Raw genomic sequence first — 109,719 nt, forward strand, 5'->3', positions numbered from 1 at the left:
GGCAGCGACTGCGCGCTCGACCTGCCCGGCGGCAACATGATCATCTTCCACAGCCTGCAATACAGCACGCTCGGCGCAAGCGACTTCCTCTTCGGGTGAACCGCGCGCGATGCAGTGGGTAAAGGAAATGGCGCACCCGACAGGATTCGAACCTGTGGCCTCTGCCTTCGGAGGGCAGCGCTCTATCCAGCTGAGCTACGGGTGCCTGGGCCCGGCGGTTAGCAGCGGCGACGGGCTTGCGCCAGCCTTTTTACCCATCGAGGGAACCGGCGCGCGCAGTTAGGGATTTGATAAGGCTGACGGCTTACGACTCACGTCATGAACGCCTATTCCAGCTTCGCTCCGCCGATCAGCCCCCTGTGCGGGCCGGTGCCGGATGCGGGACACGGCGATTACGGGGATCCATCGTCGAACACGTTCGACCTGAAATGGTCCGCGCTGCACGACGCGGCCCGTGTGGTCGCCATGCTGGCCGGCGTCTCGGCAGAGCCCACGCATGGCGGCATGCGCGACTTCCCGCTCACGATGCGCGATGCCGGCGGCTGGCGCCGCGACCTGTGCGAACAGGGCATCGACGACTTGTCGGCGATCATGGAGCCGGGCCTTGCCGCGCTGCTGTCGGTTCACTCCCGCGGCGCCGACCCGGCTCCCGCCGCGCTGGCCCTGTGGCAGGAGTTCGCTGCGGCGCGAAACGCCTTGCTGGCCCTGGCCCCGCCGTCGGCAAACCTGGCGCCGTCCCGCTTCGCCTGACCGCGAGGCCTTGATCCGTTCCTGATCTGTTCGTATGGAGGGGCATGGCCAGCCCTGCCCCGATTCCTTCGTCCCCGGACAGCGCAGACGAGCTTAAGGCCGCCCGCGCCGTGGCGCGCGGGATCTGCCGGCTGTTCGCGCGCAACGACATCTGGTGCATGGCCGAAATGCCGCTTCGTTCGGGTCGCCGCGCCGACCTGATGGGCATCGACGCCAAGGGTCAACTCGTTATCGTCGAGATCAAGGTGAGCAAGGCCGACCTGATCGGCGATGCCAAGTGGACCGACTACCTCGACCATTGCGACCGGTTCTACTGGGGGCTTGCCCCGCATCTGGACCGCGCCTGCATGGAAACTGACGCCTTTCTCCCAGAACGCTGCGGCTTGATCGTGGCGGACGGGTACGACGCGGAAATCCTGCGTCCGGCCCCCACCGTGCCGCTCGCCGCCGCGCGCCGCAAGGCCGAGGTGGAACGGCTGGCGCGCGCCGCCCTGCGCCGCCAGCTGGGTCACGTCGATCCCAACCTGGCGGTCTGGGGCGATTGACGCCGCTGCGAAACAGGGCCTATCGCGAACGCACTTGGCCGAATTCCAACCCCCAGCCCCTGAGCGCATCCTGACGTCCGGTCCGCTGGCGCCGCTGCGCCACCCCGCGTTCCGCGCAATCTGGACCGCCAACCTCGCGTCCAATCTCGGTTCGATGATCCAGTCGGTCGCGGCGGGCTGGCTGATGACCGAACTGACCACGTCGCACCAGCTGATCGCGCTGATCCAGGCGTCGGTCACCACGCCGATCATGTTGCTGGGCGTATTTGCCGGGGCCATCGCCGACAATTACGACCGACGCCTGGTGATGCTGGCCGCGCAAACCGGGATGCTGATCGTCTCGGCCGCGCTTGCCGCGCTGACCTATGCGGGGGCAATCGGCCCATGGTTGCTGCTGGCCTTCACCCTACTCCTGGGCTGCGGCACGGCGCTCAACGGTCCGGCCTGGCAGGCCTCGGTCCGGTTGCAGGTCGGGCACGCCGACTTGCCCCAGGCGATCGCGCTCAATTCGATCGCCTTCAACCTCGCGCGCAGCGTCGGGCCGGCGCTTGGCGGACTGCTGATCGCGTTGACCAGCCCGGCCTTGGCCTTCGCGCTCAATTCGCTCAGTTTCATCGCCCTGATCGCGGTCCTGCTGCGCTGGAGGCCCGAGACACCGCCGCGCACGCGCCGCCCCATTCTGGCCTCGGTCGCGCAGGGGCTACGGTTCTGCGCCGGGTCGAGTCTCTTGCGCCGGGTGCTGGGGCGCGGCTTTGCCTTCGGGCTTTGCGCCGCCGGCTACCAGGCGCTGATGCCCGCGCTGGTGCGCGAACAATTGCACGGCAGCGAACTCGACTATGGCCTGATCCTCGGGGCCTTCGGTGTCGGATCGATCGCCACAGCGCTGTGGACCTCGGCCGCGCGGCGCCGCTGGGGCAGCGAAGCAGTCACCGTCGCGGGATCGCTGGCCTTTGCCGCGGCGATCGTGCTGGTCGCCGATGCGTCGAGTGTTGCCCTGGCGATTGGCGGCGCGTTCGTGGCCGGGGGCGGCTGGGTCGCAGTGCTGACCACGCTCAACGTTGCCATGCAGTTGCGCTCCCCCGAGGAAATTCTTGGCCGCTGCCTGTCGATATACCAGGCCGTTACCTTCGGCGCGATGGCGCTGGGCGCCTATGCCATGGGGCTCGCCTCGGACACGCTCGGCCTGACCCCGGCCATGCTGGCTGCGGCGGGCCTGATGGCGCTGCTCGCGCTGGCCCTGCCCTTCGTCGCTCCGATGCCGGCGCGCGAGGAAGGCCGCGTTTCCACGGTCGGCGCAACTTAACACTAAGTTTACCATGTTGCGCCAGAACGGCCGGGTAAGGGACTTGGTGGGGAAACCACATGGATACGTATCGCGGCTCATTCCTCGATCGAAACGACTTGAGCGATGACTGGCCGGTCGCCGATTCGGGCGACGACGAAACCGTTAACGAGGTGCCGCCCAGCCCGGTCGGGCAGGACGAGCGGCGCATGCAGGTGCGCGCCTACAACCATTGGGCGAGCCTCCTCGACAACCGCAATTTTCCGTCGATCGAGGATCTCGAACCGGAAAATCTTCCGGACTTCGCACCCTATAGCGTGCTGCTCGACTTCACCCAGGGCATCGACCAACCTTCGATCCGCTACCTTGGCGACCGCCTGGCGGCCGAATGCGGCGGAAGCGGCGAAATCGAGACGCTGGACGACGTGCCGAGCAGGTCGCTGCTGTCGCGAATCACCGATCACTACATGCAGATCCTGGCCAACCAAGCGCCGATCGGGTTCGAGGCGGAATTCGTCAACCAGCGCGACCAGACGGTCCTTTACCGCGGGATCCTGCTGCCCTTCTCGAGCGACGACGATACGATCGACTTCATCTACGGCGTGATCAACTGGAAGGAACTGGCCGACCAGCGCACCACCGATGCCCTGCTGAACGAGATCGACGAGGCGCTCGAGGTGCCGCCGGCAACCGAAGCTCGCCGCGAGGACCCGATGCCCGACTGGGCCGACGGGCCGGCCGAGGCCCTTGCCGAGACCGGCAATGACAGCGACGAACCGCTCAACCTGGCCGATTTCGTGACTGCGGTGACCACCGGCGCCACCAGCGACGATGACGACGTGCTTGACCTCGGCAGCTACGCCGAGGACGGCGTGAGCGATCCCACCGACCTGCCCGAACCGGCTTTCGCCACGGGCGGCTGGTCCAGCATCGTCGCCGCCACCGACGACGACGAGGAAGACGACGAACCTCTCGCCGCGCCGCGTCCGATCGACTTCCATTCGATTGATTCCGATGAATTCGCTCCCGCATCGATCTTCGCGCCGGCGAGCGACGAGGCCGACATGGGCCTCGCCGACTGGCTCGCCTCGGCGCGCGAACTGGCCGAGGTGGCGCTAGGGTCGGAGGACCGCACTCGCAGCGCTCTCTATGCCGCGATCGGCCGCGCCTACGACTTCTCGCTCGCCGCAGCCGAGGCGCCGGACGACTTTGCCGAACTGATCGCCGATTCGGGCCTGGTCGTGCAGGACCGCGCGCAGATGACCCCGGTGGTCAAACTGGTCTTCGGTTCGGAATACGACAAGACGCGGCTCGCCGAATACGCCGCCGCGCTAAGCCACGGGCACCGCGTGGGCGTGGCCAAGGGCGAGCTTGGTCGCTTCCTGGCCGAAGCGCCGGGCGGGCTCAAGGGCGTGGTCGGCGAGGAACGTCGCCTCAAGCGCGAGGAAAGCGGCAAGGAAGACGTCCGCCGCGACACCCCGCGGGAAGCCCTGGCCAGGAAACTGCGCAAGCTCGATCACGCGCCGCTCGACGCGGTCGCGGCCGAGGGCAGCGAGTTCACCTTGCTGATCGCGCGCCGCCTGCCGAGCGGCGAGGTCGTGCTGCTGGGCGAGATTGCCGACGACGTGCCGCTGCTCGAACGCGCCGCGAAGAAGTTGCTGGGCTGACCGGTCCGGACCTGAGGTAACTGCGAGAGGAAAGGGCGTTGCTCCCCAAAGGGGCAGCGCCCTTTGTCTTTGCCGGCCGATCCCGCTAGGTCACGGCGATGGGCAAACGTTCGGGGCGCGGGATAGTGGGCACGGCAGGCTGGGTAATCCTGATCGCGCTCGCCGTCGTTGCGGCGCTTTACGGCGCCTACCGCTACGCTGTCGCCACCAATGGCGTCGCCCTGCTCGACCGGGTCGATCGTCTGGCCGGAGGCATCCAGGGCACGCGCCTGGCGCTGCACGACGGGCGCTATGGTCCGCACGGTGCGCAGCGGATCGAGGTTGTCGCGCCCGATGCCGGCCCGCCCGCGCCGAAACCGGTGGTCGTCTTCATTCACGGCGGCGGCTGGCACAGCGGCCGGGCGCAGGATTACCGCTTCGTCGGGCGCGCACTTGCCCGCTCAGGCTACGTCACCGTGCTGGCCGGATACCGCCTGACGCCCGACGGGGTCTTTCCGCACATGCTCGAAGACGGCGCCGCCGCGGTCGCCTGGGTCCGCGCCAACGCCGCGCGCTTCGGCGGCGATCCCGACCAGATCGTGCTGATGGGCCATTCGGCAGGAGCCTACAACGCGGTTATGCTGGGCCTCGATCCGCAGTGGTTCGACCGCGCCGGGGTTCCCGCCGCTGCGATCCGGGGTGTGATCGGACTGTCCGGTCCTTACGATTTCCTGCCGCTCGATACCCCGTCGACGGTCCGCGCCTTCGGCCATGTCCGTCCCGCAGAGCAGACGCAGCCGGTACGCTTCGCCCGCGGCGATGCGCCGCCGCTGCTGCTCCTGACGGGCGATGCCGATAGCACGGTCAAGCCGCGCAACACCCGCGCGCTGGCTGCGGCGCTGGAACGCAAGGGCGCCGTCGTCGCGACCGCGATCGTGCCCGGGCTCAGCCACGAGGATCCGGTCATCAAGCTGGCCGCGCCGTTCAGCCGCGACCGCAGGGTGATCGACCCGGTACTCGCCTTCCTTACAGCGCACACCGGCGCTTCAGCCGTCATTAAGCCGTCGGAAAGCTAGAAGCCACGCGATGCGCGTTCTCAACCGCCTGGCCGTTCGTTGCACCGCCGCCCTTGCGGCGCTGGCGCTGATCGCCCAGCCGGCCCAGGCCCAGTCGATCCTGCGCGATGCCGAGACCGAAGCGCTGCTCAAGGACATGGCGCGCCCGCTGATCGCCGCCTCGGGCCTTGATCCCAGGAACGTCGACATCGTCCTGGTCAACGATTCGTCGGTCAATGCTTTCGTCGCCGGCGGACAGGCGATCTACATCCATTCCGGGCTGATCAACGAGGCCTCCACCGCCGAGGAAGTTCAGGGCGTCATCGCGCACGAACTGGGCCACATCACCGGCGGGCACATCATCAACGATGCCGGCAGCAAGGCGGCGGGCAACATCTCGATCCTGTCGCTGCTGCTGGGCGCGGCCGCCGCGGTCGCCGGTGCCGGCGAGGCGGCGATGGGCGTGATCATGGCCGGCCAGCAGGCCGCGCTGGGCAAGTACCTCGCCTTCTCCCGCGGGCAGGAAGAGGCGGCCGACGCCGCCGGCGCCGAATATCTTGCGAAGGCCGGGATGTCGGGTCGCGGCTCGGTCGCCTTCTTCCAGAAGCTGCGCAACCTCGAGATGCGCCACGGCATCATCCGCAACGCCGACAGCGAGTTCTATTCGACCCACCCGATGACCGGGGATCGCATCGCCAACCTGACCGACATCTACAAGCGCGACGCAAGCTGGGAAAAGCCGGCCGATCCGGCGCTCCAGGCCCGGTTCCTGCGCGCCCGGGCCAAGCTTTACGGCTATCTGGCCGAGCCGAAGGCGGCGCTGCAGACCTTCCCTGCCAGCGACACCGGCGTGCCCGCGCGCTACGCCCGTGCCTATGCCTTCCACAAGGAAGCGTTCCTCGACAAGGCGATGGCCGAAACCGATGCCTTGCTGGCCGAGGCGCCGAACGATCCCTATTTCCTCGAGCTGAAGGGCCAGATCCTGCTCGAGGCCGGCAAGCCTGCCGACGCCCTTGCCCCCTTGCGCCGGGCGACCGAACTGTCGGGCAACCAGCCGCTGATCGCCACGACCTTCGGCCACGCGCTGATTGCTACCGAATCCCCGGCGAACCTTCCCGAGGCCGAGCGCATCCTCAAGACCGCGGTGGCGCGCGATCGGGAAAACCCCTTTGCCTGGTACCAGCTCGGCGTCGTCTACGGTCAGCAGGGCGACATGCCCCGCGCGCGGTTGGCCAGCGCCGAACAGCAGGTCATGCAGCAGCAGTTCGGCGCCGCGCTGCAGAGCGCCGAGGCGGCCGAGGCGACCTTGCCCAGGGAATCGCCGGACTGGCTGCGCGCGCAGGATATCGCCATGCAGGCCCGCGCCGCGATTGAACGCCAGCGCAAACGCCGGTAAGCCCCGCGGCCATGACCGACAGCTCCAAGCCGCCGCGCTCGCGCCTGTACTACTTCCTCGGCGCAGCGGGTCTGGTCCTGCTGGGCGCGGCAGGCGGCTGGGCCTTCGAACGCCAGCGCAGCGCAATCGGCCCCGGCCAGAAGGCGGCGATCGAAAAGATCGTCCACGCCTACCTCCTCGAACATCCGGAAGTTCTGCCCCAGGCGGTCGAGAAGCTGCGCGAGAAGGACAGCCAGAAGCAGCTTGCCGGCATCGCGGGGAAGCTGACCACCCCCTATCCCGGCGTCGTGATGGGCAACCCGCAGGGCTCGGTTACCCTGGTCGAGTTTTCCGATTTCGCCTGCGGCTACTGCCGCCAGAGCGAGCCGGTGCTCAAGGCACTGATCGCCGAGAATCCCGACCTGAAGGTCGTGATCCGGCACCTGCCGGTTATTGCGCCGACCAGCCCGGCCGCCGCCGCGATGGGTCTCGCCTCGGCCGAACAGGGCAAGTACCTCGCGTTCCACGACGCGCTCTTCGCGCTCGGCCGGACCGATCCCGCCTCGGTCGAGGCGGCCGCGCGCAGCGCAGGTCTCGATCTTGCCCGCGCACAGGCCGTGTCCCGCCAGCCGCAGGTGCGCGCCGAACTGGAAGCGAACATGGCCTATGCCCGCCAGCTCGGTTTCGACGGCACGCCCGGCTGGGTCGTGGGCGACCAGGTCCTGGTCGGCGCGGTCGGCAAGGACGCGCTGGCCAAGGCGATCGCCGCCGCGCGCAAGACGTAAGGCGTTAGCCAATCCCCCCACATCTGCTAGGATGAAGCGGTATGGCCGTTCTGCCTTTCCGTCCGATCCCCTTCTTCGCCAACAAGAACCGCGCGTTCTGGCGCCTGCAGGCCGCCGGCTGGGGCGGGGCCATGCTGGTGCGTTCGATGTCGGGCTTGGCGAACGGGCTTTCGCTGTCGTTCCTGGTGCTGGTCCTCATCTCGACGATCACCGGCTTCTCGATCACCCTCATCCTGTCGGTGGTCTACCGCCAGCTGATCAACCGCCGCCCGCTGGTCACCTGGGGGGTGACCGGGATCGTGCTGGCCGGCGCGGTGTTCATCTATGCCTTCGTCGATGCCTGGGTGAACGGGCTTTACTACGGTGACACCGGGTCGGGCTTTGCCCAGCGGTTCATCGGGCTGTTCTACATCGACATGACCCTGCTCGGGGCGTGGACGGCGCTGTACTACATGGTCAACTTCTTCCTCCAGATCGAGGAGCAGAACGACCAGATGATCCAGCTGGAAAACCAGGCCACCCAGGCCCAGCTCGCCATGCTGCGCTACCAGCTCAACCCGCACTTCCTGTTCAACACGCTCAATTCGATCTCGACCCTGGTTCTCCTCAAGCAGACCGAGCCGGCCAATGCCATGCTCAGCCGGCTGTCCTCGTTCCTGCGCTACACGCTGGTCAACGAGCCGACCGGCCGGGTCACCGTGGCGCAGGAGGTGGACACGCTGAAGCTCTACCTCGAGATCGAACGGATGCGTTTCGAAGAACGGTTGCGCACCAGTTTTCGAATCGATCCCGTGACCGAGGACGCCTTGCTACCCTCGCTGCTGCTCCAGCCCTTGGTCGAAAACGCCATAAAGTACGCAGTTTCGCCGCAGGAAGCCGGGGCCGAGATCACCATCTCGGCGCAACTCGTCGGCCAGAACCTTCGCATCACCGTCTCCGACACCGGCCCGGGATTGCAATCGAGCGCCGCCAGCAACAGATTTGCGGGCGTGACTTTTGACGGAGGCGAACACGTATCCACCGGCGTCGGGCTGGCCAACATCCGCGACCGACTGGCCCAGGCTTACGGCGATGCCCATCGCTTCGAAACGATGGAGCCGCCCGAGGGGGGATTCGCCGTCCTAATCGAGATACCGTTTGAACGCCGTGAGGCCCCAGTGGCCAACCCGGCCCCGAAACGCCCGGCCCTTGCCAGTTGACGCAGCGGCCGGCTGAACCAGGATTACACGATGTCCATCCGCACCATCCTCGTCGATGACGAAAAACTGGCCATTCAGGGCCTGATGCTCCGTCTCGAGAAGTATCCCGATGTCGAGATCATCGACACCTGCTCGAACGGGCGCGAGGCGATCCGCAAGATCAAGACCGAAAAGCCCGACCTCGTCTTCCTCGACATCCAGATGCCGGGCTTCGACGGGTTCAGCGTGGTCAAGGGCGTGATGGAGATCGAGCCGCCGCTGATCGTCTTCGTCACCGCCTACCAGGAACACGCCGTCCGCGCCTTCGAGGCGAACGCGGTCAACTACCTGATGAAGCCGGTCGACGAGGATCGCCTGGCCGACACGATGGAGCGGGTGCGCACCCGCCTTGCCGAAAAGCAGGCCGCCGGGGAAGCCGAGAAGCTCAAGACCGTGCTCGCCGAAGTCGCGCCCGATGCGATCGAGACCCTGCCCGAGGACAGCGAAGCGGCGGGCCGGTACGAAAAGCTGATCAACATCAAGGACCGCGGCCAGATCTTCCGCGTCGACGTCGATTCGATCGAGCACATCGAAGCTGCCGGCGACTACATGTGCATCTACACCGGCGACAATTCGCTTATCCTCCGCGAAACCATGAAGGATCTCGAGCGCCGCCTCGACCCGCGGGTGTTCCAGCGGGTCCACCGCTCGACCATCGTCAACCTGAACCAGGTCCGCCAGGTCAAGCCGCACACCAACGGCGAATGCTTCCTGGTGCTCGATTCGGGCGCCCAGGTGAAGGTCAGCCGGTCCTATCGCGACGTGGTGGCCCGCTTCGTTCATTGAGCTTCCTTGCCGTAACGGCATGGCGATTATCCAATCCCCTTGTCCGGCCCCTGTTGCCGGGCAGGGTAGGTCGATGCTCGTCGCATTGCTCGTACCGCTCGTCATCGGCGCCGCGCTGTTCCTGTTCATGCTGGTGCGGGCCGCGATTCGCCAGCGCGCCGCGCCGCTCCCCGAAGCGGTGGCGGTCGGCGGCGTCACCAACTTCTTCGACACGCTGGGGATCGGCTCGTTTGCGCCGACCTTGGCCTGGCTCAATTTCCGCAAGCTCGTTCCCGACCGGATCATTCCCCAGACCATGCCGGTCGGGGCGCTGCGCTGGCTGGTCGCCGCCGTGGTACTCTACACCGGCCTGACCATGCTCTACGCCGGGATCGAAGACGAGGACCGGATCGAACCGCGGCCTTGAACCGGTTGCACATTCTGCCCGCCTGCGCGACAGACCGGGGCATGACCAGTTTCACCCTGCCCGGCTTCGACCTCGCCGCCTTCGTGCGCGCCACCCTTGACGAGGACCTCGGCGTCGGCCTGCCCGGCGGCGGGCGCGACGTCACCAGCGAAAGCGTCATTCCCGCCGATGCGCGTTTTTCAGGCGCGATGGACACCCGCGACGCGATCACGGTGGCCGGTCTGCCGATTGCCGCTGCGTTCTTCCGCGCGCTCGACCCCGACATGGACATTGCCGTGCTGGTCGAGGACGGGATGCAGGTGCCCGCCGGAACCGACCTGATGCGGCTGTCGGGCAACGCGCGGGCCATGCTGACCGCCGAACGCAGCGCGCTCAACACCGTGCAGCACCTGTCGGGCATCGCCACCATGACCCGCGCCTATGTCGACGCGATGGCCGGGAACGGCACCCTGCTCGACACACGCAAGACCATTCCGGGCCTGCGTCACCTCGAAAAGTACGCCACACGGATGGGCGGGGCGCAGAACCACCGCATGGGCCTGTGGGACGCGGCGATGATCAAGGACAACCACGTCCTCGTCGCCGGAGGCGTGGGCGAGGCGGTGGCCCGCGCCCGCTCCGCCGGGGTCCGCGACATCATCTGCGAGGTCGACCGGGTGGCACAGATCGAGCCGGCGCTGGCCGCCGGCGCCAGCCACATCCTGCTCGACAACATGGACCTTGCGGAACTGCGCGAAGCGGTCGCGCTGATCGGCGGCCGCGTGCCGTGCGAAGCCTCGGGCGGGGTGCGGCTCGACACCATTGCCGCGATCGCCGCGACCGGCGTCACCTTTGTCTCGGTCGGCCGCCTTACGCAGAGCGCACCGGCCGCCGACATCGGTCTCGACTTCACCCCGCTGTGAGGCGCACGCTCATTGCCGCGGCGGCACTGCTGGCGCCCCTGCCCGCGTCGGCCCAAGCCTACCAGTGCCGGGTCCCGCCGAAGATCGCCATGCCCGAACAGGCCCGACCCGATGGCCCGCGCATCAGTACGCCCATCGGCGGCTATACCCTGGCGGTGAGCTGGTCGCCCGAGTTCTGCCGCGGCGCCCGCGCCAGGGATCCCGACAACTACCAGTGCAACACCCGCATCGGTCGGTTCGGCTTCGTGTTGCACGGCCTTTGGCCCGAAGCGCCGCAGGGCCGCCCGCCGCAGTGGTGCGCGATCGAGCCACGCCCGACGCAGGAGGATCTCCGCCGCAACCTGTGCATGACCCCGGTGCCGTGGCTGATCGAGCACGAATGGGCCAAGCACGGCAGCTGCATGGCGCGCCGGCCCGAGGGCTATTTCAAGGTGGCATCGATCCTCTGGAACTCGCTGACCCTGCCCGAAGGGGATCGCCTGTCGCGCAAGGCGGGACTGACCGTGGGCGACCTGCGCAGCGCATTCACCGCTGCCAACGCCGCTTTCCCGCGTGCCTCGGTCGGGGTCGTGGTCGGCAACGGCGGATACCTTCGCGAACTCTATCTCTGTTACGGCAGGGACTTCCTGCCGCGGGCCTGCAGCGCGCGCAGTTTCGGTCCCAAGGACGATACGCCGCTGAAGATCTGGCGCGGCCTTTAGCGCCGGGCCTTGAAGAACCCGCGCAGCAGCTCCGCCGCCTCGTCCTCGCCCATGCCGGCATAGACCTCTGGTGCGTGAAGGCACTGTTCGTGCTGGAACACCCGCGCACCGTGATCGACTGCGCCGCCCTTGGGGTCGGGCGCCGCGTAATAGAGACGCGCGATCCGGGCGTGGCTGATCGCGCCGGCGCACATCGCGCAGGGCTCCAGCGTGACCCACAGTTCGCACCCGTCGAGCCGCTCGTTGCCGAGCGCCTGCGCGGCGGCGCGAATCGCCAGCACTTCGGCGTGGGCGGTCGGATCGCTGCGGGTGCGCGGGGCGTTGTGCGCGGCAGCGATCACCACGCCGTCCTTGACCACGACGGCGCCGATCGGCACTTCGCCTGCCGATTCGCCGGCGCGCGCCTGATCGAGCGCGCATTTCATCGGTTCGGGGAGTGGCCAGCGGCTCATTTCCAAGCGAATTGGCCGCAACAGCTTGACCCCGCAAGGGTGAATCGGTATGGGCGCGCCTTCCCCGTCATGGGTGCAACAGATTCAAGCGAGTGATTTGCCATGTCCCGTATCTGCGAACTGACCGGTAAGGGCCGCCAGGTTGGCCACAACGTCAGCCACGCCAACAACAAGACCAAGCGCGTGTTCCTGCCCAACCTGCAGAACGTCACGCTGATGTCGGAAGGTTTGGACCGCAGCTTCAAGTTCCGCGTTTCGACCCACGGCCTGCGTTCGGTCGAACACGTCGGTGGGCTCGATAACTGGCTGCTCAAGACTTCGGACGACAAGCTGTCGACCACCGCGCTCAAGGTGAAGCGCGAACTGGTCAAGAAGGCCGCTGCCTGATCTGACGCCGCGGCTTCGGCCGCAGGCTTCGCAAACGGGCGCGCGAATCGCTTCGCGCGCCCGTTTGCTTGTCCGCTGTTCGCTCTGCAAGGGCCATTGACGCCGCCCTGTCCGGCGCGCCATTCTGGACCGAGCGAACCGTTCCGAACTGAGGGAGATGCCGCGTGCGCCTATCGTATCTGGCCGTGATGTCGGGCGTCTGCCTGGCCGTTGCGGCGCCGTCCCTGGCCAAGGACAAGGGCAAGGACGACCCCGTTCCGACGCCAGCGGTGTTCCAGGCGGTGATCGACTGCAAGGCGATTGCAGCGGCCGAGGCACGCCTTGCCTGCTATGACAGCACCGTCGCCGCTATGGGCCGGGCGAAGGACGCAGAGGCCCTGGTCGTCACCGATACCGGCGCGATTCGCGAAGCCCGGCGCGGCCTGTTCGGCATCTCGTTGCCCAAGCTGAAGCTGTTCGGCGGGGGCGAGGAAGTGAACGAGATCGAAGGCAAGATCACCGCCGTGCGATCGTCGAACGACGGCATGGCGATCTTCGTGCTCGAGGACGGCGCCCGCTGGCGCCAGACCGAAGGCCGTCACCAGTTCGCCAAGCCGGGCCAGACGATCAAGGTGCGCCGCGCCAGCATGGGCGGCTTCATGGCCAACATCGATGGCCAACCCGGGGTGCGCGTGGTGCGCATGGTCAACTGACGCGGAACGCGCGGGGCGGATACGCCCCGCCTCCACCGTTCAATTACTCTGACTGGCGGCCTTGCTGCGCATTTCGTCCATGATGTCGCGCGCTTCACGGTTGCCTGATTCAGCCGATACGGCCCATTGCCCGTTGGTCCGGCAGCTCATCTTGCGGGCCACCAGCGTCCCCGTTTCAGGCTCGCGCACGCAGCGAATGTAATAGGGGTGGTCCTTCGCCAGCTTGGCGTTGAAAGCGCGGATTTCCGACTGCTTCATTTCCTTGGGATTCGGTTCGGCGACGTCGGCCGCCGCCGCAGCCATCGCGGTCGAGGAAGAAAATAGCAGCGCCAGTGCAGTAATCATCATGGCATCGGTCCTGTCTGGAAATAGCCGAGCAAACTGCCGGCAATATGCCCAAGGCTACCTTCGCTCATGCAGCATTGCAAGTCGCAACCGCTTCGCAGACGGCGGTGCGCCAGCGGCTTCTAATTGCCGACAGCAGGGAACACCGTGCCTGCAGGTTCTTGGTTTACGCCGAACTGCCGGGTTTGCGCGTCGGTCACCAGCGCGCGCGCGTTTTCGTTGCCGATAGCGGCATGCCGATCCCACTCGGCGCGGGTGCGGCAGTCCCGGCGCGTCACCAGCGATCCGGTCGGCGCGGTCTTGGTGCAGACGATATAAGCCGGATCCCGCGGGTCGAGCGCGGCGTTGTAGGCCTTGATCTCGCTCGGCTTCATCAGCACCGGACCGGGGACCGTCTCGGCCTCGGCAAGGGCCGGCGTGGCACCCAAAACGGCAATGGCGACAGCGAAGACACGCATTGGCACACCCTCGATCAGCGATGCCGGATGGTATCAAACAGGCGATCGAGGCACAAGCTGGCCCTCGCCGGGTCAGCGCACGACGGGACGCCCTTCCAGCGCCTGATCGGCGGCGGCGATGTAGGCACACACCCCTTCGCGTTCCGCTTCGGACAGGTGCGGGTTCCAGGCGTCGATGATCAGGATCGCGCGGCGCCTGTCGCTGTCGTTCCACGCCTCGTGTTCGATCGTGTCATCGAAGGCGAATGCCTTGCCTTCTACCCATTCGCGCGTCTCGTTGCCGACGCGGAAGCCGCAGCCGGGCGGGATGTCGAGCGCCAGGTGCACGATCGCTCTGACGTTGGTGACCCCGGTATGCGCCGGGATGCGGCTGTGCGGCTTGAGCAGCGAGAAGAAGGCATTGGGCCCGCGCCCCGGTATCCGGGCCAGCGGCAGTCGTTCCAGCAAGGCGGCGGTCTGCGGGCAGCGCTCGATGATCGGCAGATTGGGTTCGCCGTATTCCCACAGGAAGCAGGCCCCCCAGTCGAGCGAGCCGTCGAGCGCGCTCCACTGGCTTTCGGGCACGCCTTCCTCGAACTTCACGTAAGGCCGCAGCAGATCGTCCGATCCGGCGATAAGCGCGGCCAGTTCGGCGGCGATGATCTGGCTGGCCGCTTCGAGTTCGTCGAACCAGGGGAATTGGTCGCGATCGAAGTATTCGTCCTCGGGCAGAAAGGGAAAGAACAGCCCGGCGCATTCGTTGTGATAGACCCGGCGCCGGCCGAGCGCCTGGTCGACCATGGCCGCAAGGCGCCGGTTCTCGCTCTCGCTGCGGCCTTTCGCCGTGCCGAGCGCCCGCTGGGCGGCCCCGGCGAGGCGCGCGACGAGCGCGGCGCAATAGGCCTGCCCGGCATCGAGTTCTGCCTGCAGCGGCGGCGCGATGCCGGGCAGCGCCTGGGCAAGCTGGAACACCGCCGACCAGGTCGACAGGGCCGCGGTCTCCTCGCCCTCGCGCTCGAGCAATTGGGCCATGCGCAGCTGGCTGGCGAAATCGAGCCGGTCGATCCGTAGCGCCGCATCGAGCGCGGCGCGTTCGCCAGGGGTATCGCCCTGCAGGCGCCGCGCATGGGCAAGGTTGCGCCACAGGGGCAGGGCGCCCGGATCGGCCTGGGTCGCGCGGACGAATGCGGCGGCCGCGACTGGCGCGTTTCCTGCGCGCAGCGCGGCCATCCCCTCGGCATTGGCCTCTTGTGCAAGAGTGGGTTCCATGGCCCCGGCTTAGTCACCCTGCCAATGCCCGACAAGCCGGGAGTTGCGCCCGTGCCCAGCCACTTCTAGACGCTGGACATGGCCGCGCCGATCGATCTTGCCAATGCCGAAACCTATGCCCACCGTTTCGTCGAAAGCGCCGATGCATTCCGCTTCATCGCCGTGGCGCGCGGCGAACTGGGTGGCTTCCCCTTCCTGACCGACGCCTATCTGGGCGAGCGCGCCGTGCTGGGCGATGTCCCGACCGCGCAATGCCTGGCCGAATGCGGCACCGGCAATCTGCGCCTCCTGTTCCATTCGGCCTTCTGCGGATCGACCCTGCTGACCCGCGCCTTCGATCGTCCCGGTCTTGCCACGGGGTTGAGCGAACCGGTTGCGCTCAATGATCTGGTCGGGTGGCGGCGGCGCGGTGCTGTCCCGGCCGGCGTCGCCCGCGCCGCCGATGCGGCGCTACGACTGCTGGCGCGTCCCTTTGCCGCAGGCGAGGCGGTGATCGTCAAGCCATCGAACGTGGTCAATCCTTTGGCCGAACTGCTGCTGGCGGTCCAGCCCACCGCCCCGGCGCTGTTCCTCTACGCCCCGATCGAAACCTTCCTGATCTCCGTCGCCCGCAAGGGGCTGGAGTGCCGCCTGTGGGTGCGCGAATTGCTCGAGGGCTATCTGCAGGAACGGTTCGTCGATCTCGGATTCTCGCCGCAGGACCTGTTCCGCCAGTCCGACCTGCAGGTCGCGGCAGTGGGCTGGCTGGCCCAGCACGCCCATTTCGCCCGGCTGGCGCAGAAGCTCGGACCGATGCGGTTGCGCACGCTCGACGCCGATCTGATGGCGGCCGCGCCGGCGAAGGCGCTGGCGGCCGTTGCGCGGCACTACCGCTTCGACCTCGACGAAGCGGCTCTGGCCGCAATCGTCAGCGGTCCGGCCTTCACCCGCCATTCCAAGTCGGGCGAAGCCTATTCGCCCGAAGCGCGCGGCGCCGACTACCGACGCGCGCGCGAGGCCTATGGCGACGAGATCGCAATGGTTGCGGCCTGGGCTGCGCGGGTCGCTGATGGGGCGGGGATCGCGCTCGATGCGCCCAACCCTGTGATTCAGGCGTAGCCGAACTTTTCCACCCACGGCATCAGCAGGGGCATCACCGGTTCGAGGAACGGCGCATAGGGCTCCCACTGGCGGGTTCCGTCGAACAAACCGCGTCGCACCTGACCGACGCTGGCCGTGGTCACCCCGCGGTGCTGTGCGGTGGCGGCAAAACGGTGGACCTCGGCAGACCATTCGAGCCCGGCAAAGGCACAGATCGTCTTTGTCTCTGCGTCGAAATCCTGCACCAGGCGGTGATAGTGCACCACGTGGACGTTGAGCGGCAGGCGAGCGAGCGCCAGCTCGGTCAACCGCATCAACGCATCGTAGTGGCGCGCCGTCCGTTCGAGCGAGGTGAAGTCGAGCGTGCCGCTGCTGAAGGCGAAGCTGGTGCGAAAGCAGCTCCACACCACGTCGCGCGGATCGCGCCGGATGAGCAGCACCCGCGCCTGCGGAAACAGGCGCGAGATGAACGGCAGACGCGTTCCCTTGAGGGGATCCATGTCGATGAAAGCCCTGGCATCGGCCGGCATTCCGGCGCTGCGGACCTTGTCCCAGTAGGCCACGCGGTACGATGCCAGACCCGTGCCATCGAGGCGGGCGAAGGCGGCAATGCCGGCGACGACCTCGTCTGCCGAGCCGTTGATGAAGGCATGGTCGGCGGCGGAAAGCGTTGGCCGCTCCTCGAGCGCGAAGGTGCCGGGGATCGAGGCGAGGATGTTTTCCAGAAGGGTGTTGCCGGACCGCGGATAGCCCAGCACGAAGACGTGCGGGCCCGGCACTGCACTGTCCGACGGCGCAGAAGGCGCATCGCGCCAGTCGGCTTCGGGCACCGCCTCGACCCCGGCGGTCAGCGCCTCGACGAATGCGCGGTGAGTGAGGCGGCCCTGCAGGGCGGGTTCGTTGACTGCCGCGAAATCGGCCTTCGAGCGGGCATAGGCTTCATAGGCGCCGGCCCGGTCACCGAGCCGATGGCGCGCATCGCCGAGCATGCCGAAGGCGAGCGAACGGTCACTGCTCGGTTCGGCGAGGCCGGCGGTCAATGGCTCGAGCAGGGCGCGGGCCTGCGCCGGGTTGCCGGCATCGTTTTCCACGCTGGCGAGCGCGCAGGTGGCCAGCGGATGGCCCGGTTCGAGCGCGAGCGCCCGGGCGGCGCAAGCACGGGCTTCGTCCGCTTCGCCGAGGCGGGCGGCAATCGCGGCAAGGGCGGCATGGGCGGCTGGCTTGCCGGGGTCGAGTTGGGCGGCGCGCAGAAAGCTGGTCCGCGCTTCGGGCGAATTGCCCAGCGACAGCAGCGACCCGCGTTCCAGCCAGGCGTCGGCATAATCGGGCCAGGCGGCGATCGCGGCATCGCAGGCCAGCACGGCGTCGCGGATCCTGCCCTGGCGGCGCAGGTGAATTGCCTGCCCGGTCAGGATCGCGGGATTGCCTGGTTCGAGCGCGAGGGCATGGGCGAAGGCGGCATCGGCGCCAGCCACGTCCTCAGCTGCCGAACGCGCGAGGCCGACCATCATCCAGTCGTGGCCGTCGCCGCGTCCCTGGGCGATGGCCCGTTCGGACAGGGCGGCCTGGGTAGCTAGATCGTCGCTTGGCATGGGGTCACTTGGTCGTCGCGCCGCATTGCTGTCAAGGCACTGGGACGGGACCAAGAGAAAGGGGCGGACCTTGCGGCCCGCCCCCTCTTTGGCGTCACGAAGACGGCTGGGCTCAGAACTTGAGCTTGGCCGAAACCGCGTAGCGACGGCCCAGCGCGTCGTAGGTCGACGGATAGACGTTGCCGCTGTTGTACGACGTGCTGCCGATCGTGTTGCCGACGACCTTCGGCTGCTTGTCGAGCAGGTTCTGCACGGCAACAGTGAAGGTGAAGTTGTCGGCGACGTTGAACCGGGTCGTCAGGTCGAAGTAGCTCGCCGCAGGGATGCTGCGGAATTCGGGCATGACCGACGAACCGAACGCAGCTTCATCGTCCAGGATCTGCTGCGGTTCAAATTCGACCTTGTCGATCCAGCGCCAGAGCAGCGACACGTCGACGGCCTTGAACGACAGTGTGGTGCGCTGCGAGAACTGCCACTTCGGCTGGATCGAACCCGTGAACGAGCAGTTGACCGAGTAGTAGCCCACGCATTCGCGGTCGAGGCTGCTCGGCGTTGCCTGGTAACGCGAGTGGATCGTGTGGTTGCCGACGAAGCTCAGGCCCAGCTTCGCAAAGCCGATGTCGCGGTTGTAGTTCACGATCAGGTCGAGACCGTCGGTGAACAGCTTGCCGAGGTTGCTGAGCGGCGCGAACAGACCGCCAGTGGTCGACGGGTCACCGTCGAGCTGGCCGGTCAGCGGGTCGCGGCGGATCGCGGTACAGGCCGGGCTCGTCGCGCTGGCCGCCGTGATGCTGCCGAAGCACGCCGAAACCAAGTCGCCCGGAAGCGGCGCCCCGATCACGTCCTTGACCTTGATGTTGTAGTAATCGAGCGTCATCGACAGGCCCGGGACGAAGTCCGGCTGGAACACACCGCCAACAGTCCAGGTCGTGGCCGTTTCGGGGGCCAGGAACGGGTTACCGCTGGTGGTGATGTTGGCCTGACCTGCGGTCGGGTTGTCGATCGTGCCGATCTGCGCCGCGGTGGCACCCTGTGCAATACAGATCGCACGCAGGTTGGCGTTCGAAACCGGCGCCGCACCGGCGCAAGGATCGATGCCCAGGTTGGTCAGGACCGTGTTGTTCGGCGTGAACATTTCACCGATGTTCGGCGCACGGACGGCGCGCGAGTAGTTGCCGCGCAGCTTCAGCGAGGAAACCGGTTCCCAGCTGCCGCCGACCTTGTAGGTCCAGGTGTCCTGCTTGACGCCGACGGTGTTGGTGTAGCTGGAATAGCGCACACCGCCTTCGACGGTCAGGCTGTGGAACAGCGGCTTGTCCTCGAGCAGAGGAACGACGAGTTCGGCGTAGCCTTCGTAAACGTCGAAACCACCGTTGATGTCGGGATCGGCACCACCGGCACCGCCCAGTTCACCCGGGGTCTTGGCCAGCGAGTCCGCTGCCTGCATTGCCGTGTACTTGCGGTATTCGGCACCGACGGCGAAGCCGACCGGCTGGGTTGCACCCGGGCTGGTGAAGCCCAGATCACCCGAGACGATGCCGCGAGCCTGGGCCAGCGTCGTGACAACGGTGCTGGTGCTCTCGTCCGACAGGAATTCGACCGCAGCCGGCGAAATCGAGCCAGCCGGACCGAAGACGTTGACCGGGACGCAGCCGTTCGAGGTGTCGTTGCAGACCGGGTTCGCCGCCGTGCCGTTGACCAGCAGGCCCTGACGGAAGCGCGACTGCAGGGTGTAGCCCTTGATCCGTTCGATGTTCTGCGATTCGCCGTAGGCAGCGCCCACGTCCCAGTTGACCGTTTCGGTGATCGCACCGCGAGCGCCGACGCGAAGATCGAAGATCGTCGTGCCGTATTCGCTGATGCGCGGACCGACTTCAACCGCGCGGCGACCCAGGTTGGTCGTGACGGTGCGGTAGTTGGGGTCGCTCGGACCGGTCGCGGTCGCCGCGGCGGCGCACTCGGCCGGCGTGAAGCGCGGGGTGTAGGTGGTCTGACCCGCAAGGGCGGCACCTGTCGAATCGACACCCGTGACTGACGGCGCGACGTTGAAGGCGCAGAACTGGTTGCGCAGCGTTGCCGGCAGGAACGGGTTGTTGAGGTTGATCGTCACCGGGCTGGCGAACGAGCCCGACGGTGCGATGATCGTCGAGACGGTGTTACGCGAGAACAGGCCGCGGGTATAGACTTCGACCGCGTCGCTCACTTCGTAGTTCGCCTGGGCGAACATGTTGTAGCGCTTGAACGGCGTCTGGAAGACGTTGTACGGGTTGAAGTTGAACGTCGCGAATGTGCCGACAGCGGCGCCCGTTGCGGGGTTCAGCTGGCTGGTGCCGTTGTTGTTGGCGCCGGCGGTGTTGACCGCGAGGATCGGCGTGCCGTTGGCGGTCGTGCCGACGACGCTGTAACGCGGAGTGATATTGAGCGCGCCGGCAGCGAAAGGACGCGTGCCCGTGAAGCGCGACGGAACGGTCGTGCCCGAACCGGCCGGACCACCCGTGTACGAGCTGATCTGCGTGACCGAGAAGTCGCGGTCGCCCTGGTAGACAGGGTCCGATTCCTGGTAGCCGATGCTCAGCACCGCGTTGCCGCGGCCATCGTCGAAGTTGGCACCGACGGTCAGGTCGGCACGCAGGTAGTTGCCGTCGCCGCGTTCGGTGATCTGTTCGCCGACCGACAGGTCGACGCCCGAGAAGTCCTTGCGCGTGATGAAGTTGACGACGCCGGTGATGGCGTCTGCGCCATAGGTGGTCACGGCGGCGCCGGTGAGGGCGTCGACGCGGCTGATCAGCGCGAGGGGGATGTTGTTGAGGTCGACGCGGCCGGCGAGGTCGGCCGGAGCGATGCGCTGACCGTCGAGCAGGACGATGTTGCGGTTCGAGCCGAGGCCGCGAAGATCGACGTAGGAAGCGCCGCCGTTGCCGTTGTTCACGGCCGAGCCGACGCTGGCGACGACGCCCGGCAGTTCGCGCAGGACTTCTTCAGCCAGGTTCGACTGCTTCAGTTCGATCTGGTCGGCCGTGGTCACGTTGACCGGGTTGGCCTGGACCAGGTTCGGGTTGCGGATGAGCGACCCGGTAACGACGATCTGCGATTCGTCGGTAGCGTCTTCGGCAGCCGTATCGGTGGTCGCGTCCTGGGCGTGGGCCGCGCTGCTGATCAGCGCCAGACCGAGCACGAACGGAGCCGAACTGGCCTTCAGTGCAAACAAGGATGAAGTCTTCACAGGTAGTCCCCTTTCTCGCGGGCGAGCCCTCAAGTGAGGGCTCCCCTAGGGCTTCTTGCATGCAGCCGCGCACGTAATCCAAGTGCCCCCCGGACCCAGACGGAGCACACGTCAGCTACAAAAAGCGATGCTTCAAATGGCCGAAGGCAGCCTGAGCGGCAAAGCCAATTGCATGACAGGCGTGTCAATAGCCCGCAGATGTAGCAAAAATGCCACATTGGAATCGCACGAGAATCGGCGGGTTTTCGTCGTATTCTGGTTGCGATTGAAACAATGTTGTGAAGTGTGATTTAATTGCCGCATAAAGTTACCCGGCAATAGCGGCCATGCGCACGAAATGGAAATGGTGTGTTGACGATCTAGGTCAGCAGCCTGCGAGGTGCCTCAGGCCCTCTCCGTGCAAGATTTGCGACCGTCATCCGACACGCGACCAACCGCATTTTGCGAAGTGAACAGGACCGCCAGGGCAGCGGCCGGACGCCTCCTAGCGGGCGTCGAGCAGCGCCTGCGTGGCCAATGCGGGCGAGGCATAGGCCTCCTGCCGCTCCACGCTCCAGTAGCGCAGCGCCTCGAGCACGATCGCCTCGCCGCTGACGGCACAGACCACGTGGCTGCCGGGATTGATCACGCGAAAGCCGTTCGGCTGGTAGAACAGGGTCGCAGGGCGATCGGACGCGGACATCAGCATGGCGCCATCCTAGTCCAAACCGCCCTTCAGAGCAATTTACCCTGGTCGGGAGAGGCGGGACGAACGGCGGTCTTTGTTCGCGCGGTAGGGCGAACGGGCGCATCGGCGACCGCGACGGCCAGTTGACCGTCGCGGAAATGCAGGTCCAGCGCGGCCTCCCTGGCTGCCGCCTCACGGCTGACCAGGGTGCGTCCGTCAGCTGCTGTGACCCGGACATAGCCGCGCTGCAGCACCCGATCGGGATCGAGCGAATGCAGGAAGCGCCCGGTCGCCTCGAGCCGGTCGCGCGCGCGGTCCAGCCTGGCGGCAAGCAGGGGCAAGGACAGCCGCGCACCGACCCGCTGCAGCTCGGCGCGCGACAGCTGAGTGCGATCGGCCAGGCTGCGGCGCAGCCGCTCGCCAAGGTCGTCCAGCTTCTGGGCTTGCGGGTTGAGCAGTGTCTCGAGGCGCGGCAGCCGGTCCGCCCGCGCCGCCAGCCGTTCGCGCCCGAGATGCAGCGGGCGCAGCACGGCGCGGCGCTTGCGCAGGGACAGTTCAGCCATCTGCTGATTAAGGTCCTCGCGCACCGGGACGGCCATCTCGGCCGCGGCGGTGGGGGTGGGGGCGCGGCGGTCGGCGGCGAAATCGGCCAGCGTGGTGTCGGTTTCGTGGCCCACCGCGCTGATTACGGGGATCGCGCATTCGGCGATGGCGCGGACCACGGCTTCTTCGTTAAAGGCCCAGAGATCCTCGATCGATCCGCCGCCGCGCGCGACGATCACCAGGTCGGGCCGGGGGATCGCGCCGATATGCGGCAGGGCCGAAAAACCGCGGATTGCCGCCGCGACCTGGGCTGCCGCGCCCTGCCCCTGGACCAGCACTGGCCAGACCATGACGCGACTGGGGAAGCGGTCGGCCAGGCGGTGCAGGATGTCGCGGATCACTGCTCCGGTGGGCGAGGTGACCACGCCGATCACGTCGGGCAGATAGGGCAGCGGTCGTTTGCGCTGCGGCGCGAACAGCCCCTCGGCCTCGAGCCGCGCCTTGGTCTTCGCCAGCAGCGCGAGCAGTGCCCCCTCACCCGCCACCTCCATCCGCTCGATCACCATCTGGTAGTTCGAGCGACCGGGATAGGTGGTCAGCTTGCCCGTCGCGACGACCTCGAGTCCGTCCTCGGGCTGGAAGCTGAGGCGCTGGGCCGTGCCGCGCCACATCACCCCGTCGAGCCGCGCGTTCTCGTCCTTTAGCGCCAGGTAAAGATGGCCCGAGGCGGCGCGCTTGACCCCCGAGAGTTCGCCGCGCACCCGCACGAAGCCGAAGCGATCCTCGACCGTTCGTTTCAGGAGCGCAGAAATCTCGCTGACGGAGAGGGCTGCAGCGTTGTCCCCGGCGATGTCCTTCGCTACCAGCCCGGCGGGTTCATCATCAGGTGGGTAGGGCGGCGACATGAATATCCTGCTGATCGGTTCGGGCGGGCGCGAACATGCGCTGGCGTGGAAGCTGGCGCAATCCCGGCGCACGACGAAACTGTTCGCGGCGCCGGGTAACCCCGGTATCGCTGACCATGCCGAACTGGTTGCGCTGGATGCGGCCGATCACGCGGCAGTGCTGGCCTTCTGCGAAGCGCAGGGCATCGGCCTTGTCGTCATCGGTCCCGAAGCGCCGCTGGTCGACGGGCTGGCCGATAGCCTGCGCGGCGCCGGGGTTCCCGTGTTCGGTCCGAACAAGGCGGCAGCCCAGCTCGAGGGCAGCAAGGGGTTTACCAAGGACCTCTGTGCCCGCGCCGGGATTCCGACCGGGGGCTACGAACGCGTGACGAGCGAGGACCAGGCGCTCGCCGCGCTCAACCGCTTCGGCGCGCCGGTGGTGATCAAGGCCGATGGCCTCGCCGCAGGCAAGGGCGTGACCGTGGCCATGTCCATAGCCGAGGCCGAGCAGGCCGTGCGCGATATTTTCGACGGCCGGTTCGGCGCGGCCGGCGCCGAAGCCGTGATCGAGGAGTTTCTCGATGGTGAGGAAGCCAGCTTTTTCGCGCTGACCGACGGCCACACCGTGGTGCCCTTCGCCTCGGCCCAGGACCACAAGCGGGTCGGCGACGGCGATACCGGCCCCAACACCGGCGGCATGGGTGCCTACAGCCCGGCCCGCGTCCTGACCCCGGCGCTGGAGGGCGAGGCGATGAGCCGCATCATCGTGCCCACTGTCCAGACCCTGGCGCGCGAAGGCATGCCCTATTCGGGCGTGCTGTTCCTCGGGCTGATGCTGACCAAGACCGGGCCGCAGCTGATCGAATACAACTGCCGGTTCGGCGATCCGGAATGCCAGGTCATGCTGATGCGACTGAAGTCGGACCTGGTCGAGCTGCTGCTGGCCTGTGCCGAGAACCGCCTGGGCGCGATCGAGCCGCCGCGCTTTTCCGACGATGTCGCCTTGACCGTGGTGATGGCGGCCAAGGGCTATCCCGACACCCCCACCAAGGGCGGGGCGATCCGCGGGATCGCTGCGGCCGAAGCCGGCGGGGCCAAGGTCTTCCACGCCGGCACGGCGCTGAAGGACGGCGAACTGGTGGCGGCGGGCGGGCGCGTGCTCAATGTGACGGCCAGCGGACGCAGCGTCGCCCAGGCCCAGGCCAGCGCCTACGCCGCAGTCGACGCAATCGACTTTGCCGACGGTTTCTGCCGCCGCGACATCGGCTGGCGCGAAGTGCTGCGCGAAACGGCCTAGTCGATCACGCGGATGCCGCGCTGCCAGCCGAAGGAGGCTGACAGCGCGCATTGTCGAGCGTCGATCGACACGCCGACCACCCCACCAGCGCGGCTGAAGCGGAACGGCATGTGATACCGGGCGATGCGGCCATCGGCCCCGGCCCGCACCGTCCAGTCGATCGGGGTCATGTCGCCGTTGGTGAGCTGCAAACGGGCCACCGATCCCGCGCCCAGCCCCTGCGCCTCGATCAGGAAGATGCGCCCGTTTCCGCTGATCTCCAGCGCGCAGCCATTGTCGGCGGACTGGGCCACGAGGGGCCAGTCCGAACCCTGCCAGGCCGCCGAAGCCGGGGCGGCCGCGACCGCGGCCAGAAGGATTGCCAGTGTCGTCATCGTGCGCATGGCCAATCTCCCCTTGCCACTGGCCCAGGCGCCGCCGTTCACCGACAGGCGCGGCGCAAATGCTTGCATCGGAACCCAAAGGCAGGCAACGGCGTTTACCATAAGGGTCGCACTCACGGGTCACGACGAACGGGGTGCAAGGTGATCGTAACGCTGGTCGCCAGCGGAGACCCGGCGCTCGAGCCGTGGATTCTCGGCTATGCGGCAACCGAACTGGAATCAGGCAGGCGCGTCGAGCGGCGCGTGGTCCCGGCGCGTCCGAACTGCTTCCTGCAGGTAAACCTGGCCGGCAACCAGACGATCGTCGACATCGAAAGCGGCGAGCGTATCGCCACACCCTCCGTTTGCCTGTTCGGACCCCTCGGCCACTACCGCTACGACATGGAGTGCGCGAACGGCTATCGCAGCTTCCGCATCCGTTTGCAGCCGGCCTCGGCCGGGCGTCTGTTCGGGGTCGATCCGCTGGCGCTGGCCGACCGCTTCCAGCCTATTTCCCTGCCTGACGGCCTGCTCGAGGCATTGCATGCCGCCGCTCCGGACTATCCCGCCATGGCCGCGCTGTGCGACCGATGGATCGCCGGCCTGGTGGCCGGCGGCCTCAGCGAATGCGAGGTGGCGCGAGCGGCGCGGGTGGTTCGCGAACGGCGGGGACAGGTCGGAATCGGTTCGCTGCACGACAGCAGCGGACTGTCGATGCGGCACTTCCAGCGGCGGTTCAAGGCGCTGACCGGACAGAACCCCAAGCATTATGCGCGGGTCTGCCGCGTCGCCCATGCGGTGTGGATGAAGGAGTGCAACGCAGACCTGCCGTGGACGGCGATCGCGGTCGACGTAGGCTATGCCGATCAATCGCACTTTATTCGCGACTTCAAGGCGCTGACCGGCATGATCCCGCGCAATTTCGTGCGCCACCTGCCACAGTTCACCGCGCTGCGCGTGGCCGCGCCGGCGACGGTCCACGCCTAGGCGACAGCGGCGGTCAGCGTCTTGAGATCGGCTTCCGGCCGGGCGCCGTAATGCGAGATGATCTCCGCCGCGCAGATCGCGCCGAGCTTGAGGCATTCGGCCAGGCTGCGCCCGCGGACGTATCCCGACAGGAACCCGGCGGCGAAAAGGTCGCCCGCCCCGGTGGTGTCAACCACGCGTTCGATCGGCTCGGCCGACACTTCCGCCGTATCCGCACCCGCCACGGCCACCGCTCCTTCGGGGCCGCGCGTGACGACCAACACCGGCACCTTGTCGCGCAGGAGCGCGATACCGTCGTGGAAATCCTCCAGCCCGGTCAGCGCGGCCAGCTCGACATGGTTGGCGAAGAGGATGTCGATCTCGCCCGCTTCGATCAGCGCCCGAAAATCGTCGCCGTGGCGCGCGATCACGAAGGCGTCGGACAGCGTGAAGGCGACCTTGCGGCCGGCCTTGCGTGATGCCTCGATCGCGCGGCGCATGGCAGCGCGCGGCTCTTCCGGATCCCACAGGTAGCCTTCGAGGTAGAGCACGCTCGCGCTGGCGATCAGATCCTCGTCGAGCGCCGAGGCCGGCAGGAACTGCGAGGCGCCGAGAAAGGTATTCATGGTCCGCTGCCCGTCGGGGGACACGAAGATCAGGCACCGCGCGGTCGGCGGATCGCCGGCGCGGGCGGGCGTCTGGTAGGCGATGCCTCCGGCGCGGATGTCGTGCGCGAAGACCTCGCCAAGCTGGTCGTCGGCGACCTGCCCGATGAAGGCGCAGCGCGCACCCAGCGCGGCAAGGCCGGCCAGCGTGTTGGCCGCGGAACCGCCCGAGATTTCGCGCGCCGGGCCCATCGCGTCGTAGAGTTCGTGGGCGCGGGCGGTATCGACCAGGGTCATGCCGCCGCGCACCAGGCCAAGGCGCTCGATCAGTGCATCATCGCAGGGTGCCATCACGTCGACGATGGCGTTGCCGATCGCGATGACATCGAGGCTGGGTTGGGACATCGGGTTGGTTCCTGACAGGAATGGGGAAAATTGCGCCGCGCCTAGCGGTCCCGCGCCCGCAGGGCAAGCGCGCGCGCAAGCGTTGACACCGGCACCGCCCCGCGCGAAGTGCCGGGCTAATGCTGCACGCCTTCACCCTTGCCCTTGGCCAGATGGCCGACCCCCGCGTACTGCGGATCTGGCTCAAGAGCCTTGTCGCCACCCTCGCCGCCTTTGCCGTGCTCGGCCTGGTCGGCTGGTGGCTTCTCGACTGGGGCCTCGCCAGGGCCGGGCTGTCGGAGGCGAACCTTGCCGCGCCCGAGGGGTTGCGCGGGCTGATCGCCGCGCTCGGGGTCATCCTCGGCGGCATCGTGCTGTGGCGCGTCGTCGCCCTGGCGGTGTTGCAGCTGTTTGCCGACGAAGTGGTCGCCGCAGTTGAAGCGCAGCACTATCCCGCCGCCGCCGCACGCGCTCGGGCGCTGGGCTGGCACGAGGAGCTGGGCCAGGCGCTGCGCGGCGCGGGCCGGGCGATCGCGCTCAACCTGCTGGCGGCGCCGGTTGCCCTGCTGCTGCTGGTGACCGGCATCGGCGCGGCCGCGGTCTTCACCCTGGTCAACGCGCTGCTCTTGGGGCGCGAACTGCAGGACATGGTCTGGCTGCGCCACCGTCCCGATCGCGCCGCGCCGCCCCCGCTGCGCGGCTATGAACGGTTCATGCTGGGGCTGGTAGTGGCAGCGCTGCTGCTGGTGCCCTTCGTCAACTTCCTCGCCCCTTTCCTGGGCGCCGCGGCCGCCGCGCACCTGATTCACCGCAAGGACCTGCAAACTCATGCCGCCTAGAACATTCGCCGCCCTGGCCCTGTTGCCGCTGCTCGCCGCGTGCGGCGGTTCGGGCACGGCGGCAGTCAAGTCGGCGTCCGCCGCCCCGCCACCCGCCAGAACCGCGGTGCGTGCGCCCGTGCGCAAGCCGGTCGCCGCGCCGCACGTCCAGGTCGTCCCCGGCCTCGAGGGCGTTATCGGCGCCACCCCGGCCGAGCTTACGCGCCAGTTCGGCGCCCCGCGGCTCGACGTCTGGGAAGGCGATGCACGCAAGCTGCAGTTCTCGGGAACGGCCTGCGTTCTCGACGTCTATCTCTATCCGCCTGCCACGGGGAGCGAACCGACCGCCACCTATGTCGACGCGCGCCGCGCCAGCGACGGCCAGGACGTCGACCGGGTCGCCTGCGCGTCCGCGCTCAAGCGGCTGCGCGGCGCCGCCACGGCAAAACAGGGGTAACCCGCCCTTAAGGATAAGCCGCCATAAGCTGGCCCGAAGCAACCTGGGGGCTTGTAGACGAATGACCATGCAATTCCGCGATCTGGCCTCGCAAGCCGCCGCCGACGGCGCGATTTCCGCCGAAGAGCTGATGGCACTGCGCGAAGCGGGCTGGGCCGACGGCCGGATGGATCCGGAAGAAGCGGAAAGCCTGTTCCTTGCCAACGAACAGGTGCGCGATGCGGACGGTGACTGGGTCCGCTTCTTCGTCGACTCGCTGAGCTCTTTCGTCGTCCACACCGTCGAACCGCGCGGCTATGTCGACCAGGCCATGGCGGACGAGCTGATCGCGCGGATCGACCGCGACGGCCGTATCGACAGCTTTGCCGAACTCGACCTGCTGGTCCGCGTGATCGAGATTGCCACCAGCGTGCCCGACAGCCTCAAGAGCTATACCCTGCGCCAGATCGAACAGGCGGTGCTGAACGGCGAGGGTCCGACCCGCACCGGCACGCTCGATCCCAGGTCGATCAACGAGACCGAATGCGACCTGCTGCGCCGCGCGATCTTTGCCGCCGGCGGCGACCGTCCCGCAGCCGTCAGCCGGGCCGAGGCCGAGATGCTGTTCCGGCTGAAGGACGCGACGCTCCACCAGGCAAACGCGCCCGAATGGCAGACGCTGTTCGTACAGGGCGTTGCCAATTACCTGCTCGGCTTCGGCGGAAACGAACCGCTCAGCGCCGAACGGGCGGGGGAGCTGGAACGGTTCATGGCGCGCGAGGCGGCCGGCGTCGGCGGATTCCTCGGGCGGATGTTGACCAGCGCACCGGACATCAAGGGCTTCGGCAGCCTGCTCGGCAGCGGGGACGAGGGCGACCACCTCGGATCGTTCAATGACGAGGCCGCCGTGGCCGAAGTGCTCTCGGTCGACGAGAAGGCATGGCTGCAGTCATGCCTCGACGCGGACGAGGAACTCGACGGGCTCGAAAAGGCGCTGATCGTCTTCCTGGACGCCGAAACCGGCGAGACCTTCGTGCCGCGTCCGGGCCGAAACTAGACCGTAAAGCTCTCTCCGCAGCCGCAGCTGCCCTTGGCGTTGGGATTCTGGAACACGAAGCCGGCGGTGAAATCGTCTTCCTGCCAGTCCATCGTGCTGCCGATCAGGTAGAGCACCGAAGCCCCGTCGATGAAGAAGGTGCCGCCGGGCGTCTCGATCCGTTCGTCGAGCGGATTGGCCTCGGTCACGTAGTCGACCGAATAGGCGAGGCCCGAACAGCCGCGACGCGGGGTGGACAGCTTGACGCCAACGGCGCCGGCTGGCGCATCGGCCATCAGGCTGGTGATCCGGGCTTCGGCGGCCGGGGTCAGGATGACGGCGGCCGGACGCGCGCGCAGTTTGCTTGTAGTCATCACAGCATTCCCAGTTCGAGGCGGGCTTCGTCGCTCATCTTGGCGGGATCCCACGGCGGATCCCAGACAAGGTTGACCTCGCAGTCGCGCACGCCGGGCACCGTGCCGACGCGCAGCTCGACCTCGCCCGGCATCGATTCGGCCACCGGGCAATGCGGCGTCGTCAGCGTCATGGTGACGGCCACGGCGCCGTCCGCATCGACGTCCACGCCGTAGATCAAACCTAGGTCATAGATGTTGACCGGAATTTCCGGATCGAAAATGTCCTTCAGCGCGGCGATCACGCTTTCGTAGAGGTCGCCGCCCGGCTCGGTACTGGGCACAGGATGCGGCTTCTCGGCCAGGAACCCTTCGAGGTAGTCGCGCTTGCGCTCCAGCTTTTCGGTCGGGCTTTCCGCATCGTCGACGCGCGCGCGCGGCGGCGGGGCGACGCTGTCGACCTGCTCGATGTTGAACTTGCTGTCCTCGTTCACCCGAATATCCTCCTGGTGCGATCGATCCCGCGCAGCAGCGCGGTCACGTCGTCTTCGTCGCTGTAGAGGCCGAAACTGGCCCGGGCGGTCGCGGGCACACCAAGGTGCTCCATCAGCGGCTGGGCGCAGTGGTGCCCGGCCCGGATCGCCACGCCCTCTTCGTCCAATATGGTGCCGAGGTCGTGCGGATGCACCCCTTCGAGCGCAAAACTGACGATTCCGGCGCTGTCCTCGGGCCCGAACAGTGTGATGTCGTTCATCCGCCGCAGTTCGTCGCGCAGGGTGCGGACCAGCGCGGTTTCGTGGGCGTGGATTGCCCCAAGGCCGATACCTGCGACATAGTCCACCGCAGCGCCCAGCCCGATCGCTTCGACGATCGCCGGCGTGCCGGCTTCGAAGCGCGGCGGCGGCGGGGCAAAGGTCGTGCCGGCGAAACTGACCCGGTCGATCATCGCTCCCCCGCCCTGCCACGGCGGCATGTCGGCCAGGATCTCCGCCCTCGCCCAGAGTACGCCGATCCCGGTCGGTCCGTAGAGCTTGTGTGCGCTGAAGGCGTAGAAATCGCAGTCCAGCGCCGCAACGTCGATCGCGAGGCGCGGCACGGCCTGGCAGCCGTCGAGCAGCAATTTGGCGCCGACGCCATGCGCCAGCCGGGCGGCGCGCGAAGCATCGAGCGTCGAGCCGAGCACGTTCGAGACATGGGCAAGGGCGACCAGCCTGTGCGCCGGCGTCAGCATCGCCTCGGCCGCGTCAAGGTCGATCCGGCCGTCGGAGGTGAGCGGGCAGACATCGATCGCGACCCCGGTGCGCTCCGCCAGCAATTGCCACGGCACGATGTTCGAATGATGCTCGAGCAACGACAGCAGGATGCGATCGCCGGCCTTTAGATTGGCCTGCCCCCAGGTCTGCGCGACAAGGTTGATCGCCTCGGTTGCGCCGCGGGTGAAGACCACCTCTTCCTCGCGCCCGCCGATGAACCCGGCTACCTTGCGGCGCGCCGCCTCGAAGGCCAGCGTCATCTCGGCCGAGCGGGCGTAGACGCCGCGGTGGACCGTAGCATAGTCGCGCCCCATGGCGGCGACTGTCGCGTCGATCACCGCCTGCGGCTTCTGCGCCGTGGCCGCGGTGTCGAGGTAGTGCCAGCCGCCGGCGAGGCCCGGAAAGAGCACCTTGCGGTTTGTCTCGAGAAGCGCGGCCATGCTCACAGCAGCGCCTCCAGCGCGGCACGAGCCTGGTCCTGCAACGCTTCCTCGTCCTCCGCACCGACCAGCGCCTCGGCGACGAAGGCCTGCAGCATCAGCCGCTTGGCCAGTTCGGGCGGCAGGCCGCGCTGGGCCATGTAGAACAGCGCCTGGGCGTCGAGTTCGCCGACCGCGCAGCCGTGCGCGCACTTGACGTCGTCGGCATGGATTTCCAGCTCGGGCCGGGCGTTGGCCGTGGCCGTCCGGTCGAGCAGCATCGCCCGGACCGACTGTTCGCCATCGGTGCCATCGGCGCCCTTCTCGACCAGCACCTTGCCGAGGTAGTTGACCGTCCCGCCCGCCGCCGCAACCGAGCGGACGACCTGGCGGCTCACCGCATTGGGCGCGGCGTGGACGACGCGGGTGACGATTTCGGCTGTTGCCCCGGCGCCGGCAAGCTGGGCCGCGCCAAGGTGGAAAGCGGCCGTGGCGGCCAGTCGCACCGTGACCGCGATCCGCGCCGAGGCTGCGCCGACGGTCAGCACGTGGAGCGTGAAGGTTGCGCCTTCGCCAAGGTCGATCGCCAGGTCGCGGACCTGCGGGGCGTCGCCCGTCTGGACCACGGTCATGCGGCGGCTCTCGCCCGCCGGCACGACGATGGTTTCGGGCGCGAGCGGCCAGACCGCCGCAAGCGCGCCGAGATCGGCGTAGCGATAGTCTTCGTCGCGGCGCGTGGGAAGGGTCAGCGCGTCAGGCACCGTCGCGCTTCCTTGCGCTGCATGAAGAGAGGAAATCGGCGCGGTATTCGTCGTAGAACTCGCGCCAGGCGCGTTCGACCGCGCGCGCATCGTTGAGCTGCTCCTGGCGCGCTTCGAGCCCCTGCCGCGCGCTGGCAAGGGTCGCCGCGCCGCTCGCCGACTGGGCGCTGGGCAGGATGGCGGCACGGTCGGCGGCGATTGCGCGCTGTTCCTTGTAGACCGCTTCGGCCCATTCGGCGCGGCGGCGCGGCTCGGCCCGGGCCAGCGTGGTCATCGCCGTGCGGTCGCAGGCCTCGACCGCGGCGCGCAGCGGCTCCGGATCGGGCGAGGACACTGCAAGGGCGAGGAGCGGCAGGGCGATCATGCCGCCACCGCCTCGTAGCCGCGCTCTTCCAGTTCGAGCGCCAGTTCCGCGCCGCCGGTGCGCACGATCCGCCCGCCGGCCAGCACGTGGACGAAGTCCGGCTTCACGTAGTCGAGCAGGCGCTGGTAATGGGTGATCAGCAGCACCGCCTTGTCGGGGCGGCGCATCACCGCGTTGATCCCGTCACCGACGATCCGCAGCGCATCGATGTCGAGGCCCGAATCGGTTTCGTCGAGAATCGCCAGCTTCGGATCGAGGATGCCCATCTGGACCATCTCGGCGCGCTTCTTTTCGCCGCCCGAGAAGCCGACGTTCACCGGGCGCTTAAGCATGTCCATGTCGAGCTTCAGGAGCGCCGCCTTTTCGCGCGCGAGCTTCAGGAACTCGCCGCCCGAAAGCGGTTCCTCGCCCCGGCTCTTGCGCTGGGCGTTGAGGCTTTCGCGCAGGAACTGGACGAAGCTGACGCCCGGGATCTCGACCGGATACTGAAAGCCGAGGAACAACCCTGCGGCGGCGCGTTCGTGCGGTTCGAGCGCGAACAGGTCCTCGCCGTCGAAGGTTGCGGTCCCGCCGGTCACCTCATAACCCGGCCGGCCGCCGAGCGTATAGCCGAGCGTCGACTTGCCCGCGCCGTTGGGTCCCATGATGGCGTGGACCTCGCCCGCGTTGATGGTCAGCGACAGGCCCTTGAGGATCGGCTTGTCGGCAACGGTGGCGTGAAGATTGTCGATAATGAGCATCATGAACCCAGTTCGGAAAGGCTGAAGCGCTTGTGCACCCGGTCGACCGGGGTGCCGTCGGCAAGGGGAACGCCGGGGCTGACGCCGTGATCGACGAAGCCCTGTCTGGCGTAGAAGGCGAGGCCGCCCGCGTTGTCGGCGCGGATCGTCGCGTTGATCGCGCGGTGGCCAAGCGCGCGGGCGCTGGCGACGGTCGCGGGAAACAGCGCCGAACCCACTCCGCGCTGCTGACCGTCGACTCGCGCGAAGGTGCCGATATCGCCCACGTCCTCGGGTAGGCCGGGGTAGCGGCCAAGCGTCTGGAAACCGGCGAGGCCGCCCGCCTCGTCGACGGCGACGTGGCAGCAGTGGACCTTGGGTCCGGTCAGGTAGGCGTCGTCGAGCGCCGCAGGCGTGAACTCGCTTTCGAGCGCCGTGGTCCCGCCCGCCCGAATCACCGCGTTGAGCAGATCGGCCAGGGCCGGCGCATCGGCGCTGGTTGCGGGGCGAACGCTGAGGCTCACCGGCTGTAACTCCGCCCGACCCGCGGCTGGCTGCGCCGGGCGCGGCCGCGCTCGTCGTAGCGCGCCTTCATCGCGGCGACGATCTGCGTCACCACCGCGTCCGGATCGGCCAGCACGTCGGCGGCGGCAAAGCGCAGCACCTGCACGCCGACCGCCTCGAGGCTCTTGTCGCGGCGGGCGACCAGCGCGGGATCGCCGCCCTCGTCGATCGACACCGCGATCTTCAAGGGGTTGCAGGCGAAATCGACGATCGCCGATCCGATCACCTGCTGGCGGGTCAACTTGAACTTGCCGAGGTTGGCCTCGTTCAGCCTGGCCCCCAGCGCTTTCTGCGCCTCGGTCGGGTTCAGCTTGGCGATCCGCGCCTGCTCGTGGATCGCGTCGAGCCGGGTGGTCGAAATCGCCCAGCCGCGACCCTTTTTCTGGATCGCGGGCGCGTCTTCGCGCTCTTCGGGCGGACGAACGGTGAGGGTCTTCTTGGTCAACCGACCGATCCTTCCAGTGAAATGCCCAGCAGCTTCTGCGCCTCGACCGCGAATTCCATCGGCAGTTGTTGCAGCACTTCCTTCGCAAAGCCGTTGACGATCAGCGCGACGGCTTCCTCGGTGCCGAGCCCGCGCTGCTGGGCGTAGAACAGCTGGTCGTCCGAAATCTTGCTGGTGGTTGCCTCGTGCTCGATCTGGGCGGAGGGGTTCTTCACCTCGATATAGGGCACGGTGTGCGCGCCGCAGTCCTTGCCGAGCAGCAGCGAATCGCACTGCGTGAAGTTGCGCACCCCTTCGGCCTGCGGGGCGACGCGCACGAGGCCGCGATAGGTGTTCTGGCTCTTGCCCGCCGAGATGCCCTTGCTGACGATGGTCGAGCGGCTGCCTTTGCCGTTGTGGATCATCTTGGTCCCGGTATCGGCCTGCTGGTAATTGTTGGTCACCGCGACAGAGTAGAACTCGCCCACCGAATCCTCGCCGTTGAGGACGCAGCTGGGATATTTCCACGTGATCGCGCTGCCGGTTTCGACCTGCGTCCAGCTGACCTTGCTGCGCCTGCCCTGGCACAGCGCGCGCTTGGTGACGAAGTTGTAGATCCCGCCCTTGCCTTTCGCATCCCCGGGGTACCAGTTCTGCACGGTCGAATACTTGATCTCCGCATCGTCGAGCGCGACCAGTTCGACCACGGCGGCGTGAAGCTGGTTCTCGTCGCGCATCGGCGCGGTGCAGCCTTCGAGGTAGGACACGTAGCTGCCCTTGTCGGCGACGATCAGCGTGCGTTCGAACTGCCCGGTGTTCTCCGCGTTGATGCGGAAATAGGTCGACAGCTCCATCGGGCAGCGCACGCCTTCGGGTACGTAGACGAAGGTGCCGTCGGAAAAGACCGCCGAATTGAGCGCTGCGAAGAAGTTGTCGTGGACCGGCACGACCTTGGCCAGCCACTTCTTCACCAGGTCCGGGTATTCGCGGATCGCCTCGCTGATCGACAGGAATATGACGCCGGCCTTCTTCAGCTCCTCGCGGAACGTGGTGGCGACGCTGACCGAATCGAACACCGCATCCACCGCGACCTTGCGCGCGCCCTCGACTCCGGCGAGCACCTTCTGCTCCTCGAGCGGGATGCCGAGCTTCTTGTAAACCTCGAGAATCTCGGGATCGACCTCGTCGAGCGACGCCAGCTTGGGCTTGGCCCGGGGCGCTGCATAGTAATAGGCGTCCTGATAGTCGATCGGCGGGACGTTGAGCTTGGCCCAGTCCGGCATCGGCATGGTCAGCCAGTGGCGATAGGCCTTGAGGCGCCACTCGAGCATCCATTCCGGCTCGTTCTTCTTGGCCGAAATGAACCGGACGGTGTCTTCGTTGAGGCCCTTGGGCGCGAAATCGGTGGCGATGTCGGCCGACCAGCCGTGTTCGTAGTCGGCGACCCTGGCCGCGGCGTCGCGCGCCGCCTGGTCCTTGACGATGTCGCTCATCGGGCCGTCTCCGCCAGCCGGGTCAGCGGAACGGCCGACAGCGCGCCGCGCAGGGCCAGACTGGCATCGGCCCAGTACGGCTTGACCGAGCAGCTCTCTTCATGGCGGCAATCATGCGCCTCGTCGCTGCACGGGGCGAGCGCGATCGGCCCGTCGACGGCCTCGACGATGTCGGCAAGGGTGATCGCGGCAGCCGGGCGTGCCAGCTTGAGCCCGCCGCCCACGCCGCGCGACGAGCGCAGCAGGCCGGCCGCGGTCAGGCGGCTGACCAGCTTTTGCACGGTCGGCACCGGGAGGCCGGTTTCCTCGGCCAGTTGCGCCGCTGCCACGCGCGCGCCGCCGCAATGGCGCGCGGCGGCGCTCATCGTCAGGACGGCGTAATCGGCCATGTTCGATAGGCGCATTGCCCGCTCCGCTCAAAATCAGAATGATTCGTTCCGATTTGGCATCTAGTCGCGCCGCCCCAGCGAATCAACCCTCGGGAATGCGCGCGAAGCTGGGCTCGCGCTCGCGGTAGTTGTCGATCCCGTTGACCGCCCGGGTCAGCGCCGATTCCTCACCCGCCAGACGGGACGGCGTGCGCCCGAGGTAGTGGCGCATCTCGCGGATCAGATGCGACTGGTCGTAGAACAGGTCGATCAACTGGGCGGCCTGTTCGTCGGTGCAGTCGGGCGATTGCAGCAGCGCGGCGACCCTGAGCGCGCGATACTTGCGCACCAGTTCGCCCGGCGTGGCACCGAAATAGCGCTTCACCAGCCGCTCGATCTGGCGCGACGAATAGCCCGAACCGGTGCCGAGATCGCCGATCGCCGGCGCCAGTGACGAGGACAGCCACGCGCCGGTATCGCGGATCAGCGCGATATGGCGCGGCGGCGGCAGGGTCATGCGCGAGGCGAGCGCGGCGGCCAGTTCCAGGCTGATCGCTTCGCCGCCCTGGAGACCGCTGGCATATCCATCTTGCCAGCGGGCCAGAAGTCGAGGCGCATCCTCGCCGAGAAAGTCGTCGGCCGGAAGCACGCGATCGCGATAGTCGAAGGCGGGAAGTGCGGTGAGCGATCCCCAGCCAAGCGGAGAGAGCGCTGCGCCCACCAGGTGCAGCGCCCCGTCGGCCTGGACCTGCGCGGCGGCACTGGTCGGCGTCAGCAGTGACAGGGGCAAGCCCGGCACCGCGACCTTATCGCCGAAGGTGACGCTGGGCGTGCCTTTCAGCAGCACCATGACATAGCCGATGCCGGCGGGAATCACGTCGGAGAGTCGCGCTTCGTCGCAGGTAAAATGGTACAGCGTGGTGACGAACGGGGCGAGCGGCTCGGGAACCGCGAAGTGCGAAATGCGGATGAGCTCGGACGACGTCAGACGGACGTCTGCCGCCTGTGTCTCGCCTCGCCCGCCTCGATTTGCGCGAATCCCCTGATTCATGATCGCGGAGATGGCACCGGATTGCACGCTATGCGACAAAAAAAGCGGCCCTCTCGGGGTGCCGAGAGAGCCGCGTTGAGTTACAAGAACTCGTCGCAGAAAGCTCCGAGCCCTTCGGGTCGCAAGCGCTGACTACGCGATTCGCTGCGTCGGGGATTGTATGGAATCGACAAATTTGCGGGATGAACGGTTCTGTTCTCGCGGTGCAATCGATTAAACTGGCTTGCAATTTTCACCACGTCGACAGCCGAGCCCGAGCCTGCCATAGGCCCGGCTCGATGATCTACGCCCTTCTTCGCCCGGCGTTGCGCTTGCTCGACACCGAGGACGCCCACCGCATTGCCATTCATTCGCTGCGTCTCGTTCCGTTCGGCGGGACCGACCGTGCCGATTCTCCACTCGCGACGACGGTGGCCGGACTGACTGTCCCCAACCCGCTGGGCATGGCGGCCGGGTTCGACAAGGATGCCGAAGTGCCCGACGCGCTGCTAGGCGTGGGCTTCGGCTTTGCCGAGGTCGGCTCGATCACCCCCTTGCCCCAAGCCGGCAATCCGCGCCCGCGGCTGTTCCGGCTGGACGAGGACCGCGCCGTCATCAACCGCATGGGTTTCAACAACAGCGGCGCCGAGGCGGCCGTGGCGCGGCTTGCGCGGCGCGCGGGCCGGCCTGGCATCGTCGGCGTCAACGTCGGCGCGAACAAGGACTCGCTCGACCGGGTCGCCGACTATGCGACGATGGCGCGGCTGGCCGCCCCCCTGGCGAGCTATCTTGCGGTCAACATATCCAGCCCCAACACGCCAGGCCTGCGCGCCCTGCAGGACGAAGGCGCATTGACAGTGTTGCTTGACGCGGTGCTGGAAGCGCGCGGACCAGGCGGGCCGCCGGTGTTCCTCAAGGTCGCCCCCGACCTCGAGCCGGCCGACATCGACGCCATCGCACGGATCGCGATCGACAAGGGTGTTGGCGCGCTGATCGTGTCGAACACGACCATTTCACGCCCGCCGCTGCGCTCGCGCCACGCCGGCGAAGCGGGAGGCCTGTCGGGCGCCCCCTTGCGCGACCTCGCCCAGCAGCGGCTGCGCGATTTCCGCAGCGCGACCGGCGGTGCGCTACCGCTGGTCGGCGTGGGCGGCATCGCCACGGCCGAAGACGCCTGGAACCGCATCCGCGCCGGGGCAAGCCTGGTGCAGCTCTACTCCGCGATGGCCTTTGCCGGACCCGGCATTGCCCGGACGATCACCAGGGGCCTTGCCCGCCTGATGGCGCGCGACGGCTTTGCCACCATTGCCGAGGCGGTCGGAACCGAATAGCACGGCGGCCATGACACTTCGCATCCGCCTGGCTCTGCTGGCCCTTCCGGCCTTCGGCATTGCCGCCGCCAGCCCCGCCCTCGCCCGCCAGCCTGCACCCACGGTCTATGCCAAGGGCATGGTCAGCGCCGCCGATCCCCGCGCTGCCGATGCTGGCGCTCAGATGCTTCGCGCCGGCGGCAATGCGACCGACGCCGCGATCGCGACCATGCTGGCGCTGTCGGTCGTCGAACCGCAGAGTTCGGGCATCGGCGGCGGCGGCTTCTTCGTCGAAACCGGGCCGGATGGCCGCGTCGCGACGATCGACGGCCGCGAAAAGGCCCCGGCCGCCGCCAGCGGCAAGTGGTTCGTGCGCGGCGGCAAGGTCATGAGCTTTGCCGATGCGGTCCCCGGCGCGATCAGCGTCGGCGTTCCCGGTAACATCGCACTGGCCGCCAAGGCCCACAAGGCTCATGGCAAGCTGCCCTGGGCGCGGCTTTTCGCCCCGGCGATCAGGCTCGCCCGCCAGGGTTTCGAGATCACCCCGCGCTTTCACGCAGCCCTTACCAACAGCGCGGCGACCGCTGCCTTCACCCCGGCCGGCAAGGCGCTGTTCTACGATGCTGCAGGCCTGCCGAAGCAAGTCGGCACGCGCGTCACCAACCCCGCCATGGCCGCGACGCTGAGCGCGATCGCGGCGCAGGGCGCGAAGGCGTTCTATGCCGGCGGCAACGCCCGCGCGCTGGCCGCCGCGGTGACCACGGCAACCCGCAACCCCGCGCCAATGACCGAAGCCGACGTCGCGGCCTATGTCGCCGCCGATCGCGAGCCGGTCTGCGGCAACTACCGTACCTACCGGATCTGCGGCATGGGTCCGCCCAGTTCGGGCGCGACCACGGTCTTCGCCACGCTCAAGCAGCTTGAACGGTTCGACCTGACCGGCCTTGGCAAGGATTCGCCCGTCGCCTGGCACCTGATCGCCGAATCGATGCGCCTCGCCTATGCCGACCGCGCGCGCTATTCCGGCGATGCGGATTTCGTGCGGGTGCCGGTCGCCGGGCTGACCGATCCCGATTACCTGGCGCAGCGGTCCGCACTGATCTCTGCCGAGAGGGCCATGCCAAGCGTCAGCGCCGGCGTGCCGCGCGGGGCCGAAAGCCTGGCGCTCGCCGATCCTGCCCCGCAGGAGGAGCACGGCACGTCGCACTTCGTCGCGATCGACCGGCGCGGCAACGTCGTTTCCTACACCTCGACCATCGAGAGCGCGTTCGGTTCGGGTCTGATGGTCGGCGGCTACTACCTCAACAACGAGCTGACCGATTTCGACATGAACCCGGTGTTCGACGGCAAGCCCGCCAACAACCGCGTGGACGGCGGGAAGCGTCCGCGCTCGTCGATGAGCCCGAGCGTGGTCTTCGGTCCCGACGGGAAGGTCCGCCTGGCGGTCGGCGCGGCGGGCGGGGCGACCATTCCCGCGCAGGTGATCCGCGCGGTGATCGGGGTGATCGACTGGAACCTGTCGGCGCAGGACGCGCTGGCGCTGCCGGTGATCTTCGCGCCGGGCGGCAACGCGGTCTATGTCGAGAAGGGATCGAGCGCCGAAGCGCTGATCCCGGCGCTGACAGCACTGGGCCATGCCAGCGTCACTCCGCGTGGCCTGCCGCTCAAGGCCAACGCGATCGAAGTGGTCGACGGCGCCTTGCGCGGCGCGGCCGATCCCCGCAGCGAAGGCAAAGCCGTCTCCGAATAAAGGCGAGCGTGACGCTTGCCGCTACGGCAATCCGGTCCTAGCTAGGATCCGGGGCCGAGGACCTGTGCAGCAAGACAAAAGGGGCATCCTGCACGTGATTGATATTTCCGACCTGCCGAACCGCCAGAACCTGGTCGAACTGCTGCTGTCCCGCGCCGACCGGCGCGGCACGGCGCCGTTCCTGTGGGCCAAGCGCGGCGGCGCCTGGCAGTCGCTGAGCTGGGCCGAAACGGTGCGACAGATCTGCAACCTGGCCGAGGCGCTCCGCGCCATGGGCCTGGGCCCCGGCGATCGGGTGCTGCTGGTCAGCGAGAACCGCCCCGAGTGGCTGATCGCCGATTTCGCGATCATGGCGGCGGGCTGCGTCACCGTGCCGGCCTATGTCACCAACACCGAGCGCGACCATCTCCACGTGCTCGACAATTCGGGCGCGCGGGCGGTGATCGTCGCCAACGACAAGCTGGCCAAACCCCTGCTCAGCGCGGTGCTGCGTTCGTCCCGGGCCGACCACGTTATCGGCATCGAACCGCTGCGCATGGGCCAGACCGGCAGTTTCGAATACCACGACTGGGCGAGGCTCGTCGAAGGCGATGGCGTGGCAGCCCGTGCCGCGGTGGACGAACGCATCGCCTCGATCGGACGCGAGGACCTGGCCTGCATCATCTACACCAGCGGCACCGGCGGGGCGCCGCGCGGGGTGATGCAGCACCACGGCGCGATCCTGTGCAACGTCGACGGTGCCGCCCGCATCCTGGCCGAGGACTTCGGCCTCGACGACGAGGTTTTCCTGTCGTTCCTGCCGCTCAGCCATGCCTACGAGCATACCGGCGGGCAGATGCTGCCGATCGGCTGCGGCGCGCAGATCTATTATTCCGAAGGTCTCGAGAAGCTGGCCAGCAACATCGAGGAGGTGCGTCCGACGATCATGGTCGTCGTGCCGCGTCTGTTCGAGGTGCTGCGCACCCGGATCATGAAGCAGATCGAGAAGCAGGGGAAGCTGGCCAACTACCTGATGGATCGCGCGGTCGGGATCGGCACGCTCAAGGCCCAGGGCCGTCGGCGGCTGCGCGACTTGCCGATCGGTGCCGTGATCGACCGGGCGCTGCGGCCCAAGATCCGCAGCCGGTTCGGCGGACGGCTGAAGGCGATGGTTTCGGGCGGGGCGCCGCTCAATCCCGATATCGGCGTGTTCTTCGACGCGATGGGGCTGACCATGCTGCAGGGCTATGGCCAGACCGAAGCAGGCCCCGTGATCAGCTGCAACCGGCCCAAGGTCGGCCTCAAGATGGACACGGTCGGCCCGCCGATGCACGGGGTCGAGGTGCGGATCGCCGAGGACGGCGAGATCCTGGTTCGCGGCGAGCTCGTCATGCACGGCTACTGGCAGAACGATGCCGAGACGGCCAAGGCGCTCAAGGATGGCTGGCTCCACACCGGCGACATCGGCCATCTCGACGCCAAGGGCCGGATCGTCATCACCGACCGCAAGAAGGACATGATCGTCAACGACAAGGGCGACAACGTCTCGCCCCAGAAGATCGAAGGCATGCTGACCCTGCAGCCCGAGATCGCCCAGGCCATGGTGATCGGCGACAAGCGCCCCTACCTGGTCGGGCTGGTCGTGCCCGACGGCGAATGGGCGCTGGAATGGGCACGGGCGAACGGCGAAAAGTTCGACATGCGCGCGCTGCAGGAACTGCCCGCCTTCCGCACCGCGGTGCGCGGCGCGATCGACCGGGTCAACCAGGACCTGTCGGTGATCGAGAAGGTCCGCCAGTTTACCTTCGCGGACGTGGCCTTTTCGATCGAGAACGAGGAAATGACCCCGAGCCTCAAGATCCGCCGCCACAAGCTCAAGGAGCGCTATGGCGAGCGGATGGACGCCCTGTACCGGAGCTAGGGTACCGGGTTCAGGGTCTAGCGCCGCCCCAGCCAGTCAAGGAAGCGTGACCACAACGTGACTCGCGGAGCGGGCTGCTCCGGTTCGGGGGCGACGGCAAGCGCCGCTTCCTCTTCCAGCCAGGAAATGCCGAAGGGCCAGACCGGGCCGAGTTCGGGTCCGCGGGCCTCGACCACCGGCGTCGGCTCCGGCCTGGCAAACGGCACGGGTTCTACCGGCCGACGCTCGGGCACGTGGGGGGCGAGCAGGGAATCGAGTCGGTCGCGCAGAGCGGGGTCGAGCAGGGCAAAGCCCGGGCCGACTGCAGCCGGCACGCCCGCGACCGGGGCCTGGCTAGGGAAGCGGGGGCGCGGCGCGCGCAGCGGATCGACCAGCGGTGGCGGCGCGAGCGGCGGCAGGTCGGCAATCGGTTCGTCCGGTTCGTCCGGGTCGGGTTCGCCCGGCGGCACCTCCGGCTCATCCGGTCCGCCAAGGTCGAGCGGCGGCGCCATGATGCCGAAGTCGAACGGCAGATCCGGGACCGGTGGCTTTTCGGCACGCGGCGGATCGGGATCGACGGAAGGCGGTTCGACCGGAAGAAGATCGGCGCGCGGCGTGGCCGGTTCCTGCGGCGGTTCGGGTTCGGGCAGGGGCTCGGCCAGCGCGGCCTCGTCATCGCGCGGAGGGCCGAGCATGTCGCGGAAGTCCCAGGCCTGACCCGACGGCTTCTTGGTCATCAGCGGGCCGCCAGGTATCGGCGTGATCGTGGTGTCCGGCGTGCGCGCGGCGGGGACATCGCCAGCCTGGGCAACGGCCGGCAGATCGGGCAGCGCCGGCGCATCGTCGCGGTGGGTGATGCCGCGCAGCGCGGCGATCCGCACGGCGGCGTCCTCTTCGCTTTCGTCCAGCACCAGGACCGCGCGCTTGCGCGCCCGCGGGATGCCGGCGACGAGCAGGCTCGAATAGCGCGGGCCGGGAACGCCGGTGTCGACCACCTCGTCCTCTTCCGCGGCTTCGGCGGCCCTGCGGGCCTCTTCGGACAGGCCGACGACGGGCGCGTCGAAATAGGGATAGACGCCGTTGCTGCCGGCCATCACGCACAGCGGACGGGGCAGGCCATCGCGGGCGACGCGGTCGGCCACGGCCTGGTGGAGCAGGACCGAGAGCAGGCAGGCACCCAGCGAACCGGCCTTGATATCCTCGGCATCGGGCTCTTCGCTGGCGAGAAGTCGCGCCTCGAGCCGGGCCAGGGCTCCGTGCAGATCGTCGATCCCGCCGACCGAAATGGTGTTCTCGCTCGCCTCGCTGTCGTCGGCCCAGGTGCAGCCGTGGTAGGAATAGCCGTCGAGCAGGTCCTCGCGCGAACTGGCCGAGAACGGGAATGAATCGTCGGTGTAATAGGCCGTTTCGACGAGCGGATTGAGCCGCCCTTCGTCATCGGGCCGGGGTGCGTCCTCGCCCGGCCAGGCGAAGGCGATCGAGATTGCGGTAACCGGCCGGCCTGGCCGGTCATGGCGGCGCAGCGCGTCGGCGAGGCCATCCCAGCCGTAGAGGTTGAGGTCGCGCGCCGCCACAGTCAGGAAGCGTTCCGGCAGCGGGCCGCCAGGCGCAGCATAGGGCGCGATGAGGCCGCGAAGCCGGTCCAGCGCGGCACCCGCCAGGTCGTGGCGCAGGCGCATCTCGATCGAGCGACGGAACTCCTCTTCGTTCAATCCGTCTAGGGTTAGTGTCGTCACTCGTGATTCCCCGGCGCTGGTCAGCCCGGACACTGGCGCACAATGGTTGATATGGCGTTACGGCGGACTGGCAGTGGCTGGGCGGCCGTTCAGGCCGCTTCCTTCTCCACCCATTCGGGATAGAAGCTGGGTTCGCGCGCCGACCAACCGGGAGCCGTGGCGGCCGCTTCGCTGATCGACTGGAGCAGCATCTTGCGCTTTTCCGGGCGGATCTGCGGCAGGGCCGCTGCCGCGCAGAACGCCGATGGCAGGAACGGCCGCACCTCGGCGCCGAGCAGCCGTTCGTAGAGGAAGCGGAAGGCGGAGAACCCGTCGATCCGCTCCTGCGCCAGGTCGAAGGCGGCGATGCGCACAAGCTTGCCGATATAGGCTTCGAGCGCGTCGAAACCGGTGTCGGCGGGCACCTGGCCGCGCAGGGCCTTCAGTTCCTGGTAGACGACGTACTGGCTGCGGATGGAACGGCTTTCGGTGTCGTCCCGCGCCCACAGCTTGAAGGCGTCCTGCCGCCCCAGCCCGACATCGAGGCTGCGCTTGATGTAGCGCTGCTCGCACGGCGTGAAGCTCGCGAATTCACGCAGTTCGGCGATTGTCAGCGATGCGGTTCCGATATTGGCCATGAAACTTGCCCCCTTCGATGAAGCAAGGATCACCCCAACATGGTTAGAAAGAGGTTAACCGTATCGACTATATCAGCCCGGCCAGCGGACTGGACGGATCGGCGTACTTGCGGGTGGCCATCCGTCCCGAAAGATAGGCGTCGCGGCCGGCCTCGACCGCCAGCTTCATCGCGCGGGCCATGCGCAGCGGCTCCTTCGCCTCGGCGATCGCGGTGTTCATCAGCACCCCGTCGCAGCCCAGCTCCATCGCGACCGCCGCATCGCTCGCCGTGCCGACGCCCGCATCGACCAGCACCGGAACGCTGGCCCCTTCGACGATCAGGCGAATGGTGACGCGGTTCTGGATGCCCAGGCCCGATCCGATCGGCGCGCCCAGCGGCATGACCGCGACCGCACCCGCGCTTTCGAGCTGCTTGGCGGCGATCGGATCGTCGACACAGTAGACCATCGGCGCGAAGCCTTCGCTCGCCAGGACCTCGCAGGCCTTCAGCGTCTCGCGCATGTCGGGATAGAGCGTGCGTGCCTCGCCCAGGACTTCCAGCTTGACCAGATCCCAGCCGCCCGCCTCGCGCGCCAGGCGCAGGGTGCGGATCGCGTCTTCGGCGGTAAAGCAGCCGGCGGTGTTCGGCAGGTAGGTGATCTTCGTCGGATCGATGAAGTCGGTCAGCATCGGCGCCTTGGGGTCGCTGACGTTGACCCGGCGCACCGCAACCGTGACGATCTCCGCGCCCGAGGCTTCGACCGCAGCGGCGTTCTGGGCGAAGTCCTTGTACTTGCCGGTGCCGACGATCAGCCGCGAACGGAAGGTGCGGCCCGCCACGGTCCAGGTGTCTGCATCGGGCGCGTGGTCGCCGCCGCCGACGAAGTGGACGATTTCCAGCACGTCGCCATCGGCCAGCGGGACCGCGGCAAGTGTCGAGCGCGGGACGATCTCGCCGTTGCGCTCCACCGCGACCTTGGCGGGATCGAGCTCGAGCGCGGCCACCAGGCTGGCAATGGAACCGGGAGCGGCGCGGCGGGGTTCGCCGTTTACGGTAAGGGAAAGGGTGTCGGTCATCGTGCCCACGCAGATAGCGCGGGCGAGCGGATAATCAACGCCAGTCAGGCCTCAGCAGCTGCCGGCGCGGATGTTGCGCAGGTGGGCATAGGCCAGCACCGACACGCCGGCGATGGTGAGGATGGCCTCTTCCGCACCGTGACCGACGAACAGCGCGAGGGTCATCAGCGCCAGGCCGACCGCGCCGGCATGGAGCGGAACCGGATCGCGGTGCCGGATCGCCCCGACGACCAGGGTCATCGCGCCGACCGCGATCGCGAGGGCAAGGCCAATCCGGTGGATTGCCGGGGCCAGCAACCAGCCGCCGCCCAGGCCGAGGCCCGCAACCAGCATCAGACTGGCAAGGCAATGAACCGCACACAGCCCCGACAGGAGCACGCCGACCCGGTCGAGCCGGTCGCGAATCGAGAGCATAGCCAAACGCATTTGCCGCGCCCATGTATGTTACATCATACCATCGCACAACCTCTGCGCGGCGAACCGGCGCATTTAACTTGCGCTTTGCCGCGTCGTTCATCACAGGCCGGGCCATGAACGCGGTCGAATCCCCCGTCGCCGCGGGCCCTGCCCCGGCCCTGGCGTCCCATCGCCCCCTTGCCCTGGCGCGCTGGCTGTTCGCCGTTGCCGCGCTGGTCGTGCTGATGGTTGCAGTAGGCGGCATCACCCGGCTGACCGAATCGGGCCTGTCGATCACCGAATGGAAACCCGTCACCGGCGCCTTGCCCCCGCTCAGCGAGGCGCAGTGGCAGGCCGAGTTCGAGGCCTACAAGCAGATCCCGCAATACACCGAGGTCAATGGCCCGGCCGGCATGACCCTGGCCGACTACAAGTTCATCTTCTTCTGGGAGTGGTTCCACCGCCTGCTCGGCCGGGCGATCGGGCTGGCCTTTGCCCTGCCACTGGCCTGGTTCTGGGTGCGCAAGGCCATACCAGGCGGCTATCATGCCCGCCTGCTCGGCCTTCTGGCGCTGGGCGGCCTGCAAGGCGCGGTCGGCTGGTGGATGGTAACCTCGGGCCTGACCCAGGACGTCAAGGTCAGCCATCTGCGCCTCGCGGCGCATCTGCTGCTGGCGCTGACCACGCTTGGCGCGCTGGTCTGGACCGCCCTCGATCTGCGCGCCACGGCGCGGGGCGAGGCCAAGGCGGGCTTCACCCCGTTTGGCCTTCTGGTTCTGGCCATGCTGTTGCTGCAACTGGTCTACGGCGCCTTCCTCGCCGGATTGCGCGCCGGCTACCTCGCCGGATCGGGCTGGCTCAACTGGGACGCCTGGCCGCTGATGCAGGGGCGGTTGGTGCCGGACGGGATCGACTGGTCGCGAGGGATTGGCCACGCGCTGGTGTCCGATCCCTACCTCGTCCATTTCATCCACCGCTGGTGGGCCTGGGCCCTCGTGGCGATCCTGGTCGTGCTGGCGCGCAGGGTGCGCCGGGCGCACCGTCCCGCCTCGGTGGCCATCCACGCTGCATTCGGCACGCAGATCCTGCTGGGAATCGCCACGGTGATGAGCGGCATGAACCTGTGGCTGGCGGGCCTCCACCAGCTGGTCGGCGCGCTGCTGGTCGCGGCCACGGTCTGGGGCGTCCATAGCCTCACACCTGCCGGCGCATCCGCAAATCGGGCGAATTAGGTAGACATACCAAGGCTATGGCGAGCGCTCGTAAACCATGGTAACTGCCGCGTAAGGCGTTTCGGCAGGCAGGCCGACTGAGGATCGACGTGGCGCATTCATTCCATCCCTTCGGCGGACCGGTACTCTGATGATGGCCCGGCACGGGTTTCTGCTGGCCGGAATCGCGGCCCTGGCCCCGGTTGGACTTGCGGCCGTTCCCGCCGCCACCGCGCGCGAGGCCGAGGCCCGCCGCTTCGATCCGCCCGGCAAGGCAACGATCACCCGGACGCTTTACCGATTCCTGTCGGACGGCAACGCCATTGTCGTCACCCGGCGCTACGACGTGACCTTCGTTCCGGTGGCCGAAGGCTTTCGCCTCGACGGCACGCTGCGCGAGGCGCTGGTCGATGCCCCGCCCGAACTCGACGCCCTGGCCGAGATCGAACGGACCCGGCCCGACCACGCCTTTCCGATCATGCTCGATGCGAGCGGCCAGATCCTCAGCCAGACGAAGGGTCCGGCCGTGCCGCGCGAACGGCACATCGCCGCAGCCGGCGCGGTGGCCGACAAGGCCGGACTGCCCGAGGTCCGCAAGCGCGAGATGCTGGCCCAGCTTGCCACCCTGACCGCCGCTGCGGGCTTAGGCACGATGCCTGCAGACCTGTTCATCGCCCGTGCCGGCGAACGCCGCGAGCGCCGCGTCCTGCCGCTTCCCGACGGGAGCGAGGGTGAGATCGAACTGGCGATCAAGGTCGATGCCGCACTGCAGGGCAGCCTGCCCGAACGGATCGAGAAGACCGTCACCACCCGCCTTGCCGGCTCGACCCGCGTATCGAAAGAGGTGTGGAGCCTGACCGCGCGCTGACGCGCCGGAGGCGTCACGGTATTATTTTACCTCTCCGCAAACAGGCCGAAAAGCTTGACTTCGCGGGTCCTATGCACGAATGGCGCGCCTTCTCCCGCAGCTTGCGGGGATTCGCATATTCCCGTGGCGCGCCGCCAGGCCCGCCCATTCGCACGAAGGAACGCTGGCCATGAAGGCGCTCAGCAAGATCACCCGGTCGATCAAGCCGGCCGAGGTGGAAAAGAAGTGGCATCTCATCGATGCCGATGGTCTGGTCGTCGGCCGGCTGGCCGTGGTCATCGCCAACCACCTGCGCGGCAAGCACAAGCCGAGCTTCACCCCCCACGTCGATTGCGGCGATCATGTCGTCGTGATCAACGCCGACAAGGTCCGTCTGACCGGCAACAAGCTCAAGCAGAAGACCTACTACAAGCACACCGGTTACGCCGGCGGCATCAAGGAAGTCACCGCGGACAAGGTCCTCGACGGTCGCTTCCCCGAGCGCGTGCTTGAAAAGGCCGTGGAACGCATGATCCCGCGCGGGCCCCTGGGCCGGGCGCAGATGCGTGCCCTTCACCTCTACGCCGGCACCGAGCACCCGCATGGTGGCACCCAGCCCCAGCCGCTCGACGTTGCTGCCATGAACCGCAAGAACAAGGTGGGCGCCTGATGTCCGATACCCTCAACGATCTCGCTGAACTCGGCACCGCTGCCGATGTCCCGGCCGCCCCGGCCGCTCCCGCCGCGCCGCTGCGCGACAAGGAAGTCGATGCCCAGGGCCGCGCCTATGCCACCGGCCGCCGCAAGGACGCCGTGGCCCGCGTCTGGATCAAGCCCGGTTCGGGCAAGGTCGTCGTCAACGGCCGCGATCAGGAAGTCTACTTCGCGCGTCCGACCCTGCGCCTCGTGATCGACCAGCCGTTCCAGGTTGCCGACCGCGCCGGCCAGTACGACGTGATCGCCACCGTCAAGGGCGGCGGTCTTTCGGGTCAGGCCGGTGCCGTCAAGCACGGCATTGCACAGGCACTGTCGAAGTTCGAACCGGCCCTGCGCAGCGCCGTCAAGGCCGCCGGCTTCCTGACCCGCGACAGCCGCGTCGTCGAACGCAAGAAGTACGGCCGCGCCAAGGCCCGCCGCAGCTTCCAGTTCTCGAAGCGCTAAGCACTTTTTCCGCCCTGGCGGAATCAAAAGGGGCGGTCCGGCAGCGGGCCGCCCCTTTTCGCGTTCGTCAGTGGACCGGCGGATCGACTGCCGGCACTTCGCCCACCGGCGCCACCGGGTCACCGGCATGGCGCGGCGGCAGGGCATTCTCAGGCACGGCGTCGATCTGCATGGCCGCCGTCGGCACGTCCTTGAAGTTGCGCACATCGACCGTGATCGTGTCGCCTTCGACGTAGAGCACATTGAAACTCGGCGGGGTCGAGCGGATACGCTGCGACAGCGTTCCCGCGCCGATCATCCGCAGGGGCCCGGCCGGTGTCGGCTGGTCGATGTCGAAGGCGTCATGGACGTGGCCGGTCAGGATCGCGAAGACGCCGCGCCGGGCCAGTTCCTCCATCGCGCGGTTGCCGCCGATGGTCAGCTTCTTGCCCCGCGGATCGCGCTCGGTCAGCGGGTGGTGCGCGGTCACGATCGCGCGGGTGCCTGGAGGCAGCGCATCCAGGGCGGCGCAGCAGGCGCCAAGCGCCTTGTCCGTTACCCAGCCGTTCGACCAGGGAAACCGCCACTGCGCGCGGGTCGCGGTTTTCAGCGGAATGACCGCGAGGCCGGGCAGGAGCAGTTCCTTTTCGAGCACCTTTTCGATCGAGCGGAAGCGGCGATAGGGATCGGTGAAGCGCTCGATCAGGTTGAAATAGGGCATGTCGTGGTTGCCCACCTCGACCGTCACCGGCACGTCGAGGGCCGAGACCCACTCGCAAGCGGCTCGGAACTCGCGGTGGCGTGCGCGCATGGTGAGATCACCGGTGATCAGCACGGCTGCCGGCTTCTCGCGCGCAAGTTCGGCCTTGAAGAACGACAGGGCGCGCTTGTCTTCCAGGCCGAAGTGCAGGTCGCTTACATGGAACAGGGTCAGGCGTTGCCGGGTCATCGCACCGGTGCAAGCAGATCGACCGCCAAGGGCGCAAGCGAAAACGTCTCGACCGGGTTGCCGCTGGCGCGTTCGCCGTCGATCATCAGGTCCATGTCGGCCCCGTCAACGGTTTCGCAGTGGATCACCGGATGGGCTCCCAGCTCGTCGTGCGGCCCTTCGCGGAAGTTGCGGCGCAACAGGGCCAGCCCCTGCCTGATGTAGTCCGCCACGCTGTCGGCCCCATAGCCATCGACGACGATGCCATGCTCCTCGGGGACCAGACGGACGCCGCCATAGCCCTCCGGCTTGCCGAGTTCGGGATCGCGCAGCCGGACGAGCGCACCGCCGCTGGTCTGTTTGGCCGCCTCGACCGCGGTCTGGGCCACGGCGACCAGATTGCCCTCGCGCAGCTCCTCGCGCACGTCGCTCCAGGTGGCGCCCGGTCCCGCCAGCAGTTCGCACACCGCCTTGCCGCCGCTGTAGGTGATGCAGGGACGGCGCGTGGGCTGCAGGCGGCCCGCGGCGAGATCGGCGATCACGCTGTCGGCAGTGACCTCTTCGCCGTGGAGCGCCTTGGCCAGAAGATTGGTCGTGCCGCCCGGCAGGACGAGGACCTGCCCGCCCCACCCCTCGACCCGGCACAGCACCGAATTGATCGATCCGTCGCCGGTGAAGATCGCCAGCGTGGTCACCCCGTCTGCATCAAGCCGGTCCGGCGAAAGGTCGGGGTCGGTCGTGATATCTACGATCCTTGCCGGCCTTCGCCCGGCCTTGTTCAGGGCGGCGATGAGCGCATCGCGCGCGGCATCGTCGTTGCTGCCGCTCGCGGGATTGACGACGAGCCAGAGAGTGTCGGAAGGCGTCATGACCCGCTCTTAACCGGCGAAATGCGGGCTTGTTCCGGCTAGACCCGACCGCTCAGGATCAGCCAGGCGGCCAGGGCATTGGCGCCGGTATAGGCGGCGTAGAACCAGGCCCAACCCTCGCGCCCCTGGCCGACCAGCAGCATCGCGCCGAGCAGCAGCGCGAACTCGAGCACGAAGGCCGCGCGTCCGCCCATCAACTGGAAGAAGCCGGCCATCGTTTCGAGCAGCGGATGCCCGCTGTCCAGCACGGCCCGGTGCAGGATGAAGTTCGCCACGCCGAACAGGAAGGTCAGGATCAGCGCCATCGCCCTACCCTTAGGGGCCAGACCGCGCTTGGCAATATCAGCGCCCGGCCATGGCCTTCGCCTTGGCGAGGTAGGTGCGGCCGATGCGCACCGTGGTCCCGTCATCCAGTTCCGCCGACCATACGCCGAGGCCGTCGTGGCGCAGCCCGGCAATGCGATCGCGGCGCAGGATGGTCGAACGGTGGAGGCGGATGAACTTGTCCGGATCGAGCCGCGCTTCCAGCCCCGACACCGTCTGCAGCATCAGGTAGCTGCGCGCCGTCCCGTCCTTCTGCGCCACGTGCAGTCGCACGTAATCGCGTTCGGCATCGATCCGGCTCACGTCGGCGGCGGCTATGCGCAGCAGTTCGGACCGGTTGGGCACCCAGAATTCGGTCAGCCAGGTCCCCTGCCCCGCCGCCCGGCTGCCGCGCCGCGCCGCGGCACGGGCGATCGCGCGTTCGAGCCGCTCGGGCGTGACGGGCTTGAGCACATAGTCGACCGCATCGAGATCGAACGCCTCGACCGCGAAACTGTCGTGCGCGGTGACGAAGATGATCGCCGGGCTCTTGGCCCCGTCGAGCAGCGCGCGGGCGACGGCCAGCCCGTCGAGCTCGGGCATGGTCATGTCGAGCAGGACGAGGTCTGGGCCCAGTTGGCGGATCGCGTGCAGAGCGGACGCGCCGTCCTGCGCCGTGCCGACCACATCGAGCGTGGGAAGGGTGCGACAGATGTGCTGCATTCGTTCGAGAGCGAGCGGCTCGTCGTCGACGATCAGGGTGCGCAAGGGGGCGGTGTCAGCCATGGCGTTCCAGCGGCAAGCGAAGCTGGGTGGACCACCCCCCGTCGGGGCGAGGTCCGGCGGAAAGATCGGCCGCTTCGCCATAACGCGCGGCCAGGCGGTCACGCACGTTGGCTAGGCCGATGCCGAAGCCCTTGGCCGCTTCGCCTGAAGCGCCGAGGCCGTCGTCGCCCACCTCGAGGATCAGGGCATCACCTTCGCTGCGCGCGGCGATGGAGACCGTGACGGGCCGGGTCACCGCCGACACGCCGTAGCGGACGGCGTTCTCGACCAGCGGCTGCAGGATCATGCCGGGAACGCTTGCATCGGCAAGGTCGTCGGGCATGGCGATCGCCACGCGCAGGCGGTCGGGAAAGCGGACGCCTTCGATCTCGAGGTAGAGGCGCTGCTGCGCCAGTTCCTGCTCGAGCGAATGATCGGCGGTGGGATCGCCGGCCAGGCTGCGCCGGTAGAAGCTCGACAGCGACTGGATCATCCGCTCCGCCGCGTCGCCCTTGCCGGTCATCACCAGGGCCGACAGCGAATTGAGCGTGTTGAACAGGAAGTGCGGATTGACCTGGTAGCGCAGCGAGCGCAGTTCGGCCGCCTTGGCCGCGCGGCGGTATTCGCCCTCGCGCCGCTCGGCGGCACGGGCCTGCTCGGCGTTGACCAGCGCGTAATAGAGCGCCGCCCAGGCCAGCAGCAGGAAATAGCGGCCCAGCGCCACGTCGACGAGCTGGCGCCAGCGAATGTCGTCGCGGGTCCGGGCATCGATCGTGATGACCGGTTCCTGGTCCTTCTGCTCCTGCTGGGCGATGGTCGGGACCGTGGGCGAAGGCTGCTCGATCACCGGCGGGGCCGATGGCGCGGGCTCGCTCGCCGCTTCTTCCTCGCGGTCGAGCGGATCGACCAGCAGATTGCCGGCCTCGTCGCTGCGGATGCGCAGGCCATCGCGCGCGCCGATCTGCGCGGTCGCCTGCTCTTCTATCGAGGCGAAGGTCCACTGGTTGATCAGGGCCAGGGCAAGCGAAGCGGGCAGGGCGACCAGCAGGACTGCCAGCGACTTTTCCCACAGGGGTCGCGGATCGAGCAGGCGCAGCAGCGGCCAAAGGCCCAGGGTCACCCCCATCGAGGCCAGGATCACGAAGGCGCGGCGCCACAGCAAGGCGTCGTAAAGTTCGAGCCCGACCAGCCAGCCGCGCAAAGTCGCGATCGCAAAGTAAGCCAGCCACAGCCCCACCGCCGAAGCGATGACGACGCGCGCCGGAACGCGCGGCAGGGCGGTACTATCCTCCATTGCGCCGACATCTACCCGACCGCAGACCCACCACGCCAGTCGCTTCATCGACGCAGCCGCGTGGTTGGTCGAAGCGGATCAGGTCGAAAGGAGGCCCTCTTTGGCGATCTTTTCCTGCCAGACCAGCGGGGCAAGGCGGTGGACGTTGTTGCCTTCGCTATCGACCGCAACGGTCACCGGCATATCCTCGACCGTGAACTCGTAGATCGCTTCCATGCCGAGATCCTCGAAGGCGATGACCCTCGATTCGCGGATCGCGCGCGACACCAGATAGGCGGCGCCGCCGACCGCCATCAGGTAGGCCACCTTGTGCTTGGCGATGCAATCGACCGCGCCCTGCCCGCGTTCGGCCTTGCCGATCATGGTCAGGAGCCCGAGATCGAGCATCATGTCGGTGAACTTGTCCATGCGGGTCGCCGTCGTCGGCCCCGCCGGCCCGACCACTTCGCCCAGCACCGGATCGACCGGACCGACATAGTAGATTGCGCGGCCGCGGAAATCGACCGGCAGCGCCTCGCCCTTGGCCAGCATGTCCTGGATGCGCTTGTGCGCCGCGTCGCGTCCGGTCAGCATCCTGCCGTTCAGGAGCAGGCGGTCGCCCTGCTTCCAGCTTTCGACCTCCTCGCGGGTCAGGGCGTCGAGGTTGACGCGCCTGGCCGCCTTGTCGGGGGTCCAGTGCACGTCGGGCCATTCGTCGAGCTTGGGGGTTTCGAGGAAACTCGGCCCCGAGCCGTCCAGCGTGAAGTGGGCGTGGCGCGTGGCGGCGCAGTTGGGAATCATCGCCACCGGCTTGCCCGCAGCATGGCACGGCGCGTCCATGATCTTGACGTCGAGGATGGTCGACAGCCCGCCCAGACCCTGCGCGCCGATGCCCAGCGCGTTGACCTTGTCGAAGATCTCGATGCGCAGCGCTTCGATGTCGGTCTTCGCCCCGCGCTGCTTGAGCTGCGCCATGTCGATCGGCTCCATCAGCGCCTGCTTGGCCAGCAGCATGCAGTGTTCGGCGGTGCCGCCGATGCCGATCCCGAGCATGCCCGGCGGGCACCAGCCCGCGCCCATCTGGGGCAGCATCTCGATCACCCAGTCGACGATCGAATCGCTCGGGTTCATCATCTTGAACTTGGACTTGTTCTCGCTGCCGCCGCCCTTGGCCGCGACATCGATCGACACCGCTGCGCCAGGGACCATCTCGACATGAAGCACGCAGGGCGTGTTGTCCTTGGTGTTGCGGCGGGTGAAGGCGGGATCGGCGAGGACCGAGGCGCGCAGCTTGTTGTCGGGGTTGAGGTAGGCCTTGCGCACCCCGTCATCGACCACGTCCTGCAACGATCGGCGCGTGTCGAGGCGGCAGTCCATGCCCCATTTGATGAAGACATTGACGATGCCGGTGTCCTGGCAGATCGGGCGGTGCCCTTCGGCGCACATGCGGCTGTTGGTCAGGATCTGGGCGATCGCATCCTTGGCTGCCGGGCCCTGTTCGGCCTCGTAGGCGTCGCCCAGCGCGCGGATGTAATCCATCGGGTGGAAATAGCTGATGTACTGCAGCGCGTCGGCCACGCTGTCGATCAGATCCTGTTCGTTGATGGTCACCATGTCGGTCATTCGCCGATTTCCCTCTTGAACTCGCAGTCGCCGCCCCATAGGCGCAGCACAAGCCAGTCGTCAAAGCCGCTGTAAGGGGATTTATGGCGGAATTGCAGGGCGGTTGCCATACTGTTTTGCATGTGTAATACAGTCCGCATCGAAGGACAGACCGAATGACCGTCGCCACTCTCGACAGTTCTGCCGCCCGCAAGGCCATGATCGACAGCCAGTTGCGCCCCAGCGGCGTCAACGACGAATGGCTGCTCGCCGCGATGGGATCGATCCCGCGCGAGGATTTCGTCCCCGCTGCGGCGCGCGGCCACGCCTATATCGACCGGGCCCTGCCACTGGATGGCGGCCGCGCCCTGCCTGCCCCGCTGGTCCACGGCCGCATGCTGACCGAAGCCGCGCTCCGCGCCGACGACAAGGTGCTGATCGTGGGCTGCGGCAGCGACTACCTTGCCGCGCTGACCCGCACAATCGCCTCCGACGTGACCGTGGTTCCCGCTGCCGATGCCGCCCGCGGCGTCACCGGAACCTATGACCTGGTGCTGGTGGACGGCGCCGTGGAACACCTGCCGCAGGGGCTCGCAGCCGCTCTTGCCGATGGCGGCCGGATCGTCACCGGCCTGGTCGAACGCGGCGTGACCCGGCTTGCGGCCGGGCGCAAGGTCGGCGGCAGCATCGCCCTGCTGCCGGTTGCCGACATGGGAATTCCCATCCTGTCCGATTTCGCCACCCCCAAGAGCTGGAGCTTCTGATTATGCGCGCATCGCGCTTGGCCCTGCTTGCAGGGATGGCCTTCGTTGCGTCGCCGGCGCTTGCCGACGACCTGCGCGAGGCGCTGACCATGGCCTACAACGGCAACCCGCAATTGCAGGCCGCCCGGGCCCAGCAGCGCGCAGTGGACGAAGGCGTGCCGATCGCGCGTTCCGCCTCGCTGCCTTCGGTCGATGGTTCGGCCACCTATACCGAGTTCCTGCACAACAGCGATTCGAGCCCGCTGGCGCCCGACCGCAACCTGTCGCTCGGCGTCGATGTCGGCATGCCGGTCTATGCCGGCGGAGCGATCAAGAACTCGATCCGCGCCGCGCGGGTCCGGGTCGCTGCCGGCCAGGCCGATCTGCGCGCCGCCGAATCGGGCGTATTCAGCCAGGTCGTCGCCGCCTACATGGACGTGATCACGGCGCAGGCGGTGGTCAACCTCAACCGTACCAACAGCCGTGCGCTCGGCGTGAACCTGCAGGCCACCCGTGACCGGTTCGAGATCGGCGACCTCACCCGCACCGACGTCGCCCAGTCGCAGTCGCGCCTGGCGCTCGCCGAAGGGCAGGCCCGCTCGGCCGAGGCGCAGCTGATTTCGGCGCGCGAGCGCTATATCCAGGTCGTCGGCAAGGAACCGGTCGATCTCCAGCCGCCGCCGCCCCTGCCGGGCTTGCCCGCCTCGGTCGATGCCGCCGTGGCGACCGCGCTTGTAAGCAACCCCGACCTGATCGCCGCCAAGGAGCGCAGCCGCGCTGCCGGCTTCGACACGCGGGTTGCCGGCGCCGGGCGCCTGCCCACGGTCAGCGTCTTCACCGGTGTCGACCGGTCCGATTCGCTCGGCTCCAACAAGCTCCCCGGCGCGGTCCAGTCGAGCAGCAGTGCGGCGATCGGCGTGCGCGCCTCGATCCCGCTGTTCCAGGGCGGACTGCCCGCGGCCCAGCGCCGCCAGGCCCAGGCCCGCGAAGGCGCGACGCTCGAGCAGGAGATCGGGATCGAGCGCGAGGTTATCGCCGCCACCCGGTCGGCCTTTGCCCAGTGGCAGGCCTCGCAGGCGCTGATCACCTCTTCGCAAAGCGCGGTCGATGCGGCCAGCCTCAGTCTTGAAGGCGTGCGGGCGGAAAACACGGTCGGAAACCGCACCATTCTCGACATCCTCAACGCCGAACAGGAACTGCTTAACGCGCAGGTTCAATTGGTTACGGCCCGCCGCAACGCCTATGTCGCCGGGTTCAACCTGCTGTCGGCGATGGGCAAGGCCGAAGCCCGCGACCTCGGTCTCGACGGTGGACCGCTCTACGATCCGCAGGTGAACTACGACCGTGTCAAAAATATCATCTGGGACTGGCAAAGCGACCCGGCGCCCAAACCGCAGTCGACGCGCACCGTTGACACAAAAGCGCAGGACGGTTCAGTTACCAAATAGTGAATCGGTCCCAACCGGGACAGCTGGGGGTAACGGGGCAATGCGCCAGGCTGGAGAACCATCGGTCGAGGAGATCCTCGAATCGATCAAGAAAGTGATCGCGCGCGATAATCGCGCCGCCACCATCGACGACCGCAAGGAGCGCGAGGACCGCAATCCGGTTGCGCAGCCCGCCCCGCTCGACCAGCCGGTCGCGGACGAGGTGTTCGACCTGGCCGAGGCCGAACTGGTCGACTTCGACGATGTCGAAGATGGCGAACCGGCACCCGACCGCCCGCTGCTGACCGAGGATGCGGCCACTTCGATGCGCGATTCGCTGACCGCGTTGGCCATGCTGGCCGAACCGCCCGCAGCACCGCAGATCGTCCGTTCGGGCGAAACCTCGCTCGAGGGGCTGACCCGCGACCTGCTGCGGCCGATGCTGGCCGACTGGCTCGACAAGAACCTGCCGCCGCTGGTCGAACGTATGGTGGCCGCCGAAATCGCGCGGATTGTCGGCAAGAAGGTCTGAGCGCCGGGCGCGGTTTGCGGCGCCAATTCATTTTGCCTTCAGCACCGGGACGGCTATCCCTGCCGCCCATGAAGCCATTGATCACGCTTGCCGCGACGCTCTGCGCGGCCACCGCCCTTGTCCCCGCAACCGCCCAGGCGCAATCGGCAGAGCCGATGAGCGCGCAGGACCTTGTCACCCTGGCCCGGCTCGGCACGGTCGCTGCGGCGCCCGACGGCAAGACCGCCGCGATCACCGTGACCACCACCGATCCCGCCAGCTACAAGCGCACCGCCCGGCTGCAGATCGTTTCGCTGGCGAAGGCCGGGCAGGGCGGCGCGCCGTTCTGGGACGGCGCCAGCGAGCCCGCCTATGGCCCTGACGGTACACTCTATGTCCTTGCCAGCGTGGCGCCTGGCCAGGCCGCGCCCGACGGCGCAAAGACGCAGGTCTGGGCACTGCCCGCAGGCGGCGCGGCGGCGGCGGCTGCGGCCCGCCAGGTGACAAGCTTCAAGGCCGACGTTGCCGGTTTCAAGCTCTCGCCCGATGGCAAGCGCCTGCTGGTCTGGGGCGATGTCGCCCGCGATTGCCCGACGCTGGGCTGCGACAAGGACGGCAACGCCGCGCTGCCCGGCCCGGGCACCGGCAGGCTCTACCGCGACGGCAGCGGTTTCGTGCGGCATTGGGACGCCTGGGAGACGCCCGGCAACTACAGCCGCGCCTTCATGGTCGATCTCGACGCCAAGGGCGTGGCGGGCGATCGTGTCGTCGCGCTCGACGGACCGGTCGGCACGCTGACCGGCGATACTCCGACCAAGACCTTCGGCGGCGGCGAAGAGCTGTCGTGGGCAGCCGATTCGAAAAGCGTGTTCTTCGTCGCGCGCCAGGCCGACCGCCACGAGCCGCTGTCGACCAATCTCGATGTCTGGCACAGCCCGCTCGACGGCTCGGCGCCGCACAACCTGACCGAAGGCAACAAGGCCACCGACACGCTGCCCGCCGCCTCGCCCGACGGAAAGTGGCTGGCCTATGCCGCCATGGCCCGCCCGGGTTACGAGGCCGACCGGCAGGTCCTGACCCTGCGCAATCTGCAGACGGGCGAGGTGCGCGCGCTGACCCAGGCCTGGGATCGTTCGGTCGCCTCGATCGCGTGGAGCCCCGATTCAAGAACGCTGCTGGTTACCGCCAACGACGTCCTCGACAATCCTGTGTTCCGCGTCGACCTGGCCGGCAAGGTCACCCGGCTCGCCCTGTCGCCCGACGCCAAGCGCGAAGGGCACATCGGCACGGTCATTCCGCTCAAGGACGGGCGGCTGGTCTTCACGCGCGATTCGATCGCCGGACCGGCCGAACTGTACGTCGCGGCCAAGGGCAAGCGCGGTGTGCGGCTGACGGACGTGGGGACCACGGCCCTGGCCGCGCGCGCGCCGGTGGTCACCCAGCGCTTCAGCTTTGCCGGCGCCAACGGCGACACGGTCTGGGGCTATGTCACCAAGCCCGCCGGGCTGACCGGCAAGCTGCCCTCGATCCTTTATGTCCACGGCGGGCCACAGGGCAGTTTCAACGACGCCTGGTCGACCCGCTGGAACCCACGCGTCGTCGCCAGCCAGGGCTACGCCGTGGTGGCGATCGATTTCCACGGCTCGACGGGATACGGCCAGGCCTTCACCGATTCGATCAACCAGGACTGGGGCGGCAAGCCGCTCGAGGACCTGCAAAAGGGCTTCGCCGCCGCCGCGCGCCTCGACGCGCAGGTCGATCCGGCCAACGCCTGCGCCATGGGGGCAAGCTACGGCGGCTACATGATGAACTGGATCCAGGGCAAATGGGCCGACGGCTTCAAGTGCCTGGTCAACCACAACGGCGTGTTCGATTCGCGCGCGATGGCCTATTCGACCGAAGAGCTGTGGTTCGACGAATGGGAACACGGCGGCAAACCGTATTACGAAGACCCCGCCGCCTACGAAAAGTGGAACCCGGTCAACCATGTCGCCGACTGGAAGACGCCGATGCTGGTGGTCCTGGGCGAAAAGGATTTCCGCATTCCCTATTCGCAGGGCCTTGGCGCCTATACCGCCCTGCAGCGCAAGGGCGTGCCGGCCGAACTGCTGGTCTTCCCCGACGAAAATCACTGGGTGCTTAAGCCCAGGAACTCGCTCCAGTGGCACAACACCGTGTTCGACTGGCTCGGCCGATGGCTGAAGAAGTGAGCCGGGGGGAGGAGATCGACAAGGCGCGAAGCGCGCTGCGCAAGATCGGCGGCGACAATGTGCGCCGCCACATCTTCCTCTGCGCCGAACCGGAAAAGGGCGAATGCTGTTCGCGCAGCCAGGGCACCCCGGCGTGGAAATACCTCAAGAAGCGGCTCAAGCAGCTCGACCTCGACGGCGATGTCGGGATCGCCCGGACCAAGGCCGATTGCCTGCGGATCTGCGCGGCCGGCCCCATCGCGGTCGTCTGGCCGGAAGGTGTCTATTACCATTCCTGCACCGAAGAGGTGCTCGAGCGGATCATCCAGGAGCACCTCGTCGGCGGCATCCCGGTCGAGGATTACCGCCTCTACCCCTCCTGATCGCGGTCGAAATCGCGCACCGCCTCGTCGTGGCCCGTACCCGACGACAGGAACACGAGGCTCATCAGCGCGCCGGTCAGCATGATCATGGCGCCGATGCCCATCGCCGCGGCAATATAGAAGTGGATCGACAGCAGCCCGTACTGGCCGAAGAACCAGGCCAGCACGGCGAGCGAGACCACGGCCGAAGCCAGGGCCCAGCCGCGCATCATGCGGCGAAAACGGTCCCAGGCAAAGCGGGCGTCGTCGGCATTGTCGAGCGGGGAGCGCGTCATGACGATCCCATGGTCCCGCGGACCGGGTCTGGCAAGGGTCGCGCTGGCAAATGGGACGGAAGCGTGCCATCATCGGCGCCAAGACAATAGTGGGAGACGCGCCATGACGATCGGACGGCTGATCGGGGGACGCAGCATCGCCATCATCAGCTGCGAAAGCGGGACCAGCGTTGCCGAAGCAGTCGCGATCCTTGCCGAGAAGCGGATTGGCGCCCTGCCTGTGCTGGACAAGGGCGTAGTGGCCGGCATCTTTTCGGAACGCGACGTGGTCCGCCAGCTTGCCGCGCATGGCCCGGCGATGCTCGAGAGGAAAGTGTGCGACGTCATGACCTCGCCCGCGATCACGGTCGACCGGCAGACGGGCGTACTCGACGCGCTCGGCCTGATGACCCGCCGCCGCATCCGCCACCTGCCGGTGATCGAGGGAGACCAGATCGTCGGCTTCGTCTCGATCGGCGATCTCGTCAAATATCGCATCGACAACATCGTCGCCGAAGCCGAGGCGATGCGCAGCTATATCCAGAGCGCCTAGTTGCTGCTGGCGGCCTGACGCCCTACATCGGGCCGATGGACATGCAGACCATGACACTCAGCCCCTCTGCCGCCGCGCGCGTCGCCGCGATCGCTGCCAAGCAGGGCAAACCGGCGATCCTGCGCCTCGCGGTCGAAGGCGGGGGCTGCTCAGGCTTTCAGTACCGCTTCGGCCTGGCCGAGTCCGCCGAAGCCGACGATCTCGTGGTCGAGGCAGGCGAAGCGACTCTGGTGGTCGATCCGGTCAGCCTCGACCTCGTCGCGGGAAGCACGGTCGATTTCGTCGAATCATTGGGCGGTTCGGCCTTTCAGGTGACCAATCCCAACGCGGCCAGCGGCTGCGGCTGCGGCTCGTCCTTCGCCATCTGATGAAGATTGCCACGTTCAACATCAACGGGATCAAGGCCCGCCTGCCACGGCTGCTCGAATGGCTCGAGGAAACGCGCCCGGCGGTTGCCTGCCTGCAGGAAATAAAGACCCAGGACGACGGCTTTCCCGCCGCCGAGTTCGAGAAGATCGGCTATCATGCGATCTGGCACGGCCAGAAAAGCTTCAACGGCGTTGCCATCCTGGCCGATGGCACGACCCCGGTCGAGATCCAGCGCGGCCTGGCGGGCGAGGACGAGGACGACCACTCCCGCTACATCGAGGCGGATGTCTTCGGCACGCGAGTAGCCTGCATCTACCTGCCCAACGGCAACCCGCAGCCGGGTCCCAAGTTCGATTACAAGCTGCGCTGGATGGAACGGCTGCGCGCGCGAATGCGGGAAATCGCGGCCGAGGAAGTCCCCGCCATCGTGCTGGGCGATTACAACGTGATCCCGACCGACAAGGACGTCTGGTCACCGGCGGCCATGGCCAGCGACGCGCTGATGCAACCGCAATCACGCGATGCCTATGCCCGCCTGATGGCCGACGGCTGGACCGATGCCCTCGCGCTGCACAACCCGCAGGGCGGCGCCTGGACCTTCTGGGATTACCAGGCCGGCGCCTGGCAGCGCGATCACGGTTTCCGCATCGACCACGCCCTGCTGTCGCCCGAGCTGGCCGACCGGCTGATCGCCTGCGGCGTCGACAAGGATCATCGCGGCCGCGAAAAGGCCAGCGATCACGCCCCGGTCTGGTTCACCTTCCGGGTGTGACGAAAAAGCGGGCCACGAGGGGCCCGCTGATCCGTTCGCAAAGCGCGAAAAGCCTCAGCGGTAGAAGACGTGGTTGTCGACGCGGGCCAGCCGCTTCAGGCGCCAGCCGGGCGAGACGTAGGCTGCGTGGAAGAACAGCGCGCCTTCGGCCGGGCTCTTCCAGCTGCCTTCGTGAGCGATCTGCGCGATCGCCGCAGCGTTCTTCCACTGCTTCGACGCCTTGGGGATCGCCGGCATGGCCGATCCGCGCACGAAGCTGAACTGCGAGCGCTGGAACACCACGCCGCAGTAGGATTCGGGGAAGCGGCCCGACTTCGACCGGGCGACGATCACGCGCCCGACGGCAAGCTGCCCGGCGAGCGATTCGCTCTTCGCTTCGAAATAGATCGCGCCGGCCAGGCAGTTCAGTTCGCGCGACAGGTCCGCAGCCTTGGGCTGTGCGGCGACCAGCGCGGCCAGTGAGGCAGCCTTGGGGGCGGGAACTGGGAGAGCTTCGACGACCGATTCGGCTTCAGGAACCGTACCTTCGGTGACCGCGGCCGGCACTTGCGGAGTGGTGACCAGGATCGCGGCGTCGGAAGTCGGTTCCTGGATCGCAGCGCCGGCCTTTACCGCCTGGGCTGCAGCGCCCGAACCGTCGGCGCTGAAAACGAGTGTCATAATCGTTGCGGCCACTGCAAGGGCACTGGCTTTGTTAAGCTTGCGGCTCATTCGTCCGTCGTATTGGGCGGTGGACGCGCCAGGTCAGGGTCGGATCGAAGGGGATCGGTGATCCCAGGCGATACCAGCGGAGCCCTGCCGGCTGTCCCCCGTCTGCGTGCTAGCGAAAAAAGCCGAGCTGCTTTTCCACGCCGCCTGCGCACAAACAAAAGGTGCGCGCCTCTAGATTCCGCAGTGCAACAGAGTCAATCGAGGGTTCCCGACAATCCGATGAACCGTTCACCATTCGCGATATCCAGTTCCACGATCCACAAATCGGGGTCCTGGCTTCGCCGGCGGTTAAGGAAATCATTGATTTTAGAACTATTTTCGGCCGTTTCCGCCATCACCAGATGCCATTTCCGATGCCCTTGCGCATCGGGCATCCGCTCGTAGAGCCGCGCGTTTTCGCCCCTCGCGATGGTTAACACGAGGAGCGTACCGGCTTCGCGTTCACCCTTCGCGACAACCACGGCAAAGCCGCCCGCGGCCTCGACCGCGCGAATCAGGCCGGCAACTTCGAGATGGGCGGGAAGGCGAGGTTCGATCGTCTGATTTCCCGGCCGCGCTGGCGTTCAGGCCGCGTCGCGGTCGATCGAATTGGCCAGCAGGCCGTAAAGCGCTTCGGCGCCCGGCGCTTCGCCCAGCGCGTCGTGCATCGCCTCGTCGCGCATCATCCGGCTGATCGCGGCCAGCGCGTGCAGGTGCGCCGCGCCCGAATTCTCGGGCGATAGCAACCCGAAGACCATGTCCACCGGCATCCCATCGGCCGCGTCGAACCCGACCGGCGCATCGAGGCGGAAGAACACGGCGACCGGGCGGCTCAGATCGGGCAGGCGCGCGTGCGGAATCGCCACGCCGCGGCCAAAGCCGGTGCTGCCAAGCTTTTCCCGTTCCTCGATCCTTTCGAGAACCAGATCTCCGTCCAGCCCGTAGACAGCGGCGAATCGTTCGGCGAGACGGCGCAGTATCGCCTGCTTGCTATCGGCGGAAATCGTGCCGACGGCGTCGTGGGAAAGGGTGAAAAGGGCAGTCATTTCAACAGCGCTTCGATTCTTGTTCAAGCGAAAGGGGGCGCGGATACAGTGAACAACGGCGAATGGTCCGCCACGGTTCCCGTCTCCTCACCCCCCGGAAAGTGCGCGCGCCTTTATACCGATCGTCAGGAAGGTTCAACCCAGCCGATCGATCCGTCGCCGCGCCGGTAGACCATGTTGTGGCGTCCGGTCCCGGCGTTCTTGAACAGCAGCGCGTTGGTATTTCTGAGGTCGAGCATCATGACCGCGTCCGAGACGGTGGTTTCAGGCACGTCGACCCGGGTTTCGGCAATGACCACCGGGGCATCGATGCTGACTTCCTCGGCCGTGTGATCGGGTTCCTCGAACACGGTATAGGCTGCTTCCTCGGCCCTGGCGGCATGGCTGTGCTGTTCGTGGCGGTCCTTGATCCGGCGCTTGTAGCGTCGCAGCTGCTTGTCGATCTTTTCCGCCGCCTGATCGAGCGCGACATGCGCGTCCTGGGCAATCCCCGCGCCCTTCAGGACCAGGCCTTGCATCGCATGGGTCACGATATCGCAGCGGAAGGCGTTGGCGGGAGCGCGGTTGAAGGTGACGGTGCTGGACAACGCCTGGCCGAAGTACTTGTCGACAATGGCGGAAAGCCGCTCGGTCGCGTGGCTCTGCAACGCTTCGCCGGTTTCCACCTGGTGGCCTGAAACGCGAATATCCATGGATCACATACTCCTGTCTTCAAAACCCCGAAAACGCGGGTCAGGACAGCCAGAGCGGCGCCTTGACCGTTTCGAGGAAGGCGGCGTGGGCCGCCAGTTCCGCCTCGCTCGGCCGGTGGGGCCGGGCGGGGCGAAGGGGGCGTTCGCGCACAGTCAGGGTGACGGCGGCGGCAACGATGGTATCGACCGTTTCTTCGGCCAGGTGGAGGCCGATCTGGCGCCCGCCGGTCAGCTCGACGTAGACCTGCGCGAGCAATTCGGCGTCGAGCAGGGCGCCGTGCAGGGTGCGGTGGCTGCGATCGATGCCATAGCGGGTGCACAGCGCGTCGAGGCTGAGCTTGGCGCCGGGATGGCGCACGCGGGCGAGCGCGACAGTGTCAATCATGCGGCCGCGATCGACGGGGTCGAGCCCGCACATTTCGAGCTCGGTATTGAGAAAGCCGAAGTCGAAGCCGGCGTTGTGCGCGACGAGCGGGCTGTCACCGACAAACTCGAGCAATTCGGCGGCGCGTTCGTGGAAGCGGGGCTTGTCGGACAGGAAGGTGATCGAAAGGCCGTGGACCGCTTCGGCCGCGGCGGGCATGTCGCGGTCGGGGTTGAAATACGCGTGGAACGTGCGCCCGGTTGCGACCCGGTTGACCATTTCGATACAGCCGATTTCCACCATGCGGTCACCGGTCTTGGGATCTAGGCCGGTGGTCTCGGTATCGAAGATGATTTCACGCATCACGTGAGATATCTGCCTCTCGGCGCGGCTGCGCAAGGGGGCAGGGGGCTATTTTTCGGCCCCGGTTATCGCGTGGACGAGGCGTTGCACCGCGTGGCGGGTGTCAGCCAGCGCCACCCCGGTGTCGATGACGTGATCGGCGCGGGCGCGCTTTTCGGCGTCGGGCACCTGAAGTTTCAGGATCTGTTGGAATTTTTCCTCGGTCATGCCGGGGCGAGCCAGCACACGGGCGCGCTGGACCTTGGTCGGCGCCGACACCACAGCCACGGCATCGAGCCCGTGCTGCCCGGTCTTCTCGTACAGCAGCGGTATATCGAAGACGATCAGGGCCGCCTCGGCGTTGTCCGCGAGGAAAGCGCGGCGCATTTCGGCCACCTCGGGATGAACGATCGATTCAAGCAGTCTGAGCGCTTGCGGGTTGCCGAACACGGCGGCACCGAGCTTCTGGCGGTCGACGCCCTGCGGACCGGTCGTGCCGGGAAAGGCCCGCTCGATCGGCGCGACGCAGGCCCCGCCGGGTCCCTGCAATTCGTGGACTGCGGCATCGGCATCGAACACCGGCACGCCCAGCCCCCGGAACATCGCCGCCACCGCCGACTTGCCCATGCCGATCGATCCGGTGAGCCCGAGGATGAAGGGCTTGCTCATCGGGTCAGGATTTCGCGCAGTTCGGCGTCATCCTGGCGCGGCGCGGGTTGCCCGAAGAACCGCTCGAAAGCGACCGCAGCCTGGCCGATCAGCATGGCGAGGCCATCGACCGTCTCGAACCCGCGTTCGCGCGCCGCGACCAGCAGCGGCGTGTCGAGCGGATGGGTAACGACATCGTAGACCACGCTGCCCGGCGGGACGTGGCTGAAATCGAGCGCCAGCGGCTCGTGCCCGGCCATGCCGAGGGGGCTGGCGTTGACGACGAGGTCGAGAATGCCCTCGCGGTCGTCGAAGGCGAAGTCGGTCGGCGGGGCGAAGTGTGACAGGGCGACCGCATGGTTGTCGTTGCCGCGGCCCAGTTCGTCGAGCAGGGCCTGGGCCTTGGCAGGATCGCGCGCGGCCAGAACCGTGGCGAAGCCGTTTCGCGCCAGCGCCGCGATGATCGCCCGTGCCGCGCCGCCGGCGCCGAACACCCGTGCCATGCGGAACAGGTGCGGCGCGGCGAGCAGCGGCTGCAGCGGCTCGAGGAAGCCGGCAAGATCGGTGTTGGTCCCGGTCAGCGTCCCGTCACCCGCGCGCAAGACGGTGTTGACCGCGCCGACGGCGCTGGCCTCGTCGTCCAGCCGGTCGAGCAGCGGCATGATCGCCTCCTTGTGCGGCATGGTGACGTTGCAGCCGCGCCAGGCCGGGTCTGCCCGGCGGTCGGCGAGATAAGTCTCGAGGCCATCGGAGAGGACGTGGCAGGCGCGATAGTCCGCCGCGATACCCAGCTTGCCGAGCCAGAAGGTGTGGATCGCGGGCGACTTCGACTGGACGATGGGATCGCCTATGACCTCGGCATAGGGGCGCGTCACGCCGCAATCGCCTTGTTGTCGCGCAGCGCACGCAGGACAGGAAGCAGCGGCATGCCGAGCACGGTGTAATGATCGCCGCTGACCGCCTCGAACAATTGCACGCCGCGCGCCTCGATGCGGAACACGCCGACGCAGCCAGCGACGGCCGGCCACTCATGGTCGAGGTAACCGGCGATGAAAGCCTCCGAGAGCTCGCGCACCGCGAGCCGCGCGGTATCGCAGTGCTGCCAGACGGCGGCTCCGTCTCTGGCCAGTGCGGCGGCGGAGTGTAGCTGCATCTCCTTGCCCGAGAAGAAGCGCAGGTGTTCAGCGGCCTCGGCGCGGCTGCGCGGCTTGTCGAAGCGGCGTCCGCCGATCTCGACCAGCGAATCGCTGCCCAGCACCAGCGCGCCGGGATGCAGGCGTGCCACCGCATCCGCCTTGGCCACAGCCAGGGCGAGCGCGATATCCTGCGGCGGAGAGCCGGCAAGGCCCGCCTCGATCGATCGCTCGTCGAGATCGGCTGGCACGGCACTGTGGTCCACGCCCGCTGCGGTCAGCATGGCGCGGCGCGAGGCACTTTGCGAGGCGAGGATCAGGGTCATGAAGGGCCTATCTCCCGCGCCGCCTTGAATTCGTTGAAAAGGTTGATGATCGCTGCCGCCGCTTCCTCGATCGAGCGGCGGGTGACGTCGATCACCGGCCAATCGTTGTCGGCGAACATGCGGCGGGCGAACTGCACTTCGCGGGCCACGCGGTCCTCATCGACATAGGCGGTCTCGGGCGCCTGGTTGAGCGAGAGGAGCCGGTTGCGGCGCACCTGGATCAGGCGTTCGGGCGCGGTGGTCAGACCGACGACCAGCGGGTGCTTCAAGCCGAACAGCTCGGGCGGCGGGGGGCTTTCGACCACGATCGGGATATTGGCCACCTTGTAGCCGCGGTTGGCCAGGTAGATGCTGGTCGGGGTTTTCGAACTGCGCGAAACGCCGGCCAGGACGATATCGGCCTCTTCCCAGTCTTCCCACTGCACCCCGTCGTCGTGGGCGATGGTGAACTGGATGGCGTCGACACGTGCGAAATAGGCCTCGTCCATCATGTGCTGGCGGCCGGGTCGCGCCTTTGGGTGCTGGCCGAGCGCCCCTTCGAGCGCTTCGACTGCGGCATCGAGCACGGGCACGATCGGCAGGCCGAGCGCGGCGCATTGTTCCTCAAGCCGGGCCCGCGTTTCGGCATTGACCAGGGTGAAGAAGACCACCCCGGGGTTGCTGGCGATTTCGGCCATGATCCGGTCGAGATGCTGCTGGCTGCGTACCATCGGCCAGAAATGGCGCGACACGTCGGCGCCTTCGAACTGCGCGAGCGCCGCCTTGGCGATCATCTCGAGCGTTTCGCCGGTGGAATCCGACAAGAGGTGCAGGTGCAGGCGCGGCATGACGGGTCGAACGGAGGCCCTGTGGACAGTCGGGGGCATAAACCACGGGACTGCCATGGGCACAAGTTCGGGAGAGGATTCGCTGCCCGCTTCCGGCTTGTCAGCGGGACTCTTGTGGACAGGTGGAAACTGTTCCCCACAGGCTGGGGATAGCGTGGACAGCTTGCGCTTGACGCGGGGCCATCGGGATTCGGCGTCAGCCTTGGCCCTGTTCAGTCCGGCACAAATCGGGCAAGGGCCGCTCGTCCCCGCTTTCCACAGCCCAACAACTTACAGAATCCTTTTAAGAATCTTCTTGTTTTGAATAGGAATCGTCCGATGCCCGGTTTGCTCCTTCGTACCCTGCGCGGTGAAAACGCGACCGAGCGGCCGGTCTGGCTGATGCGCCAGGCGGGGCGCTATCTGCCGGAATACCGTGCTCTGAGGGCCCAGAAAGGGGGCTTCCTGCCGCTGGTATACGACAGCGAGGCCGCGGCCGAGATCACCCTGCAGCCGATCCGCCGCTTCGGCTTCGACGGGGCGATCCTGTTCTCCGACATCCTCATCGTGCCCTATGCCATGGGGCAGGACCTGGAGTTCCTGGTGGGCGAAGGGCCGCACCTGTCGCCGCGGCTGGCCGATGCGGCGCTGAGCGCGCTTCACGCCGTGCCGGAACGGCTGCTGCCGATCTACGAGACGGTCAAGCTCGTGCGCGCCGCGCTTCCCGCCGACAAGACCATGCTCGGCTTTGCCGGAAGTCCCTGGACGGTCGCCACCTACATGGTCAACGGCGAGGGCAGCCGCGACCAGCACGAGACACGGGCGATGGCCTACCGCGATCCGGTCGCGTTCCAGACGATCATCGACGCGATCGCGGCGGTCACGGTCGACTATCTTGGCGGACAGATCCTTGCTGGGGCAGAAGCGGTGCAGCTGTTCGACAGCTGGTCGGGCAGCCTTGCGCCGGCCGAGTTCGAACGGTGGGTCATAGCGCCCAACGCCGCAATCGTGACGGCGCTCAAGCAGCGCTTCCCTGACGTTCCCGTGATCGGCTTTCCGAAAGGCGCGGGCGAGAAGCTCGACGCCTATGCCCGCGAAACGCGGGTCGATGCGGTCGGGATCGACGAAACGGTCGATCCGATCTGGGCGGCGCGCAGCCTGCCGGCGGGGCTGCCGGTTCAGGGCAACCTCGACCCGCTTCTGCTGCTGGCGGGCGGAGCCGAGCTGGAACGGCAGGCGCGGCGGGTGCTGGATGCCTTTGCAGACCGACCGCACGTGTTCAATCTGGGGCATGGAATCGGCCAGACGACGCCGGTGGAGAATGTCGGCCATCTCCTCTCGATTGTCAGGGCTTGGCGCCGATAGGCACACCTGTTGCTTGCTTGCACAGGAATCCGGCAAATTTCAGCGCGAACTGTTTACGCCGTTGAGAGATTCCGGCGCCATGTCTAAGACTGCCGATTGCAAAAAGGTCCGCAAGCGTCCGCACATTCGCAATGGGAGTCGATGGATGAGGTTTTCTACCCGTAAGAGCTGTCTTCACGTCCTTGCCGCAGCCACCAGCATCCTGGCGATCAGCGCGCCGGCCCACGCCCAGGACGCGACCGCCCAGGCCAACGAGGAAGAGGTTGCCAGCGGCGAGATCATCGTGACCGCGACCCGCCGCGCCGAGGCGCTGTCGGACGTGCCGATCGCGATCTCGGCCGTGAACTCGGCCTCGCTGCAGAACTCGGGGGCGAACGACATTCGCCAGCTGAATCAGCTTGCTCCGTCGCTTCTGGTCTCCTCGACCGGCTCGGAAGCCAACGGCTCGGCCCGTATTCGCGGCATCGGCACGGTGGGCGACAACCCGGGCCTCGAAAGCTCGGTCGCCGTGTTCATCGACGGCGTCTACCGCTCGCGCTCGGGGGTCGGCCTCAACGAACTGGGCGAGATCGAACGCGTCGAAGTGCTGCGCGGGCCGCAGGGCACGCTGTTCGGCCGCAACGCCTCGGCCGGCCTGATCCACGTGATCAGCAAGAAGCCCAGCTTCACCTTCGGCGGCAGCGGCGAAGTGACCTATGGCAATTACGACTACCTGCGCCTCGCCGCGGCGATGACCGGCCCGATCAGCGACACCATCGCGGTGCGGATCGACCAGGTCTATTCCAGCCGCGACGGCTTCTACAACGACGTGATCAACCAGCGCGACGTCAACGACCGCAACCGTTATTTCGTCAAGGGCCAGGTGCTGTTCGAGCCGAGCGACACGACCAGCCTGCGCCTGATCGGCGACTATTCGCAGAAGAAGGAACAGTGCTGCGCCGCGGTCTATATCGACCGGGCGTTCAACCCGACCATCGGCGGCCTGAACGATCCGGCGCAGAACCCGATCATCCGCGTGCTGACCGATCTGGGCCAGCCGGCCGCAGGCTTCAGCAATCCGTTCAGCCGCAACATCTGGGTGACGCCGGGCCGTGATTACTACGGCCTGACCAAGGACGGCGGCGTCAGCCTGGAAATCAACCAGGAGTTTGGCGCGGTCAAGCTGACCTCGATCACCGGCTACCGCGAGTACAAGAACGAGCAGGCCGGCGACGTCGACTATTCGGCGGTCGACATCCTCTACCGTTCGTTCGACGGGGGCGGCGGCTATGCCCGCCAGTTCAAGACCTTTACCCAGGAACTGCGCCTTCAGGGCACCACGTTCAACGACAGGCTCGACTGGCTTGTCGGCGGGTTCTTCTCCTCGGAACGGCTCAACCTGTCGGACAACATCAAGTTCGGCAACCAGTACGGTCGCTTCGCCACCTGCCGCATTGTCGCGGGCAGTGCGCTCGCGCCGTTCTATTCGGTCACCTCGCCGGGATGCCTTACCCCGACCGGGCGGGCCACCGTGGCCGGCGGGTTCGGCGCGGCGACACTGTCCGCGTTCGACACGCTCGACAGTGTCAACAACCGCGGCAGCCTGGGTGACAAGTACAGCCAGCTCAGCCGCAACTTCGCGGTGTTCACCCACAACATCTTTACGATCACCGACGGGCTCAAGCTGACCCTCGGTGCTCGCTACACCTGGGAAAACAAGGACTTCAACGCCAGTTTCGCCAACAACAACACCGCTTGCCCGGCGATCCAGGGCGCGACCCTGGCACCGGCACTGGCGCCGTTCCTGATCGGTCTGGCGTGCCAGGGCAATTCGACGTCCGAACTCAACGGCGTGTCGATCACCAGCAAGCGCAAGGAAAGCGAGTTCACCGGCACTGCGGTGCTGTCCTACAAGTTCACCCCCGATCTGATGGCCTATGCCAGCTATTCGCGCGGCTACAAGGCGGGCGGTTTCAACCTCGACCGCTCGGCGCTCAAGAACCCGGGCGTCACCTTCGCCTCGGTCGGCGGGGCCCAGGCCGTGGTTGGCCGGCTCCAGTTCGACCCGGAAATCAACAACGCGATGGAAATCGGGATCAAGTACGGCACCCGGCCGTTCAGCGTCTCGCTGACCGCGTTCCGCCAGGATTTCGAGAACTTCCAGCTCAACACGTTCAACGGCTCGGTATTCCTGGTCCAGAATGTCAACGGCTGCGAGACCGATCTGGCCGGAGCGGACCGCGATGCCAGCGTGGCGACCGGCGCCTGTGCGGCCGACAGCGTCGGCTGGGGCGTGCGCAGCCAGGGGATCGAGCTGGAAACCTCGCTCAACCCGACCGACAACCTCGCGTTCAACTTTGGCGTAACCTATGCCAAGACCCAGTACCGTGATGATCTGGTGGCCAATTCGGCCGGCGCCCCGCTCGATCCCGCGCTGCGGGTGATCCCGGGCCGCCAGCTGTCGAACGCGCCGATCTGGGTGACCACCAGCTCGGCATCGTGGACCCCGGAAATCGGCAACTCCGGCCTGTCGGCGCTGTTCTACGTCGACAGCCGCCTGACCGACAACTTCAACACCGGGTCTGACCTGTTCCCGCAGAAGGCACAGGACACCTATATCGTGGTCAACGCCCGTGTCGGCCTGCGCGGACCCGAACAGCGCTGGGCGGTCGAATTGTGGGCGCAGAACCTGTTCGACAAGGAATACAGCCAGGTCGCCTTCAACACGCCGTTCCAGGCCGGCCCGACGAGCGCACCCTACGTCTACCCGGCGTTCCCCGGCGGGCGGCAGCTCTTTTCGATGTTCCTGTCCGAACCGCGCACCTATGGCGTGACCGGACGCGTCAAGTTCTGATCGGCTGACCGGCCGGACCAGGGGCCCGGAACCGTTGTGGCGGTTTCGGGCCCTTTCCTGTGTGGCCGCCCATCGCCTTCGGTCTTGAGTTCACTGCCACGACCCCTATGGACACGGGTCTATGCAATGGGTGCTTGCAATGACCTACCTGTGGCTCAAGGCCGGACATGTCATTTTCGTCATCTTCTGGATGGCCGGACTGTTCATGTTGCCGCGTTTCTTCGTCTACCACCAGGAATGTGCGCCGGAATCGCCCGAGAACGCCCTGTGGATCGATCGCGAGGCAAAGCTGCTGAGGATCATCCTGTGGCCCTCGCTGGCCGTGGTGTGGCTCCTGGGGCTGGCTTTGGCCATGAGCACCGGCGCCTTCGGCCAGGCCTGGTTCCACGCCAAGCTGGGTCTTGTCCTGGTCCTGACCGCTTACCATGTATGGATGGCGGGCTATCACGCTGCGCTTGCCAGGGGGGAGCGCCGGCTGACTGGCAAGCGCCTGCGCATGATAAACGAAGTCCCCGGCGTGGCCGCCGCCCTCATCGTCATTCTGGTGATCGTGAAGCCATTCTGATTTCGTTGACGCGGCGGGCGCCGCGGCCTATTCGCCGAACTGACTGGCACACCAGCGCGCGAGGGATAACCCCGCATGCACGATCCGCTTTCCCCAAGCCCTTCGATCGGCCGGCCGAACCTTTTTCCGCTCCGTAACGGACCACTGAAATGCATCTGAAAGAACTCAAGAAGAAAACCCCGGCCGAACTGGTCGAAATGGCCGAAGAGCTGGAGGTCGAGGCCGCATCGACGATGCGCCGCCAGGACCTGATGTTCGCCATCCTCAAGGAAATCGCCGAAGACGGCGAAGAGATCATCGGGCAGGGCACGATCGAAGTGCTGACCGATGGCTTCGGCTTCCTGCGCAGCCCAGAAGCGAATTACCTCGCCGGCCCGGACGATATCTACGTGTCTCCCAACCAGGTCCGCAAGTGGGGGCTGCGCACCGGCGACACTGTCGAAGGCGAGGTTCGCGCGCCCAAGGACGGCGAACGCTATTTTGCCATCACCAAGCTGATCAGCGTCAATTTCGACGATCCCGAAGCAGTCCGCCACCGCGTCAACTTCGACAACCTGACGCCCCTCTATCCCGAACAGAAGCTCAACCTCGACACGCTCGACCCGACGGTCAAGGACAAGTCGGCGCGGGTGATCGACATCATCAGCCCCCAGGGCAAGGGCCAGCGCGCGCTGATCGTCGCCCCGCCGCGCACCGGCAAGACCGTGCTGTTGCAGAACATCGCCAAGGCGATCACCGACAACCACCCCGAGGTCTTCCTGCTCGTCCTGCTGGTCGACGAACGCCCCGAGGAAGTCACCGACATGCAGCGCAGCGTCAAGGGCGAGGTGATCTCCTCGACCTTCGACGAGCCTGCCAGCCGCCACGTCCAGGTCGCCGAAATGGTGATCGAGAAGGCCAAGCGTCTGGTCGAACACAAGCGCGACGTGGTCATCCTCCTCGATTCGATCACCCGCCTCGGCCGCGCCTACAACACCGTCGTGCCGAGCTCGGGCAAGGTCCTGACCGGCGGTGTCGACGCCAACGCCCTGCAGCGGCCCAAGCGCTTCTTCGGCGCCGCGCGCAATATCGAGGAAGGCGGTTCGCTGTCGATCATCGCTACCGCGCTGATCGACACCGGCAGCCGCATGGACGAAGTCATCTTCGAAGAGTTCAAGGGCACCGGCAACTCGGAAATCGTTCTCGATCGCAAGGTCGCCGACAAGCGCATCTTCCCGGCGCTCGACGTCGGCAAGAGCGGCACCCGCAAGGAAGAGCTGCTGGTCGAGAAGGACAAGCTGTCGAAGATGTGGGTCCTGCGCCGTATCCTCATGCAGATGGGCACGGTCGATGCGATGGAGTTCCTCCTCGACAAGATGAAGGATTCCAAGACCAACGAGGACTTCTTCGCGACGATGAACCAGTAAGTGGTCATGCCCGGTCCCCGGCACGCGGTTCTGACCGGCGCGCCGGGGGCGGGGAAGACTACCCTGCTCGACGCCGCCGCAGCCGCCGGCCTTGCCACGTCCCCGGAAGTGGCGCGGCGGATCCTGCAGCGGCCGGGCGGAATGGCGCTGCGCGAGCAGGACCCGCTGGCCTTCGCCGAAGCCATGGCCGAGGCCCATGCCCGCGAATACGAACGCTATGCCGGGCGTCCCGGCCCGGTGCTGTTCGATCGCGGCTTTCCCGACGTGGTCGGCTTCCTCGACGTGTCGGGCCTGTCCGTTCCGCGCAGTGTCGACCGCATATGCCGCGACCTGCGTTATGACGGCCCCATCCTGCGCGCCCCGGCCTGGGCCGACATCTATGTCCAGGACGCCGAGCGGATCCAGGACTGGCAGGGCGCCGTGGCCAGCGACGAGGCGGTGACCGCAGCTTGGCGGCGCTATGGCTACCGCGTCACGCCGTTACCCCTGATGCCGGTCGAGCAGCGTCTGGCCTTCGTACTCGAGCGGCTTCACCCCGCGGCCTGAAGCTGCGCGGCCATCAGTTCCCAGAGCTTGTTGACCGCCTTGAGCGGGCGAACCATCACCTTGAAATCCTTTATCATTCCGGCATCGTCGAAGGTGATCAGGTCAATTCCGTTGATCTGGATTCCGTCGATCGTGGCGGTGAACTCAAGCAGCGCCTCGTTTCCGTCGATCAGTTCGCGCACATAGCGGAAGCTGTCGCCGCCCAGCACCTTGGCGGCGCTCAGCAGGTAGAGCATGACCTTCGCCTTGCCTTCCTGCGGGGTGTGGACCACCGGCGAATGGAACACCGCGCCGTCGCGCACCAGCGCGCCGAGCAGCTCCGCGTCTCCGCCCGATTCCATGTAGGCATGCCACTGTGCCACGCCGCTCTCTGCCGACATCGTCGCCCTCCCTTGCTTGCGGACGCAACACTGGCCTAAGTCGGGGCGATGAGCAACGATCCTCGCCAGCTTGCTTCCGCCGGGCTCTCCGCGCTGTCTGCCGGCGATCCGGCACGCGCGGCCGCACTGCTTCGCCAGGCCGCGCAGGACCTGCCGACGGCCGACATGCCGTGGATGGCGCTGGGCAACGCCGAACTGGCGCTGGGCAACCGCGATGCCGCGGAAGAGGCAATCGGGCAGCAACTGGTCCTCGCCGCGCGCGATGTCGGGGCGCTGCTACTCAAGGGTCTGCTGCGCGAGCAGGCCGGGGATAGCCGGGCGGCGACCGCGTTCTACCAGACCGCGCTCGCACAGGCTGCGGTCAACGGCGGTGTGCCGCCACCGTTGGCCAGCCTTCACGCCCATGCCCAGGCCTTCATCCCCCATTCCTCTCAACTGTTCGAAGAGCATCTGCTGGCCGAGATCGGCACCAATCTGTCGCCCGCGGTGGCCGAAGCCATTGACCTCCTGACCGGTAGGCGCGAGTTGTTCCTGCAACAGCCCAGCGTGTTCTATTATCCGGGCCTCCCGCAGAAGCGGTTCTACGACCCGGCGGACTTTGCCTGGATTGAACCGATGCTGGCGCTGGTTCCGGCAATGCAGGCTGAACTTGCCGCCGTGCTAGGCGGCGGGGGCGGGGGGTTCGCCCCCTATGTCCACCGCCAGGACAACCGCCCGGCGCCCAACAATCCGCTGCTGGATAGCGAAGCCTGGACTGCGTTCCACTTCTGGCGCAACGGTGCCGAGGTAGAGGAGAATGCCGCGCTCTGCCCGGCGACGATGGAAGCCCTTTCGCACGCGCCGATGCCGCGGATTGCTGGACGTTCGCCCAACGCCCACTGGTCGCGGCTCAAACCGGGCGCGCATATCCAGCCCCATGTCGGCATGCTCAACACCCGGCTGATCTGTCACATCCCGATCCTGACCGCGCCGGCCTGCACGCTTCGCGTTGGCAGCGAGACGCGCCAATGGATCGACGGCGTGCCGCTGCTGTTCGACGATTCGATCGAGCACGAAGCCCGCAACGCCGGTGAGCAGGAACGTGTCGTCCTGCTGTTCGAGATCTGGCGTCCCGAAATCGACGCGGCCGACCGCGAAGCGATCGGCCACATCTTCGAAGCGATCGGGACTTACGACTAGGCGAGGCTTGCGATCAGGAAGGCTTCGGTCCGACCATCCGCCAGCTGCGCCCCCGCCTCGTTTCGGCGGTTGCCCATTTCGGCGGCAAAGCCGTGGTCGAGGCCGGCGTAATCGTGCAGCGTGACCTTGGCGTGATTGTCGAAGGCCGCATGGATCGCGGCCTGGGCTTCGGGGCCGACGAAGTGGTCTTCGGTCGGAATGTGCAGCATCAGCGGCTTGGCGATGGCGTGGGCTTCGTCGAGCATCTGGTCGATCATCACGCCGTAATAGCCGACCGAGGCGTCGATATCGGTGCGCGTGGCCGCCATGTAGGCCAGCCTGCCACCCAGGCAGTAGCCTGCGCAGCCGACCTTGGCCACGCCCTCGCTGCCGCGCAGCCAGCGGATCGTGGCCTCGATGTCGACCACGCCGTCGTTGGCATCGTACTGCTGGAAATAGCCGAAGGCCTCGTTCATCTGCTCCGGAATGTCGGGGTTCAGCTCCACGCCCGGCGCGAAGCGCCAGAAGATATCGGGGGCGACCGCAAGATAGCCCTTTTCCGCCCAGTTGGCGCATTTGCGGCGGATCCCTTCGTTGACCCCGAAGATTTCGGGAATCACGATGACCGCGCCCTTCGGCGTGCCGGCGGGCCGCGCCAGGTGGGCAGGGATTGTGCCGCTTTGGTCAAGGGTGGGGATCTGGACAGTCTCGGCCATGATTCGATTGCTCCGCGTGGGCAAGGGGGTTGTTCGCGGCGCACACTACGCACGGCGTGGACTTTGCCAAGGCCCTATGCCAGCAAGGGCGGGCGAGGGGACTGCGGCTCGCCCGAGGAGGATCCATGAAAGTTCATGTCGAGATCGATTGCACGCCCGAAGAAGCGCGCACCTTCCTGGGACTGCCCGACGTAGGCAAGGCCAACCAGTTCTACGTCGAGGCCGTGGCCAACGCGATGAAGGGCGCGGGCAACATCGACCAGTTGCAGGAATTCGCCAAAGGGCTCGCGCCGATGGGGCAGGCGGGGATGAAGCTGTTCCAGACCCTGATGGAAAGCGGCAATGCCTTTGCCGCCGGTGCGAAAAAGCCCAAGGACGAATCCTGATCGCGACACGTGATGGCCGGGCGGACCGATCGGTTAAGCCTATGGATGACACGATCTTTGCCCTGTCGAGCGGAGCGCCACCAGCCGCGATCGCGCTGATCCGCGTCAGTGGGCCGGACGCGGGTCTGGCGCTGGTTGCCCTCGCCGGGCGCACGCTTCCCCCGCGCAAGGCGGTGACGGTGACCCTGCGCGATGCCAGGCGCGGCGTGATCGACCGGGCGCTTGCGCTGTGGCTTCCCGGGCCAGCGACGGCGACCGGTGAGGACACGCTCGAACTGCATTGCCACGGCGGCCGCGCTGTGGTTGCGGCAGTGGAAAGTGCCCTTGCTGCGTTGCCCGGGCTCAGGCCCGCCCAAGCCGGGGAGTTCACGCGCCGCGCCTTTGCCAACGGCAAGATCGACCTTGCCGAGGCCGAAGGGCTCGCCGACCTGCTCAGCGCCGAAACCGAACTGCAGCGCAGCGCGGCGCTGGCGATGGCCGGCGGGGCCTTCTCGCGCGATGTGGCCAGTTGGCGTGACCGTCTGCTTGGACTGTCGGCCGCGGTCGAGGCCGTGCTGGATTTCGCCGATGAAGACGATGTTGCCACGCTGCCACCTTCGTTTGGCTTTGAGATCGAGCGCCTGCAGGCCGATCTTGCCGAATGGTTGGCTCGCCCGCGCGCTGAAGCGCTGCGCGAAGGATTCAGGGTTGTGCTGGCTGGCCCTCCGAACGCCGGAAAAAGCACATTGTTCAATGCCTTGGTAGAAGAAGAAGCGGCAATTACTGCGCCTGTCGCCGGCACGACGCGCGACGTTCTGAACCACCCGGTGGCGCTCGATGGCGTGCCGTTCCGCTTCATCGACACCGCAGGATTGCGCGATGCGACCGACGATGCGATCGAGGCGATCGGTGTCGAACGGGCCCGTTCGGCCCTTGAGCGCGCGGACTTGGTCCTCTGGCTGGGCCCGGAAGGCGCCGGGCCAACGGGCGCCTGGGAGATCGAGGCCCAGGTCGATCGCCTTGGTCACCCGGTTAAGACGGCTCCGCTCCACCGCGTGTCGGCCGTGACGGGCGTTGGCCTTGATGCGCTGCGCCATGATCTTGTCGCCACAGCCCGGGTGGCCATGCCCTTGCCGGGCGAGGCGGCGCTCAGCCAACGGCAGCACCGCCTTCTTGGCGAGGCCTTGGATGCGCTCTCCGGCGCGGCTAGTCTCAGCGATCCCCTGCTGATCGCCGAAAACCTGCGGTTGGCGCGAGTGGCTTTCGACGCCCTGCTGGGCCGTACCACGACCGAAGACATGCTCGATGCGCTGTTCGGACGATTCTGCATCGGGAAATAGTGTTCCACGTGGAACACGGGTGCGCTAAGGGCGGCGCACCATGACGCGCTTCGACATCATCGTGATTGGCGGTGGCCATGCCGGGGTCGAGGCGTCGGCCGTGGCCGCGCGAATGGGCGCCAAGGTCGCACTTGTCAGTTTTGATCTCGCTGCCATCGGCGCAATGAGCTGCAACCCGGCTATCGGCGGTCTGGGCAAGGGGCACCTCGTTCGCGAGGTGGACGCCTTCGATGGCATCATCGCCCGCGCGGCCGATGCCGGTGCGATCCATTACCGCATGCTCAATCGCTCGAAGGGTTCGGCCGTCCAGGGGCCGCGCGTCCAGGCCGATCGCAAGCGCTTCAAGGCCGAGGTCCAGCGCTTGCTGCCTATCCAAGGCGACCTGACCCTCGTTCAAGGCGAAGCAGCGGGATTGCGGCTTTCGGGCGGCAAAGTGACCGGGATCGATCTTGCCGATGGCACGAAACTCGAAGCGCGCGCCGTGGTCCTATGCACCGGCACCTTTCTGGGCGGCGTTCTGTTTCGAGGGGAGGAACGCCTGATCGGCGGGCGCATCAACGAAGCGTCGGCGCAAAGGCTCGCGGAGCAGATGCGCGAGGCCGCGTTGCCAATGGCGCGCCTCAAGACCGGGACGCCGCCGCGCCTCGACGGGCGGACGATCGACTGGGCCATCCTCGAAGAGCAGCCGTCCGACGAGCAACCCTGGACGATGAGCGCCATCGGGCCAGGCCGCGTGCTACCGCAGGTATTCTGCGCGATCACGCGGACCAATGCCGCCAGCCACGACGTGATCCGCGCCAACCTGCACCGTTCACCGTTGTTTAGCGGCGCGATCGGGGCATCGGGCCCGCGCTATTGCCCCTCGATCGAGGACAAGATCCACCGCTTCGCCGATCGCGACAGCCACCAGGTCTTCCTTGAGCCTGAAGGACTGGACACACCGCTGGTCTATCCCAACGGGATCAGCACCTCGCTTCCGGCCGACGTGCAACTTGCCATGTTGCGGACGATGCGCGGGCTGGAAGCGGTCGACATGGTCGTGCCGGGCTATGCGGTCGAATACGACCACATCGATCCGCGTGCGCTGCGATCCAGTCTCGAAGTGCGCGCCATGCCCGGGCTTTACTGCGCCGGTCAGATCAACGGCACGACCGGGTACGAGGAAGCGGCGGCGCAGGGCCTCGTTGCCGGCATGAACGCCGCTGCGGCGGTGCTTGGTCGGGAATCAGCCCCGCTGGACCGGGCCAACAGCTATCTCGCCGTCATGGTCGATGACCTGACGCTTCACGGCGTGAGCGAGCCCTATCGCATGCTGACCGCGCGGGCCGAATACCGACTTCGCCTGCGCGCCAACAATGCCACCTCGCGTCTTACGGGCCTGGCCCTCGACGTCGGGGCGCTCGGTGCGGCGCGCCGGGCCTGGTTCGAACGCCGCCGCGATAGCAAGGCTGCGGCCGAGGATGCTCTGGCTATCGAGGTCGGCGCGGCCGATCTGCGCGGCGCAGGCGTGGTCGTGAAGAGTGACGGCGGCCGAATGGCCCTGCGCGACTGGCTTCGGTTCGACGAGGTCAGTCTTGACCGTTTGTCCCCGTGGCTCGGCATGCCGCTCGATGCCGAGCTGGCGGAGGAAGTGTCCGAGGATGCGGCCTATGCGCCCTATCTCGCGCGGCAGGACGCCGAGCTGCGCGACATGCGAGCGGCGGAGCGCTTGCCGCTGGGGGAGGACTTCCCCTACGACCGGGTCCCGGGCCTGTCCCGCGAGATGGTCGAGCGGCTGTCGAAGGCCCGGCCCGAAACGTTGGCTGCGGCAGGCCGGGTTCCGGGCATCACCCCGGCTGCGCTCGCCGCGCTGCTGGTACAGGCGCGGCGCATCGCGGCATGACAATCTCGACCGAGGCTAAAGCAATGGCGTGGCTCGAGAAGCTGCCTGAAGCCGATTCCGTTTCGATCAAACGCCTCCAAACGCTGGTGGATCTTCTCGCAGGCGAGAACACGCGTCAGAACCTCGTTTCGACCGCCAGTCTAGCGAGCGTCTGGTTGCGTCACATAGTCGATTCAGCGCAGTTGCTCACTCACGTTCCACGTGAAACATCGGGGCCTTGGCTCGATCTCGGTACCGGTGCCGGGTTTCCAGGCCTGGTGATCGCGGCACTCAGCCCCGAGCGTCCAGTGCACCTTGTCGAATCGCGCGCGCGACGGATCGAATGGTTGCGTCGGGCAGCTGACGCGATCGGCTTGCACAACGTGACGGTGCATGGCGCCCGGCTGGAGGCTGTCGAGAGCTTTCCGGCTGCGATCATATCCGCTCGGGCTTTCGCGCCGCTCGACAAGTTGCTGACTCTCTCCGCCCGTTTTTCCACAGCAGACACCGTATGGCTGTTGCCGAAGGGGCGTTCCGCAGCGCAAGAATTGCAAGAGCTTGGCGGTTGGGACCATATGTTCCACGTGGAACAATCGCTCACCGATGCCGAGGCCGGGGTCATTGTCGGCACGTTGTCCGGACCTGTCAGGCAAGCGAGGAAGGGACAATATCCGTGATACGCGTTGCGATCGCCAATCAGAAGGGCGGGGTGGGCAAGACCACCACGGCAATCAACATCGCAACCGCCATGGCCGCAACCGGCTGGAAAGTCCTGCTTATCGATCTCGATCCGCAAGGAAACGCGTCGACCGGCATCGGCATTGCCGCCAACGAGCGTGATCGCTCGTCCTATGATCTGCTGGTCGATCAGGCCAGCGTTGTCGATTGTCTGCAGCCGACCCGCATTCCCAATCTCGACATCATCCCGGCGACGGTCGATCTCTCCGGCGCGGAAATCGAGTTGGTCTCGGTCGAAAACCGCACCGATCGGCTGCGCGACGCGCTGAGCGGGGCAAGCGGTCACGACATCTGCTTCATCGATTGCCCGCCCTCGCTGGGTCTGCTGACGCTCAACGCGCTGTGCGCCGCCGATACGTTGCTTGTCCCGCTGCAATGCGAGTTCTTCGCTCTCGAAGGGCTTAGCCAGCTGCTCCAGACGGTCGAGCGCGTTCAGCAGCGCTTCAATCCCGACCTCGGCATCGTCGGCATTGCCCTGACGATGTTCGACCGGCGCAACCGCCTGACCGACCAGGTCGCCGACGACGTGCGCTCTTGTCTGGGCGGGCTGGTGTTCGAATCGGTCATCCCGCGCAACGTCCGTTTGTCCGAAGCGCCCAGCCACGGGTTGCCGGCGCTGGTCTACGATCACTCCTGTGCCGGCAGCCGCGCCTATATGGCGCTGGCGCGCGAACTCATCACCCGCCTGCCCGAAAAGAGGAAAGCCGCATGAGCGAGGAACCGGCGGTTCGCCTGAATCCGAAACCCGAAGGTTCGACGCGCCGCCCGGCGCTAGGACGCGGACTTGGCGCCCTGCTAGGCGATTCGCGGCGCGAGGAGCCGCTGGTGGCGCCGCTAGATGCGCCTGCGGGAGGCTCAGCGGTAAAGGCGTCGGGCCTAGCCATGCTGCAGATCTCCGCCATCGTCCCGCATCCGGGCCAGCCAAGGCGCCGCTTCGACGAAGCGGCACTGGACGAGCTGGCTGCCTCGATCGCGGCGCGCGGGGTCATTCAGCCGGTGATCGTCACGCCACATCGCGAGGGCTATCGCCTAGTTGCTGGCGAGCGCCGTTGGCGGGCCGCGCAGAAAGCGCAACTGCATGAGATTCCTGCGCTTATTCGCGAGCTCGACGATCGCGAAATCACTGCGCTGGCGCTGATCGAGAATCTTCAGCGCGAAGATCTCAACCCGGTGGAAGAGGCGCGGGCCTATCACAAGCTGGCCGAGGGCGAGGGCCTGACCCAGGCAGAGATCGCCAAGCTGGTCGACAAGAGCCGCAGCCATGTCGCCAACTTCCAGCGCCTCCTGGCGCTTCCGGAGCCGGTGCTCGACCTGGTGGAAGAAGGCAAGCTGTCGATGGGACACGCCCGCGCCCTGATCGGCTCGGACGACGCTGTCATGCTGGCCAGCGAAGCGGTCGCCAGGCATCTGTCGGTGCGCGAGGTAGAGAAGCTGGTCCGCCGCAAGACAACCGCAACCAGCGTGCCCCGCCGCGCACGGTCACAGGGCGATTCCGCGTCGTCGGCGGATATTTCGGCGGTGCAGGGCCATCTCGAGGAGTATCTTGGCCTGCCGGTGCGAATCAACGCCGATGCCGATCCGCGATCAGGTACGGTGACGATCCGGTATCGCACGCTCGACCAGCTCGATCTCATTTGCCAGCGCCTGACCGGCGGCGGCATCTGACCGGTACGTGATCCGTAGTACTACCCAGGACCAGCCTATCAAGGCGGCAACGACGAGGAGATAGCACGGCGGGATGCGCACCATGCTTCCCGCCGCCGTCGTTCCGGTCCTCCTGATCGTTCACGGCACCGCTGAGGCTGGCAGCGCATCGTCGACAATGGCCGTAACGGTCGAGGTGCTGCCCAATTGCTCGCTCTCTGCCAGCCCTCTCGTGCTGCAAGGGCAAGGGAGCGATACCGCGGGGGGCGAAGCGACGATCGCTGTCACTTGCGCCCCGGATCAGCCTTTCGCCCTTGCCCTAGACCACGGGCAGCACGCCGTGGGCCTCGCCCGGCATGCGGTGGATCCGGCCACGCTGCGCCGGCTGGGCTATGAAATCTTCAGCGACCCGGCGCGCTCACGGCGCTGGGCCGACCGGTCCGGCGAAACGGTCGACGGGGTCACAAACGGCGCGGGCAGAGCCACCGTGACAGCCTATGCGAGCCTGTCGGAAACGCCGCCCTTTGCGTCCGGGCGGTATGCCGACCAGATAACCGTGACCCTGAATTTCTAGGCAGTTCAGCCGGTTATATTGACAAACGGGCGCTTAACCACATCGCAAGGGTAAGCCCCTAGACCACCGGTGAGACCATCGGGGGGACTGGATGCGATTCGCGCATCGCCTGTGCTGCATCTTCGTTTCCGCAACCGGCCTGGTTGCGGCGATGCCTTCCCACGCCGGTCAGACTACCTATACGATGCCGGTCAGCGCCAGCGTGATCAACGGCTGCACCATCAACGCGCTCCCGTTGACGTTCATCGCTCCGGCAGCGAGCAATCCGGCCATCAATTCGATCACCAGCCTTACCGTGCAATGCACGCCCAACATTGCCTTCACGATCGACATAGACACGGGACTTTACGGCAACGGCATCAATCGCCGCGTGCGCCACACGACGTCCAACGCGTACATCAACTACGACGTCTATCGCGATCCGCCGCGCAGCCAGGTTTGGGGTACCGGCCAGGCCAAGAACGTCACCGGCAATTCGGGCCCGACGGGCACCGTGGTGGTGCCGGTCTACGGCCGCCTGGGCGCGACGAACAATCTCAGGGCCGGGGCCTATACCGACACGCTGACCGTCACGATCAGCTTCTAGGCGTTACCCGCTTCACCGCAATCGAGCACGGCACCGATCCGCGTTATCCGCGCGGCGCTTACCTGTTGTTAACCATAAGGGCCTAGGCATTGCCCCGTAACGAGCAGCAAAAAGTCCCGTAACCATTAGGGATTTTGCAACCCGTTCGAGCGCATGGAGACCACGGCAGACTGCCAATGATCAGGGGATTATACACCATGCGTAAGATTGCTTTCGGGTTCGCCGCTGTTGCGACCCTCGCCGCTTCGCCGGCTCTTGCCGCCACCGCCAGCAACACCATGCCGGTGTCGGTCAACGTCATCAATTCGTGCACCGTTTCGGCAACGCCGATGGCTTTCGGCACGCTGACTTCGATCGGCGGCACCGACGTCGACACCACCGCCAACGTCAACCTCGTCTGCACCATCGGTGCGACCTACGACGTGTCGATGGACCTTGGTACGCACGCCGCAGCCGGCCAGCGCTACCTGCAGAGCACGACCGACGCCACCAAGACCATTCCGTACGGCATCTTCCGCGACGCCGGCCGCCTGCAGGCCTGGGGCAGCACCGTCGGCACGACCAGCACCGGCACCTCGCTCGCCGGTCTGACCACGCTGACTGCGTTCGGCCGAATTCCGCAAAGCGCCGCGTCGGTGCCCGCCGGTTCCTACACCGACACCGTGACCGTCACGGTGACGTTCTAATCACCATGGAGACCTGAATGATCCGTCCCGTCGCTGACCTAGGCAAGCTTGCGCTGATCGCGGCAGGCGGATCGTTCCTCTCCCTCGGGTCGGCCTCGGCCGCTCTGGCTCAACAGCCTGCCGCCGCGGCTGCGCCCAGCGCAGACCGCGGCGCTCGCTTGAATATCGCACCGCTCCGGCTCGAATTCGACGCGGCCAAGACCTCGGCCACCGTCATGGTGACCAACACGTCGGGTCGTCCTCTCTCGGTGCAGACCCGTCTGTTTGCCTGGAGCCAGCAGGCCGGCGAGGACGTCTTCGCCCCTTCGACCGCGCTGACCGTTTCGCCGTCGATCATCACCATCGCGCCCGGCGCGACGCAGATCGTCCGCGTCCTGCGCGGCACGGCGGCATCGCCGGGGGAAAAGCGCTTCCGCCTGGCGGTCGACCAGCTGCCCGATCCCACGCTCGCCACGGGCGGCGAGGCTGAGGCGCGGCTGCGCTTCACGCTGCCGCTGTTCATGGACCGCGACAAGGCGGCGCCGGCTGCCTTGGCCTGGCGCCTGACGCCCGGGCGGCTGGAACTGGCCAACAGCGGCGGCCAGACTGTCCGCGTCGTCGGTCTCGAAATGCGCAACACCGCTGGCACTGCCGTTCAACTGGAACGCAATTCGCTCCGCTACGTCCAGGGCGAATCGACGATCAGCTGGGGCCTCGCCAACGCATGCGGGCTTGGGCCGTTGTCGATCAAGGCCATGATCGACGGGCAGGCAGTCAATGCGCAGGTCCCGCCCACCTGCGGCTGAACGGCTCCTTGCGTTAGCTGCTTCGTTCGTTGCAGCCCTGGGCGGAACGACCGCCCACGCGCAGACGGACCCGTTCGCCCTTCCCACTGGACTGACCGCCAAGTCCCTCCCTGCACAGCAGGGTCCCGGGCTTTCCGAAATCGCCATCGACGGCGATGTGCGGGCGCGGATGGTCGATCTGGCGTGGGAGCAGGGCGCGCTGACGATCCTGGCGGCCGATGCCCGCGCGGCAGGGCTGCCCATCGAGAAGGAGGCCATTGGGCGAATCGCGCTCGATTCGCTGCGCGTGGCCAAATGGTCGTTCGATTCGCTGCGGCAGCGGCTCGAGATCCAGCTGATGCGCAAGAGCGACCGCGGCAACCTGATCGACATGAGCCGTGCCCCGCGCAGCGATGGCGACAGCGTGCCGTTGACGGCGCTGCGGGTGGATTACGACCTGACCAGCACGGTCGCCCAGGGCCGCACGACCTTCGGCGGTTTCTTCGATACGACCCTGGTGCGCGGCAATGTCGCGGCAACCAGCGCATTCCAGTACACATCCCGGGCGCAGGACGATGGCAGCCGTTTCGTTCGGCTCGATTCGCAGGTCCAGCTGCTGTTTCCCAAGGCGGGACTTGTCGCGACCGGGGGCGATTTCATTTCGGCCGGGGGGCAAAGCCAACGCGCGGTGCGCCTCGGCGGAATCCAGCTCGCATCGGACTACTCGCTGCGGCCCGACCTCGTCACCGTGCCCTTGCCGGCCTTCACCGGCCAGGTTGCGGTGCCGACCGGGGTCGACGTGATCACCGGAGATCAGCGCTATTCGCTTGGCGAACTGCAACCCGGCGAATTCACGGTCCGGAACGTCCCTTCGACTGCCGGGCGCGGCGAAGTCTCGGTAATCGTGCGCGATGCGCTCGGCCGCGAAGCGATCCAGAACGCCAAATTCTACATGTCGCGGTCGCTGCTGGCGCCGCGTTTGCGCGAGTTCGCGATCAATGCCGGATTCGTTCGACGACGGTACGGGGTTCGCAGCAATGACTACGGACCCCTCGCTGCCAACGTCTACTACCGCCGCGGCCTGTCGTCGCGGCTGACGATCGAGGGGACTAGCGAATGGACCCCGGGGCTCATCAACATGGGCGCCCGGGGCGATCTTGCGTTGGGGGGCATCGCACTGCTGACCGTCGAAGGACGCGCCAGTTCAGAACACGCCACCGGCAAATCCGGCCTTTTGACCCATTTTGCGCTCGAATCGATCGGTCGCACGCTGTCGGCGCGGATTGCGGCGACGATTCCGACGGCCGATTATCGCGATGTGGCGACGAAACTGGGTGATCCGCTCCCTCCGCGCGAGTTTCTCGGTCAGATTTCCTACAATATCCGCGATGCGATGCAGGTCCAGCTGACCGCCGGACGCCAGGAGCGCCGGTTCGACTCGCGGTATCCCTCGTTCGAACCGCGCGTGACCTATGCCAATGCCAATTTCCGGGCCCGTGTAGACCGCAAGATCGACTTTTTCAGCTCCTTCGGGCTGCGCCAGGGCACGGTGAGATCCTATTCGGCCTGGGCGGGGCTGTCGTTCCAGTTCGGCGGCGGGCGTTCGGCACAAGCCTCGGCTTCGGCCGGGACCGGCGCTCCGACCAGCGCCAGCGCGGGATTCTACCGCCACGCGACCGAAGATCACCCGATTGGCTACGCATTCGAAGGCCAGGCGGGCGCCGCATCGCGCCTGTCTGCCGGGACGACCTATCGCAGCCGTTACGGCCGCCTCGAAGGCCAGGTCGAACAGGTCAACGGCGGTTTCGGCGCGCGGGTCAACGCCCGCGGCACCCTGCTTGTCACCGGCGGAACGGTCTTCGCGCGCAACCAGACCGGCGGCAGCTATGCCCTCGTCCGCACCGGCAGCGTCGCCGGTGTGACGGTGATGCGCGAGAACCGCGATGCCGGGAAAACCAGCCGCAAGGGCCTGCTTCTGGTCGAAAACATCACCCCCCAGGTGCCGCTGACCTTCGACATCGATCCCGAGAAGCTGCCGATCAACGCGCTGGCCCGCCAGACCCAGCGCCGCGTGCTGGTGCAGCGCCGCGCCGTCGGCCTGGTGGCGCTCGACGTGATCCGCTTCGCGCCGCGCGCAGTCCGTGTAACCGGGCCCGACGGCGCCAACCTGCCGGTTGGAACGACGCTCGTCGCCCGGCCGTCGGGCGAGATGCTGGTCGTGGGCTTTGACGGCCTGGTCGATTTCAACGCCGAGGGGGGCGATCACGCAATCGAACGCACCCTCGACAACGGGGCAATCTGCGTCTTCGACGCGCTGTCGATCGCAGCCGTGCCGGCCGCGGGTACGCCTGTGCTGGCTTGCCGGGTGGAGATCCGCCCTGCCTTCGTCGAGAACGCCAAGGCGCGCGGACCCAGGGTCCGTTCAGGCCGCCCGGCAAGCGCCAGCCGCCGCTAGCACGAAGTTGCGCCGCGCAACTGGCGCCCAATTTTAAGTGATCGATTAAATCCAGTTGCGAGAGCGGCAGCCTGCGCCTAATCCGGACGCATAGTCTTGCCTCCGGAGTGGATTGCCATGTCGCTCGATACCCTTTCGCGCAGCTGCTACAGCGAAGACCACGAAGCCTTCCGCTCGACCGTGCGGCGCTTCGTTGCCGAACAGCTCGAACCCCATGCCGACAAATGGGACGAAGACGGGATCGTGCCCAAGGAGGTCTGGCCCAAGGCCGGCGAACTGGGCATCCTGTGCCCGACCGTGCCCGAGGAATACGGCGGCCTCGGCCTCGACTTCGGCTACAACGCGATCATCGACGAAGAGGTCGGCTATGGCACCGATGTCGCTACCGGCTTCTCGTTGCAGTCGGACATCGTCGCCAACTACATCATTCAGTACGGCTCGGAAGAGCAGAAGAAGACCTGGCTGCCCAAGATGGTCAGCGGGGAGATCGTCACCGCGATCGCCATGACCGAGCCGGGCACCGGGTCGGACCTGCAGGGGCTGCGCACCACGGCCAAGAAGGACGGCAACCACTACGTCATCAACGGTTCGAAGACCTACATCACCAACGGCCAGAACGCCGACCTGATCCTGGTCTGCGCCAAGACCGATACCGAGGTGCAGCCGGCGTGGAAGGGCGTGTCGATCATCCTGGTCGAAGCCAGCCGCGAGGGGTTCAAGCGCGGCCGCAACCTCGACAAGGTCGGGCTCGACGCGGCAGACACCTCGGAAATGTTCTTTGAGGACGTCCGAGTACCGATCACCAATTGCCTCGGCGAAGAGGGCCGGGGCTTCATCTACCTGATGAGCGAACTGCCGCAGGAGCGGCTCGGCATCGCCATCTCGGCGCAGACCGCGGCCCAACGCGCCTTCGACATGACGGTGGAGTTTACCCGGGACCGAAAGGCCTTCGGCAAGTCGGTGCTCGATTTCCAGAACACCCGCTTCGTCCTTGCCGATCTCAAGGCCAAGTTGCAGGTCGGCTGGGCCCACCTCGACTGGTGCATCGCCCGGCATATCAAGCACGAGCTGACTCCGGTCGAAGCCTCGGGCGCCAAGCTGTGGCACACCGAACTGCAGGGCGAAGTGGTCGACAAGTGCCTCCAGCTCCACGGCGGGGCAGGCTTCATGAACGAATACCCGATCGCCAAGCAGTGGCGCGGAGCGCGCGTGACGCGGATCTTCGGCGGCACCAGCGAAATCATGAAGGAACTGATCGGCCGCTCGCTCTGACAGGCGACCGGCGCGGGATCTTCAGCCGATCGGCACCCGCTTGTCAGGCACCCGCTTGACAGGCGCCGGACGCGGGCGGGGCGGAAGAACCCGCCGCGCCGGGCCGACTGGAACGTCTTCCTCGATCACCTGGGTTTCGGTGCATTCGCGCGGCGCGGCTGGCGCGGGCACGGCTGCGGGTGCCTGCGTCATCGCCACCGGAACCATGACCAGCATCGGCTGGTAGCCATAGATTGGGGAGGCCCCGTAGCCGTAGCCGGGCGCCATGTGCCGTTCGAGATAGCTTTCGCACCAGTCGAGTCTGCGACGTTCTGTCTGCCGGTCGGCACCAGCAGTTCGCACACCGCCCACGGCGGCTTCGCCGATCTTGCCGTACCTGCCGTCACCGCCGCGATTGGCGCGGCATTCGGCAAGCCAATCGGCCCGCGCCTGGTCCCAGGCAGCGCGGTCGTAGCCCGGCGACCCGGGGTGCGTGATCTGATCGTGCGCCGCTACGGGAGCGGCCAGCGCCAAGGCTCCCGCCAGACAAGCGAATGCGGTCAGTGCGATTGGCGAGATTCGTGGCATGGCAGGTCCTGCAGGCAACGTCGGTCGATTGGACAGCACCGCAAGAGATACTCTCTCTTTCGCCAAACGCCACGGATCTGCGCGGGGACTGTCCCGAATTGGCGCAGCCGGGCGGATTCGTCAGATCGCCCCGGCGATGGCCTGCGCGAGGTGTTCGATCCCGGCCGCGTCAACCGCATCGAAGCGCGCCGCCTCCGGACTGTCGAGGTCGATCACGGCTATGACCTCCCCGTTGCGGATTACCGGGACGACGAGTTCACTGCGGCTTGCCGCGTCGCAGGCGATATGGCCGGGGAAGGCATGGACATCCGGCACGAGCTGGGTCTGCCCACTGGCCGCCGCAGCCCCGCAGACGCCCTGGCCGAACGGGATGCGGATGCAGGCGGCCTTGCCCTGGAATGGTCCGAGGACCAGCTCGCCATCGACCGCGCGGTAGAATCCGGCCCAATTGAGCCGATCGACGAATTGCCAGATCAGGGCCGAGAGATTGGCCATGTTGGCGACCGCGTCGGGCTCGCCTTCGACGATCGCGCGGGCGGCGGCGGCAAGGTCGGCGTAAAGATCGGGCTTGGCCTGGCCGGCCACGGGAGCAAAGGCGTACATGCGGGTTATACTATCTCACAGGTGCCTTGCCGCCTAGCCGCGATCGGCCTATTTCCGGTTCATGTCGACCAAACGCAAGCTGCTCGTTGCCCTCGGGATCGTCCTCCTCGTGATCGGTGGGTTCGCCTTCTACCTGCTGCGCGGCACGCCGGCGGAAAAGACGCTCGACCAATTGTCGGGCCGCGATCCGCAGATCGTCGCGCCCAAGCCCGAGAACTTCCCCTCGATCGGGATCGCCAAGCCGGTCGGCTGGGCCGCGGGCGAAGCGCCGGCCGCGGCACAGGGCTTGGTCGTCGGACGCTTTGCCGAAGGTCTCGATCACCCGCGCGTCATGCTGACCCTGCCCAACGGCGACGTGCTGGTCAGCCTGGCCGACGCGCCCCCCAGCAAGGGTGGCGGGCTTACCGGGTGGATTGCCGATGTCCTGATGAAGCGCGCCGGATCGCACACCGGCTCGCCCAATGCGCTGGTCCTGCTGCGCGACGTTGATGGCGACGGGCGCGCCGAAGCCCGGTTCACCCTGCGCCAGAACGATGGCCTGTCCTCGCCCTCGGGTCTCGCCTGGGGAAAGGATACGCTTTACGTTGCCAACCACGACGCGGTGCTGTCCTTCCCCTACAAGCTGGGCGAAACCGCGCTGACCGGCGCGCCGAAGAAGCTGATGGACCTGCCGGCCGCGGGCAACCACTGGATGCGCAACCTGATCCTCAGCGCCGACGGTCAGCGGCTATATGTTGCGGTCGGTTCAGCCAGCAACATCGGCGAAAATGGCATGGAGGCGGAAAAGGGCCGCGCCGCGATCTGGGAGCTCAACCTCACGACTGGTTATCCGCGCCAGTTCGCGCAAGGGCTGCGCAATCCCAACGGTCTCGACTGGAACCCGGCGACGGGCGAACTGTGGACCGTGGTCAACGAGCGCGACCAGCTCGGGCCCGACCTTGTGCCAGATTACCTGACCAACGTGCCGATCGGCGCGCACTACGGCTGGCCGTGGATCTACTACAAGACCTTCGACGACGACCGCGTTACCTCGCAGCCGCCCGAGTTCATCGACGATTACGTGCGCAAGCCCGAGTTCGCTCTGGGCGCCCACACCGCGCCCCTGGGGCTGGCCTTTACGCGCGGCGGCGAGAAGCTGGGCGCGGGCTTTGCGAGCGGCGCCGTGATCGCCCGCCACGGATCGTGGAACCGCAAGCCGCTGTCGGGTTACGACGTGGTCTTCGTCGCCTTCGACGCCAACGGCAACCCGCAGGGACTGCCGGTCCCGCTACTCAACGGATTTCTCGTCGAGGGCAAGAACCAAACGCGCGGCCGCCCGACCTGGGTCGCATTCGCCCGGGACGGAGCGCTGCTCGTCACCGACGACACGGCGGGAATCGTCTGGCGGGTGATCGCGCCCAACGCGGCGCCCGGTGTGGCGATCAAGCCGGTGGTGACCGAACGCATGCCGCCGCAGCGGCAGCTCGACGGCGATCCCGCCGCGCAGTTCAAGGCCGACTTCCGCGACGACGCGAAGGTCAAGCAATAGGCCGAGGTGCTACAGCGCGAGGCCGGCCCGTCCCGCCAGCTCCGTAACGTACTGCCAGGCAACGCGGCCCGAGCGCGCCCCGCGCCGCTTGCTCCATTCCAGCGCTTCGCCCTCCTCCCAGGTCAGGCCATGGGCGGTGCAGTAACCGGCTATGATTGCGAGATAATCGTCCTGGCTGCAGGCGTGGAACCCGATCGACAGGCCGAAGCGGTCGGCCAGCGCGAGACGGTCGTCGACCGCATCGCGCGGGTTGATCGGGTCGTCCTGCTCGGACAGGTGGCGCGGCACGATCGCGCGCCGGTTCGAGGTGACCGCCAGCCGCACGTTGGCGGGGCGCGCCTCGACCCCGCCTTCAAGCCACGAGCGCAGCGCCCGCGGTCCGTCGCTGTCGCCGTCCTCGAAGCCTAGATCGTCGATGAACACCAGGAACCGGCGATCCGTCGCGCCGAGCGCCGCAAACAGTGCGCTGAGGGTGGGCAGCGCGCCGGGCGCGACCTGGACCAGCACCAGCCGATCGGGCGCCTCGGCCTGGGCCGCCACGACGCTCGAGCGGATCAGCGCCGACTTGCCCATTCCGCGCGATCCCCACAGCAACATGTCGTGCGCGGCGTGCCCGGCGGCAAGTCGCGCGACATTGTCGGTGACCAGCGCCTTTTGCGCCGCGACGCCGTGCAGCAGGTCGAGCGGCGGGGCGACGATCTGCGCGACCGGCCGCGCCGCGCCGTCCCAGACATAGGCGGGCGCCTTGCGCCAGTCGGTCACGCCAGTTGCTGCCGGCACCAACCGCTCGAGCGCGTCGGCAATGCGGGCCAGCGGGTCGCCCTGGTCGCTCATCCGGCCAGGTTTTCGCTGTCGAGTTCGTAGAGCAGGCCGGCACCGGCCATGGCGGCGGCCTTGAGGCCGCGCGCCTCGGTGGCGATGACCTCGGCAAAATACCGCGCCACGACGGCCTTGGCCCGGGCCTGCGGCGTGTCGTCACCTGCAAGAGCCTTTGCCTGCCGGGCAAGCTGGGCGCCGGCGACCGCAACCGCGCACATGGTACAGAACGCCACGCTGCCAGCCAGCCTATCGTCGAGCGAGGCGCTGGTCGTCATCCAGTCGGCAATCGCCGCGCAATCCTGGGCGAGGGCAGCGAGATCGGGGTAAGCCGCCGCATCGCGCGCCCTGTCGGCCAGCAGCGCCTTCAGGACCTTGCCGCCTTCGTAGCCGAGCTTTCGGGTGACGAGATCGGCGGCCTGAATGCCGTTGGTGCCTTCGTAAATCGGCGCGATCCGCGAGTCGCGATAGTGCTGGGCGGCGCCCGTCTCCTCGATGAAGCCCATGCCGCCGTGAATCTGGACGCCGATGCTGGCGACCTCGCAGCCAACGTCGGTGCCCCAGGCCTTGATTAGCGGGACGAGGCAATCGGCCCGCTGCTGCGCCCCGGCAATCCCCAGCGCGCCGCGATCGACCTGACCCGCGGTGTAGTAGAGCAGCGCCCGCGCGCCTTCGGTCAGCGCCCGCATGCGGAGCAGCATGCGGCGCACGTCGGGATGCTCGACGATGGCCACCGGCGCCTTGTCGGGCGAGCCGGCGCGGGCCGATTGCACGCGTTCGCGAGCGTAGCCGCTGGCTTGCTGCAACGCGCGCTCGGCAATCTGGACGCCCTGGCTGCCGACGTTGATCCGCGCCGAATTCATCATCGTGAACATGGCCTTGAGGCCCTCGTTCTCGTGCCCGACCAGTTCGCCGATGCAAGCATCGTTGTCACCGAAGGACATGACGCAGGTGGGCGAGGCCATGATCCCCAGCTTGTGCTCGAGGCTGACGCACCGCAGGTCGTTGCGCGCGCCGTGCGTGCCATCCGGATTGACCAGGTACTTCGGCACGACGAACAGCGAGATTCCGCGCGATCCCGCCGGCGCGCCCGGAGTGCGGGCCAGGACCAGATGGACGATGTTGCCGGCCAGCTGATGCTCGCCCCAGGTGATGAAGATCTTGGTGCCCTTGATCAGCCAGGTGCCGTCACCGCGTGGGGTCGCGGTGGTGCGTAGCGCGCCGACGTCGGATCCGGCCTGCGGTTCGGTCAGGTTCATGGTGCCCGACCATTCGCCGCTGATCAGCCTCGCCAGATAGGTTGCCTTCTGGTTGTCGCTGCCGTGATGCGCCAGGGCTTCGATCGCCCCGACGGTGAGCATCGGCAGAAGCGAGAAGGCCATGTTGGCCGCGCCGAGATTTTCGAGCACGTTGGCCGCAAGCGCGAAGGGCAGCCCCTGGCCGCCGAATTGCGCATCGCCGCTGATAGCGTTCCAGCCCTGTTCGACATAGGCGCGGTAAGCCTCGGCAAACCCGTCGGGCAGGGCAACCTCGCCATCGGCCAGCCTCGCCCCTTCGACATCGCCCTTGCGGTTGAGCGGCGCGAACTCGCCGGCGGCGAACTGGCCGATGCCATCGACGATCGCCTCGACCATGTCGGGCGTGGCGGCGGCGAAGCGCGCGTGGCCTGCCAGCTCGTCGATGCCGGCGTTGATCCTGATCGCCAGGACCTGGTCTGCGGTGGGGGCGGTGAAATCCATCTGCGTCGCGCTTTCCCTTGGCAAGTCTGCGCATCGCCTATAGCGCGGGGCCATGCCCGGCAAGCATGACAAGTCAACGATCCGCGTGGCGGACACGGCGGGAATTGCACTCGCGGCAGAGCGGCTGCGCCAGGGCGGGCTGGTCGCGGTGCCAACCGAAACGGTCTACGGGCTGGCCGCCCGCGCGGACAGCGCCGATGCCGTAGCGGCGATCTACCGCGCCAAGGGCCGCCCGGACTTCAACCCGCTCATCGTCCACGTCGCCGATTTGGCCCAGGCCGAAACGCTCGCCCTGTTCGATGGACGCGCGCGGCAATTGGCCGCGGCGTTCTGGCCGGGTGCGCTGACCATGGTCCTGCCGCTTCGCGCCGGGGCGCGAATCGCCCCCGCAGTGACCGCGGGACTGCCGTCGGTGGCGCTGCGCTGTCCGGCCCACCCGGTAATGGGGGCCGTCTTGCGGCAAAGCGGACTGGCTCTTGCCGCGCCGTCGGCGAACCGGAGCGGAGCGATCAGTCCTACCACGGCCGCGCACGTCGCAGGCTCGCTCGGCGACCGGGTCGACGTGATCCTTGATGGCGGCGCTTGCGCGGCGGGGATCGAAAGCACCATCGTCGCGCTGCGCCCGGATGGCACCTGGCAGATCCTGCGCCCGGGGCCGATCGACGAAGCATCTATCGGCGCGGTGCTGGGCGCGGCGAGTGACGCCACGCCGTCACTTGGAATCGAGGCACCGGGTCAGCTTGCCAGCCACTACGCGCCGGGCAAGCCGGTTCGGCTCAACGCCTCGAGTGCAGAGGAGGACGAGTTTCTGATCGGTTTCGGGCCGGTGCCGGGGGCAGTCAGCCTGTCCGCAACAGGCGATTTCAGCGAGGCGGCGTCGCGGCTCTATGCCTGCTTGCACCAGGCCGCAGCAGCGCCGCACCCGCGGATCGCGGTTGCGCCCGTGCGCGATGAAGGGATCGGCGCGGCGATCAACGACCGCCTGCGCCGCGCCGCGGCCTGATCAGCGCCCGACCGGCGCGTCGACGAGGCTTTCGATTTCGGCGGAAAGAGCCTCGGCCTTGGCGCAGGCCTCGCTGTTGCCGTCATCACAGCGCTTGGCCTCGCGATCGCGCTTGCGGGACAGCTTGCCGATCTGCTCCTCGCGCTCGCGCAGGGCGCGGCCGCGCTTCTCGTCGGATTCGCTCTGGCTGGTGGTCGCCAGGTCGACCCCCTTGCTGACCACCTTGACCGGCGCGGTCACTACGTCGAGCGCAGTCTTCGCAATGCAACCGCCCAGCGCGGGAAGCAGGCCGAACGCCATCAACAACCGAACCCCATGCTTCATTGTACCGCCCCTTCTTGCGAATCGGCGGCCATGAAACACGGGGCTGTTTGCGGGGACCTTAACGACGCCGGGATTATGCGGCGGGCGGTGTCGGATCCTCGGGCGCCGCGGGCGGGGTCGGCGGGGTCGGGGGAGCCGGCGCCTTGCCGGGGCCTTTCGTCTCGACCGGCCCTTCGCAGATCAGGCTGCCCGATCCCATCGACGTGACCTTGCAGCGCGCACGGCCCTTCACGGTGACCGTGCCCGAACCCATGATCGTCGCTTCGACATCTCCGTCCGAGGCAAATGCGGCATCGCCCGATCCGGCGATGGTCACCTTGGCTTTGTCGGCCTTGAGCGCATCCATGGCCGCCGATCCGCTGCCGGCGACCGTCAGGTCGAGCTTCTGCGTGGTGCCCGCGCCCCGAAAGGTGCCCGAGCCGGCTATCGTGAGGTCGAGCCGGTCGGCGCCGACGCCCTGCGTCTCGACCGTGCCCGAGCCGGCGACAACCACCTTCGCCCCGGCGGCGAGTGCCGGGGTAACGAGCTTGCCTGAACCGGCCAGGACCAGTTCCTTGGGCGCCGGCATGGTCACGCGGACGATGACGGTCTTGTCATCGCGGGCGAACATCTTGTCCTTGCGCAGGATGCCGAGCGCCCCGTCCTTCAACGTGAAGCGAACCTTGTCGGCCGCTTCGGGATCGCCGTCGACCGTGATGGCGAGCTTGTCGCCCTGGGTGATCTGCACCTCGTCGGGACCGGCGAGGACGACCTCGTCGGGCGCCTGTCCGCCAAGATCGAGGTCGGCGAGACGCTTGCCTTCCTCCCCGTTGAGATTGATCGTCGTCTTGCCGTCGCAACCGGCGACGGCCGCTGCGAGCGCGATGCCCACGATCGGCGCGAACGCGCGCATGAACTGCTGGAACTTCATGGCCACCTCCTGGCTTGTGTATTATCGATATAATACGGCAAGGCAGGGGTGACAAGTGTGCAACGAAAAAGGGCCGCCCGATTGGGGCAGCCCTTTGACGTTTTGCGCTGGTCCGGCGCGGATCAGGCGGTCGCCTGCTCCGCGTAGTACTTGGGCGCGTGTTCGTTGAGAATCGCGAGGATCTTCTGCAGCGCGGCCGGCTCGTCGGTCTTTTCCATGGCGGCGAGCTCGCGCGCCAGGCGCGAGGAGGCGGCTTCGAAGATCTGCCGTTCCGAATAGGACTGCTCCGGCTGGTCGTCGGCACGGAACAGGTCGCGGGTCACTTCGGCGATCGACACGAGGTCGCCCGAATTGATCTTCGCTTCGTATTCCTGGGCGCGGCGCGACCACATGGTGCGCTTGACCTTGGGCTTGCCCTTCAGGGTATCGAGCGCTTCACGCAGCGTCTTGTCCGACGAAAGCTTGCGCATGCCGATCGCCTCGACCTTGTTGGTCGGGACGCGGAGAGTCATGCGTTCCTTTTCAAAGCGCAGGACATAAAGTTCCAGTTTCATGCCGGCGATTTCCTGCTCTTGCAGTTCGATCACCCGGCCAACACCGTGCTTGGGATAAACGACGTAGTCACCAACATCGAAGGCGTGCGCCTTGACCACCATGTATCGTCCTTTCAATCACAGGACGAAGGCGCACGAAGCGCCCCAAAACGGCAGACTTTCCGGAAAACGGGTAGGAGTTTGCGACCCGGCCCGATGATCCCATCAACCGCTTTGTCCGTCCTGCCTTTCATGATTTCGCAGCTGCGCACAGAGCCCCGGGCTCCGGCAGTCACGGATTATATAACATATCCGTAACAATATTTCCAGAGCGCGCAAAAGCACGCGCCGCCGCGGGTTTCACGAAGCTGACGATGACAATCGGTTGCAGGCCACGACCGATTCGCGGCGGGGCGCCAAAGCGCGGGAATCAGCGCCGTCAGTCGCCTTCGCCGGGCTCGGCCGAGAAGTACTTGTCGAACTTGCCGTCAACGCCCTTGAACTCGTCCGCGTCGTCGGGCGAATCCTTCTTGGTGGTCAGGTTGGGCCATTCCGCCGAATACTTGGCATTCAGTTCGAGCCACTGTTCCAGACCGCTTTCGGTATCGGGAAGGATTGCCTCGGCCGGGCATTCAGGTTCGCACACGCCGCAGTCGATGCACTCGCTGGGGTTGATCACCAGCATGTTCTCGCCTTCGTAGAAGCAGTCGACCGGGCAGACCTCGACGCAGTCCATGTACTTGCAGCGGATGCAGGCGTCGGTAACGACATAGGTCATGGCAATCAGGTCCCCTCAGGCGTGGTAACATCGCCTGCTATGGGATTTGCGCCTGCTCCGTCAAGCACGCGGTAACACGATTGCGCTTCGGGCGCCGGGCCGCGACGGGCGGGCAGGGCGGCGATCTGCACCACGGTCACGCCGTGCGCCAAGGGCACCACCAGCACGTCGCCGATCGCGACGCCCTGCGCCGAGCGTTCGATCCGGCGCCCGTTGAGACGAATGTGACCCTGCTCGACCAGCACCTGCGCGGCGGAACGCGACTTGCAAAGGCGCAGGAACCACAGGAGCTTGTCGATCCGCACCGGATTCTACCGTACCAGGTCGGCCAGCGCGGCAAAGGCGCCGGCGGGCGTCGGCAGCGGTTTGGCCGATCCCACCGGCGCCCGGTGCGATGGCCGCCACCGCCATCGTGGCGGCTGCGGCGGGCCGAACACGCCATCGGCCAGCGGTCGCGGGACCGAAGCGGTAAAGCCGCCGAGGCGCAGAAGGTGCGCATAGGACAGGGTCGACAGCCCGGTCGAAACGGCCAAGGCGGGGTCGAGGATGAACGGCTTTCCCGCAGACACAACGCGTGTGTGATGGGCGAGGCGCAAAAGCTTTTCGCCGATATCGTGGCGGATCGCCTGCCGCCCGAGGGCACGGTATCCCGGCGGCGGCAGCGCCTTGCCCGACAGGGGGACCACCGGCGGCATCGACGGAACCGGAGCTGGTATCTGTATACCCCGAACCGCCTGCAGCGCACGCCAAGCGCCCAGCGCCGATGGCTTGAGCATGGCCGGCACGAACAGGTCGAGCGCACCGACCGTGACGCCAAGACGTCGCAACCGTTCGCGCTGTGCCTTGTCGAGCCGGTCGAGACCGGACCCCTCGCGCGCCAGGATCCCGCCGGCTTCGACCAGGTGGATCAGGAGCGCACGTAGTTCCGGCCCGGCGGCCGGATCTGAGCAGGCGTCCTGCAACTGGTGCAACGGGCGGAGAGCGGCGAGCGATGCGTCGAGCCAGGCGGTCAGCGCGCACTCGATATCGCCGCGCAGGGCCGCGGGAAGCGAGACTAGCGAGGGATCGAGGATCAAGGCCGGCTTCAGGGCAGAGCGGCCGGGCTGCAACCGCGCGATCGCCTCGCCATCCCAGTCGATCCGCACTCCGTCGAGTGCCAGCGGCGGACTGTCCTCGCGCAGCCGGGCGAGAAGCTCCGCGCCGCGGGCGTTCAGCACCTCGGGCAGGTGCCGTTCGGCCGCGGCCAGCAGCAGCTTGCGGTCGGCCAGTCGGGCCTGCGGATCGACACGGAAACGGAAGCCCGCAAGGTGGCCGATCGGCTCGCCATCGACCAGCACGGCATCGTCCTCGATCGTGACCGGCAACAGCGCGGCGTCGGGACCCAGCTTCTTCATCAGCACGGTGGTGCGGCGATTGACGAAGCGTTCAGTCAGTCGGGCATGGAGCGCATCGGACAGGCGGGCTTCGGCGGCGCGGGCGCGCGCGGCCATTTCGTCGCGCGCCAGGACCCAGTCGGGGCGCTGCGCGACATAGGCCCACGATCGGATCGCGGCGATGCGCATCTGCAAGGTGTCGATATCGCCGATCGGTCGGTCAAGGTCGGCGATGGCCTTCGCAACGTAATCGCCGCCCAGGTGCCCGCCGCGCAGGTCCTGCCACAGCCGGGCGACGAAGCGCGAATGGGTGTCGACGCCGGCCTGGCGGAAGTCTGGCAGCGAGCAGGCATCCCAGAAACGCCTGACTGCTGCGGGGCCGCGCACCGTGGCGGCCACATCGGGATCCTCGGCCAGGCGCTTCAACACGGCCAGGTCGATGGCCTCGGGCGCGGCGGCCAGCTCTGGACGGTCGGGCCGGCGTTCGAGGTCCGCGGTCAGCACCGCCAGGCTGTCGAAGCGCGGCTCGGCCTCGCGCCAGAACAGCCGGGTCAGCGGCGCGAAGCGATGCTCTTCGATCGCGTAGACCTCTTCAGCGGTGAACTCGGCATCGTGGCCGCCGGTCCCGGCCAGGGTGCCGAAGGTGCCGTCGCGCTGGTGGCGCCCGGCCCGGCCGGCAATCTGCGCCATTTCGGTAGGGAGCAGGCGGCGCCGACGCACCCCGTCGAACTTCGACAGGCCGGCAAAGGCGACATGGTCGATGTCGAGGTTGAGACCCATGCCGATCGCGTCGGTTGCGACGAGATAATCGACCTCGCCCGCCTGGTAGAGCGCGACCTGGCGGTTCCGCGTCTCGGGCGACAGCGCGCCCATGACCACGGCGGCGCCGCCCCGGAACCGTCGCAGCATCTCCGCCACGGCATAGACCTGCTCGGCGCTGAAGGCGACGATCGCGCTGCGCGGCGGGATACGGCTCAGTTTGCGCGCGCCGTTGTGGCGCAGCGTGGAAAACCGCGGGCGGCTGACCACCTCGGCCTCCGGGATGAGGGCGCGGACCAGAGGCTCGATCGTAGCCGAGCCGAGGATCATCGTCTCCTCGCGCCCGCGCGCGTGAAGCAGGCGGTCGGTGAAGATGTGGCCGCGCTCACGGTCGGCGCCGAGCTGCGCCTCGTCCAGCGCGACGAAGGCGAGGTCGGCGTGGACCGGCATGGCTTCGGCGGTGCACAGCAGCCATCGCGCGTTCTTCGGCTCGATCCGTTCCTCGCCCGTGATCAGGGCGACGCGGTCCGCTCCCTTGATGGCGCAGACCCGGTCATAGACTTCGCGCGCAAGGAGCCGCAGGGGAAAGCCGATCGCGCCCGAGGAGTGGGCGCAGAGCCGTTCGATCGCCAGGTGGGTCTTGCCGGTGTTGGTCGGGCCGAGCACGGCCTTGATCCGGCTGTCGCTGACGCGGGCTTTGGCGCGGGCGGGTGGCTGGGCCATTATTCCGGTTAGATGGCACCGGCTTAGCTCCCCTGCAAGGCGGCTTCGACGGCATTCCCCAACAGCGCGCCGCGCCCTCGGTTTAGCCAAGAATTAACTAAGGGCGGTGCAGGGTCGCGGCTCGGTTCAAACGCATCCTTGGGGGTCACTGGTGTTCAAGCCGCGCGATCTGGCGCAGGACGACTATGGCGCGCCGCTTGGCGCGGCCATCGCCCTTGTGCCGCCGATGGGCGCTGCGGCGAGCCCCGCAAAGCCGCGCAGCCGCCTGCTGCAACGCATCAAGGCCCGCCATGCAGCGGCGCGCACGGCGCTTGATTCATCAGACTGGGCGGTCGACCTTGCCGAGGACATCGGCAGCGCCGACTGGTTTCGCGGCCTCGCCACCATGGTCGCACTGGGCGCGCTTGCCGTATCGATGGCACCGTCGGATGTCCTCCTGCCTACTGCACCGGCCACCGCGATCGATGCCGTAGCCCGCGACGAGTTCCGCAGCCAGATGATCCAGCCGATTGCGCTCGGCAGCGACAGTGGCCGACGCATGGGCGCCGGCCCCGCGGTCGTGCCTCTGACCAGCGCGCCGCAGCGCACCGCCGTGCAAGTGACCGCGACCCTCGGCCAGGGCGACAGCTTTGCCCGCATGCTCGAACGCGCCGGGGTTGGCGCAGGCGATGCGGCGCAGGTCGAGCGGATGATTGCGGGCGTCGTCTCGCCCGCCACGATCGCGCCGGGTACCCGGGTCGACATCACGCTCGGCCAGCCAGCCGACGGAGAAAGCCTGCGTCCGCTCGCCAAGCTGGCCTTCCGCGCGCGGTTCGACCTCGACCTCTCGGTGGAGCGGGGATCGTCCGGACTGGCGCTGTCGCAGCATCCGATCCGCATCGATACGACCCCGCTGCGCATCCGCGGCACGGTTGGGGCGGGCATATATCGTTCCGCGCGTGCAGCAGGGGCGCCGATCGAGGCGATCCAGCAGTACCTCCAGGTAATCGACCAGCACCTCAGCCTCGACACAGAAGTGGCGCCGGGCGACACCTTCGACATCATCGTCGCGTACCGCCGCTCGGCCAGCGGCGAGACCCAGGTCGGCGAACTGCTCTACGCCGGGCTCGAACGCGGCGGCCGGCCGCAGGCTCAACTGTTGCGCTGGGGCGGCGACGGCCAGTTCTTCGAAGCGTCGGGCATGGGGGCGCAGCGCACCGGCCTGATCATGCCGGTCGTCGGGCGCATCACCTCCTCCTTCGGGGCGCGGCGGCATCCGATCCTCGGCTATACCCGGATGCATGCGGGCATCGATTTCGGCGCAGGATACGGCTCGCCGATCTATGCGGTGGGCGATGCCATGGTCGATTTCTCGGGCTGGCACGGCGGTCACGGCAACTACGTCCGCCTGAATCACGGCGGCGGCTACGGCACTGGCTATGCCCACATGAGCCGCATCGCCGTTTCGTCCGGCAGCCGCGTGCGTGCCGGACAAGTGATCGGCTATGTCGGGTCGACCGGCCTTTCGACCGGGCCGCACCTGCATTACGAACTGTACAAGAACGGCCGCCCGGTGAACCCGCTGTCGGTCCGCTTCACGGTCAGCCAGCAGGTCGATGCGGCGGAACTCGCTGCCTTCAAGAAGAAGCTTGCCGATCTCAAGCAGGTGGCTCCCGGTGCGGCCACGGCCAGCCTTGCCCCGCGGCAGGCGGTGATCGCCAGCGCAAGCGGACGTGAAATCGACCGCCTTGGCGATTGAAGCCGCGCTTCTGCGGCTCTAGAGGTTGGCCGTCATGACCGGACCCTTTCCCGCCACGCGCCTGCGCCGCACCCGTGCCACCGCGTGGAGTCGCGCGCTGCACCGCGAAACCCTGCTCACCCCTGCCGACCTGATCTGGCCGCTGTTCGTGACCGACGGCACCGGGGTGGAAGAGCCGATCGGCTCACTGCCCGGCGTGTCGCGGTGGTCGGTCGACGGGATCGTCGCCCGGGCGCGCGAGGCGGTGGACCTCGGCATCCCGGTTCTGGCGCTGTTCCCCTACACGCAGTCCGGGCGGCGCAGCGCAGATGGCAAGGAAGCGCTCAACCCCGACAACCTGATGTGCCGCGCGATCGCGGCGATCAAGCAGGCCTGCGGCGATGATATCGGCGTGCTGACCGACGTGGCGCTCGATCCCTATACCGATCACGGCCAGGACGGGCTGGTCGACGAGGCCGGCTACGTCGTCAACGACGCGACGGTCGACGTGCTGGTCGGGCAAAGCCTCAACCAGGCGCGCGCCGGGGCAGACATCATCGCCCCCAGCGACATGATGGACGGCCGCATTGGCGCGATCCGCGATGCACTGGAACAGGGCGGCCACGCCAACGTCCAGATCATGAGCTACGCTGCGAAGTACGCCAGCGCCTTCTACGGCCCGTTCCGCGACGCGGTCGGCAGCCGCGGACTCCTGAAGGGCGACAAGAAGACCTACCAGATGGACCCGGCCAACGCCGAGGAAGCTCTGCGCGAAGTGGAACTGGACCTGGCCGAAGGCGCCGACAGCGTGATGGTCAAGCCGGGGCTGCCCTATCTCGACATCGTGCGCCGGGTGAAGGACGCGTTCGAGGTGCCGGTCTTCGCCTACCAGGTCAGCGGCGAATACGCGATGATCGAGGCGGCGGTCGCCGCCGGCGCCGGGGAACGCGACGCGCTGGTCCTGGAAACGCTGCTGGCCTTCAAACGGGCCGGCTGTTCGGGGATGCTCACCTATCACGCGGCGCACGCGGCGCGGCTGCTGGGCGCATGATCGCAACTTCGCGGCTTGTCCTGCGCTCGTGGCGGGGCGACGATCTCGATGCGTTTCACGCGATCAACTCCGATCCCGAGGTTATGGCCACGCTGGGCCCGGTGATGTCCCGCGACGAGGTGGCCGCCCTGATCGCGCGGATGCAGGCCATGGAGGCGCGCGACGGCCACTGCTTCTGGGCGCTTGAGCGGACTGACGACGCGCGGCTGATCGGCTGGTGCGGTGTCATCCGCGGCACCGCCGGCCCGGTGGAGGGCAAGGCGGAGATCGGCTGGCGGCTGGCGCGCGCGGCCTGGGGGCAGGGTTTCGCCTCGGAAGCGGCCGTGGCGACGATCGAATGGGTGCAGCGCAACCTGCCCGATCCCGATGTCTGGGCGATCACGGCCACCGTCAACACCCGCAGTCGCGCCGTAATGGAGCGGCTGGGCATGCACCGCCGGCCGGGCCTTGATTTCGACCATCCCTCCGTGCCGGAAGGCAGCCCGCTGCGCCCCCACGTAACCTATTCGCTGGAGCTTCCGCGTTGAATGGTATGATGATACCGCAAAGTGCGGCGCGTCCGCTGTTCGTGGCGACGATCCTGGTTGGCAGCTTCCTGTTGTTCCTGGTCCAGCCGATGGTCGCGCGGATGGCGTTGCCGCGGCTGGGCGGCGCGCCGAACGTCTGGAACAGCGCGATGCTGGTCTACCAGGCGCTGCTGCTCGGCGGCTATTACTATGCGCACCGGCTCGGCAAGCTGCCGGTTGCGCGCCAGGCGCGGATTCACCTCGTGCTCTTCGCGCTCGCCGCGCTGACCCTGCCGGTTGGGCTGATCGGCCTGCCGCCGGCACGCGCCGGGCTCGAGGCGCTGTGGGTTCCGGCCCTGCTTGCCCTGTCGATCGGACCGGTCTTTCTGCTGGTTTCCGCGCAGGCCCCGTTGATGCAACGCTGGTACGCAGCCAATCCGCAGGCGGGCGAACCCTGGGCTCTTTACGCCGCCTCGAACCTCGGCAGCTTTTCGGGCCTGATTGCCTATCCGCTGCTGGCCGAACCGCTGCTTTCGATCCGCGCCCAGTCGTGGGGCTGGTCGATCGGGTACGGCCTGCTCTTCGCGCTGATCGCGCTCTGCGCCCTCGCGCGGCGCGGCGCGGTCGATGCCCAGGCGCTAACGAACGATCAGAAGGCTGCTGCCCCGCCGATCCCGCGCCGCACGATCGCCCTGTGGCTGGGGCTCGCCGCAGTGCCATCGGGCCTGATGCTGTCGACCACGACCCACCTTACTACCGATCTCTTCGCCATGCCGCTCTTGTGGGTGATCCCGCTCGGCATCTATCTGCTCAGCTTCGTGTTCGCCTTCTCGGGCAATCGCGCCGGGGTTCGGGTGATGACGGCGGGCGCCTGGCCGGCGGTGTTCTTTGCCGGGGCGATGGCCATGGTCTCGCAAGGGGCGAACGGCCTCATTCCGGTGTTCGCCTCGGTCGGCCTGCTGTTCCTGATCTGCGTCGCTTTGCATGGTAGGCTCTATGACGAGAGGCCAGATCCGGCACACCTGACGCTGTTCTATCTCGTCATGTCGCTGGGCGGGGCCCTGGGCGGACTGTTCACGGCGCTGATCGCGCCGCTGGCCTTCGACTGGGCCTGGGAGCATCCGATCCTGGTCCTCGCCGCCGCGCTGCTGTTGCCGGCTGCCCCGTCGCTCGACTGGCGCGCCATGCCGGGGCTCGACCGGCCGCTGCATAGGATCGTCATCGCGGTCGGACTCGCGCTGGCGCTGTTCTGCGCCTGGCAGATCACCATGATCGTCGAGGCGAACGGCAGCGGCCTCATCTCCTCGTTTTGGCTGGTCGGCGTCGTCGCCGGCGGCCTGATCGTCTCGCAGTGGAACTGGCTTGCGGCCATGGTCCTCCTCTGGGCGATGCTGGCGCAGGGCGGCCTGCTGACGATCAAGGACACGTTCGAAGGCGTGCGCCAGCGCAGCTACTTCGGGATCTACACCGTGCGCGACCGGCCGGCGGAGATGTCGCGCACGCTGGCCCACGGTACCACGCTCCACGGTACGCAATCGACCGATCCGGCGCGGCGCAACCTGCCGCTGACCTATTACGGCCCGACCTCGGGCGTGGGGCTGGTCTTTGCCAAGGCGCAGGACCTCTATGGCCCGGGGGCGCGGCTCGGGGTAGTCGGGCTCGGCGCCGGATCGCTCGCCTGCTACAAGCGCCCGGGCGAGGTCTGGACCTTCTTCGAGATCGACCCGCTGGTGCTGCGCTATTCCGAAAACCGCACCTTCACCTACCTCAAGGATTGCGCGCCCGACGCCCGGGTGGTGCTGGGCGATGCGCGGCTCGAATTGGCGCGCGTTCCCGCAGGATCGATCGACGTGCTCGCGGTCGACGCCTTTTCCTCGGACGCGATCCCGCTGCACCTGATGACCGACGAGGCGGTGGCGGTGTACGAACGCGCGCTTTCGCCCAAGGGGGTCATGCTGCTGCACATCTCGAACCGCTTCATCGACCTGGAGCCGGTGCTGGCCGCCGATGCGAAAAAGCGCGGCCTTGCCGCGAAGAAGCGGGCCGATTCGCCCGACCCCGGCCTCGGCTATACCCCGTCGACCTGGATCATGCTGGGCCGCGATCCTGCCGCCGTCGCGGCTGCTGCGGCCGCAGGCGATGGGCAGGAATGGCTTGGCCTCGCCGCGCCGGCAAAGTCCGTATGGACCGATGACCACGCCTCGATCCTGCCGCATGTCGAATGGCGCAACGTAGTGGGAACCCCGCAATGACCCGACCCGATGTGACCCTGATAGCGATCCACGGCAAGGCGCCGCGCATCCACGACACCGCCTTCATCGCCCCCGGCTGCCGGATCATCGGCGATGTCGAGATCGGGCCGGACGTCAGCATCTGGTACAACTGCGTGCTGCGCGCCGATGTCAGCCGCATCGTGATCGGGGCGCGCAGCAACGTGCAGGACGGCAGCGTGGTGCACTGCGATCCGCCGCGCCCGGGCGATCCCGATGGTTCGCCGACGATCATCGGCGAAGACGTGCTGATCGGCCACATGGCCATGGTCCACGGCTGCGTGATCGAGGACCGCGGCTTCGTCGGTCTTGGCGCGATCGTCATGAACAAGGCGCGCATCGGCAGCGATGCCATGCTTGCCGCCGGCGCGATGCTGATCGAGGGCAAGGTGATCGAACCGCGCCAGCTGTGGGGCGGGCGACCCGCGCGCTTCATGCGCGAACTCGACGAAGCGGCGATAATGGGCATGCGGATCGGCACGGCGCACTATGTCGAGAACGGACGCCACCACGCTGCGGCCATCGCCGCCGCCGGTCATGGCCCGGCCCCGGCCTGACCATCCCGCACCCGATGCGATCCGCGCCCTGATCGACGACCAGGGACGGCTCGCCCTGCGCGTCACGCCCGGCGCCCGAACCGAGGCAGTCGAACTTGGCGACGGGCGGCTGGTCGTCAAGGTCCGCGCCAAGGCCGAGGACGGCAAGGCCAATGCCGCCGTCCTCGCCCTGGTGGCCGATGCGCTCGGCCTGGCGACGTCACGACTGCAGATGTTGCGCGGCGCAACCGGGCGCGACAAGCTGATCGCGGTCGAACTCTAGCCGTTTGGCAGGCGCAGGGCGGCGAGGCCCAGAACGCCCGCCCACGTTGCCGCGCCCCACAGCGTCAGCAGCGGAGCGTGCAGCCAGCCCGTTGCCCCGACGACCGCGCCCAGCGCCAGGCCGAGCCACAGCACCAGCCACAGGCTCCACCCCTCGCCGCCCCGACCGAGCAGATGCGCCGCAAGGCCTTGGCCGAACCGGACCAGCGCGCCGGTCATGTAGGTAAGGCCGACCGCCACTTCGCCGCCGCGCTGGAAGGTGTTGTTGATCGCGCCCATCGCCAGCACCAGCAGTCCAAGGGTCAGTGCGCCGAAGCCGGCGGCGTTGGCACCGGCCGCGCCCGCGAGCAGCAGCGCGACGGTTGCCAGGACGGCGGACTTGCGCCGCGCGCCAGCGACGGTCGCAATCAGCGCGCCGCCAACAACTCCCGCCACGAAGCCGGCAATCAGCATGAGCGGCACCACTGCGGTCGGCGGCGCGGTTGCCACGTCGATCCCCAGCCGCGTGGTGTTGCCCGACATGAAGGAGACGAAATAGCGGTCGCCCGAAAGGAAACCGACGGCATCTACGCAGCCGGCCAGCATGGCTGCGGCCACGGCGAGGGCCTGGCGCGGTCGGTCGTAGGCTTGCACGCCGCTGGCCTAGCCCAGCGCAGGGCCGGCGATCAATCGCGGATCAGCGCCTTCAGCGTGTCGAGCCGGTCGGCTTCGTGCGCCGGCTTGTCGGCGCGGATGCGGTTGATGCGCGGAAAGCGCATGGCGACGCCCGACTTGTGGCGCTTGCTGTGGTGTACCGAATCGAACGCGACCTCGAAGACCAGGCTCTTGTCGGTTTCGCGGACCGGGCCGAAGCGATTGACCGTGTGCTGGCGGATGTGCCGGTCCAGCCACTTCAACTCTTCGTCGGTGAAGCCGAAATAGGCCTTGCCGACCGGCAGTATTTCGGCGCCGGCATCAGGATCGCCATTCCAGCAGCCGAAGGTGAAATCCGAATAGAAGCTGCTGCGCTTGCCCGACCCGCGCTGGGCGTACATCAGCACGCAGTCGATCAACAGCGGATCGCGCTTCCACTTGTACCACAGCCCGGTCTTGCGCCCGGTGACATAGGGGCTGTCGCGGCGCTTGAGCATCACCCCCTCGATCGCGTCGTCGCGGGCGCGTTCGCGGATCCCGGCTAGTTCGGCAAAGTCCTTCGCCTCGATCGTCGCGCTAAGGTCGAAGCACTGCGGGTCGAGCCGCGGAACCAGGGCTTCGAGCACGCCGCGGCGTTCGTTCCACGGGCGCGGGCGGTGGTCCTCGCCCTCCAGCACAAGCACGTCGTAAAGCCGCACGAAGGCTGGGTAATCGGCCAGCATGGCCTTCGACACGGTCTTGCGCCCCAGCCGCTGCTGCAGCGCGTTGAAGCTGGCCGCACCGCCCTCATTCCCGCCCTGGTGGCTTCCGCGCACCAGCAGTTCCCCGTCGAGCGCGGCTGGGATCGCCAGTGCCGGGGCCAGTTCGGGAAACGTCGCGGTGATATCGTCGCCCGAGCGGCTGTAGATCCGCGTCTCGCCCGCAACGTGGACAAGTTGCACGCGGATCCCGTCCCATTTCCATTCGGCGGCATAGTCGGCCAGATCGAGTTCGAGGTCCTCGAGCGGGTGTGCCAGCATGAAGGGGCGGAACAGCGGCAGGTCGTCGGCCCGTGGCGGCTCGGCCCCGTGGGCGGCCCATGCGAACAGCGGCAGGTAGGGCGGGGCCTGACCGTGCCAGTATTCCTCGACATCGTCGACCGAGACGTCGAAGGCCTGGGCAAAGGCGGTCTTTGCGAGGCGCGCCGAAATACCGATCCGCATCGCCCCGGTCGCCAGCTTGAGAAGCGCATAACGGCCCGACGAATCGAGCCTGTCGAGGAGGCCAGCCAGTACGCGGGGGCCGGTGTTGCGATTGGCCGCCGAAAGCTCGGCCACGACCTCGCTCACGGTCGGCGGCGGGCCGCGCTCGCCCAGGGGGTCGGGCCATAGCAGGCTGGCGGTTTCGGCTGTATCGCCGACATAGTCGCGGCTGATCTGGAACAGCACCGGATCGACCCGCTCCATCAGCAGCGCGCGAATCGTGCTGGCCTTGATCGCGGGAAAGTTCAGCCCGTCGGTCAGCGCTGCCAGCGCCCAGCCGCGATCGGGGTCGGGCGTGTCGCGCAGATAGGTCGCCAGCAGCGCCAGCTTGGCGTTGCGCGACGGGGTAAAGACCAGCGCGTCGATCAAGGCGGCGAAACGGTCCACCTAGTCGTCCTCGTCCTCGTAGCCGACCAGCGCCAGCGCGCGGGCCTTGCGCTGGTTGAGTTCGCACCAGCGCAGCAGCGCGTCCTCGCGGCCGTGGGTGATCCAGGTCTCGGCCGGGTCGACCTCGGCGATCGTGCGGGTCAATTCGCTCCAGTCAGCGTGGTCGGAGATGATCAGCGGCAGTTCGACGTTCCTCTGCCGAGCGCGCTGGCGCACCCGCATCCAGCCCGAGGCCATGGCGGTGATCGGGTCGGGCAGGCGGCGGCTCCACCGATCGCTCAGCGCGGATGGCGGGCACAGCGCGATCTGGCCCTGCAGCGCCGCCTTGGGCAGGCCGGCGATCGGGCGCAAGTCGCCAAGGCCGACGCCCAGTTCCTCGTAAAGCCGGCACATCCGCTCCAGCGCGCCGTGAAGGTAGATCGGTTCGCCGTAGCCGGCCAGCCGCAGCTCGGCGATAACCCGCTGCGCCTTGCCCAGCGCATAGGCGCCGATCAGGACGCAGCGATCCGGATTGGCTTCGCGCGCGGCAAGCAGCTTGGCGATCTCGTCCCCGATCGGCGG

At 67.4% G+C, this 109,719-nt stretch carries 117 protein-coding genes and 1 tRNA gene (1 of these 118 only partly in view); 61 read left to right on the forward strand and 57 right to left on the reverse strand.

Features of this window, described 5'->3' with window-relative positions; all coding sequences use genetic code 11:
* Window positions 1-128: 128 nt before the first annotated feature.
* Window positions 129-205, reverse strand: a tRNA-Arg gene (locus tag B0I00_RS12695).
* Between the two features lie 113 nt (window positions 206-318).
* On the opposite strand from B0I00_RS12695, the gene B0I00_RS12700 reads away from it, so the two are divergent.
* The 12 genes from B0I00_RS12700 to B0I00_RS12755 all read left to right on the forward strand — a co-directional run bounded on the left by B0I00_RS12700 (window position 319) and on the right by B0I00_RS12755 (window position 11,471).
* On the forward strand, window positions 319-750 hold the full coding sequence (locus B0I00_RS12700; protein ID WP_232730235.1) for a hypothetical protein: 432 nt from the start codon (window positions 319-321) through the stop codon (window positions 748-750).
* 44 nt (window positions 751-794) lie between these two features.
* Complete coding sequence (locus B0I00_RS12705) at window positions 795-1,295, forward strand: MmcB family DNA repair protein (RefSeq protein ID WP_100867800.1); 501 nt, start codon at window positions 795-797, stop codon at window positions 1,293-1,295.
* A gap of 34 nt (window positions 1,296-1,329) precedes the next feature.
* Window positions 1,330-2,598, forward strand: a complete 1,269-nt coding sequence (locus B0I00_RS12710) for an MFS transporter (protein ID WP_232730236.1) — start codon at window positions 1,330-1,332, stop codon at window positions 2,596-2,598.
* A 59-nt stretch (window positions 2,599-2,657) separates the two neighbouring features.
* Window positions 2,658-4,244 (forward strand): PAS domain-containing protein, encoded by a 1,587-nt coding sequence (locus B0I00_RS12715; RefSeq protein ID WP_100867801.1) that lies wholly within the window; start codon window positions 2,658-2,660, stop codon window positions 4,242-4,244.
* A 98-nt stretch (window positions 4,245-4,342) separates the two neighbouring features.
* The gene (locus B0I00_RS12720; RefSeq protein WP_100867802.1) at window positions 4,343-5,299 is read left to right on the forward strand and encodes an alpha/beta hydrolase; all 957 of its coding nucleotides are present in this window, start codon (window positions 4,343-4,345) and stop codon (window positions 5,297-5,299) included.
* Window positions 5,300-5,309: 10 nt separating this feature from the next.
* Entirely contained in the window at window positions 5,310-6,674 is a 1,365-nt protein-coding gene (locus tag B0I00_RS12725; RefSeq protein ID WP_100867803.1) for a M48 family metalloprotease, read from the forward strand.
* Between the two features lie 11 nt (window positions 6,675-6,685).
* Entirely contained in the window at window positions 6,686-7,438 is a 753-nt protein-coding gene (locus B0I00_RS12730) for a DsbA family protein (protein ID WP_100867804.1), read from the forward strand.
* 41 nt (window positions 7,439-7,479) lie between these two features.
* A complete protein-coding gene (locus tag B0I00_RS12735; protein WP_100867805.1) occupies window positions 7,480-8,637 on the forward strand; it encodes a sensor histidine kinase in 1,158 nt (385 codons plus the stop codon).
* Window positions 8,638-8,667: 30 nt separating this feature from the next.
* Window positions 8,668-9,462 carry a LytR/AlgR family response regulator transcription factor gene (locus tag B0I00_RS12740; protein WP_100867806.1) on the forward strand — a complete coding sequence of 265 codons (795 nt, stop codon included), beginning with the start codon at window positions 8,668-8,670 and terminating at the stop codon, window positions 9,460-9,462.
* Between the two features lie 73 nt (window positions 9,463-9,535).
* Window positions 9,536-9,868 carry a hypothetical protein gene (locus tag B0I00_RS17195; RefSeq protein ID WP_198519245.1) on the forward strand — a complete coding sequence of 111 codons (333 nt, stop codon included), beginning with the start codon at window positions 9,536-9,538 and terminating at the stop codon, window positions 9,866-9,868.
* A gap of 41 nt (window positions 9,869-9,909) precedes the next feature.
* The gene (gene nadC / locus B0I00_RS12750) at window positions 9,910-10,770 is read left to right on the forward strand and encodes a carboxylating nicotinate-nucleotide diphosphorylase (RefSeq protein WP_100867807.1); all 861 of its coding nucleotides are present in this window, start codon (window positions 9,910-9,912) and stop codon (window positions 10,768-10,770) included.
* Window positions 10,767-11,471: a ribonuclease T2 family protein gene (locus B0I00_RS12755; protein ID WP_232730237.1), complete on the forward strand. Its 705-nt coding sequence runs from the start codon at window positions 10,767-10,769 to the stop codon at window positions 11,469-11,471. The genes nadC and B0I00_RS12755 overlap by 4 nt, the downstream gene beginning before the upstream one ends.
* Here the strand turns inward: B0I00_RS12755 and B0I00_RS12760 are convergent.
* Window positions 11,468-11,923 (reverse strand): nucleoside deaminase, encoded by a 456-nt coding sequence (locus tag B0I00_RS12760; RefSeq protein ID WP_100867808.1) that lies wholly within the window; start codon window positions 11,921-11,923, stop codon window positions 11,468-11,470. The two genes, B0I00_RS12755 and B0I00_RS12760, sit on opposite strands and share 4 nt — an antisense overlap.
* 102 nt (window positions 11,924-12,025) lie before the next feature.
* Here B0I00_RS12760 and rpmB point away from each other — a divergent pair, with 102 nt between their 5' ends.
* Both rpmB and B0I00_RS12770 read left to right on the forward strand, forming a co-directional pair.
* Complete coding sequence (gene rpmB, locus B0I00_RS12765) at window positions 12,026-12,310, forward strand: 50S ribosomal protein L28 (RefSeq protein ID WP_100867809.1); 285 nt, start codon at window positions 12,026-12,028, stop codon at window positions 12,308-12,310.
* 164 nt (window positions 12,311-12,474) lie between these two features.
* On the forward strand, window positions 12,475-13,002 hold the full coding sequence (locus tag B0I00_RS12770; RefSeq protein ID WP_157812565.1) for a hypothetical protein: 528 nt from the start codon (window positions 12,475-12,477) through the stop codon (window positions 13,000-13,002).
* Window positions 13,003-13,041: 39 nt separating this feature from the next.
* On the opposite strand, the gene B0I00_RS12775 is transcribed toward B0I00_RS12770, so the two are convergent.
* From B0I00_RS12775 to B0I00_RS12785, 3 genes are all read right to left on the reverse strand, one after another.
* Window positions 13,042-13,350, reverse strand: a complete 309-nt coding sequence (locus tag B0I00_RS12775; protein WP_100867811.1) for a hypothetical protein — start codon at window positions 13,348-13,350, stop codon at window positions 13,042-13,044.
* A 119-nt stretch (window positions 13,351-13,469) separates the two neighbouring features.
* Window positions 13,470-13,805, reverse strand: a complete 336-nt coding sequence (locus tag B0I00_RS12780; RefSeq protein ID WP_100867812.1) for a hypothetical protein — start codon at window positions 13,803-13,805, stop codon at window positions 13,470-13,472.
* 72 nt (window positions 13,806-13,877) lie between these two features.
* Window positions 13,878-15,053 (reverse strand): aspartyl/asparaginyl beta-hydroxylase domain-containing protein, encoded by a 1,176-nt coding sequence (locus B0I00_RS12785; RefSeq protein ID WP_100867813.1) that lies wholly within the window; start codon window positions 15,051-15,053, stop codon window positions 13,878-13,880.
* Between the two features lie 78 nt (window positions 15,054-15,131).
* On the opposite strand from B0I00_RS12785, the gene B0I00_RS12790 reads away from it, so the two are divergent.
* A complete protein-coding gene (locus tag B0I00_RS12790; protein WP_100867814.1) occupies window positions 15,132-16,151 on the forward strand; it encodes a hypothetical protein in 1,020 nt (339 codons plus the stop codon).
* On the opposite strand, the gene B0I00_RS12795 is transcribed toward B0I00_RS12790, so the two are convergent.
* From B0I00_RS12795 to xseA, 4 genes are all read right to left on the reverse strand, one after another.
* Window positions 16,142-17,725, reverse strand: coding sequence for a tetratricopeptide repeat-containing sulfotransferase family protein (locus B0I00_RS12795; protein ID WP_100867815.1), 1,584 nt, complete (start codon window positions 17,723-17,725; stop codon window positions 16,142-16,144). The two genes, B0I00_RS12790 and B0I00_RS12795, sit on opposite strands and share 10 nt — an antisense overlap.
* Window positions 17,726-17,837: 112 nt before the next feature.
* Window positions 17,838-20,948: a TonB-dependent receptor domain-containing protein gene (locus tag B0I00_RS12800; protein WP_100867816.1), complete on the reverse strand. Its 3,111-nt coding sequence runs from the start codon at window positions 20,946-20,948 to the stop codon at window positions 17,838-17,840.
* Window positions 20,949-21,432: 484 nt separating this feature from the next.
* Window positions 21,433-21,636, reverse strand: coding sequence for a DUF2093 domain-containing protein (locus B0I00_RS12805; RefSeq protein ID WP_100867817.1), 204 nt, complete (start codon window positions 21,634-21,636; stop codon window positions 21,433-21,435).
* Window positions 21,637-21,662: 26 nt separating this feature from the next.
* The gene (gene xseA, locus B0I00_RS12810; protein WP_100867818.1) at window positions 21,663-23,063 is read right to left on the reverse strand and encodes an exodeoxyribonuclease VII large subunit; all 1,401 of its coding nucleotides are present in this window, start codon (window positions 23,061-23,063) and stop codon (window positions 21,663-21,665) included.
* Between xseA and purD the strand changes: the two genes are divergently transcribed.
* The gene (purD, locus tag B0I00_RS12815; protein ID WP_100867819.1) at window positions 23,062-24,339 is read left to right on the forward strand and encodes a phosphoribosylamine--glycine ligase; all 1,278 of its coding nucleotides are present in this window, start codon (window positions 23,062-23,064) and stop codon (window positions 24,337-24,339) included. The genes xseA and purD overlap by 2 nt on opposite strands.
* Here the strand turns inward: purD and B0I00_RS12820 are convergent.
* Window positions 24,336-24,791 carry a hypothetical protein gene (locus B0I00_RS12820; RefSeq protein ID WP_198519246.1) on the reverse strand — a complete coding sequence of 152 codons (456 nt, stop codon included), beginning with the start codon at window positions 24,789-24,791 and terminating at the stop codon, window positions 24,336-24,338. The genes purD and B0I00_RS12820 overlap by 4 nt on opposite strands.
* Window positions 24,792-24,863: 72 nt before the next feature.
* On the opposite strand from B0I00_RS12820, the gene B0I00_RS12825 reads away from it, so the two are divergent.
* A complete protein-coding gene (locus tag B0I00_RS12825; protein ID WP_100867821.1) occupies window positions 24,864-25,688 on the forward strand; it encodes a helix-turn-helix domain-containing protein in 825 nt (274 codons plus the stop codon).
* Here the strand turns inward: B0I00_RS12825 and B0I00_RS12830 are convergent.
* Window positions 25,685-26,677, reverse strand: coding sequence for an adenosine kinase (locus B0I00_RS12830; protein ID WP_100867822.1), 993 nt, complete (start codon window positions 26,675-26,677; stop codon window positions 25,685-25,687). The two genes, B0I00_RS12825 and B0I00_RS12830, sit on opposite strands and share 4 nt — an antisense overlap.
* Window positions 26,678-26,796: 119 nt before the next feature.
* Between B0I00_RS12830 and B0I00_RS12835 the strand changes: the two genes are divergently transcribed.
* The 3 genes from B0I00_RS12835 to B0I00_RS12845 all read left to right on the forward strand — a co-directional run bounded on the left by B0I00_RS12835 (window position 26,797) and on the right by B0I00_RS12845 (window position 28,967).
* Window positions 26,797-27,495 carry an EI24 domain-containing protein gene (locus B0I00_RS12835; RefSeq protein ID WP_100867823.1) on the forward strand — a complete coding sequence of 233 codons (699 nt, stop codon included), beginning with the start codon at window positions 26,797-26,799 and terminating at the stop codon, window positions 27,493-27,495.
* Entirely contained in the window at window positions 27,485-27,931 is a 447-nt protein-coding gene (locus B0I00_RS12840; protein ID WP_100867824.1) for a hypothetical protein, read from the forward strand. The genes B0I00_RS12835 and B0I00_RS12840 overlap by 11 nt, the downstream gene beginning before the upstream one ends.
* 61 nt (window positions 27,932-27,992) lie before the next feature.
* On the forward strand, window positions 27,993-28,967 hold the full coding sequence (locus tag B0I00_RS12845) for a hypothetical protein (RefSeq protein WP_100867825.1): 975 nt from the start codon (window positions 27,993-27,995) through the stop codon (window positions 28,965-28,967).
* Here the strand turns inward: B0I00_RS12845 and B0I00_RS12850 are convergent.
* The 11 genes from B0I00_RS12850 to B0I00_RS12900 form a co-directional block, all read right to left on the reverse strand.
* Window positions 28,964-29,320: a HesB/IscA family protein gene (locus B0I00_RS12850; protein WP_100867826.1), complete on the reverse strand. Its 357-nt coding sequence runs from the start codon at window positions 29,318-29,320 to the stop codon at window positions 28,964-28,966. The genes B0I00_RS12845 and B0I00_RS12850 overlap by 4 nt on opposite strands.
* Complete coding sequence (locus tag B0I00_RS12855) at window positions 29,320-29,793, reverse strand: SUF system Fe-S cluster assembly protein (RefSeq protein WP_100867827.1); 474 nt, start codon at window positions 29,791-29,793, stop codon at window positions 29,320-29,322. The genes B0I00_RS12850 and B0I00_RS12855 overlap by 1 nt, the downstream gene beginning before the upstream one ends.
* Complete coding sequence (locus B0I00_RS12860) at window positions 29,790-30,992, reverse strand: cysteine desulfurase (protein ID WP_100868137.1); 1,203 nt, start codon at window positions 30,990-30,992, stop codon at window positions 29,790-29,792. Before B0I00_RS12860 ends, B0I00_RS12855 begins: the two co-directional genes overlap by 4 nt.
* Window positions 30,993-30,994: 2 nt before the next feature.
* On the reverse strand, window positions 30,995-31,732 hold the full coding sequence (locus tag B0I00_RS12865; protein WP_100867828.1) for a SufD family Fe-S cluster assembly protein: 738 nt from the start codon (window positions 31,730-31,732) through the stop codon (window positions 30,995-30,997).
* Window positions 31,725-32,096, reverse strand: coding sequence for a hypothetical protein (locus B0I00_RS12870; protein WP_100867829.1), 372 nt, complete (start codon window positions 32,094-32,096; stop codon window positions 31,725-31,727). The genes B0I00_RS12865 and B0I00_RS12870 overlap by 8 nt, the downstream gene beginning before the upstream one ends.
* Window positions 32,093-32,836, reverse strand: coding sequence for a Fe-S cluster assembly ATPase SufC (sufC, locus tag B0I00_RS12875; protein WP_100867830.1), 744 nt, complete (start codon window positions 32,834-32,836; stop codon window positions 32,093-32,095). The genes B0I00_RS12870 and sufC overlap by 4 nt, the downstream gene beginning before the upstream one ends.
* Window positions 32,836-33,339: a GNAT family N-acetyltransferase gene (locus B0I00_RS12880; RefSeq protein WP_100867831.1), complete on the reverse strand. Its 504-nt coding sequence runs from the start codon at window positions 33,337-33,339 to the stop codon at window positions 32,836-32,838. Before B0I00_RS12880 ends, sufC begins: the two co-directional genes overlap by 1 nt.
* The gene (locus B0I00_RS12885; protein ID WP_100867832.1) at window positions 33,336-33,824 is read right to left on the reverse strand and encodes an endonuclease domain-containing protein; all 489 of its coding nucleotides are present in this window, start codon (window positions 33,822-33,824) and stop codon (window positions 33,336-33,338) included. The genes B0I00_RS12880 and B0I00_RS12885 overlap by 4 nt, the downstream gene beginning before the upstream one ends.
* Entirely contained in the window at window positions 33,821-35,296 is a 1,476-nt protein-coding gene (sufB, locus tag B0I00_RS12890; RefSeq protein WP_100867833.1) for a Fe-S cluster assembly protein SufB, read from the reverse strand. Before sufB ends, B0I00_RS12885 begins: the two co-directional genes overlap by 4 nt.
* Window positions 35,293-35,700 carry an SUF system Fe-S cluster assembly regulator gene (locus tag B0I00_RS12895; protein ID WP_100867834.1) on the reverse strand — a complete coding sequence of 136 codons (408 nt, stop codon included), beginning with the start codon at window positions 35,698-35,700 and terminating at the stop codon, window positions 35,293-35,295. Before B0I00_RS12895 ends, sufB begins: the two co-directional genes overlap by 4 nt.
* A gap of 67 nt (window positions 35,701-35,767) precedes the next feature.
* Window positions 35,768-36,715, reverse strand: a complete 948-nt coding sequence (locus B0I00_RS12900) for a helix-turn-helix domain-containing protein (RefSeq protein WP_100867835.1) — start codon at window positions 36,713-36,715, stop codon at window positions 35,768-35,770.
* Window positions 36,716-36,993: 278 nt separating this feature from the next.
* Here B0I00_RS12900 and B0I00_RS12905 point away from each other — a divergent pair, with 278 nt between their 5' ends.
* The 3 genes from B0I00_RS12905 (at window position 36,994) to B0I00_RS12915 (ending at window position 41,654) form a co-directional block, all read left to right on the forward strand.
* Window positions 36,994-38,025: a quinone-dependent dihydroorotate dehydrogenase gene (locus B0I00_RS12905; RefSeq protein ID WP_100867836.1), complete on the forward strand. Its 1,032-nt coding sequence runs from the start codon at window positions 36,994-36,996 to the stop codon at window positions 38,023-38,025.
* 10 nt (window positions 38,026-38,035) lie between these two features.
* A complete protein-coding gene (gene ggt, locus B0I00_RS12910; protein WP_100867837.1) occupies window positions 38,036-39,754 on the forward strand; it encodes a gamma-glutamyltransferase in 1,719 nt (572 codons plus the stop codon).
* A gap of 94 nt (window positions 39,755-39,848) precedes the next feature.
* On the forward strand, window positions 39,849-41,654 hold the full coding sequence (locus B0I00_RS12915) for an AMP-dependent synthetase/ligase (protein ID WP_408635238.1): 1,806 nt from the start codon (window positions 39,849-39,851) through the stop codon (window positions 41,652-41,654).
* A 17-nt stretch (window positions 41,655-41,671) separates the two neighbouring features.
* On the opposite strand, the gene B0I00_RS12920 is transcribed toward B0I00_RS12915, so the two are convergent.
* The 4 genes from B0I00_RS12920 to B0I00_RS12935 all read right to left on the reverse strand — a co-directional run bounded on the left by B0I00_RS12920 (window position 41,672) and on the right by B0I00_RS12935 (window position 45,469).
* Entirely contained in the window at window positions 41,672-43,369 is a 1,698-nt protein-coding gene (locus B0I00_RS12920) for a hypothetical protein (RefSeq protein ID WP_157812567.1), read from the reverse strand.
* Between the two features lie 89 nt (window positions 43,370-43,458).
* On the reverse strand, window positions 43,459-43,986 hold the full coding sequence (locus B0I00_RS12925; protein WP_100867840.1) for a hypothetical protein: 528 nt from the start codon (window positions 43,984-43,986) through the stop codon (window positions 43,459-43,461).
* A gap of 67 nt (window positions 43,987-44,053) precedes the next feature.
* Window positions 44,054-45,043 (reverse strand): sulfur carrier protein ThiS, encoded by a 990-nt coding sequence (gene thiS / locus B0I00_RS12930; protein ID WP_100867841.1) that lies wholly within the window; start codon window positions 45,041-45,043, stop codon window positions 44,054-44,056.
* A gap of 51 nt (window positions 45,044-45,094) precedes the next feature.
* Window positions 45,095-45,469: a MerC domain-containing protein gene (locus B0I00_RS12935; RefSeq protein WP_100867842.1), complete on the reverse strand. Its 375-nt coding sequence runs from the start codon at window positions 45,467-45,469 to the stop codon at window positions 45,095-45,097.
* A 104-nt stretch (window positions 45,470-45,573) separates the two neighbouring features.
* Between B0I00_RS12935 and B0I00_RS12940 the strand changes: the two genes are divergently transcribed.
* From B0I00_RS12940 to rpsI, 4 genes are all read left to right on the forward strand, one after another.
* Window positions 45,574-46,671 (forward strand): COX15/CtaA family protein, encoded by a 1,098-nt coding sequence (locus B0I00_RS12940; RefSeq protein ID WP_100867843.1) that lies wholly within the window; start codon window positions 45,574-45,576, stop codon window positions 46,669-46,671.
* A gap of 130 nt (window positions 46,672-46,801) precedes the next feature.
* On the forward strand, window positions 46,802-47,518 hold the full coding sequence (locus B0I00_RS12945) for a hypothetical protein (protein ID WP_100867844.1): 717 nt from the start codon (window positions 46,802-46,804) through the stop codon (window positions 47,516-47,518).
* Window positions 47,519-47,687: 169 nt separating this feature from the next.
* A complete protein-coding gene (rplM, locus tag B0I00_RS12950) occupies window positions 47,688-48,167 on the forward strand; it encodes a 50S ribosomal protein L13 (RefSeq protein ID WP_100868138.1) in 480 nt (159 codons plus the stop codon).
* Entirely contained in the window at window positions 48,167-48,658 is a 492-nt protein-coding gene (rpsI, locus tag B0I00_RS12955) for a 30S ribosomal protein S9 (RefSeq protein WP_100867845.1), read from the forward strand. Before rplM ends, rpsI begins: the two co-directional genes overlap by 1 nt.
* Window positions 48,659-48,725: 67 nt before the next feature.
* Here the strand turns inward: rpsI and B0I00_RS12960 are convergent, their stop codons facing one another.
* Genes B0I00_RS12960 through B0I00_RS12985 form a run of 6 tightly spaced genes read right to left on the reverse strand, consistent with a single transcriptional unit; the run spans window position 48,726 to window position 54,398 of the window.
* Window positions 48,726-49,586 carry a metallophosphoesterase family protein gene (locus tag B0I00_RS12960; RefSeq protein WP_100867846.1) on the reverse strand — a complete coding sequence of 287 codons (861 nt, stop codon included), beginning with the start codon at window positions 49,584-49,586 and terminating at the stop codon, window positions 48,726-48,728.
* Window positions 49,583-50,434, reverse strand: coding sequence for a diacylglycerol kinase family protein (locus B0I00_RS12965; RefSeq protein ID WP_100867847.1), 852 nt, complete (start codon window positions 50,432-50,434; stop codon window positions 49,583-49,585). Before B0I00_RS12965 ends, B0I00_RS12960 begins: the two co-directional genes overlap by 4 nt.
* A 38-nt stretch (window positions 50,435-50,472) precedes the next feature.
* Window positions 50,473-50,739 (reverse strand): hypothetical protein, encoded by a 267-nt coding sequence (locus B0I00_RS12970; RefSeq protein WP_100867848.1) that lies wholly within the window; start codon window positions 50,737-50,739, stop codon window positions 50,473-50,475.
* Window positions 50,740-50,776: 37 nt separating this feature from the next.
* Window positions 50,777-51,523 (reverse strand): LytR/AlgR family response regulator transcription factor, encoded by a 747-nt coding sequence (locus B0I00_RS12975; RefSeq protein WP_100867849.1) that lies wholly within the window; start codon window positions 51,521-51,523, stop codon window positions 50,777-50,779.
* Window positions 51,516-52,844 carry a sensor histidine kinase gene (locus tag B0I00_RS12980; protein ID WP_332870774.1) on the reverse strand — a complete coding sequence of 443 codons (1,329 nt, stop codon included), beginning with the start codon at window positions 52,842-52,844 and terminating at the stop codon, window positions 51,516-51,518. Before B0I00_RS12980 ends, B0I00_RS12975 begins: the two co-directional genes overlap by 8 nt.
* A 30-nt stretch (window positions 52,845-52,874) precedes the next feature.
* Window positions 52,875-54,398, reverse strand: coding sequence for a fumarate hydratase (locus B0I00_RS12985; protein WP_100867851.1), 1,524 nt, complete (start codon window positions 54,396-54,398; stop codon window positions 52,875-52,877).
* Between the two features lie 155 nt (window positions 54,399-54,553).
* On the opposite strand from B0I00_RS12985, the gene B0I00_RS12990 reads away from it, so the two are divergent.
* The 5 genes from B0I00_RS12990 to B0I00_RS13010 all read left to right on the forward strand — a co-directional run bounded on the left by B0I00_RS12990 (window position 54,554) and on the right by B0I00_RS13010 (window position 59,630).
* Complete coding sequence (locus B0I00_RS12990) at window positions 54,554-55,141, forward strand: protein-L-isoaspartate O-methyltransferase family protein (protein WP_232730238.1); 588 nt, start codon at window positions 54,554-54,556, stop codon at window positions 55,139-55,141.
* 2 nt (window positions 55,142-55,143) lie between these two features.
* Window positions 55,144-56,568 (forward strand): TolC family outer membrane protein, encoded by a 1,425-nt coding sequence (locus B0I00_RS12995; protein ID WP_100867852.1) that lies wholly within the window; start codon window positions 55,144-55,146, stop codon window positions 56,566-56,568.
* A gap of 40 nt (window positions 56,569-56,608) precedes the next feature.
* Window positions 56,609-57,079 (forward strand): DUF2497 domain-containing protein, encoded by a 471-nt coding sequence (locus B0I00_RS13000; RefSeq protein WP_100867853.1) that lies wholly within the window; start codon window positions 56,609-56,611, stop codon window positions 57,077-57,079.
* Window positions 57,080-57,147: 68 nt separating this feature from the next.
* Window positions 57,148-59,268, forward strand: a complete 2,121-nt coding sequence (locus B0I00_RS13005; RefSeq protein WP_100867854.1) for a S9 family peptidase — start codon at window positions 57,148-57,150, stop codon at window positions 59,266-59,268.
* Complete coding sequence (locus tag B0I00_RS13010) at window positions 59,253-59,630, forward strand: (2Fe-2S) ferredoxin domain-containing protein (RefSeq protein ID WP_100868140.1); 378 nt, start codon at window positions 59,253-59,255, stop codon at window positions 59,628-59,630. The genes B0I00_RS13005 and B0I00_RS13010 overlap by 16 nt, the downstream gene beginning before the upstream one ends.
* Here B0I00_RS13010 and B0I00_RS13015 read toward each other — a convergent pair.
* Window positions 59,618-59,905, reverse strand: a complete 288-nt coding sequence (locus B0I00_RS13015; protein WP_100867855.1) for a hypothetical protein — start codon at window positions 59,903-59,905, stop codon at window positions 59,618-59,620. The genes B0I00_RS13010 and B0I00_RS13015 overlap by 13 nt on opposite strands.
* Before the next feature lie 103 nt (window positions 59,906-60,008).
* Here B0I00_RS13015 and B0I00_RS13020 point away from each other — a divergent pair, with 103 nt between their 5' ends.
* The 3 genes from B0I00_RS13020 to xth are packed head-to-tail and all read left to right on the forward strand — an operon-like array spanning window position 60,009 to window position 61,578.
* Entirely contained in the window at window positions 60,009-60,437 is a 429-nt protein-coding gene (locus B0I00_RS13020) for a CBS domain-containing protein (protein WP_100867856.1), read from the forward strand.
* A 35-nt stretch (window positions 60,438-60,472) separates the two neighbouring features.
* Window positions 60,473-60,805: an iron-sulfur cluster insertion protein ErpA gene (gene erpA, locus B0I00_RS13025; RefSeq protein WP_408635239.1), complete on the forward strand. Its 333-nt coding sequence runs from the start codon at window positions 60,473-60,475 to the stop codon at window positions 60,803-60,805.
* A complete protein-coding gene (xth, locus tag B0I00_RS13030; RefSeq protein ID WP_100867857.1) occupies window positions 60,805-61,578 on the forward strand; it encodes an exodeoxyribonuclease III in 774 nt (257 codons plus the stop codon). The genes erpA and xth overlap by 1 nt, the downstream gene beginning before the upstream one ends.
* Window positions 61,579-61,632: 54 nt before the next feature.
* On the opposite strand, the gene B0I00_RS13035 is transcribed toward xth, so the two are convergent.
* The 9 genes from B0I00_RS13035 to B0I00_RS13075 form a co-directional block, all read right to left on the reverse strand.
* Window positions 61,633-62,238: a cell wall hydrolase gene (locus tag B0I00_RS13035; protein WP_332870775.1), complete on the reverse strand. Its 606-nt coding sequence runs from the start codon at window positions 62,236-62,238 to the stop codon at window positions 61,633-61,635.
* A 245-nt stretch (window positions 62,239-62,483) separates the two neighbouring features.
* Entirely contained in the window at window positions 62,484-62,825 is a 342-nt protein-coding gene (locus tag B0I00_RS13040) for a DUF1491 family protein (protein WP_100867859.1), read from the reverse strand.
* A 27-nt stretch (window positions 62,826-62,852) separates the two neighbouring features.
* Window positions 62,853-63,314, reverse strand: a complete 462-nt coding sequence (locus tag B0I00_RS13045; RefSeq protein WP_100867860.1) for a PTS sugar transporter subunit IIA — start codon at window positions 63,312-63,314, stop codon at window positions 62,853-62,855.
* A gap of 125 nt (window positions 63,315-63,439) precedes the next feature.
* Entirely contained in the window at window positions 63,440-64,006 is a 567-nt protein-coding gene (gene hpf, locus B0I00_RS13050; RefSeq protein ID WP_100867861.1) for a ribosome hibernation-promoting factor, HPF/YfiA family, read from the reverse strand.
* A 40-nt stretch (window positions 64,007-64,046) separates the two neighbouring features.
* Window positions 64,047-64,745, reverse strand: a complete 699-nt coding sequence (gene dnaQ / locus B0I00_RS13055; protein WP_269800245.1) for a DNA polymerase III subunit epsilon — start codon at window positions 64,743-64,745, stop codon at window positions 64,047-64,049.
* 36 nt (window positions 64,746-64,781) lie between these two features.
* The gene (coaE, locus tag B0I00_RS13060; protein WP_100867863.1) at window positions 64,782-65,381 is read right to left on the reverse strand and encodes a dephospho-CoA kinase; all 600 of its coding nucleotides are present in this window, start codon (window positions 65,379-65,381) and stop codon (window positions 64,782-64,784) included.
* On the reverse strand, window positions 65,378-66,235 hold the full coding sequence (locus tag B0I00_RS13065) for a shikimate dehydrogenase family protein (RefSeq protein WP_100867864.1): 858 nt from the start codon (window positions 66,233-66,235) through the stop codon (window positions 65,378-65,380). The genes coaE and B0I00_RS13065 overlap by 4 nt, the downstream gene beginning before the upstream one ends.
* A complete protein-coding gene (locus tag B0I00_RS13070) occupies window positions 66,232-66,819 on the reverse strand; it encodes a Maf family protein (protein ID WP_100867865.1) in 588 nt (195 codons plus the stop codon). The genes B0I00_RS13065 and B0I00_RS13070 overlap by 4 nt, the downstream gene beginning before the upstream one ends.
* Complete coding sequence (locus B0I00_RS13075) at window positions 66,816-67,646, reverse strand: pyruvate, water dikinase regulatory protein (RefSeq protein ID WP_100867866.1); 831 nt, start codon at window positions 67,644-67,646, stop codon at window positions 66,816-66,818. Before B0I00_RS13075 ends, B0I00_RS13070 begins: the two co-directional genes overlap by 4 nt.
* Window positions 67,647-67,964: 318 nt before the next feature.
* On the opposite strand from B0I00_RS13075, the gene hemE reads away from it, so the two are divergent.
* The 5 genes from hemE (at window position 67,965) to B0I00_RS13100 (ending at window position 74,340) form a co-directional block, all read left to right on the forward strand.
* Window positions 67,965-68,990 (forward strand): uroporphyrinogen decarboxylase, encoded by a 1,026-nt coding sequence (gene hemE, locus B0I00_RS13080; protein ID WP_100867867.1) that lies wholly within the window; start codon window positions 67,965-67,967, stop codon window positions 68,988-68,990.
* A gap of 145 nt (window positions 68,991-69,135) precedes the next feature.
* Window positions 69,136-71,823, forward strand: coding sequence for a TonB-dependent receptor (locus B0I00_RS13085; protein ID WP_100867868.1), 2,688 nt, complete (start codon window positions 69,136-69,138; stop codon window positions 71,821-71,823).
* A gap of 139 nt (window positions 71,824-71,962) precedes the next feature.
* A complete protein-coding gene (locus B0I00_RS13090) occupies window positions 71,963-72,388 on the forward strand; it encodes a CopD family protein (RefSeq protein ID WP_408635240.1) in 426 nt (141 codons plus the stop codon).
* A 149-nt stretch (window positions 72,389-72,537) separates the two neighbouring features.
* Window positions 72,538-73,794 (forward strand): transcription termination factor Rho, encoded by a 1,257-nt coding sequence (gene rho, locus B0I00_RS13095; RefSeq protein WP_100867870.1) that lies wholly within the window; start codon window positions 72,538-72,540, stop codon window positions 73,792-73,794.
* A gap of 6 nt (window positions 73,795-73,800) precedes the next feature.
* Window positions 73,801-74,340 carry an AAA family ATPase gene (locus B0I00_RS13100; protein ID WP_100868142.1) on the forward strand — a complete coding sequence of 180 codons (540 nt, stop codon included), beginning with the start codon at window positions 73,801-73,803 and terminating at the stop codon, window positions 74,338-74,340.
* On the opposite strand, the gene B0I00_RS13105 is transcribed toward B0I00_RS13100, so the two are convergent.
* Window positions 74,325-74,720 (reverse strand): nuclear transport factor 2 family protein, encoded by a 396-nt coding sequence (locus B0I00_RS13105; protein WP_100867871.1) that lies wholly within the window; start codon window positions 74,718-74,720, stop codon window positions 74,325-74,327. The two genes, B0I00_RS13100 and B0I00_RS13105, sit on opposite strands and share 16 nt — an antisense overlap.
* A gap of 48 nt (window positions 74,721-74,768) precedes the next feature.
* On the opposite strand from B0I00_RS13105, the gene B0I00_RS13110 reads away from it, so the two are divergent.
* Window positions 74,769-75,899, forward strand: coding sequence for an aspartyl/asparaginyl beta-hydroxylase domain-containing protein (locus tag B0I00_RS13110; protein ID WP_100867872.1), 1,131 nt, complete (start codon window positions 74,769-74,771; stop codon window positions 75,897-75,899).
* Here the strand turns inward: B0I00_RS13110 and B0I00_RS13115 are convergent.
* Window positions 75,896-76,594 carry a dienelactone hydrolase family protein gene (locus B0I00_RS13115; RefSeq protein ID WP_100867873.1) on the reverse strand — a complete coding sequence of 233 codons (699 nt, stop codon included), beginning with the start codon at window positions 76,592-76,594 and terminating at the stop codon, window positions 75,896-75,898. The genes B0I00_RS13110 and B0I00_RS13115 overlap by 4 nt on opposite strands.
* 125 nt (window positions 76,595-76,719) lie before the next feature.
* Here B0I00_RS13115 and B0I00_RS13120 point away from each other — a divergent pair, with 125 nt between their 5' ends.
* The 12 genes from B0I00_RS13120 (at window position 76,720) to B0I00_RS13175 (ending at window position 88,879) form a co-directional block, all read left to right on the forward strand.
* A complete protein-coding gene (locus B0I00_RS13120) occupies window positions 76,720-76,980 on the forward strand; it encodes a DUF6489 family protein (RefSeq protein WP_100867874.1) in 261 nt (86 codons plus the stop codon).
* 41 nt (window positions 76,981-77,021) lie between these two features.
* Window positions 77,022-78,299: a tRNA uridine-5-carboxymethylaminomethyl(34) synthesis GTPase MnmE gene (mnmE, locus tag B0I00_RS13125; RefSeq protein ID WP_100867875.1), complete on the forward strand. Its 1,278-nt coding sequence runs from the start codon at window positions 77,022-77,024 to the stop codon at window positions 78,297-78,299.
* A gap of 40 nt (window positions 78,300-78,339) precedes the next feature.
* A complete protein-coding gene (gene mnmG / locus B0I00_RS13130) occupies window positions 78,340-80,181 on the forward strand; it encodes a tRNA uridine-5-carboxymethylaminomethyl(34) synthesis enzyme MnmG (protein ID WP_100867876.1) in 1,842 nt (613 codons plus the stop codon).
* Complete coding sequence (rsmG, locus tag B0I00_RS13135; RefSeq protein ID WP_100867877.1) at window positions 80,178-80,837, forward strand: 16S rRNA (guanine(527)-N(7))-methyltransferase RsmG; 660 nt, start codon at window positions 80,178-80,180, stop codon at window positions 80,835-80,837. Before mnmG ends, rsmG begins: the two co-directional genes overlap by 4 nt.
* On the forward strand, window positions 80,834-81,610 hold the full coding sequence (locus B0I00_RS13140) for a ParA family protein (protein ID WP_100867878.1): 777 nt from the start codon (window positions 80,834-80,836) through the stop codon (window positions 81,608-81,610). The genes rsmG and B0I00_RS13140 overlap by 4 nt, the downstream gene beginning before the upstream one ends.
* Window positions 81,607-82,563 (forward strand): ParB/RepB/Spo0J family partition protein, encoded by a 957-nt coding sequence (locus B0I00_RS13145; RefSeq protein WP_100867879.1) that lies wholly within the window; start codon window positions 81,607-81,609, stop codon window positions 82,561-82,563. Before B0I00_RS13140 ends, B0I00_RS13145 begins: the two co-directional genes overlap by 4 nt.
* A gap of 82 nt (window positions 82,564-82,645) precedes the next feature.
* Window positions 82,646-83,116 carry a Csu type fimbrial protein gene (locus B0I00_RS13150; protein ID WP_157812568.1) on the forward strand — a complete coding sequence of 157 codons (471 nt, stop codon included), beginning with the start codon at window positions 82,646-82,648 and terminating at the stop codon, window positions 83,114-83,116.
* Between the two features lie 91 nt (window positions 83,117-83,207).
* Window positions 83,208-83,702 (forward strand): Csu type fimbrial protein, encoded by a 495-nt coding sequence (locus B0I00_RS13155; protein ID WP_100867881.1) that lies wholly within the window; start codon window positions 83,208-83,210, stop codon window positions 83,700-83,702.
* Window positions 83,703-83,899: 197 nt separating this feature from the next.
* Complete coding sequence (locus B0I00_RS13160) at window positions 83,900-84,388, forward strand: Csu type fimbrial protein (RefSeq protein WP_157812569.1); 489 nt, start codon at window positions 83,900-83,902, stop codon at window positions 84,386-84,388.
* A 17-nt stretch (window positions 84,389-84,405) separates the two neighbouring features.
* Complete coding sequence (locus B0I00_RS13165) at window positions 84,406-85,173, forward strand: fimbrial biogenesis chaperone (RefSeq protein ID WP_100867883.1); 768 nt, start codon at window positions 84,406-84,408, stop codon at window positions 85,171-85,173.
* Window positions 85,145-87,607 (forward strand): fimbria/pilus outer membrane usher protein, encoded by a 2,463-nt coding sequence (locus B0I00_RS13170; RefSeq protein WP_100867884.1) that lies wholly within the window; start codon window positions 85,145-85,147, stop codon window positions 87,605-87,607. Before B0I00_RS13165 ends, B0I00_RS13170 begins: the two co-directional genes overlap by 29 nt.
* A 117-nt stretch (window positions 87,608-87,724) precedes the next feature.
* Window positions 87,725-88,879 carry an acyl-CoA dehydrogenase family protein gene (locus tag B0I00_RS13175; protein WP_100867885.1) on the forward strand — a complete coding sequence of 385 codons (1,155 nt, stop codon included), beginning with the start codon at window positions 87,725-87,727 and terminating at the stop codon, window positions 88,877-88,879.
* Between the two features lie 21 nt (window positions 88,880-88,900).
* Here the strand turns inward: B0I00_RS13175 and B0I00_RS13180 are convergent, their stop codons facing one another.
* Window positions 88,901-89,446, reverse strand: coding sequence for a hypothetical protein (locus B0I00_RS13180; RefSeq protein ID WP_157812570.1), 546 nt, complete (start codon window positions 89,444-89,446; stop codon window positions 88,901-88,903).
* A gap of 120 nt (window positions 89,447-89,566) precedes the next feature.
* Window positions 89,567-90,049: a GAF domain-containing protein gene (locus B0I00_RS13185; RefSeq protein WP_100867887.1), complete on the reverse strand. Its 483-nt coding sequence runs from the start codon at window positions 90,047-90,049 to the stop codon at window positions 89,567-89,569.
* A 61-nt stretch (window positions 90,050-90,110) separates the two neighbouring features.
* On the opposite strand from B0I00_RS13185, the gene B0I00_RS13190 reads away from it, so the two are divergent.
* Window positions 90,111-91,577 carry a PQQ-dependent sugar dehydrogenase gene (locus B0I00_RS13190; RefSeq protein ID WP_100867888.1) on the forward strand — a complete coding sequence of 489 codons (1,467 nt, stop codon included), beginning with the start codon at window positions 90,111-90,113 and terminating at the stop codon, window positions 91,575-91,577.
* 9 nt (window positions 91,578-91,586) lie between these two features.
* Here B0I00_RS13190 and B0I00_RS13195 read toward each other — a convergent pair whose 3' ends face one another.
* On the reverse strand, window positions 91,587-92,411 hold the full coding sequence (locus tag B0I00_RS13195; protein ID WP_100867889.1) for an ATP-binding protein: 825 nt from the start codon (window positions 92,409-92,411) through the stop codon (window positions 91,587-91,589).
* Window positions 92,408-94,132 (reverse strand): acyl-CoA dehydrogenase family protein, encoded by a 1,725-nt coding sequence (locus tag B0I00_RS13200; RefSeq protein ID WP_100867890.1) that lies wholly within the window; start codon window positions 94,130-94,132, stop codon window positions 92,408-92,410. Before B0I00_RS13200 ends, B0I00_RS13195 begins: the two co-directional genes overlap by 4 nt.
* Before the next feature lie 52 nt (window positions 94,133-94,184).
* Between B0I00_RS13200 and B0I00_RS13205 the strand changes: the two genes are divergently transcribed.
* Complete coding sequence (locus B0I00_RS13205; RefSeq protein ID WP_100867891.1) at window positions 94,185-95,135, forward strand: L-threonylcarbamoyladenylate synthase; 951 nt, start codon at window positions 94,185-94,187, stop codon at window positions 95,133-95,135.
* On the opposite strand, the gene B0I00_RS13210 is transcribed toward B0I00_RS13205, so the two are convergent.
* The 6 genes from B0I00_RS13210 to B0I00_RS13230 form a co-directional block, all read right to left on the reverse strand.
* Entirely contained in the window at window positions 95,136-95,459 is a 324-nt protein-coding gene (locus B0I00_RS13210) for a hypothetical protein (protein ID WP_100867892.1), read from the reverse strand. It lies immediately after the preceding gene.
* A 73-nt stretch (window positions 95,460-95,532) separates the two neighbouring features.
* A complete protein-coding gene (locus tag B0I00_RS13215; RefSeq protein WP_157812571.1) occupies window positions 95,533-96,369 on the reverse strand; it encodes a head GIN domain-containing protein in 837 nt (278 codons plus the stop codon).
* 122 nt (window positions 96,370-96,491) lie between these two features.
* Window positions 96,492-97,025 carry a CarD family transcriptional regulator gene (locus B0I00_RS13220; protein WP_100867894.1) on the reverse strand — a complete coding sequence of 178 codons (534 nt, stop codon included), beginning with the start codon at window positions 97,023-97,025 and terminating at the stop codon, window positions 96,492-96,494.
* A gap of 316 nt (window positions 97,026-97,341) precedes the next feature.
* The gene (gene fdxA / locus B0I00_RS13225; RefSeq protein WP_100867895.1) at window positions 97,342-97,680 is read right to left on the reverse strand and encodes a ferredoxin FdxA; all 339 of its coding nucleotides are present in this window, start codon (window positions 97,678-97,680) and stop codon (window positions 97,342-97,344) included.
* A gap of 5 nt (window positions 97,681-97,685) precedes the next feature.
* Complete coding sequence (locus tag B0I00_RS17200) at window positions 97,686-97,985, reverse strand: RNA-binding S4 domain-containing protein (RefSeq protein WP_198519248.1); 300 nt, start codon at window positions 97,983-97,985, stop codon at window positions 97,686-97,688.
* A 6-nt stretch (window positions 97,986-97,991) separates the two neighbouring features.
* On the reverse strand, window positions 97,992-100,535 hold the full coding sequence (locus tag B0I00_RS13230) for a helicase-related protein (RefSeq protein WP_198519249.1): 2,544 nt from the start codon (window positions 100,533-100,535) through the stop codon (window positions 97,992-97,994).
* Between the two features lie 151 nt (window positions 100,536-100,686).
* Between B0I00_RS13230 and B0I00_RS13235 the strand changes: the two genes are divergently transcribed.
* From B0I00_RS13235 to B0I00_RS13260, 6 genes are read left to right on the forward strand one after another with little or no spacing between them, the layout of a single operon-like run.
* On the forward strand, window positions 100,687-102,273 hold the full coding sequence (locus B0I00_RS13235; protein WP_232730240.1) for a M23 family metallopeptidase: 1,587 nt from the start codon (window positions 100,687-100,689) through the stop codon (window positions 102,271-102,273).
* Between the two features lie 34 nt (window positions 102,274-102,307).
* Window positions 102,308-103,303 (forward strand): porphobilinogen synthase, encoded by a 996-nt coding sequence (gene hemB, locus B0I00_RS13240; RefSeq protein WP_100867896.1) that lies wholly within the window; start codon window positions 102,308-102,310, stop codon window positions 103,301-103,303.
* Window positions 103,300-103,830 carry a GNAT family N-acetyltransferase gene (locus tag B0I00_RS13245; RefSeq protein ID WP_100867897.1) on the forward strand — a complete coding sequence of 177 codons (531 nt, stop codon included), beginning with the start codon at window positions 103,300-103,302 and terminating at the stop codon, window positions 103,828-103,830. The genes hemB and B0I00_RS13245 overlap by 4 nt, the downstream gene beginning before the upstream one ends.
* A gap of 5 nt (window positions 103,831-103,835) precedes the next feature.
* Window positions 103,836-106,061: a spermidine synthase gene (locus tag B0I00_RS13250; RefSeq protein WP_198519250.1), complete on the forward strand. Its 2,226-nt coding sequence runs from the start codon at window positions 103,836-103,838 to the stop codon at window positions 106,059-106,061.
* Window positions 106,058-106,636, forward strand: coding sequence for a gamma carbonic anhydrase family protein (locus tag B0I00_RS13255; RefSeq protein ID WP_100867898.1), 579 nt, complete (start codon window positions 106,058-106,060; stop codon window positions 106,634-106,636). Before B0I00_RS13250 ends, B0I00_RS13255 begins: the two co-directional genes overlap by 4 nt.
* Window positions 106,617-106,898, forward strand: coding sequence for a DUF167 domain-containing protein (locus B0I00_RS13260; RefSeq protein WP_100867899.1), 282 nt, complete (start codon window positions 106,617-106,619; stop codon window positions 106,896-106,898). The genes B0I00_RS13255 and B0I00_RS13260 overlap by 20 nt, the downstream gene beginning before the upstream one ends.
* On the opposite strand, the gene B0I00_RS13265 is transcribed toward B0I00_RS13260, so the two are convergent.
* The 3 genes in view from B0I00_RS13265 to B0I00_RS13275 are tightly spaced (at most 32 nt apart) and all read right to left on the reverse strand, a layout consistent with a single transcriptional unit that may run on beyond the window.
* Entirely contained in the window at window positions 106,895-107,530 is a 636-nt protein-coding gene (locus tag B0I00_RS13265) for a YoaK family protein (RefSeq protein ID WP_100867900.1), read from the reverse strand. The genes B0I00_RS13260 and B0I00_RS13265 overlap by 4 nt on opposite strands.
* 32 nt (window positions 107,531-107,562) lie before the next feature.
* Window positions 107,563-109,158 carry a cisplatin damage response ATP-dependent DNA ligase gene (locus tag B0I00_RS13270; RefSeq protein WP_100867901.1) on the reverse strand — a complete coding sequence of 532 codons (1,596 nt, stop codon included), beginning with the start codon at window positions 109,156-109,158 and terminating at the stop codon, window positions 107,563-107,565.
* On the reverse strand, window positions 109,159-109,719 hold the 3' portion of the coding sequence (locus B0I00_RS13275) for a ligase-associated DNA damage response exonuclease (RefSeq protein ID WP_100867902.1). It continues 444 nt past the right edge of the window; the window shows 561 of its 1,005 coding nt (coding positions 445-1,005); its start codon lies beyond the right edge, outside the window; it ends in the stop codon at window positions 109,159-109,161.

Origin of the sequence: Novosphingobium kunmingense, assembly GCF_002813245.1 — a bacterium.
Taxonomy (GTDB): Bacteria; Pseudomonadota; Alphaproteobacteria; order Sphingomonadales; family Sphingomonadaceae; genus Novosphingobium; species Novosphingobium kunmingense.

Bases quoted from the DNA above. Each gene is read 5' to 3' on its own strand.
- erpA (WP_408635239.1), top strand. From the start codon at position 60,473: ATGGACATGCAGACCATGACACTCAGCCCCTCTGCCGCCGCGCGCGTC.
- B0I00_RS13155 (WP_100867881.1), top strand. From the start codon at position 83,208: ATGCGATTCGCGCATCGCCTGTGCTGCATCTTCGTTTCCGCAACCGGC.
- hemE (WP_100867867.1), top strand. From the start codon at position 67,965: ATGCCCGGTTTGCTCCTTCGTACCCTGCGCGGTGAAAACGCGACCGAG.
- B0I00_RS13195 (WP_100867889.1), bottom strand. From the start codon at position 92,411: ATGAGCGACCAGGGCGACCCGCTGGCCCGCATTGCCGACGCGCTCGAG.
- B0I00_RS12805 (WP_100867817.1), bottom strand. From the start codon at position 21,636: ATGCTGATGTCCGCGTCCGATCGCCCTGCGACCCTGTTCTACCAGCCG.
- B0I00_RS12820 (WP_198519246.1), bottom strand. From the start codon at position 24,791: ATGCAAGCATTTGCGCCGCGCCTGTCGGTGAACGGCGGCGCCTGGGCC.
- coaE (WP_100867863.1), bottom strand. From the start codon at position 65,381: ATGAGCAAGCCCTTCATCCTCGGGCTCACCGGATCGATCGGCATGGGC.
- B0I00_RS12780 (WP_100867812.1), bottom strand. From the start codon at position 13,805: ATGCGTGTCTTCGCTGTCGCCATTGCCGTTTTGGGTGCCACGCCGGCC.
- B0I00_RS12960 (WP_100867846.1), bottom strand. From the start codon at position 49,586: ATGACCCGGCAACGCCTGACCCTGTTCCATGTAAGCGACCTGCACTTC.
- B0I00_RS13120 (WP_100867874.1), top strand. From the start codon at position 76,720: ATGAAAGTTCATGTCGAGATCGATTGCACGCCCGAAGAAGCGCGCACC.
- B0I00_RS13260 (WP_100867899.1), top strand. From the start codon at position 106,617: ATGGCCCGGCCCCGGCCTGACCATCCCGCACCCGATGCGATCCGCGCC.
- B0I00_RS13075 (WP_100867866.1), bottom strand. From the start codon at position 67,646: ATGCCGCGCCTGCACCTGCACCTCTTGTCGGATTCCACCGGCGAAACG.
- B0I00_RS13100 (WP_100868142.1), top strand. From the start codon at position 73,801: ATGCCCGGTCCCCGGCACGCGGTTCTGACCGGCGCGCCGGGGGCGGGG.
- B0I00_RS13175 (WP_100867885.1), top strand. From the start codon at position 87,725: ATGTCGCTCGATACCCTTTCGCGCAGCTGCTACAGCGAAGACCACGAA.
- B0I00_RS13185 (WP_100867887.1), bottom strand. From the start codon at position 90,049: ATGTACGCCTTTGCTCCCGTGGCCGGCCAGGCCAAGCCCGATCTTTAC.
- purD (WP_100867819.1), top strand. From the start codon at position 23,062: ATGAATATCCTGCTGATCGGTTCGGGCGGGCGCGAACATGCGCTGGCG.
- B0I00_RS13070 (WP_100867865.1), bottom strand. From the start codon at position 66,819: ATGACCCTGATCCTCGCCTCGCAAAGTGCCTCGCGCCGCGCCATGCTG.
- B0I00_RS12925 (WP_100867840.1), bottom strand. From the start codon at position 43,986: ATGGCCAATATCGGAACCGCATCGCTGACAATCGCCGAACTGCGTGAA.
- B0I00_RS12725 (WP_100867803.1), top strand. From the start codon at position 5,310: ATGCGCGTTCTCAACCGCCTGGCCGTTCGTTGCACCGCCGCCCTTGCG.
- B0I00_RS12830 (WP_100867822.1), bottom strand. From the start codon at position 26,677: ATGTCCCAACCCAGCCTCGATGTCATCGCGATCGGCAACGCCATCGTC.
- mnmE (WP_100867875.1), top strand. From the start codon at position 77,022: ATGGATGACACGATCTTTGCCCTGTCGAGCGGAGCGCCACCAGCCGCG.
- B0I00_RS13245 (WP_100867897.1), top strand. From the start codon at position 103,300: ATGATCGCAACTTCGCGGCTTGTCCTGCGCTCGTGGCGGGGCGACGAT.
- hpf (WP_100867861.1), bottom strand. From the start codon at position 64,006: ATGGATATTCGCGTTTCAGGCCACCAGGTGGAAACCGGCGAAGCGTTG.
- B0I00_RS13205 (WP_100867891.1), top strand. From the start codon at position 94,185: ATGCCCGGCAAGCATGACAAGTCAACGATCCGCGTGGCGGACACGGCG.
- B0I00_RS12730 (WP_100867804.1), top strand. From the start codon at position 6,686: ATGACCGACAGCTCCAAGCCGCCGCGCTCGCGCCTGTACTACTTCCTC.
- B0I00_RS12945 (WP_100867844.1), top strand. From the start codon at position 46,802: ATGATGGCCCGGCACGGGTTTCTGCTGGCCGGAATCGCGGCCCTGGCC.
- B0I00_RS13180 (WP_157812570.1), bottom strand. From the start codon at position 89,446: ATGCCACGAATCTCGCCAATCGCACTGACCGCATTCGCTTGTCTGGCG.
- B0I00_RS12970 (WP_100867848.1), bottom strand. From the start codon at position 50,739: ATGGCGCTGATCCTGACCTTCCTGTTCGGCGTGGCGAACTTCATCCTG.
- B0I00_RS12775 (WP_100867811.1), bottom strand. From the start codon at position 13,350: ATGATGATTACTGCACTGGCGCTGCTATTTTCTTCCTCGACCGCGATG.
- xth (WP_100867857.1), top strand. From the start codon at position 60,805: ATGAAGATTGCCACGTTCAACATCAACGGGATCAAGGCCCGCCTGCCA.
- rho (WP_100867870.1), top strand. From the start codon at position 72,538: ATGCATCTGAAAGAACTCAAGAAGAAAACCCCGGCCGAACTGGTCGAA.
- B0I00_RS12715 (WP_100867801.1), top strand. From the start codon at position 2,658: ATGGATACGTATCGCGGCTCATTCCTCGATCGAAACGACTTGAGCGAT.
- B0I00_RS12860 (WP_100868137.1), bottom strand. From the start codon at position 30,992: ATGGCCGCGCTTCTCGAGACAAACCGCAAGGTGCTCTTTCCGGGCCTC.
- B0I00_RS12835 (WP_100867823.1), top strand. From the start codon at position 26,797: ATGCTGCACGCCTTCACCCTTGCCCTTGGCCAGATGGCCGACCCCCGC.
- mnmG (WP_100867876.1), top strand. From the start codon at position 78,340: ATGACGCGCTTCGACATCATCGTGATTGGCGGTGGCCATGCCGGGGTC.
- sufB (WP_100867833.1), bottom strand. From the start codon at position 35,296: ATGAGCGACATCGTCAAGGACCAGGCGGCGCGCGACGCCGCGGCCAGG.
- B0I00_RS13250 (WP_198519250.1), top strand. From the start codon at position 103,836: ATGATGATACCGCAAAGTGCGGCGCGTCCGCTGTTCGTGGCGACGATC.
- B0I00_RS12870 (WP_100867829.1), bottom strand. From the start codon at position 32,096: ATGATCGCCCTGCCGCTCCTCGCCCTTGCAGTGTCCTCGCCCGATCCG.
- B0I00_RS13150 (WP_157812568.1), top strand. From the start codon at position 82,646: ATGCTTCCCGCCGCCGTCGTTCCGGTCCTCCTGATCGTTCACGGCACC.
- B0I00_RS12850 (WP_100867826.1), bottom strand. From the start codon at position 29,320: ATGACTACAAGCAAACTGCGCGCGCGTCCGGCCGCCGTCATCCTGACC.
- B0I00_RS12700 (WP_232730235.1), top strand. From the start codon at position 319: ATGAACGCCTATTCCAGCTTCGCTCCGCCGATCAGCCCCCTGTGCGGG.
- fdxA (WP_100867895.1), bottom strand. From the start codon at position 97,680: ATGACCTATGTCGTTACCGACGCCTGCATCCGCTGCAAGTACATGGAC.
- B0I00_RS12995 (WP_100867852.1), top strand. From the start codon at position 55,144: ATGCGCGCATCGCGCTTGGCCCTGCTTGCAGGGATGGCCTTCGTTGCG.
- sufC (WP_100867830.1), bottom strand. From the start codon at position 32,836: ATGCTCATTATCGACAATCTTCACGCCACCGTTGCCGACAAGCCGATC.
- B0I00_RS13160 (WP_157812569.1), top strand. From the start codon at position 83,900: ATGCGTAAGATTGCTTTCGGGTTCGCCGCTGTTGCGACCCTCGCCGCT.
- B0I00_RS17195 (WP_198519245.1), top strand. From the start codon at position 9,536: ATGCTCGTCGCATTGCTCGTACCGCTCGTCATCGGCGCCGCGCTGTTC.
- B0I00_RS12795 (WP_100867815.1), bottom strand. From the start codon at position 17,725: ATGCCAAGCGACGATCTAGCTACCCAGGCCGCCCTGTCCGAACGGGCC.
- B0I00_RS13105 (WP_100867871.1), bottom strand. From the start codon at position 74,720: ATGTCGGCAGAGAGCGGCGTGGCACAGTGGCATGCCTACATGGAATCG.
- B0I00_RS13145 (WP_100867879.1), top strand. From the start codon at position 81,607: ATGAGCGAGGAACCGGCGGTTCGCCTGAATCCGAAACCCGAAGGTTCG.
- B0I00_RS12735 (WP_100867805.1), top strand. From the start codon at position 7,480: ATGGCCGTTCTGCCTTTCCGTCCGATCCCCTTCTTCGCCAACAAGAAC.
- B0I00_RS13035 (WP_332870775.1), bottom strand. From the start codon at position 62,238: ATGACACTCGTTTTCAGCGCCGACGGTTCGGGCGCTGCAGCCCAGGCG.
- nadC (WP_100867807.1), top strand. From the start codon at position 9,910: ATGACCAGTTTCACCCTGCCCGGCTTCGACCTCGCCGCCTTCGTGCGC.
- ggt (WP_100867837.1), top strand. From the start codon at position 38,036: ATGACACTTCGCATCCGCCTGGCTCTGCTGGCCCTTCCGGCCTTCGGC.
- B0I00_RS13020 (WP_100867856.1), top strand. From the start codon at position 60,009: ATGACGATCGGACGGCTGATCGGGGGACGCAGCATCGCCATCATCAGC.
- B0I00_RS13200 (WP_100867890.1), bottom strand. From the start codon at position 94,132: ATGGATTTCACCGCCCCCACCGCAGACCAGGTCCTGGCGATCAGGATC.
- B0I00_RS13220 (WP_100867894.1), bottom strand. From the start codon at position 97,025: ATGGTGGTCAAGGCGCACGCCTTCGATGTTGGTGACTACGTCGTTTAT.
- B0I00_RS13165 (WP_100867883.1), top strand. From the start codon at position 84,406: ATGATCCGTCCCGTCGCTGACCTAGGCAAGCTTGCGCTGATCGCGGCA.
- B0I00_RS12845 (WP_100867825.1), top strand. From the start codon at position 27,993: ATGACCATGCAATTCCGCGATCTGGCCTCGCAAGCCGCCGCCGACGGC.
- B0I00_RS12935 (WP_100867842.1), bottom strand. From the start codon at position 45,469: ATGCGTTTGGCTATGCTCTCGATTCGCGACCGGCTCGACCGGGTCGGC.
- rsmG (WP_100867877.1), top strand. From the start codon at position 80,178: ATGACAATCTCGACCGAGGCTAAAGCAATGGCGTGGCTCGAGAAGCTG.
- B0I00_RS13255 (WP_100867898.1), top strand. From the start codon at position 106,058: ATGACCCGACCCGATGTGACCCTGATAGCGATCCACGGCAAGGCGCCG.
- thiS (WP_100867841.1), bottom strand. From the start codon at position 45,043: ATGACCGACACCCTTTCCCTTACCGTAAACGGCGAACCCCGCCGCGCC.
- xseA (WP_100867818.1), bottom strand. From the start codon at position 23,063: ATGTCGCCGCCCTACCCACCTGATGATGAACCCGCCGGGCTGGTAGCG.
- B0I00_RS12840 (WP_100867824.1), top strand. From the start codon at position 27,485: ATGCCGCCTAGAACATTCGCCGCCCTGGCCCTGTTGCCGCTGCTCGCC.
- B0I00_RS12900 (WP_100867835.1), bottom strand. From the start codon at position 36,715: ATGAATCAGGGGATTCGCGCAAATCGAGGCGGGCGAGGCGAGACACAG.
- B0I00_RS12705 (WP_100867800.1), top strand. From the start codon at position 795: ATGGCCAGCCCTGCCCCGATTCCTTCGTCCCCGGACAGCGCAGACGAG.
- B0I00_RS12980 (WP_332870774.1), bottom strand. From the start codon at position 52,844: ATGAAGCGACTGGCGTGGTGGGTCTGCGGTCGGGTAGATGTCGGCGCA.
- B0I00_RS12965 (WP_100867847.1), bottom strand. From the start codon at position 50,434: ATGACGCCTTCCGACACTCTCTGGCTCGTCGTCAATCCCGCGAGCGGC.
- B0I00_RS12990 (WP_232730238.1), top strand. From the start codon at position 54,554: ATGACCGTCGCCACTCTCGACAGTTCTGCCGCCCGCAAGGCCATGATC.
- B0I00_RS12985 (WP_100867851.1), bottom strand. From the start codon at position 54,398: ATGACCGACATGGTGACCATCAACGAACAGGATCTGATCGACAGCGTG.
- B0I00_RS13110 (WP_100867872.1), top strand. From the start codon at position 74,769: ATGAGCAACGATCCTCGCCAGCTTGCTTCCGCCGGGCTCTCCGCGCTG.
- hemB (WP_100867896.1), top strand. From the start codon at position 102,308: ATGACCGGACCCTTTCCCGCCACGCGCCTGCGCCGCACCCGTGCCACC.
- B0I00_RS12895 (WP_100867834.1), bottom strand. From the start codon at position 35,700: ATGCGCCTATCGAACATGGCCGATTACGCCGTCCTGACGATGAGCGCC.
- B0I00_RS13090 (WP_408635240.1), top strand. From the start codon at position 71,963: ATGACCTACCTGTGGCTCAAGGCCGGACATGTCATTTTCGTCATCTTC.
- B0I00_RS13190 (WP_100867888.1), top strand. From the start codon at position 90,111: ATGTCGACCAAACGCAAGCTGCTCGTTGCCCTCGGGATCGTCCTCCTC.
- B0I00_RS12940 (WP_100867843.1), top strand. From the start codon at position 45,574: ATGAACGCGGTCGAATCCCCCGTCGCCGCGGGCCCTGCCCCGGCCCTG.
- B0I00_RS12720 (WP_100867802.1), top strand. From the start codon at position 4,343: ATGGGCAAACGTTCGGGGCGCGGGATAGTGGGCACGGCAGGCTGGGTA.
- B0I00_RS13230 (WP_198519249.1), bottom strand. From the start codon at position 100,535: ATGGCCCAGCCACCCGCCCGCGCCAAAGCCCGCGTCAGCGACAGCCGG.
- B0I00_RS12785 (WP_100867813.1), bottom strand. From the start codon at position 15,053: ATGGAACCCACTCTTGCACAAGAGGCCAATGCCGAGGGGATGGCCGCG.
- B0I00_RS13115 (WP_100867873.1), bottom strand. From the start codon at position 76,594: ATGGCCGAGACTGTCCAGATCCCCACCCTTGACCAAAGCGGCACAATC.
- B0I00_RS13015 (WP_100867855.1), bottom strand. From the start codon at position 59,905: ATGACGCGCTCCCCGCTCGACAATGCCGACGACGCCCGCTTTGCCTGG.
- B0I00_RS12740 (WP_100867806.1), top strand. From the start codon at position 8,668: ATGTCCATCCGCACCATCCTCGTCGATGACGAAAAACTGGCCATTCAG.
- B0I00_RS13215 (WP_157812571.1), bottom strand. From the start codon at position 96,369: ATGAAGTTCCAGCAGTTCATGCGCGCGTTCGCGCCGATCGTGGGCATC.
- B0I00_RS13005 (WP_100867854.1), top strand. From the start codon at position 57,148: ATGAAGCCATTGATCACGCTTGCCGCGACGCTCTGCGCGGCCACCGCC.
- rplM (WP_100868138.1), top strand. From the start codon at position 47,688: ATGAAGGCGCTCAGCAAGATCACCCGGTCGATCAAGCCGGCCGAGGTG.
- B0I00_RS12760 (WP_100867808.1), bottom strand. From the start codon at position 11,923: ATGAGCCGCTGGCCACTCCCCGAACCGATGAAATGCGCGCTCGATCAG.
- B0I00_RS13045 (WP_100867860.1), bottom strand. From the start codon at position 63,314: ATGACTGCCCTTTTCACCCTTTCCCACGACGCCGTCGGCACGATTTCC.
- B0I00_RS13010 (WP_100868140.1), top strand. From the start codon at position 59,253: ATGGCTGAAGAAGTGAGCCGGGGGGAGGAGATCGACAAGGCGCGAAGC.
- B0I00_RS13170 (WP_100867884.1), top strand. From the start codon at position 85,145: ATGCGCAGGTCCCGCCCACCTGCGGCTGAACGGCTCCTTGCGTTAGCT.
- B0I00_RS12790 (WP_100867814.1), top strand. From the start codon at position 15,132: ATGGCCGCGCCGATCGATCTTGCCAATGCCGAAACCTATGCCCACCGT.
- B0I00_RS12975 (WP_100867849.1), bottom strand. From the start codon at position 51,523: ATGGCTGACACCGCCCCCTTGCGCACCCTGATCGTCGACGACGAGCCG.
- B0I00_RS12905 (WP_100867836.1), top strand. From the start codon at position 36,994: ATGATCTACGCCCTTCTTCGCCCGGCGTTGCGCTTGCTCGACACCGAG.
- B0I00_RS13000 (WP_100867853.1), top strand. From the start codon at position 56,609: ATGCGCCAGGCTGGAGAACCATCGGTCGAGGAGATCCTCGAATCGATC.
- B0I00_RS13210 (WP_100867892.1), bottom strand. From the start codon at position 95,459: ATGAAGCATGGGGTTCGGTTGTTGATGGCGTTCGGCCTGCTTCCCGCG.
- rpmB (WP_100867809.1), top strand. From the start codon at position 12,026: ATGTCCCGTATCTGCGAACTGACCGGTAAGGGCCGCCAGGTTGGCCAC.
- B0I00_RS13085 (WP_100867868.1), top strand. From the start codon at position 69,136: ATGAGGTTTTCTACCCGTAAGAGCTGTCTTCACGTCCTTGCCGCAGCC.
- rpsI (WP_100867845.1), top strand. From the start codon at position 48,167: ATGTCCGATACCCTCAACGATCTCGCTGAACTCGGCACCGCTGCCGAT.